General features: G+C 53.6%; 101 protein-coding genes (2 of these 101 running past the window's edge). 45 read left to right on the top strand and 56 right to left on the bottom strand.

Annotated features, from left to right (window positions below; all coding sequences use genetic code 11):
* From sra to ABU190_RS04730, 3 genes are all read right to left on the bottom strand, one after another.
* A protein-coding gene (gene sra, locus ABU190_RS04740; protein ID WP_039079045.1) for a stationary-phase-induced ribosome-associated protein crosses the window boundary here: on the bottom strand, nt 1-107 show its 5' portion. The gene continues 28 nt to the left of window position 1, outside the view; only the first 107 of its 135 coding nucleotides appear in the window; the start codon lies at nt 105-107; its stop codon lies beyond the left edge, outside the window.
* Nucleotides 108-274: 167 nt separating this feature from the next.
* Complete coding sequence (locus ABU190_RS04735) at nt 275-1,324, bottom strand: mannuronate-specific alginate lyase (protein WP_354690559.1); 1,050 nt, start codon at nt 1,322-1,324, stop codon at nt 275-277.
* An 84-nt stretch (nt 1,325-1,408) separates the two neighbouring features.
* The gene (locus ABU190_RS04730; RefSeq protein WP_354690558.1) at nt 1,409-2,953 is read right to left on the bottom strand and encodes a PAS domain-containing methyl-accepting chemotaxis protein; all 1,545 of its coding nucleotides are present in this window, start codon (nt 2,951-2,953) and stop codon (nt 1,409-1,411) included.
* 605 nt (nt 2,954-3,558) lie between these two features.
* Between ABU190_RS04730 and ABU190_RS04725 the strand changes: the two genes are divergently transcribed.
* Nucleotides 3,559-4,776, top strand: a complete 1,218-nt coding sequence (locus tag ABU190_RS04725; RefSeq protein WP_039079043.1) for a diguanylate phosphodiesterase — start codon at nt 3,559-3,561, stop codon at nt 4,774-4,776.
* A gap of 281 nt (nt 4,777-5,057) precedes the next feature.
* Nucleotides 5,058-6,617: a sensor domain-containing diguanylate cyclase gene (locus tag ABU190_RS04720; RefSeq protein ID WP_354690557.1), complete on the top strand. Its 1,560-nt coding sequence runs from the start codon at nt 5,058-5,060 to the stop codon at nt 6,615-6,617.
* 3 nt (nt 6,618-6,620) lie between these two features.
* Here ABU190_RS04720 and ABU190_RS04715 read toward each other — a convergent pair whose 3' ends face one another.
* Entirely contained in the window at nt 6,621-7,046 is a 426-nt protein-coding gene (locus tag ABU190_RS04715) for a GNAT family N-acetyltransferase (RefSeq protein WP_354690556.1), read from the bottom strand.
* Between the two features lie 83 nt (nt 7,047-7,129).
* Entirely contained in the window at nt 7,130-8,389 is a 1,260-nt protein-coding gene (locus ABU190_RS04710; RefSeq protein WP_354690555.1) for a lipase family protein, read from the bottom strand.
* 203 nt (nt 8,390-8,592) lie between these two features.
* On the opposite strand from ABU190_RS04710, the gene ABU190_RS04705 reads away from it, so the two are divergent.
* Complete coding sequence (locus ABU190_RS04705) at nt 8,593-9,279, top strand: GNAT family protein (RefSeq protein ID WP_354690809.1); 687 nt, start codon at nt 8,593-8,595, stop codon at nt 9,277-9,279.
* A 51-nt stretch (nt 9,280-9,330) separates the two neighbouring features.
* Here ABU190_RS04705 and ABU190_RS04700 read toward each other — a convergent pair whose 3' ends face one another.
* Nucleotides 9,331-10,746 carry an MFS transporter gene (locus ABU190_RS04700; protein ID WP_354690554.1) on the bottom strand — a complete coding sequence of 472 codons (1,416 nt, stop codon included), beginning with the start codon at nt 10,744-10,746 and terminating at the stop codon, nt 9,331-9,333.
* A gap of 120 nt (nt 10,747-10,866) precedes the next feature.
* On the opposite strand from ABU190_RS04700, the gene ABU190_RS04695 reads away from it, so the two are divergent.
* The gene (locus ABU190_RS04695) at nt 10,867-11,781 is read left to right on the top strand and encodes a LysR family transcriptional regulator (protein ID WP_354690808.1); all 915 of its coding nucleotides are present in this window, start codon (nt 10,867-10,869) and stop codon (nt 11,779-11,781) included.
* 64 nt (nt 11,782-11,845) lie between these two features.
* Nucleotides 11,846-12,286 carry a GNAT family N-acetyltransferase gene (locus ABU190_RS04690; protein WP_354690553.1) on the top strand — a complete coding sequence of 147 codons (441 nt, stop codon included), beginning with the start codon at nt 11,846-11,848 and terminating at the stop codon, nt 12,284-12,286.
* Here the strand turns inward: ABU190_RS04690 and ABU190_RS04685 are convergent, their stop codons facing one another.
* Together ABU190_RS04685 and ABU190_RS04680 are read right to left on the bottom strand one after the other, a co-directional pair.
* Nucleotides 12,287-12,610 (bottom strand): AzlD domain-containing protein, encoded by a 324-nt coding sequence (locus ABU190_RS04685; protein WP_354690552.1) that lies wholly within the window; start codon nt 12,608-12,610, stop codon nt 12,287-12,289.
* Between the two features lies 1 nt (nt 12,611).
* Nucleotides 12,612-13,352, bottom strand: a complete 741-nt coding sequence (locus tag ABU190_RS04680; RefSeq protein ID WP_296416396.1) for an AzlC family ABC transporter permease — start codon at nt 13,350-13,352, stop codon at nt 12,612-12,614.
* Between the two features lie 117 nt (nt 13,353-13,469).
* Here ABU190_RS04680 and ABU190_RS04675 point away from each other — a divergent pair, with 117 nt between their 5' ends.
* On the top strand, nt 13,470-14,306 hold the full coding sequence (locus ABU190_RS04675) for an AraC family transcriptional regulator (protein WP_039079034.1): 837 nt from the start codon (nt 13,470-13,472) through the stop codon (nt 14,304-14,306).
* A gap of 27 nt (nt 14,307-14,333) precedes the next feature.
* Nucleotides 14,334-15,041: an alpha/beta hydrolase gene (locus ABU190_RS04670; RefSeq protein WP_354690551.1), complete on the top strand. Its 708-nt coding sequence runs from the start codon at nt 14,334-14,336 to the stop codon at nt 15,039-15,041.
* Nucleotides 15,042-15,045: 4 nt separating this feature from the next.
* On the opposite strand, the gene ABU190_RS04665 is transcribed toward ABU190_RS04670, so the two are convergent.
* Entirely contained in the window at nt 15,046-15,939 is an 894-nt protein-coding gene (locus tag ABU190_RS04665) for a DMT family transporter (RefSeq protein WP_354690550.1), read from the bottom strand.
* Nucleotides 15,940-16,057: 118 nt separating this feature from the next.
* On the opposite strand from ABU190_RS04665, the gene gcvA reads away from it, so the two are divergent.
* The 9 genes from gcvA to ABU190_RS04620 all read left to right on the top strand — a co-directional run bounded on the left by gcvA (nt 16,058) and on the right by ABU190_RS04620 (nt 23,382).
* On the top strand, nt 16,058-16,957 hold the full coding sequence (gene gcvA / locus ABU190_RS04660; RefSeq protein WP_354690549.1) for a transcriptional regulator GcvA: 900 nt from the start codon (nt 16,058-16,060) through the stop codon (nt 16,955-16,957).
* A 63-nt stretch (nt 16,958-17,020) separates the two neighbouring features.
* Nucleotides 17,021-17,551: a GrpB family protein gene (locus ABU190_RS04655; RefSeq protein ID WP_354690548.1), complete on the top strand. Its 531-nt coding sequence runs from the start codon at nt 17,021-17,023 to the stop codon at nt 17,549-17,551.
* 257 nt (nt 17,552-17,808) lie between these two features.
* On the top strand, nt 17,809-18,663 hold the full coding sequence (locus tag ABU190_RS04650) for a transporter substrate-binding domain-containing protein (protein WP_354690547.1): 855 nt from the start codon (nt 17,809-17,811) through the stop codon (nt 18,661-18,663).
* 10 nt (nt 18,664-18,673) lie between these two features.
* Nucleotides 18,674-19,333: an amino acid ABC transporter permease gene (locus ABU190_RS04645; RefSeq protein WP_107222702.1), complete on the top strand. Its 660-nt coding sequence runs from the start codon at nt 18,674-18,676 to the stop codon at nt 19,331-19,333.
* The gene (locus ABU190_RS04640) at nt 19,330-19,971 is read left to right on the top strand and encodes an amino acid ABC transporter permease (RefSeq protein WP_354690546.1); all 642 of its coding nucleotides are present in this window, start codon (nt 19,330-19,332) and stop codon (nt 19,969-19,971) included. The genes ABU190_RS04645 and ABU190_RS04640 overlap by 4 nt, the downstream gene beginning before the upstream one ends.
* A complete protein-coding gene (locus ABU190_RS04635; RefSeq protein WP_354690545.1) occupies nt 19,949-20,788 on the top strand; it encodes an amino acid ABC transporter ATP-binding protein in 840 nt (279 codons plus the stop codon). Before ABU190_RS04640 ends, ABU190_RS04635 begins: the two co-directional genes overlap by 23 nt.
* On the top strand, nt 20,785-22,038 hold the full coding sequence (locus ABU190_RS04630; protein WP_354690544.1) for a M20 family metallo-hydrolase: 1,254 nt from the start codon (nt 20,785-20,787) through the stop codon (nt 22,036-22,038). Before ABU190_RS04635 ends, ABU190_RS04630 begins: the two co-directional genes overlap by 4 nt.
* Nucleotides 22,035-22,736 carry an urea carboxylase-associated family protein gene (locus ABU190_RS04625; protein ID WP_039079026.1) on the top strand — a complete coding sequence of 234 codons (702 nt, stop codon included), beginning with the start codon at nt 22,035-22,037 and terminating at the stop codon, nt 22,734-22,736. Before ABU190_RS04630 ends, ABU190_RS04625 begins: the two co-directional genes overlap by 4 nt.
* 58 nt (nt 22,737-22,794) lie before the next feature.
* On the top strand, nt 22,795-23,382 hold the full coding sequence (locus ABU190_RS04620; protein ID WP_039079025.1) for a cupin domain-containing protein: 588 nt from the start codon (nt 22,795-22,797) through the stop codon (nt 23,380-23,382).
* A gap of 56 nt (nt 23,383-23,438) precedes the next feature.
* Here ABU190_RS04620 and gap read toward each other — a convergent pair whose 3' ends face one another.
* From gap to ABU190_RS04595, 5 genes are all read right to left on the bottom strand, one after another.
* Entirely contained in the window at nt 23,439-24,449 is a 1,011-nt protein-coding gene (gene gap / locus ABU190_RS04615) for a type I glyceraldehyde-3-phosphate dehydrogenase (protein WP_354690543.1), read from the bottom strand.
* A gap of 79 nt (nt 24,450-24,528) precedes the next feature.
* Nucleotides 24,529-25,509, bottom strand: a complete 981-nt coding sequence (locus ABU190_RS04610; RefSeq protein ID WP_107222707.1) for a helix-turn-helix domain-containing protein — start codon at nt 25,507-25,509, stop codon at nt 24,529-24,531.
* A gap of 117 nt (nt 25,510-25,626) precedes the next feature.
* Nucleotides 25,627-25,935, bottom strand: a complete 309-nt coding sequence (locus tag ABU190_RS04605; RefSeq protein WP_354690542.1) for a hypothetical protein — start codon at nt 25,933-25,935, stop codon at nt 25,627-25,629.
* Between the two features lie 12 nt (nt 25,936-25,947).
* Nucleotides 25,948-26,571, bottom strand: coding sequence for an NAD(P)H-dependent oxidoreductase (locus ABU190_RS04600; protein WP_354690541.1), 624 nt, complete (start codon nt 26,569-26,571; stop codon nt 25,948-25,950).
* Nucleotides 26,572-26,592: 21 nt separating this feature from the next.
* Nucleotides 26,593-27,339 carry an alpha/beta hydrolase gene (locus ABU190_RS04595; protein ID WP_354690807.1) on the bottom strand — a complete coding sequence of 249 codons (747 nt, stop codon included), beginning with the start codon at nt 27,337-27,339 and terminating at the stop codon, nt 26,593-26,595.
* A 147-nt stretch (nt 27,340-27,486) separates the two neighbouring features.
* Between ABU190_RS04595 and ABU190_RS04590 the strand changes: the two genes are divergently transcribed.
* Nucleotides 27,487-28,509: a helix-turn-helix domain-containing protein gene (locus ABU190_RS04590; RefSeq protein WP_354690540.1), complete on the top strand. Its 1,023-nt coding sequence runs from the start codon at nt 27,487-27,489 to the stop codon at nt 28,507-28,509.
* On the opposite strand, the gene ABU190_RS04585 is transcribed toward ABU190_RS04590, so the two are convergent.
* Genes ABU190_RS04585 through ABU190_RS04570 form a run of 4 tightly spaced genes read right to left on the bottom strand, consistent with a single transcriptional unit; the run spans nt 28,506 to nt 32,552 of the window.
* Nucleotides 28,506-29,747 carry an MFS transporter gene (locus ABU190_RS04585; protein ID WP_354690806.1) on the bottom strand — a complete coding sequence of 414 codons (1,242 nt, stop codon included), beginning with the start codon at nt 29,745-29,747 and terminating at the stop codon, nt 28,506-28,508. The two genes, ABU190_RS04590 and ABU190_RS04585, sit on opposite strands and share 4 nt — an antisense overlap.
* 8 nt (nt 29,748-29,755) lie before the next feature.
* Nucleotides 29,756-30,517, bottom strand: coding sequence for an ABC transporter ATP-binding protein (locus tag ABU190_RS04580; RefSeq protein ID WP_354690539.1), 762 nt, complete (start codon nt 30,515-30,517; stop codon nt 29,756-29,758).
* Nucleotides 30,517-31,554 (bottom strand): iron chelate uptake ABC transporter family permease subunit, encoded by a 1,038-nt coding sequence (locus ABU190_RS04575; RefSeq protein ID WP_354690538.1) that lies wholly within the window; start codon nt 31,552-31,554, stop codon nt 30,517-30,519. Before ABU190_RS04575 ends, ABU190_RS04580 begins: the two co-directional genes overlap by 1 nt.
* Nucleotides 31,554-32,552 carry an ABC transporter substrate-binding protein gene (locus ABU190_RS04570; RefSeq protein WP_354690537.1) on the bottom strand — a complete coding sequence of 333 codons (999 nt, stop codon included), beginning with the start codon at nt 32,550-32,552 and terminating at the stop codon, nt 31,554-31,556. Before ABU190_RS04570 ends, ABU190_RS04575 begins: the two co-directional genes overlap by 1 nt.
* A 284-nt stretch (nt 32,553-32,836) precedes the next feature.
* Here ABU190_RS04570 and ABU190_RS04565 point away from each other — a divergent pair, with 284 nt between their 5' ends.
* Entirely contained in the window at nt 32,837-33,244 is a 408-nt protein-coding gene (locus ABU190_RS04565) for a nuclear transport factor 2 family protein (protein ID WP_354690536.1), read from the top strand.
* A 361-nt stretch (nt 33,245-33,605) separates the two neighbouring features.
* Here ABU190_RS04565 and ABU190_RS04560 read toward each other — a convergent pair whose 3' ends face one another.
* Complete coding sequence (locus ABU190_RS04560) at nt 33,606-34,475, bottom strand: WYL domain-containing protein (protein WP_354690535.1); 870 nt, start codon at nt 34,473-34,475, stop codon at nt 33,606-33,608.
* Between the two features lie 122 nt (nt 34,476-34,597).
* Between ABU190_RS04560 and ABU190_RS04555 the strand changes: the two genes are divergently transcribed.
* Genes ABU190_RS04555 through ABU190_RS04540 form a run of 4 tightly spaced genes read left to right on the top strand, consistent with a single transcriptional unit; the run spans nt 34,598 to nt 40,356 of the window.
* A complete protein-coding gene (locus ABU190_RS04555) occupies nt 34,598-35,407 on the top strand; it encodes a hypothetical protein (RefSeq protein WP_354690534.1) in 810 nt (269 codons plus the stop codon).
* Nucleotides 35,400-38,402 (top strand): hypothetical protein, encoded by a 3,003-nt coding sequence (locus tag ABU190_RS04550; protein WP_354690533.1) that lies wholly within the window; start codon nt 35,400-35,402, stop codon nt 38,400-38,402. The genes ABU190_RS04555 and ABU190_RS04550 overlap by 8 nt, the downstream gene beginning before the upstream one ends.
* 3 nt (nt 38,403-38,405) lie before the next feature.
* Entirely contained in the window at nt 38,406-39,809 is a 1,404-nt protein-coding gene (locus ABU190_RS04545) for a hypothetical protein (RefSeq protein WP_354690532.1), read from the top strand.
* Complete coding sequence (locus ABU190_RS04540) at nt 39,802-40,356, top strand: hypothetical protein (RefSeq protein ID WP_354690531.1); 555 nt, start codon at nt 39,802-39,804, stop codon at nt 40,354-40,356. Before ABU190_RS04545 ends, ABU190_RS04540 begins: the two co-directional genes overlap by 8 nt.
* Nucleotides 40,357-40,907: 551 nt before the next feature.
* Here the strand turns inward: ABU190_RS04540 and ABU190_RS04535 are convergent.
* From ABU190_RS04535 to ABU190_RS04525, 3 genes are all read right to left on the bottom strand, one after another.
* Entirely contained in the window at nt 40,908-41,279 is a 372-nt protein-coding gene (locus ABU190_RS04535; RefSeq protein WP_354690530.1) for a DUF2255 family protein, read from the bottom strand.
* 77 nt (nt 41,280-41,356) lie between these two features.
* Nucleotides 41,357-42,505, bottom strand: a complete 1,149-nt coding sequence (locus tag ABU190_RS04530) for an iron-containing alcohol dehydrogenase (protein ID WP_354690529.1) — start codon at nt 42,503-42,505, stop codon at nt 41,357-41,359.
* Nucleotides 42,506-42,619: 114 nt separating this feature from the next.
* Nucleotides 42,620-43,720, bottom strand: a complete 1,101-nt coding sequence (locus tag ABU190_RS04525) for an alpha/beta hydrolase (protein ID WP_354690528.1) — start codon at nt 43,718-43,720, stop codon at nt 42,620-42,622.
* A 314-nt stretch (nt 43,721-44,034) separates the two neighbouring features.
* Between ABU190_RS04525 and ABU190_RS04520 the strand changes: the two genes are divergently transcribed.
* Nucleotides 44,035-44,949 (top strand): AraC family transcriptional regulator, encoded by a 915-nt coding sequence (locus tag ABU190_RS04520; RefSeq protein WP_354690527.1) that lies wholly within the window; start codon nt 44,035-44,037, stop codon nt 44,947-44,949.
* Between the two features lie 192 nt (nt 44,950-45,141).
* Nucleotides 45,142-46,428 carry an MFS transporter gene (locus tag ABU190_RS04515; protein WP_354690526.1) on the top strand — a complete coding sequence of 429 codons (1,287 nt, stop codon included), beginning with the start codon at nt 45,142-45,144 and terminating at the stop codon, nt 46,426-46,428.
* A 63-nt stretch (nt 46,429-46,491) separates the two neighbouring features.
* Here the strand turns inward: ABU190_RS04515 and ABU190_RS04510 are convergent, their stop codons facing one another.
* From ABU190_RS04510 to ABU190_RS04495, 4 genes are all read right to left on the bottom strand, one after another.
* Complete coding sequence (locus ABU190_RS04510; protein WP_071194210.1) at nt 46,492-47,256, bottom strand: SDR family oxidoreductase; 765 nt, start codon at nt 47,254-47,256, stop codon at nt 46,492-46,494.
* A 51-nt stretch (nt 47,257-47,307) separates the two neighbouring features.
* Nucleotides 47,308-48,261, bottom strand: a complete 954-nt coding sequence (locus tag ABU190_RS04505; RefSeq protein ID WP_354690525.1) for a 2-hydroxyacid dehydrogenase — start codon at nt 48,259-48,261, stop codon at nt 47,308-47,310.
* A gap of 70 nt (nt 48,262-48,331) precedes the next feature.
* On the bottom strand, nt 48,332-48,709 hold the full coding sequence (locus tag ABU190_RS04500; protein ID WP_354690524.1) for a VOC family protein: 378 nt from the start codon (nt 48,707-48,709) through the stop codon (nt 48,332-48,334).
* Between the two features lie 121 nt (nt 48,710-48,830).
* Nucleotides 48,831-50,159 carry an MFS transporter gene (locus ABU190_RS04495; protein WP_071194213.1) on the bottom strand — a complete coding sequence of 443 codons (1,329 nt, stop codon included), beginning with the start codon at nt 50,157-50,159 and terminating at the stop codon, nt 48,831-48,833.
* Nucleotides 50,160-50,652: 493 nt separating this feature from the next.
* Here ABU190_RS04495 and ABU190_RS04490 point away from each other — a divergent pair, with 493 nt between their 5' ends.
* Nucleotides 50,653-51,843, top strand: a complete 1,191-nt coding sequence (locus ABU190_RS04490; RefSeq protein ID WP_354690523.1) for a citrate synthase family protein — start codon at nt 50,653-50,655, stop codon at nt 51,841-51,843.
* Nucleotides 51,844-51,903: 60 nt separating this feature from the next.
* On the opposite strand, the gene ABU190_RS04485 is transcribed toward ABU190_RS04490, so the two are convergent.
* Together ABU190_RS04485 and ABU190_RS04480 are read right to left on the bottom strand one after the other, a co-directional pair.
* Nucleotides 51,904-53,367: an aspartate aminotransferase family protein gene (locus tag ABU190_RS04485; RefSeq protein WP_039079004.1), complete on the bottom strand. Its 1,464-nt coding sequence runs from the start codon at nt 53,365-53,367 to the stop codon at nt 51,904-51,906.
* Between the two features lie 17 nt (nt 53,368-53,384).
* Nucleotides 53,385-54,770: a diaminobutyrate--2-oxoglutarate transaminase gene (locus ABU190_RS04480; RefSeq protein ID WP_039079003.1), complete on the bottom strand. Its 1,386-nt coding sequence runs from the start codon at nt 54,768-54,770 to the stop codon at nt 53,385-53,387.
* Nucleotides 54,771-55,549: 779 nt separating this feature from the next.
* On the opposite strand from ABU190_RS04480, the gene lysC reads away from it, so the two are divergent.
* On the top strand, nt 55,550-56,911 hold the full coding sequence (gene lysC, locus ABU190_RS04475; RefSeq protein ID WP_354690522.1) for a lysine-sensitive aspartokinase 3: 1,362 nt from the start codon (nt 55,550-55,552) through the stop codon (nt 56,909-56,911).
* Between the two features lie 60 nt (nt 56,912-56,971).
* On the opposite strand, the gene ABU190_RS04470 is transcribed toward lysC, so the two are convergent.
* The gene (locus ABU190_RS04470; protein ID WP_354690521.1) at nt 56,972-59,899 is read right to left on the bottom strand and encodes an HD domain-containing phosphohydrolase; all 2,928 of its coding nucleotides are present in this window, start codon (nt 59,897-59,899) and stop codon (nt 56,972-56,974) included.
* Nucleotides 59,900-60,245: 346 nt separating this feature from the next.
* Here ABU190_RS04470 and ABU190_RS04465 point away from each other — a divergent pair, with 346 nt between their 5' ends.
* Complete coding sequence (locus ABU190_RS04465; RefSeq protein ID WP_354690520.1) at nt 60,246-61,523, top strand: glycoside hydrolase family 10 protein; 1,278 nt, start codon at nt 60,246-60,248, stop codon at nt 61,521-61,523.
* A 42-nt stretch (nt 61,524-61,565) separates the two neighbouring features.
* Here ABU190_RS04465 and ABU190_RS04460 read toward each other — a convergent pair whose 3' ends face one another.
* Nucleotides 61,566-62,309, bottom strand: coding sequence for a class I SAM-dependent methyltransferase (locus ABU190_RS04460; RefSeq protein WP_354690519.1), 744 nt, complete (start codon nt 62,307-62,309; stop codon nt 61,566-61,568).
* Nucleotides 62,310-62,480: 171 nt separating this feature from the next.
* Complete coding sequence (locus ABU190_RS04455) at nt 62,481-62,846, bottom strand: hypothetical protein (protein WP_039078999.1); 366 nt, start codon at nt 62,844-62,846, stop codon at nt 62,481-62,483.
* 118 nt (nt 62,847-62,964) lie between these two features.
* Between ABU190_RS04455 and ABU190_RS04450 the strand changes: the two genes are divergently transcribed.
* Nucleotides 62,965-63,576: a GNAT family N-acetyltransferase gene (locus tag ABU190_RS04450; RefSeq protein WP_354690518.1), complete on the top strand. Its 612-nt coding sequence runs from the start codon at nt 62,965-62,967 to the stop codon at nt 63,574-63,576.
* Here ABU190_RS04450 and ABU190_RS04445 read toward each other — a convergent pair.
* Nucleotides 63,569-64,462: a LysR family transcriptional regulator gene (locus ABU190_RS04445; protein ID WP_354690517.1), complete on the bottom strand. Its 894-nt coding sequence runs from the start codon at nt 64,460-64,462 to the stop codon at nt 63,569-63,571. The genes ABU190_RS04450 and ABU190_RS04445 overlap by 8 nt on opposite strands.
* A gap of 142 nt (nt 64,463-64,604) precedes the next feature.
* Between ABU190_RS04445 and ABU190_RS04440 the strand changes: the two genes are divergently transcribed.
* The 6 genes from ABU190_RS04440 to ABU190_RS04415 are packed head-to-tail and all read left to right on the top strand — an operon-like array spanning nt 64,605 to nt 70,307.
* On the top strand, nt 64,605-65,303 hold the full coding sequence (locus ABU190_RS04440; protein ID WP_039078996.1) for a CoA transferase subunit A: 699 nt from the start codon (nt 64,605-64,607) through the stop codon (nt 65,301-65,303).
* Between the two features lie 9 nt (nt 65,304-65,312).
* Nucleotides 65,313-65,969 carry a CoA transferase subunit B gene (locus ABU190_RS04435; protein ID WP_039078995.1) on the top strand — a complete coding sequence of 219 codons (657 nt, stop codon included), beginning with the start codon at nt 65,313-65,315 and terminating at the stop codon, nt 65,967-65,969.
* Between the two features lie 11 nt (nt 65,970-65,980).
* On the top strand, nt 65,981-67,162 hold the full coding sequence (locus tag ABU190_RS04430; protein WP_354690516.1) for an acetyl-CoA C-acetyltransferase: 1,182 nt from the start codon (nt 65,981-65,983) through the stop codon (nt 67,160-67,162).
* Nucleotides 67,163-67,173: 11 nt separating this feature from the next.
* Entirely contained in the window at nt 67,174-68,091 is a 918-nt protein-coding gene (locus tag ABU190_RS04425) for a 3-hydroxyacyl-CoA dehydrogenase family protein (RefSeq protein ID WP_354690515.1), read from the top strand.
* Nucleotides 68,092-68,131: 40 nt separating this feature from the next.
* Nucleotides 68,132-69,526: a GntP family permease gene (locus tag ABU190_RS04420; protein WP_172600656.1), complete on the top strand. Its 1,395-nt coding sequence runs from the start codon at nt 68,132-68,134 to the stop codon at nt 69,524-69,526.
* Nucleotides 69,527-69,536: 10 nt separating this feature from the next.
* Nucleotides 69,537-70,307: a 3-hydroxybutyrate dehydrogenase gene (locus tag ABU190_RS04415; RefSeq protein ID WP_107222726.1), complete on the top strand. Its 771-nt coding sequence runs from the start codon at nt 69,537-69,539 to the stop codon at nt 70,305-70,307.
* Nucleotides 70,308-70,351: 44 nt separating this feature from the next.
* Here the strand turns inward: ABU190_RS04415 and ABU190_RS04410 are convergent, their stop codons facing one another.
* From ABU190_RS04410 to ABU190_RS04400, 3 genes are read right to left on the bottom strand one after another with little or no spacing between them, the layout of a single operon-like run.
* The gene (locus ABU190_RS04410; protein ID WP_354690514.1) at nt 70,352-70,771 is read right to left on the bottom strand and encodes a YeeE/YedE family protein; all 420 of its coding nucleotides are present in this window, start codon (nt 70,769-70,771) and stop codon (nt 70,352-70,354) included.
* A gap of 19 nt (nt 70,772-70,790) precedes the next feature.
* Complete coding sequence (locus tag ABU190_RS04405) at nt 70,791-71,222, bottom strand: YeeE/YedE family protein (RefSeq protein ID WP_354690513.1); 432 nt, start codon at nt 71,220-71,222, stop codon at nt 70,791-70,793.
* Nucleotides 71,219-71,521: a metalloregulator ArsR/SmtB family transcription factor gene (locus ABU190_RS04400; RefSeq protein WP_039078988.1), complete on the bottom strand. Its 303-nt coding sequence runs from the start codon at nt 71,519-71,521 to the stop codon at nt 71,219-71,221. The genes ABU190_RS04405 and ABU190_RS04400 overlap by 4 nt, the downstream gene beginning before the upstream one ends.
* A 330-nt stretch (nt 71,522-71,851) precedes the next feature.
* Here ABU190_RS04400 and ABU190_RS04395 point away from each other — a divergent pair, with 330 nt between their 5' ends.
* Nucleotides 71,852-72,403, top strand: a complete 552-nt coding sequence (locus ABU190_RS04395; RefSeq protein ID WP_354690512.1) for a cytochrome b — start codon at nt 71,852-71,854, stop codon at nt 72,401-72,403.
* A 48-nt stretch (nt 72,404-72,451) separates the two neighbouring features.
* Here ABU190_RS04395 and ABU190_RS04390 read toward each other — a convergent pair whose 3' ends face one another.
* Nucleotides 72,452-73,210: a DeoR/GlpR family DNA-binding transcription regulator gene (locus ABU190_RS04390; protein ID WP_354690511.1), complete on the bottom strand. Its 759-nt coding sequence runs from the start codon at nt 73,208-73,210 to the stop codon at nt 72,452-72,454.
* 87 nt (nt 73,211-73,297) lie between these two features.
* On the opposite strand from ABU190_RS04390, the gene ABU190_RS04385 reads away from it, so the two are divergent.
* Nucleotides 73,298-73,882 carry an NUDIX domain-containing protein gene (locus tag ABU190_RS04385; RefSeq protein WP_354690510.1) on the top strand — a complete coding sequence of 195 codons (585 nt, stop codon included), beginning with the start codon at nt 73,298-73,300 and terminating at the stop codon, nt 73,880-73,882.
* Nucleotides 73,883-73,889: 7 nt separating this feature from the next.
* Nucleotides 73,890-74,252 carry an NUDIX hydrolase gene (locus ABU190_RS04380; protein WP_354690509.1) on the top strand — a complete coding sequence of 121 codons (363 nt, stop codon included), beginning with the start codon at nt 73,890-73,892 and terminating at the stop codon, nt 74,250-74,252.
* Between the two features lie 48 nt (nt 74,253-74,300).
* Here ABU190_RS04380 and ABU190_RS04375 read toward each other — a convergent pair whose 3' ends face one another.
* Nucleotides 74,301-75,230 (bottom strand): haloacid dehalogenase-like hydrolase, encoded by a 930-nt coding sequence (locus tag ABU190_RS04375; protein ID WP_354690508.1) that lies wholly within the window; start codon nt 75,228-75,230, stop codon nt 74,301-74,303.
* 209 nt (nt 75,231-75,439) lie between these two features.
* Between ABU190_RS04375 and ABU190_RS04370 the strand changes: the two genes are divergently transcribed.
* The 6 genes from ABU190_RS04370 to ABU190_RS04345 all read left to right on the top strand — a co-directional run bounded on the left by ABU190_RS04370 (nt 75,440) and on the right by ABU190_RS04345 (nt 84,975).
* Nucleotides 75,440-76,189, top strand: coding sequence for a GntR family transcriptional regulator (locus tag ABU190_RS04370; protein WP_354690507.1), 750 nt, complete (start codon nt 75,440-75,442; stop codon nt 76,187-76,189).
* Nucleotides 76,190-76,441: 252 nt separating this feature from the next.
* Nucleotides 76,442-78,229 carry a malto-oligosyltrehalose trehalohydrolase gene (gene treZ, locus ABU190_RS04365; RefSeq protein ID WP_354690506.1) on the top strand — a complete coding sequence of 596 codons (1,788 nt, stop codon included), beginning with the start codon at nt 76,442-76,444 and terminating at the stop codon, nt 78,227-78,229.
* On the top strand, nt 78,226-80,763 hold the full coding sequence (gene treY, locus ABU190_RS04360; protein ID WP_354690505.1) for a malto-oligosyltrehalose synthase: 2,538 nt from the start codon (nt 78,226-78,228) through the stop codon (nt 80,761-80,763). Before treZ ends, treY begins: the two co-directional genes overlap by 4 nt.
* Before the next feature lie 46 nt (nt 80,764-80,809).
* Entirely contained in the window at nt 80,810-82,885 is a 2,076-nt protein-coding gene (gene glgX, locus ABU190_RS04355; protein WP_071194232.1) for a glycogen debranching protein GlgX, read from the top strand.
* A 174-nt stretch (nt 82,886-83,059) separates the two neighbouring features.
* Complete coding sequence (gene tehA, locus ABU190_RS04350) at nt 83,060-84,022, top strand: dicarboxylate transporter/tellurite-resistance protein TehA (RefSeq protein WP_354690504.1); 963 nt, start codon at nt 83,060-83,062, stop codon at nt 84,020-84,022.
* On the top strand, nt 84,019-84,975 hold the full coding sequence (locus ABU190_RS04345) for a zinc-dependent alcohol dehydrogenase family protein (RefSeq protein ID WP_354690503.1): 957 nt from the start codon (nt 84,019-84,021) through the stop codon (nt 84,973-84,975). The genes tehA and ABU190_RS04345 overlap by 4 nt, the downstream gene beginning before the upstream one ends.
* 14 nt (nt 84,976-84,989) lie before the next feature.
* Here the strand turns inward: ABU190_RS04345 and ABU190_RS04340 are convergent, their stop codons facing one another.
* Nucleotides 84,990-86,324, bottom strand: coding sequence for a PLP-dependent aminotransferase family protein (locus ABU190_RS04340; RefSeq protein ID WP_354690502.1), 1,335 nt, complete (start codon nt 86,322-86,324; stop codon nt 84,990-84,992).
* 102 nt (nt 86,325-86,426) lie between these two features.
* Between ABU190_RS04340 and ABU190_RS04335 the strand changes: the two genes are divergently transcribed.
* On the top strand, nt 86,427-87,305 hold the full coding sequence (locus ABU190_RS04335) for a DMT family transporter (protein WP_354690501.1): 879 nt from the start codon (nt 86,427-86,429) through the stop codon (nt 87,303-87,305).
* A 61-nt stretch (nt 87,306-87,366) separates the two neighbouring features.
* Entirely contained in the window at nt 87,367-88,257 is an 891-nt protein-coding gene (locus ABU190_RS04330) for a dihydrodipicolinate synthase family protein (RefSeq protein WP_039078975.1), read from the top strand.
* A 46-nt stretch (nt 88,258-88,303) separates the two neighbouring features.
* Here the strand turns inward: ABU190_RS04330 and ABU190_RS04325 are convergent, their stop codons facing one another.
* From ABU190_RS04325 to ABU190_RS04240, 18 genes are all read right to left on the bottom strand, one after another.
* The gene (locus tag ABU190_RS04325; protein ID WP_354690500.1) at nt 88,304-92,326 is read right to left on the bottom strand and encodes a DUF4157 domain-containing protein; all 4,023 of its coding nucleotides are present in this window, start codon (nt 92,324-92,326) and stop codon (nt 88,304-88,306) included.
* A 3-nt stretch (nt 92,327-92,329) separates the two neighbouring features.
* A complete protein-coding gene (locus ABU190_RS04320) occupies nt 92,330-93,745 on the bottom strand; it encodes an ATP-binding protein (protein ID WP_354690499.1) in 1,416 nt (471 codons plus the stop codon).
* 107 nt (nt 93,746-93,852) lie between these two features.
* Entirely contained in the window at nt 93,853-95,076 is a 1,224-nt protein-coding gene (locus ABU190_RS04315; RefSeq protein ID WP_354690498.1) for a hypothetical protein, read from the bottom strand.
* A gap of 19 nt (nt 95,077-95,095) precedes the next feature.
* Nucleotides 95,096-96,838, bottom strand: coding sequence for a hypothetical protein (locus ABU190_RS04310; RefSeq protein ID WP_354690497.1), 1,743 nt, complete (start codon nt 96,836-96,838; stop codon nt 95,096-95,098).
* A gap of 62 nt (nt 96,839-96,900) precedes the next feature.
* Nucleotides 96,901-100,212, bottom strand: a complete 3,312-nt coding sequence (locus ABU190_RS04305; protein WP_354690496.1) for a contractile injection system tape measure protein — start codon at nt 100,210-100,212, stop codon at nt 96,901-96,903.
* Complete coding sequence (locus tag ABU190_RS04300) at nt 100,199-103,051, bottom strand: hypothetical protein (protein WP_354690495.1); 2,853 nt, start codon at nt 103,049-103,051, stop codon at nt 100,199-100,201. Before ABU190_RS04300 ends, ABU190_RS04305 begins: the two co-directional genes overlap by 14 nt.
* Nucleotides 103,051-106,734, bottom strand: a complete 3,684-nt coding sequence (locus ABU190_RS04295) for a hypothetical protein (protein ID WP_354690494.1) — start codon at nt 106,732-106,734, stop codon at nt 103,051-103,053. The genes ABU190_RS04300 and ABU190_RS04295 overlap by 1 nt, the downstream gene beginning before the upstream one ends.
* Nucleotides 106,718-107,152: a GPW/gp25 family protein gene (locus tag ABU190_RS04290; RefSeq protein ID WP_079497384.1), complete on the bottom strand. Its 435-nt coding sequence runs from the start codon at nt 107,150-107,152 to the stop codon at nt 106,718-106,720. Before ABU190_RS04290 ends, ABU190_RS04295 begins: the two co-directional genes overlap by 17 nt.
* A gap of 3 nt (nt 107,153-107,155) precedes the next feature.
* Nucleotides 107,156-107,455, bottom strand: a complete 300-nt coding sequence (locus tag ABU190_RS04285; RefSeq protein ID WP_079497383.1) for a PAAR domain-containing protein — start codon at nt 107,453-107,455, stop codon at nt 107,156-107,158.
* Between the two features lie 14 nt (nt 107,456-107,469).
* Nucleotides 107,470-109,257: a type VI secretion system tip protein VgrG gene (gene vgrG, locus ABU190_RS04280; protein WP_354690493.1), complete on the bottom strand. Its 1,788-nt coding sequence runs from the start codon at nt 109,255-109,257 to the stop codon at nt 107,470-107,472.
* Nucleotides 109,254-109,934, bottom strand: coding sequence for a hypothetical protein (locus tag ABU190_RS04275; RefSeq protein WP_354690492.1), 681 nt, complete (start codon nt 109,932-109,934; stop codon nt 109,254-109,256). Before ABU190_RS04275 ends, vgrG begins: the two co-directional genes overlap by 4 nt.
* 55 nt (nt 109,935-109,989) lie before the next feature.
* Nucleotides 109,990-110,160, bottom strand: a complete 171-nt coding sequence (locus tag ABU190_RS04270) for a DUF5908 family protein (RefSeq protein WP_354690491.1) — start codon at nt 110,158-110,160, stop codon at nt 109,990-109,992.
* 17 nt (nt 110,161-110,177) lie between these two features.
* Nucleotides 110,178-110,636, bottom strand: coding sequence for a phage tail protein (locus ABU190_RS04265; RefSeq protein WP_079497381.1), 459 nt, complete (start codon nt 110,634-110,636; stop codon nt 110,178-110,180).
* A complete protein-coding gene (locus tag ABU190_RS04260; protein WP_079497380.1) occupies nt 110,626-111,090 on the bottom strand; it encodes a phage tail protein in 465 nt (154 codons plus the stop codon). Before ABU190_RS04260 ends, ABU190_RS04265 begins: the two co-directional genes overlap by 11 nt.
* 71 nt (nt 111,091-111,161) lie before the next feature.
* Complete coding sequence (locus tag ABU190_RS04255; RefSeq protein ID WP_354690490.1) at nt 111,162-112,745, bottom strand: phage tail sheath C-terminal domain-containing protein; 1,584 nt, start codon at nt 112,743-112,745, stop codon at nt 111,162-111,164.
* 132 nt (nt 112,746-112,877) lie between these two features.
* The gene (locus ABU190_RS04250; protein WP_354690489.1) at nt 112,878-113,684 is read right to left on the bottom strand and encodes a hypothetical protein; all 807 of its coding nucleotides are present in this window, start codon (nt 113,682-113,684) and stop codon (nt 112,878-112,880) included.
* Nucleotides 113,684-114,265 (bottom strand): DUF4255 domain-containing protein, encoded by a 582-nt coding sequence (locus ABU190_RS04245; RefSeq protein ID WP_354690488.1) that lies wholly within the window; start codon nt 114,263-114,265, stop codon nt 113,684-113,686. Before ABU190_RS04245 ends, ABU190_RS04250 begins: the two co-directional genes overlap by 1 nt.
* Nucleotides 114,266-115,294: 1,029 nt before the next feature.
* On the bottom strand, nt 115,295-115,343 hold the 3' end of the coding sequence (locus ABU190_RS04240; protein WP_354690487.1) for a M24 family metallopeptidase. Its footprint extends 1,334 nt past the window's final position; only the last 49 of its 1,383 coding nucleotides appear in the window; its start codon lies off the right edge, out of view; it ends in the stop codon at nt 115,295-115,297.

Raw genomic sequence — 115,343 nt, 5'->3', positions numbered from 1 at the left:
CGGTGCGTCACGGTAACTTCCTGATCGTCCTTATTCACCACTTTCCTGATATTAGAGACTTTGTAATCCAGCCCCATAATATGACGTGCCTGACGGTTCGATTTCATGCTTACTCCTTAATCCAGTTGATGTTTCAAGGACAAGCCCGGCGCGATGACCGGGCGAAATATAACCTGATGCAGTGCGACTACAGGGTAGCCGCAAAAGTGATGGTCCCCTAATCAGCCAGCGAGTGCAATGACCGATGCCCGCTTTCGGAACAGTCCGGCTGCGGTTAATGGGCGGCAAAAAGCCAGCTCAGATCGCCGCCCAGCCGTGTGCTGTGCAGCGGGCGCAGGGCGGCAATTCGCTGCTTTGTCCGGGCATCGCAGGTTTGCAGCGCACACCAGCCCTCAAGCCAGGCAATGCTGGAGGCCTGCTGAGTGAAAGCGCTGTCCTGGGTGATACCGGTCTTACGGGTGAACACATCCGGATTGTCGAACCCGGACAAAATGCGCCGGGCGAGTCGCTGCAACGCGTTATCATTTTCCGCCGTCACCTCAACACCATTACTGCGCGCGAACAGGGCAATCATCACCAGCGGCTGAATGGCATAGTTGTGATAGGAAAAGGCGCGCTGCTTGCGGCGCAGTTCATTGGGTAAGAAACCCTCGCTATCCACCTGGTTTGCGGCGGTGCGGTACATCGCCAGCGACTGGTCAAAGAGATCGCGTCGGTCGGTGACAACCGCCGTTGCCATAATCGCCCAGGCCGCCCAGTAGCTGTGGTTGTTAACACGTTTTAATGGCAGGTCACGCCAGTCCGCCACGGTCAAATCGGCCAAATGACTGAGCCAGTGTTCAACGTCGGCTGCTATTTCCTGCTGTCGGTCTAACGGATGCGCCGGGGAGAATTTCAACTGCAGCCAGGACGATGAGAGCGTTGCCAGAGCCCATTTTCGCATCGATTTCCCGGTGTGGTTTTTGGCAACAGCGGTTAATGCGCCGGCACGCGCCCAGGTCTCCAGACCATTGACCACGCAATCTGCCCGCGCCGGGTTGCCATCGCGGGCGAATCCCGTCACGACCTGGCTGACCGCTTTTTCAAGCTCAGTGATCGCCTTTGTCTGCTCATGGAATGCCTGGTCGGCTTGTGGATTCAGCGTGGCGCGAGCGCTATCTGACCCCTCATATTTACTGGTGAAATCTAATGCCCCGGTAAAGGGGGCCGGAAAGGAAGGGCAGGTAAAACGGGAAGCAGCATGGTGTTGCGGTGGTTGCTGGTAACCTGCCGGGGGTTGCAGACTGGCCCCGGCAGATGTCGCCGTGACGGCGGCAATAACCAAACACAACCTTCTGACCAAAGCGAACATGGGTAACCTTGCGCGTCAGCATAGTGAGAGACTGACTATAGCATGGTCATGAAAAAATTAGCCTTCGCTACTCCCGAACACATGCACGGCGCGATGCAGACGTGCTGCGCGCTCAGAGAGATTTTCTGCCGCACTGGTCACATTTTCCACCATGCTGGTGTTGTTGTGTGTCATCACCCCGACGCGGGAAACGGATTTATTGATCAACTCCAGGGCCTGCGTCTGTTCATGTGTTGCGGTGCCAATCTCTTTGATCATCGTCGACATCGTCATGACGTTATCAATCATCGCCGTCAGGTGGGTTTCGGTGTTTTCCACCATCTCAACGCCGTTTTTCACATTCGCCACGTTCTGTTCGATAAGTGCCTGAATCTCGCGCGCTGCCGAGGCTGAGTGCTGCGCCAGGTTGCGAACTTCCGCCGCAACAACCGCAAAACCACGCCCTGATTCGCCTGCTCGCGCCGCTTCTACCGCGGCGTTCAGCGCCAGAATATTCGTCTGGAAGGCGATGCTGTCAATCACGCCGATGATATCGACGATTTTGCTGTTATCCTGGGAAACGGCCTGCATCATCGAGATTGTTTTCTTCATGATGGCGCCGCTGTTTGTCGCACTGACGCTGGTTTCATCAGCGCGGGTCATCGCCTCAGCGGCGGTTTCAGCGGTCTGCCTTACCGCGCTGGCAATCTCCTCAACGGCGGCGGCAGTCTGGTGCAGGTCCGCAGAGGTTTCTTCTGTGCGTTTTTGCAGGGACTCGCCTTCTTCGGTAATGCGCAGGCTAATGTCACGAATGCCATTGATCTGCGCGGAGACATCACCGACCAGTGAATTGAGGTTAAGACCTGACTGATTGACCAGGCGCATCAATAAACCGATTTCATCCACGCGATTAAAATGGCGATAATCGGCTTTACGCCCGGAGACCACTTTTTGCATCTGGGAGAGGATAACTTTCAACGGACGACAAATTTGCGCCTGTAAATAAACAGACAACAGAGCCATTATTCCGATTGTCGTACCGACTTTTTCTACCAGATTAAAGGGGGAAAATTGCATCGCCACGAATAATGCGGCGGCGATAAAAAGGCCAAAGTTAGCCCTCCGCGTTACACTCATGCGCTGGAAAATGGATAAAAAAGAGAGCAGGCCACGTCGTACCACCAGGCCTTTATAAAAACGATGTCCGCCTAATTTATTATCATTGACTAACTGGTAAAGTTTTTCACTGGCGGCAATTTCCTCGCGATCTGGAATATTACGCACTGAAATATAACCAGTAAGTTGCCCTTGTTGATAAACAGGGGTGACGTTTGCACGAACCCAATAATGGTCGCCATTCTGACGGCGGTTTTTCACCATGCCGGTCCAGCTATCGCCTTGCTGAATGGTAAACCACAGATCGCCAAACGCGGCGGGGGGCATATCCGGGTGACGAATAAGATTGTGAGGTTCACCGACAAGCTGGTCCTCAGTAAATCCGCTGGCGTCTATAAATGCTGTGTTTGCATAAGTTATATGGCTATGCGTATTCGTTGTCGAAAGCAGTGTCGTACCTTCGTTAAGCAAATACTCTCTCTGTGTAACAGGAGTGTTACGCTTCATAAATAACCCCACAATAAACTGCGTACAATAAACAGGATTTTTTCTGTCGGTGAAGGTGTTTTTTTTATTAACCCGACAGAGAGTTTTTTTGTTATTACCTGCACATTTTCCACGAACAGCCATACAACTGAAAGTAGCTGCGATAAATATTTTTTAAGCCATGCTTACGGTAATTTATTTAAATATTGTTATGATTTTGCAAAAGAAAAATGTCATGATGTTTTTCACCAGGATGAAAAACAAGACTTAATGCAAATTAAAGGCGGGAAATACAGGAAAGCATAGAAAATAAGCGATCAAAAATAGAAACATTAACATAGCAGACTAATATATTCGCAAAACTGTAATATTTTTGTCATTATCAGATCAAAATCTTCTGGTGGATATATAGTACATACTAAAGTGTAGCTAAAAGTCTGCTGGTGAGCGGTTAAAATGTTTATCTGTAGGTTAGGCAGTTTCTCAAGGTGGGTGGGCTAGTCCACGATAACAGGCACAGAAAAGGCTTTAATCAGTGAACGGAATTTGAGCTTCCTTGTTACACTATTACCATTGCGTCTATTCATGCAGTTTTTGTGTGGATATTTTTTTGAGGGAAGTACTCAGTGTTAGCGACTTTGATCTATCGTAGCCGGCTTAATTATGCGTTGGATCCTTCGCAACTGGCTGGGCTTGTACAGCAGGCAAGCCTACGGAATACGGCACTGCAGGTGACGGGTGTGTTGCTGTTTGATGGCAGACAGTTTTTACAGGTACTGGAAGGCCCCATCTCTGCAGTCAACGCGGTTTTTGAACGTATCAACAAAGATGTTCGTCATGCACACGTCGTAGAGCTGATGCGTGATTTTGCGCCACATCGCCGCTTCCTTGACCAGGGGCTGGTACTGTTTGACCTGAGAAATACCAGACCGAGCGCAGTACTGCGCATGGTGATTAAATTTGGCAGATTAAAATACCACCTTGCGCGCAATGATCGCGTCTATAAATTTATTCGCAATTTTGTCGCGTCACCGCTTCCGTCAAAACACGTTTTAAATTACCCCGCTGAACGCTGGCGATTGAATACCACACTTCCGCCGTTTGAGCTGGCGAACGTTCCCATACTACATAATCAACCCTGTCAGTTTGCGTTTCAGCCCATTGTTGACCCCGCGCGCGGCAATATATCCTCACTCGAAGCGTTAATCCGTGGGCCGGATGGTGGAAGCCCGCAGGACTATTTTTCAACCATTCCCGAACATAAATTACACGAGGCGGACCTGGCGTCAAAAGGCTGGGCACTGGCGATGGCGCGCCGTCTGGGGATTGGAAATCACAAGGTGGCCATCAACTTGTTGCCGATGTCACTGGTAAAGATACCCGGCGCCGTGAACATTTTGTTGGATCACATTAAACGCAATCAACTCGATCCTGAGCAGGTCATCGTTGAAGTGACAGAGGATGAGATGATTTCCAGCTATGACGAATTTACCTCAGCTATTCGTCAGTTACGTGCGGCGGGAATTGGTCTGGCGATCGACGATTTTGGTTCCGGGTTTGCGGGGTTGTCTCTGCTTGCCAAGTTTCAGCCGGACAAACTCAAGATTGACCGCAGCATCGTCACCGATATCCATATGCACGGCCCGAAGCAGGCTATCGTCAAAGCGATTATCGATTGCTGTGCTGAGATGCAAATTACCGTAGTGGCCGAAGGCGTCGAGAAAGTGGAAGAGTGGTGCTGGCTGGAAGCCGCCGGGATTGAGCGTTTTCAGGGTTTCCTGTTTGCCCGCCCGATACTCAACGGTGTCTCATCTATTAACTGGCCGCAGCGCATAAAACGTTAAGCGGGGGGCGACATAAAGAGACGGGAGAATACGATCAGGTCATTCTCGTTTTTATGTCGCCAGTGTCATCTTAATGGCTGAATAGCCAACGCGAAGCAGCGCCGGATATATCCTTTTAATAACGTCATCTAACAGGTTTTATTCAATTATAAGAAGACACTTCACTCGCTGATGATAGCGCGAGACATCTCAGTTCATCCTTAGCGCAACATGATTTTGCTTATAAATCATCGTATTTTCATGCTTAACTTAAAGAACGGGATGTGAAGCACGGGGAAAAAATGAACATCAATAAACATATTTCAGGCGCACTGGCTCTGGATTCCTCCCTTGGACGTAGCATCACTTTTTTCATGACCGCATTATTACTGGCGGGGGTGATGACCAGTAGCTGGACGCTGACCCGCTCCTGGAATCGTGCCGTCGAGGATATGGAACGTAATGCTATAAACTTATCCGTTTCCCAGGCGCGTCAGGCAGAAGATACCGTTTTACAAACAGAGCTGGCGCTGCGTGATATTCGCCGTACCATACCGGCAGACAGTATTTCGACATTGAATGCCGGTCGCTTTGATGTGCTGTTAGCTGAGCTGAAAGAGCGCTTGCCGCAACTGCATGGACTGTTCATCTATGATGCGCAGGGAAACATGAAAGCCACGGCGCTTGGCCGCCTCCCGATGGTCACCAACAGCAGCGACCGCGAATATTTTAACTATCATCAGCGTAACGGGCATAACAACATTCATATCGGGCGGGTAATTACGAGCCGTTCAACAGGCGATCTGGTGATTCCCGTATCCATGCGCATCAGCGATTCCGCAGGCGGTTTTGCCGGCGTAGTGCTCGCCACCATCCGGGTAGATTACTTCCGTCACTTTTATAGCTATTTCGAACTCGAAAACCGGGATCTGCTGGCCTTAATGATCACTGACGGTACGGCGTTGTATGTCCGTCCTTTCCCGGATGATGTCATTAACCGCAACCTTTCGGCGAGCCCGCTCTTTACACGAGAACTGGCGAAAAAAGATCGCGGTAATGCGACCTGGGTTTCGGCGCTGGATCACGTCGAGCGCATCTATGGCTTTGCGCGCCTTGAACGTTATCCGTTGGTCGTGGCCGCCGGTTATGACAAACCGGCACTCTGGTCACGCTGGCTGAAGGACAGTTTGCCGGACCTGGTGCTCAACGCCATGTTACTGCTCGGCACCTTACTCATGGGAATTATCGTTTTTCGCCAGGTGCGAATGAATGTGCGTAATCAGACCGAACTGGCGGAACTGCGTGATGAGCTGACCAGCATTAATCACACATTGCAACTGATGGCGCTGGCCGACGGTTTAACCGGACTTGCCAACCGCCGTCAGTTCGATCTGTTTTTGAGCCAAAGCCTGAAAGCCTCTTCATTGAGTAAAAAACCGGTATCACTGGTGATGCTCGATATCGACTTTTTTAAACGCTATAACGACTTCTATGGCCATGTGGCGGGCGATAACTGCCTGCGTGCGGTGGGCGAAGTCATCCAGAAGCTCAAACTGCGTAATTCCGATTTGATCGCCCGGTACGGGGGCGAAGAATTTGCGATCATTCTGCCGGATACCGGGCCGGAAGCCGCGCTGTTTGTTGCTCGTCAGGCGGTGACAGCCGTGCGCAGCGCAAGAATTCCGCACGTCGAATCGGGGGCGACAAACAAAGTCGTCACCATCAGTGCGGGCTGTTTTTCCCTGATCGGCAGCGGTAATGAAGATGACGCGAATCGCCTGAAAGAAGGAGCAGATAAGGCGCTGTACATGGCAAAAATTCAGGGCAGGGACCGGGCGCTTGCCAACCCGGAGGCCCTCTAAAGATTACAGGCTGACCAGCGCTTTAGTGAGGTAATGGCGCTGGATGCCTTTTTCCGGAAAGTCATTCAGTGTCATCTGCAGTACATAACCCTGCTTTTGGTAAAACGCTAATGCCTGAAAGCTGAAGGTATCCACCAGTGATTGCTGGCAACCCTGTTTTACCGCTTCTTTCTCTGCGGCCTTTATCAGTTCTGTACCCAGCCCGCTACCGCGCAGGGCTTCGCTAACCCATAAGTAGCTGATACACAGCCATTCGCTTTTACACGAGCCAATCAATCCACCGGTCATTTTACCGTTTACATCACGACAAAAGACACCAACAGGTCCCCATTCACGATTGCGGAGAAAGGGACGATTAAACTCCCGTAAACCATCCAGCAACTCGTTTTGTTCTTGCTCAGTGACTTCCGTCGTTACGCGTAAAAACATAAGACATCCTTTTTAGGGTGTTACCAGTTGGCTCCGTATTGTAGAGCGGAGCCATTCTTTCAGAAACGGCGGCGCTTAAAAAATCAGTTGTTATACAAGATATCCTTTAGTGCGGGCTGAGCCTTGCCCGGTACGACCAACGCCCCACAACTGTCTGGTCGCGGTTTACCCGCCAGCACCGCCTGAACAAAGGTGAGCTCGTCTGCAAACGCGGTATTCACAATGCCGTTATGGGTGATGCCCTGATAAGTTTTCCATTCGAGTGGGTTACCTGCCGCGCACAGTGCCGCCACGGCGGCATACTGGTGATAAGGCGACAGCGTGCGATCCGCCAGACCGGTCGCCAGAAACAGCGGCGCGGGAAAGCGCGCTGATGGCATATCCGTGACGGGTTTTAACACAGAGGTGATACGCTCGCTGCCGCCAATAAACGCATTGTTGGCATTCAGATGCAGGCGGCGTTGAACATGCCCGAGTTCAGGCATGCAGGAAACCCTGGCCCATGCCAGCAGCTTTGCCCCGTTGTCTGTCACCAGCGATTCAGGCGCGGGCGCATCATCCGCCAGCGAACCTCCGATCAGGCGTAACATTTCCAGCCGGGGTGGTGTGCCATGAATTCGCCCGTCACCCGCCGCAACGGGGCCGTCAGGGAATGTCGCCACCAGACCGCTGGCAATGGTCGCCAGCAGTTTGAGTTCCGGTGCGTAGCCCGGGGCAATATAGCTTGCACCCAGCGAGGCCCCCGAGCCTTGTGATTGCCCGGTTATCACAAGACGATTAGCAAGCTGTTGCGGGTGGGCCTGCAACGCCGCACGGACGCTATCAAGCACTGAACGTCCTTCGGCTTGCCAAATCAGATAAGGATGCGGTCCCGGCCCGCCAAGCCCCTGATAATCCGTTGCGACGACGGCAAACCCCTGTTGCAACCATTTATTGATGTAGCTCGCGTCGCGCGGTGCATGTCCTGTCCAGGAGGGGGCGCAGGTGTCAGCGACACCCAATGTGCCGTGTGCCCAGGCAACCAGCGGCCAGCCGCCTGACGGCGGTTTGCCTTGCGGAAAATAGAGCGTCCCGCTCACGGGGACAATACCGGCATCCCAGCGCACATCGCGGGAGGTGTAGAGGATGCGCCGCGATTGTGCCGCAGCGATCTCCGGCTGGTGTTTCATGGGCTCTTCACGCAGCATAACGCCGGGTTTATCGGGGAGCGCACTATTCCAGCGGTAAAACGGGGATAAATCCTGGTCGCCGACCTGCGGCCCGACGGGTAAAGCGGCAAGGCTAACCACTGGCACCAGCATGCTTAACACAAGCGCAAGTCGCAAAAGGGGGTAATATCTCACGTGATGTTCTCCAGACCCGGCATCAGAAGGGCGACATAATCATCGAGCAATATTGCGCCATTATTAACAGTATGCCGTAATCGTTAATGCACGCCGCGATAAAAAGATGAAAGATAAGGTAAAAATCTGTCGCTTAATCAAGGATGTCACTGATGACGAACACCACGCAAATCAACCAGTATGGTTAGCAGGTCGGTTTTGCGCTGCCAGACTGGCAACCCGTTGCCAAACCTGCACGCGTCGCGCTTCCCGGCCAGTACTGCCAGTTAGCGCCCCTCGACTCAAACCATTGCGATGCGCTTTTCCAGGCTTTTTCGCTGGCAGAAGATGATCGGGACTGGACATGGCTGGGAGCAAATAAACCACAGACGCGCGAAGAGATGGCCGCCTGGATCGCTCACAAAATCGCGGATGACAGCCTGGTGCCGTATGCCGTCATCAACTGTACCGATAATCGTGCCTGTGGCGTGGTGTGCTGGAGTGCGATTGATACCGTTAACGGGGCCATTGAAATCGGCCATGTGACCTGGTCTGCGCTGATGCAACGCAACGTGATGGGTACAGAAGCGCTCTATTTATTGCTGAGTCAGGCCTTCGCGCTGGGTTATCGCCGGGTGGCATGGCGCTGCGACTCAACGAATATCGTTTCACGACGCGCCGCTGAGCGCATCGGGTTCACGTTTGAAGGCCGTTTTCGCCAGGTGATGACCCGCAAGCAGCGCAATCGCGATACCGACTGGCTATCCATTATCGACAGTGAATGGCCTCCGCTGCGTGCAGCGCTCGAAGCCTGGCTTAAGCGGGAAAATTTCGATAGCAAAGGGAAGCAAAAGCGTGCGCTTGAGAGTTTTATCCAGAGACCTGAGCAGTGTAATAACGCAACAGACTGAGCATCAAAAATGCCGTTCAGCCTCTTCTGCGAACGGCATTTCAGGTCTGACTTACATTGCGGGCCGGGTTTTTAAACGACTGACGCTCACCACGATCGCCAGTAGCGTCGCGCCCGCCGCCAGCCACAACCCCAGACGGACCGCGAACGCCTCCTGGGGCAGCGTGCCTGACGGCGCGTAAACTGACAAAATCACGCCAATAAAAGCCGCCCCCATACACTGACCAAACGTGCGCATGATAGCGAGAATACCCGACGCATAGCTGCTGTGTTCCCGGGAGGCGCTGGCCAGCATCTCCCGGTTATTGGGGCTTTGAAAACACCCAAACCCTATCCCACATACCAGACCACGCAGGCTGATATCCCACACCGGCGCGTTTTCCGGCAACAGCGCTAACAACAGGAGCCCGACGCCAAAGAGGCATAATCCGGCAGTGGAAATAACGGCCGGAGCATAGCGATCGGCCAGCCGTCCGGCGTGGGGAGCAACCAGCACAATCCCGACAGGCCAGGCGGTAAAAAGCAGCGCAGAAGTAAACGCGCTGTAGCCATAAACGCTCTGAAACAGAAACGACAGCGCAACGAAGGTCATCCCCTGGCTGACGAACGACGCGAGCGAGGTTAAGGCGGCCAGAGAGAAGCGGGCAGAGGCAAAAAGCGTAAGTGGCAGTAAAGGTTCTGCCGCCCGGCGCTGACGGTAAACAAAAGCGATACCCGAGACAACGGCAACAAGCCCGTAGAGTGCCGGGGTTAATAGCGAGCCCCCGGTTTCACCGGGCCGCGAGAAGGCGTTTGAGGCCATGATCACGGCGCCCAGCATGATGGCTGAAAAGAGGGCGCCGGCAACATCAAAGCGCCCGCGAATGATACCGCGATGGACAGGCACCACGCGCAGCGTCAGTAACAGGGCGATGACACCAAAAGGGAGATTTATCGCGAACAACCATTGCCAGCCGAGGGAGGAAAGTAAGGCACCGCCGATCACCGGGGCGATGGCCGTATTGGCGGCGATGAGCAGGGCGTGGATCCCCAGGATCCGCCCCAGTAAACGGCCAGGGAAAATGGAGCGCAAAATAGCAGGCGCAATACTCAATGTCGCGGCACCGCCAATGCCCTGCAACAGTCGCATCGCCACCAGCATCTCCAGTGAGGTCGACAGCGCACAGCCCACAGACGCCAGCGTAAAAAGGCTTATCCCGGCGGCAAAGAGGGCACGAAAGCCCGTCCGGGGAGCCAGTGCGGCGAAAATGGCCAGCGTCATGGCGGCGGATAACAGATAGCCATTGGCAACCCACACCGCATCGCCGGAGGAAACCTCAAGCACACGGGCAATTTGTGGCAGGGCGATATTGACCATCGAGCCGTCAAAAACAGCCATCGTGGTGCTGGTCATTACCGCCACCATCGCCAGACGGCGTTCGTGTCCCGGCAGTCCTTCATCACCCGGCTGGTCAGAGAACAAATGCATAAAAAACCTCTGCGAAATAGATGCGAGAGGTCACTATAATGACTGGATATACAGGGCGGAAGACGCAGCATTTGCACTTATAACCTGCACCAAACGCCTTATCTCAATACAGGACATATGATGACCGAACCCGATCTGAACCTTCTGTTTGCACTGGACGTTCTGCTTGCTGAAAAAAGTGTTGCGGGTGCGGCACGCCATCTGGGGCTGAGTGCCTCGGCGATGAGCCGCACGCTCGGTCGCCTGCGGGAGACCACCGGCGATCCCTTACTGGTGCGGGCAGGGCGCAACATGGTGTTAACGCCCTATGCCGAAGGGATCCGCGCGCGTACGCAAAACGCGGTTTTCGAAACCCGCGCGTTACTGCGCCCGGCACAGACCGAGCTGAACATCAGCACCCATGAACAGCTTTTTACCCTGCGTGCCAACGACGGCTTTGTGGAGGTGTTCGGCCCGGCACTGGTTGCCGAAGCCGCGGCCATAGCACCGGGTATCACCCTGCGTTTTGCCGCAAAGCCGGAGAAAACGCCGCACCCTTTACGTGAAGGGCTGGTGGATCTTGAGATAGGCGTGCTTGGTGAGATGGGGCCGGAGATCCGCGTCCAGGCGCTGTTTCGCGACAGGTTCGTCGGCGTGGTGCGAAAAGGGCATCCGCTGACCCAGCTTAAAGAAGTGACAACGTCACATTATAGTGAATGGAAGCATGTCGTGGCCTCGCGCCGGGGAACACTTTCCGGCCCGGTAGATGATGCACTGGCAGAGGTCGGCCTTACGCGCAAAGTGGCAGCCCTCGTTCCCGGTTTTCCCGCTGCGCTGGCTGTGGCCCGGGCGACGGATTTGGTGGCGCTGGTTCCGGCTTCGTTTCTCATTAATCGGTCGGCGGTCGCCGATCTGTCGGTATTCGAACTGCCGGTGAAAACACGCGGGATCACCGTATCGTTACTGTGGCACCCCCGAACAGAAGGCGACCCGGCGCACCGTTGGTTACGGACGTTTGTACGTGACGTATGCCAACGCCTGCTACCGGAAAACTGAACTGTCTTGCAGGGAAAAACAGGCGTACTATCGCTCCTCGCGTGATATTTCAAAAGGATAAAAAATGGACGTGGAAGTACGCGAGGCCAGACCTGACGATTATGCTGTGTGGTCAGTGCTGTGGCAGGGCTATCTTGATTTTGCGGGCAGCACGCTAAGTGATGCCGTTACGCGCGCCACCTGGGCGCGCATTCATTCCCCCGAATCCACACTATTATGCCGTGTCGCCGTTATGGATGGTCAACTGGTGGGTTTTGCCCTGTGCGTCATGCATGAAGGTACCTGGGTCACGAAGCCCATCTGTTATCTGGAAGACCTTTATGTGGATGCACAACTGCGCGGTCGCGGTGCGGGGCGAGCGCTGATTGAGGCAATTCGTCAGGAGGGTGAAAAAAGCGGCTGGGCAAAACTCTACTGGGTGACCCGGACGAACAACCCAGCCCGAAAACTGTATGATCAGGTTGCGGAACTGGGCGATGTCGTCCGTTACAGCATCAGTCTGTGACTACAGGCCGAAAAAATAGCGCAGGCCTGAATAAGCTACCATCCCGGCAATAACGGTGGCAAAAAGCCCACGCGTGATAATCCCGGTAAGGGCGGCGATGGCAGCCGCCAGTAACGATATGCTTATTCCGTTGCTGGTCAGGGCCGGTTTTTCGATAAGTTCCGCCGCAATAATGGCAGCCATAATGGCGGCGGGAATAAAACCCAGCCACTGCTGAACGACCGGAGCCAGACGAAAGCGGGAAAGCAGTAAAATCGGCACCGTGCGCATCAGCGCCGTCACCAGGGCCGCGATCGTAATCGTCAGTAAAATATTTCGCTCCATCTTATTTCGCTCCTTTCTGCGTCGCGCGCAACAATACCGTAGCCAGTGTTGCCGACAGAGAAGCGGCGACAATCACAATGACACTTAACTCCATATGACCGGCGGCAAAGAGCGTAACGAGTACCGCTATTGCCACGCTGAACGTTTCGAGTTTTTTCTGCCGACTGGCGAACCAAATCATCAGCACCAGACCGATAAACATCGATACCAGACTGAAACTTAATCCTTCCATTAATGCAGGTGGCAGCGCAGAGGCCAGGCATCCGCCCACCACACAAGCGAGGATCCAGTTCAGCCACGCGGCCAGATTAAGCCCAAACATCCAGGCAAAGGGCACCGTTCCCTGATGGCCGCCGCGCTGAACCGCCACGCCGAAGGTTTCATCGGTCAACAGTAAGCCACTCACGATTTTCTGCAGCGTTGTCTGCTCGCGGAAGAACACGCTCATTGCCGAGCTCATCAGCAGGTAGCGTAGATTCACCAGGAACACGCTCAGCACCACCGAAGCCATTTCTGCCCCCGCAGCCCAGAGCGAGTAAAACAAAAACTGGGCCGAGCCGGTATAAAGTGCGGTCGCCAGAAACGCCGTTTGCCAGACGGTAAACCCGGACAACGTGCCGATAGCACCGGCGGCGAAACCGATACTCCAGTAGCCGGGGATGGTTGGCAGGCAAGCGGCAACACCGCCACGAAACAGGGCTGTAGGGTCATCCTTGCGCATGGCGTCACTCTTCATCAACATCACTTTTCCCTTTCTTTCTTGTCTGAATGTGCAATCTTAAGGATCCTGAAAAATCGCGATAGTAAAATCCTGCGCATTTATAAAAAATGGCGGTAGAGAGGGCGGGAGAACGAAGACGTGACGCAAAACAGACGGGATGACATCAAGTTGTGGCGTGATAATGAACTGCACGGAGGAATGGAGATCCTGCGGGCCTCATGTTATGAGCACAGTTATCCGCCGCATTTCCATGACGAGTTTGTGATTGCAGCGTTTGCCCGTGGCGCCCAGCGCACCCGAATATGCCGACAAAAAGGGATCGCGGCGGCGGGAACGGTAATGGTGATTATGCCAGGCGAAGTGCACACTGGCGAGGCGGTGCAGCGCGATGAAGGCTGGGATTATTGCGCGTTCTATCCGTCGCAAAGCCTGATCAATGATGTCGCAGAAACCGTGCTGAAAGGGCGAGGAGACGTCAATTTTGGTACCGAGGGCATGCGACACGACCCGCGGATTGCCCGACGAATGCTACATGCCGCCCAGGTGCTCAATGCCAGTGATGACCCGCTGGAAAAAGCGTGCGTGATGTACCAGATACTCAATATTCTCATTGGCAATTATGGTGAACGGACAGTCAAAGGTGCACGTCAGGATGTGATGCGCGCCGACATCCGCAAAGCCATTGAATTTCTGCATAGCAGTTACGCGCAGACGCTGACCGTGAAAGAGATTGCGACCGTCGCGGGCTTAAGCGAGTTTTATTTTATGCGTACTTTCCAGGCCATGACCGGTCTGTCAGTGCACCAGTATCTGACGCAGATTCGCCTGGTCAGAGCAAAAGGGCTGCTTTCCCGTGGTATCAGCGCGTCGCAGGTCGCCAGCGATGTCGGTTTCTTCGATCAAAGCCATCTGATAAAACACTTCCGCGCACACTTTGGCACCACGCCGGGCTTATTCGCTGCGGCCTCGGCCTGACGTGCTCACCTATCCAGGCATAAACAGATGATAAACAGAGAGTATTTTGACGTTCCCTTTGCCGGGCATACCCTGCGTGCCGACTCCTCTTATGGCAGCAATGGTCACGTATTAATGATCCACGGCGGTTCGAAAGACAGGGAGGTCTTCGCCCATTACCGCCAGCTACTCGATGAAATGGGCTACGGGACCACCGTTTTTGACTGCCTCGGACATGGCGCATCGACAGGTTCGATGAGTGAGTCCTCGCTGGAAAGCCGCACCCGGCAGGCGCTGGCGGTCATCGCGCATCACAATGTGCCGCTCACCGGCTGTCTTGGCTCCAGTATGGGGGCGTATAACGCCATACAACTCAGTGCGCGGCTGGATTTTCGCTCGCTCATTCTTCTCGTGCCCGGTGTCTATACCCCCGTGGCCGCAACGGTAAACTTCGGCCCGGCCTTTTCACAGATAATCCGCCAGGAAAAGAGCTGGCAGGACTCGGATGCCTGGCCGCTGCTTGCCGGTTTCAGAGGGAAGATACTGATTGTCGCCGCAGAGCGCGATGAAGTCATACCACAAGAAATCCCTGCGAAATTGCATAATGCGGCAATGGAGGCGCTCTGGAAAACGCTCTTTGTTGTCCCGAATGCCGGGCATAACAGCGTATGGAAAAATATTACCCAATCGGCGGCGTTGACGGAAAAAACACATGCGTTTTTCCGTACCTGCTTAGCGCCTGTCGATAAAGCCTGAAACTTTACTGCGTGGCGCTTTTGCCTGGGCTGACAATCATCCAGACCGCAAGACAGATGATCAGTGCCCCGATGCCAAAACCTTCACTCAGGGTTTCCCCCAGTACGAGGTAGCCCCACAACACGGCAAAAGGGGGAATTAAAAAAGTGACAGTTAATGAGCGCAGCGGGCCAATATCGGCAATCAGCCGGAAATAGAGAATGTAGGCCACCGCGGTGCAAATGAGTCCAAGTGCGATAACACTTGCCCAGACATTGCCCTGGAGCCAGCCAATGGCAGGGCCGCGACCGACCGACCAGGCAAAGAAGGGCAAGAGAAACAGCGTGGCGCCGAGCTGGCTGCCGAAGGCGACCATTTTCGGATCCAGCCCACCGCGCTGGCTTATCCAGCGGCGCGTCAGAAAACCGGCCAGTCCGTAACAGGCTGTGGCGACAAGGCAGGCGATAACGCCTGTGACTACGCTTGCGGTCACGTCTGTTTTACCTGTCGTCGTGATGATCATAATGCCGACAATGCCTGAAACCACGCCTCCCCATTTACGTAGTGTCAGCGTCTCGCCAAAAAAGAAGCAGCCGATCAACGCACCCATCAAGGGGGTGGTGGCATTGAGGATCGCAGAATAGCCCGCCGGTAAACGCGTTGCCGCCAGGCAATACATCAGAAAAGGCAGGCCAGAATTCATCACCCCGAGCAGCAGTGCCACGCCAAATTTTTGCTCAAAGCGAAAGGGAGATTTCATCATGACCAGAATGGCGGCAAGACCGATAACACCCAACAATACGCGAAGAAAGGCGGTCGTGACGGCGCCGAATTCGGGTGCGGCAATGCGCATAAACAGGAAACTGGCCCCCCAAATGGCGGCCAGCAGGAAGAGTCTTGCGTAATCAGAAGGGCGCATGTGATACCTGTTTGTTTCATCAGAAGGTGGCAGAAAAACTAAAACGTTAGCCAGAGCCATGACAAGCAAGGATTTCTTCTATAATTAAGTTTTCCTAAATCATGGAATTGACGCGACGATGAAATTGCCACCTTTACATGCGCTTATGTGCTTTGAATCTGCGGCAAGACACATGAGTGTTAAGCGGGCCGCCGAGGAATTATGTGTTACCCCCAGCGCCGTGAGCCAACAAGTGTCCAAACTCGAAGAGATGCTGCATTCACGCTTGTTCATCCGTGGCGCGCGGGCGCTGGAATTGACAACAGAAGGGCGCATTTATTTACGCGCTATCCGTCCGGCTTTTGATCAGATATCCGAAGCGACGCAGCGTCTGATGGATGACGAGAAGCAAAACAGCATTACCGTCAGTTGTACCAGTGGCTTTGCTATTCAGTGGCTGCTGCCGCGCCTGCCAGCGTTTGAGAGGCAGAATCCAGGCGTTGAGGTGCAAATCAGTACCACGAATCGTCAAGTGGATTTGTTAACCGAAGGGATTGATTTTGCTATCAGACACGGCTCCGGGCACTATCCGGGCCTGGAGGCGGAGTGCCTGATTAACGATCGTCTTCTTCCGGTATGCAGTCCGCGGCTTATTCCCGATGGACAAACACTTACCTCGCTGCTGGACCTGACCCAATTCACATTGCTGCATGATGAGCATCGCATGGACTGGGCCGTCTGGTTTAAGGCGGCCGGAATTGCGCATGCCATTGAGGAAAAAGGGCCGGTATTTGTTGACTCGAATGGCGTACTGGAAGCGGCGATTGCCGGGAAAGGGATTGCGCTTATTCGAAGTACCCTTATTCGTGATGAATTGAAAAAAGGGCTTTTGATCAACCCGTTGCGCGTCGCCATTGATTCGCTACTGGCCTATTATCTGGTCTATGACGAATCGGCGCTGCTCCAAAAAATGAGTCGTAAATTCCGCGACTGGATTGTCTCTACCGCCAGCGCGGAGAGCAATGAATATTCAGCCTGAAAGACCAGCAACCCAGTCTTCACCATCAGGCAGTAAACCGTCGTATCTCTTAAGGGGAACAAGATGACCGGGCGCCGTATTTCTATCGAGCAAAGTGATGCCACCTGGCCCGAGCGCTATCAGAAAGAAGCGTTACTATTACAACGCGTGTTATCAGATATACCTGTCGCTATCCACCATATTGGCAGTACGGCCGTTCCCGGCCTTGCGGCCAAACCCATCATCGATATACTGCTGGAAGTGACCTCGCTACATCTGCTGGATAAATATAACGACACCCTGCGCCAGGCGGGTTATACGCCGCGAGGTGAGTATGGCATCCCAGGCAGGCGCTATTTTGTAAAAGGCGAGAATCAACGAACTCATCATCTTCATGCCTTTGAGCTGGGCAGCCAGCACACGGTACGACATCTGGCATTTCGTGATTATTTGCGCCAGCACAGCGATATTGCTCAGGAATACGAAAGGGTAAATCGCGAGGCGGCAGAACACAGTGGAAACCTGTCTGAGCGCTACAGCCAGCTCAAAAATGACTTCATACAGCGCCATGAAGCGCTGGCGTTACGGGAAAAATCACATCGTCAGCCAGGCTGATTTCACGTTTTCGATAACGCGCATTGCACTCTTTTTAAGCAGCAAAAGCACCATGCCCGTGCACACCAAATGTGCACATGTCGATCCCTGACAGCCGACAGGGATCGCGCCTGCGTAACACCTCTGTAAGATATCGCTTATTTTTCAAAAACCTATGAAATTTATCGTTGCCACTGACTCAGTTGGCATGTTTCATGCTTCTCTAATATCGTTCAAGTAACTTTACTGATGTTCAAATTACTTTCAGAGAGCACGCCATGACACTGACCCGTTTGACTTTACCTGCCTGTCTGACACTGGTATCCGCCAGCCTTTTTTGCGCCCAGGCGTTTAGCGCCGATCTGCTTGAAAGAATTAAAGAGACCAAAGAGATCTCCGTTGCCACGGAAGCGCGATATGCCCCCTTTGAGTATGTCGATAACGGAAAGATCGTCGGCTACGACGTTGACCTGATGAACCATATTCTTGCGAAATCATTGCCGGGCGTGAAGGTGAAACAACTGGACCTGCCTTTCCAGGGCATCCTGCCAGGGCTGGATGCGAAGAAATTCGATTTCGTGGTCACTGCCGTTACCGTCAATAAACAGCGTATTGAACACTTCGGCTTTACCGCACCGGTAGCGGAATCCACCGTTGCCCTGCTCAAAAGGGCGGGAGACGACGCCATCAAAACCCCGGATGACCTGAGCGGCAAAGTCGTGGGTTCACAGGCCGGTTCCGGTCAGTTGCAGGTGCTGCAATCCTTCGACCAGGCGCTGCGCGCGAGCGGCAAACCGGGCATTAAAGAGATCAAACAGTATGTGGCGTTTGATGAAGCCTATGCTGACCTGGCGTCTCGCCGACTTGATGGCGTTGCCCAGTCGCTCTCAAACCTGGGACCGTTAATCAAAACCCGTCCCGGCGTGTTTGCCACGCTCCCGGAGATGATCGGGCCACAAACCTTTTTTGGTTGGGTAGGGCGTAAAGATGCCGACAGCGCCTCCCTGGTCAAGCTTATCAGCGACGGGATTATCGAAGCCAACCGCGATGGCACAATGAAGGAACTGCAACAGAAATGGTTCGGCTTCACGATGACCGTTCCGGCGACAGAAATGCCTGAACCGGCACTGTGAGCAGTCAACGATGACGGATTTCATAACGCGCTTTATCCACTGGCTTCCCATGCTGGCGCAAGGGGCGCTCACGACAGCGGCGCTGTGCCTGACGGCGATGGTCGCCGGTTTTCTGGTGGGTATTGGGGTATGGCAGATGTCGACAAGCCCGTTACGGATTTACCGTATGACGGCCCATGGATGGGTCAGTCTGTTCCGGGGAACCCCGGTGCTGGTGCAGTTGCTGCTCTGCTTTTATTTGCCGTCGCAGTTGGGCCTCAACATTCCCGGCTTTGTGGCCGCCGCGCTGGCCTTAACGCTGAATACAGCCGCCTGGCAATCGCAAATTCTCAAAAGTGGTTTCGCCAGTATTCACCCCGGCCAACTGGAAGCCGCCGCCATTTGCGGGCTGAGTCCCCGACAGATTTTATGGCGTATTCAGGTGCCGCAGGTTATCCGGACAACGCTGCCGTCGCTGATTTCCGAACTGATTGATGTGATCAAAGCCTCGGCGGTGGTGTCGGTAATTGCGCTGACCGACCTGATGCGTGTGGGGCAGCAACTGGCGTCGTCCACCTACCAGCCGTTGCAGGTCTATCTGGCCGTCGCCCTGGTCTACTTACTGCTGACCAGCCTGCTGGCGCTGTTGGGCCGCCAGGCGGAACGCCACTGGCAGAGGGAACAACGATGACGGAACTCGCACAATACCTGCCTGCCTACGTTCAGGCGCTGGGGGTAACGCTGTGTCTAAGCCTGTGTGCCGCGTTCGGCGGCATGTTGTTGGGGTTTGCCATCAATGGGCTCTGTGGCCGACGCGGCCTGATGTTTCGCCTGTGGCGCGTTTACGTCTGGGCTATCCGTGGCACGCCGTTTCTGGCACAGCTTGCCGTCATTTACTTTGGCCTGCCGTCTGTTGGCATCATGCTGAGCGCGACGGAGGCCACGCTGCTGTCGCTGACGCTGTATAGCGCCGCCTATTTCAGTGAAATTTTTCGCACCGCGTGGAACAGCATCCCGCCGGGGCAGCGCGAGGCGGCACTCGCCAACACTATCTCTACGCGCCGCTGTTTCTGGCATATCCAGATGCCGCAGGCCGTTCGTTTTGCGCTACCGCTGTTGGGTAATCAGTTCATTCTGACCATTAAAGAGAGCGCCATCGCGTCAATCATTACCGTCCCGGAATTGACCATGACGACGAGTCAGATTGTGGCCAATACCTACAGCTATATCCTGCCTTACACCCTGCTGATCATCAGCTACTGGCTGCTGGCCCAGGGTGTCAGCCTGAGCGTAAGAACACTGAGTCATGTACTACGAACCGGAGAATAACGTGAGCAATACCTCTGCGCCGGTGCTCGAAATGCGCCATGTAGGTAAGTCATTCGCAAACCATGTAGTGCTGAATGACATCAATTTACGCGTCGATCACGGTGAGATAGTCACCCTGATTGGCCCGTCCGGTTCCGGGAAAACGACCGCGCTGCGTTGCATGAATTTTCTCGAAGCCTATGACAAAGGCGACGTGCTGATTAAAGGGCAGTTGCTCGGTTATTCCGGGACACAGCGAGGACCCGCCCATGTCGACAGCGCCAGCCTGATTGCCGACGTGCGCAGGCCACTGTCGATGGTGTTCCAGCAATTCAATCTCTGGCCGCATATGACGGTGCTGGAGAATGTCGCCGCACCGCTGGTGCTGGGCAAAAAGATGTCGCGCCAGGCGGCAAAAGCGGCGGCAATGGCCGCGCTGGGACGTGTCGGGATGGCGCAAAAAGCCGATGACTGGCCGGCGAGGTTGTCCGGTGGTCAGCAACAGCGGGTAGGCATTGCCCGCGCACTGGCCCTGAACCCGGAACTCTTGCTGCTTGATGAGCCCACTTCGGCGCTCGACCCGGAACGTGTAGAAGAGGTGCTGGATGTTATCCGAAGCCTTGCCGGACAGGGCATGACCATGGTGATGGTCACCCATGAGATGGCGTTTGCCGCCCATATCTCGTCACGGCTGGTGTTCATGGCCGATGGTCACATTATTGAAAGCGGTACGCCGCGCCAGATGTTCACACAGCCGAAAAGCGAGCGTCTGAAAAGCTTCCTCGCACCGCTGTTTCGCAGGCCGCTACAACCCGAAGAGCTGGAGAAATTACCATGATGGAAACAAGCTTACGGGTCGCCCGCCAGGTTGACGAGGCGTGGCTGAATCAGTTGCTGGCGCAACTGGCGGAATTTGGCAAGTTAGCGAATGGCGGCGTGGATCGCCAGGCGCTGAGCGAGGTGGAACTGGATGCACGGGCGTGGATTATTGATCTCGCCTGCGAACTCGGTTGCGAAGTCTATCGCGACGCCGCCGCCAATTTATTCTTCCGCCGTCCGGGGCGATTAGCCGTTTCGCCCGTCGTTACCGGCAGCCATATCGATACGCAGCCATCCGGTGGCAACTACGACGGTTGCTACGGTGTGATAGCCGGGCTGGTGTGCCTGAAAGCGCTCAATGACGCGCAGGTTATCACCGGGCGTCCGATCGAAGTGGTTATCTGGACCAACGAAGAGGGCAGTCGCTTCGCGCCGGGAGCTATGGGATCCAGCGCCTTCGTCGACCCGGCGAGATTGTCCGATCACCTTGGCGTGATGGGCGTGGATGGCGTGTCGTTTCGCGACGCGCTGGCACAGCATCAGACGCGCTTTGCGTCGATCCCGTCGCGTCCTGACCGCGAAATGGCCTGCTTCGTGGAGTTACATATCGAGCAAGGCCCGGTGCTGGAAAACCGGAATTTGCCGCTGGCTGTTGTTAAAGGCATTCAGGGCGTGCGCTGGTATCAGGTTACCTGCCATGGGGTATCGGCCCATGCCGGGACCACGCCGATGACACTGCGCCAGGATGCGATGACTCTGGCCCGCGAGCAGCTTGTTTACATTGAGCAGGCAATGAGTGATGCAACAGATGACGCGTTGCGTCTGACGTTTGGCCGCTGGCAGGTCACGCCGAATGCCATCAACACCATCCCGTCATGCGTGCGTTTTACCCTCGATTTTCGTCATCCATCGACGGAAAAACTGGCACAGCTCGATGCGCTGATGAGCTCGCTTTCGAGTGAACATGTCACCGTCGAGCCTTTATTGAACAAAGCGCCGGTCACCTTTGACGCCGGTATCAATCACACTCTGCAAGCGGCCGGAAATGCGCTGGATATCGCTCATATGGAGCTGCTGTCTGGTGCGTTTCACGACGCCATGTATCTGGCCGAACACTGTCCGACCAGTATGCTTTTTGTCCCCAGCCATCAAGGCATTAGCCATAACCCGGCTGAATATACCGATCCTCGCTCACTGGCGGCAGGCGCCCGCACGCTGGCCTGCGCGCTGACTGAGCTATCCCAATCATTTGAAGGAGTTAAATCATGACTGCAACTGCACATTACCCAACCTGCTGCGAGAAAGACAATGGCGATGCGCTGGGGACCAACCCGACGGCAACCTCGCCGATTTCAGCCGATGGCGCGCCAGTATTCAATGAGCTTTATACCATTCCACCCCGCTGCGGACGCGCCGTTTTACTGAAAAAAGGGCAGGTGATTAAGATCATCAACACCCCTGGCAGCCAGGTGTGCGATACATGGTTTTTTAACAGCAGCGATCTCAGCGAATTTGCCTCTATGGAGCACACCCGTGCTTTTATCGACAAAATCATCCCGCAGCCGGGTGATGTGCTGGTGACCAACCAACGTCGCGCCATCGCGACGCTGCTGACCGATACCTCACCGGGTGTGCATGACACGCTGATTGCCGCCTGCGATCTCTACCGTTACACCAACATGGGCATTACGGAGTACCACGATAGCTGCGCCGATAATATGCGTATGGCGCTCAATGCGATTGGTCTGCGCGCCCGCGAAGTGCCACAACCGCTCAATTTATGGATGAACACGCCGGTAAATCCTGATTATTCTATTTCCTGGTTGCCCACCGTCAGTAAAGCAGGTGATTATGTAGAGATTCGTGCCGAGCTGGATTGCGTGGTCGTGATGTCCGCCTGTCCACAGGACATCGTGCCGATTAACGGCTGCTCACCGAAAGAAATTCAGTTCGTCGTTGTGGGATGATTTTTCTTGCCAGGCCTGCGCGACGCAGGCCACAGGCAGACTTTAATGAAGCAGACAGATGAAAAAAAACGCTGACATCAAATCTACCGGAACCCCGCTGGGAATGCGGCTGCGCCACGCACGCCTGGTGCAGGAAATGACCCTCAAGCAGCTTGCGCAAAAGGTGGAATGCTCGGAAAGTCTGTTATCCAAACTGGAAAATGACGCAGCTTCGCCGTCGCTGGCGATGCTGCACCGTCTGGCAAAGGCGCTGGAGACCAGCATTGCCGACCTGATGGCCGATGACTGGACCGCCGATCAACCCGTTCTGAAACCTGCCCAGCGTAACCGTAAACGGTTTTTGCAACGCAGTAAAAAAGGGGGGATTGAGCTTGAGAACCTGACCTGGCATCACAAGGGCGGTTTGCTGCAGGGCAATATTCATATTATCGAGCCGGGTGTCGCCAGTGACGGTCTGATTGAGCACCACGGCGAAGAGATGGGCTATGTGCTGGAAGGTGAACTGGAACTGCGTCTGGGAGACGATGTCTGGACCCTGGAGCAGGGGGATTCGTTCTATTTCCCGAGCCAGATCCCGCATGGTTACCGCAATATCGGTACCGTGGTCGCCAGAGTGCTATGGGTGAACACGCCCGTGACGTTCTGATAGTAAATAAGACGAAAAAACCACGCCGCAGCGTGGTTTCGTTTATGCGGATGTTATTACAACCCGCGCTGTGCCATCTTTTTCGCAAGGTCAACCAGGCGGTTAGAGAAGCCCCACTCGTTGTCATACCAGGCGAGAATTTTCACCAGATTACCGCCAATCACCAGTGTCGACAGCCCATCGATAATGGACGACCGCGGATCGCCCTGGTAATCGCTGGAGACCAGCGGTTCGTCGCTATACCCCAGAATGCCTTTCAGCGGACCGGATTCGGCAGCGTTGCGGAAAGCCGCGTTCACTTCGTCTACCGTCACATCGCGTTTTAAGGTCACGGTCAGGTCCACAATCGACACCACCGGCACCGGCACACGTAAGGAATAACCGGTGAGGCGTCCGTCCAGTTCCGGGATAACTTTCCCCAGCGCTTTCGCCGCGCCGCTGGAATACGGCACGATGGAGAGTGCCGCCGCCCGCGCGCTACGCAGGTCTTTTTCTGGCTGGTCGTGCAAGGCCTGGCTGTTGGTGTAGGCGTGAGTGGTATTCATCAGTCCATGTTCGATACCAAAATTCTGATGCAGCACCTGCGCGGCCGGGGCCAGACCATTCGTCGTACAACTGCCGTTGCTCACAACAAAATGGCGCGCGGGATCGTATTGCTGGTCATTAACCCCCAGCACAATGGTCAGGTCATCGTTTTTACCCGGAGCGGAGATAATCACGCGTTTCGCGCCGCCGCTGCTGATGTGTACCGCCGCTTTTTCGCGATCGGTAAAGAAGCCGGTGGCTTCAATCACAATATCGACGCCAACGTCACGCCAGGGAATATTTGCCGGGTCGCGTTCGCTAAACACCCGTACGGCCTGACCATCGACAATTAACTGACCTTCGCCTGCTTCGACGGGAACGGGAAGGGTGCCCAGTAGTGAATCGTGTTTTAACAGATGCGCCAGCGTTTTGCTGTCCGTCAGATCGTTAATCGCCACAATCTGAATTTCTTTATCGCCCAGCGCAGCACGCAGTACGTTACGACCAATCCTGCCAAAACCGTTAATGCCGACCTTAACCATGATGAACTCCTTCTTATTCGATGTCTGACATCACTGTAGGTCGGCGGCGGTTTGGCGTAAACGACAAATAAGGATCACTTTACGCCATTTTGCGGCAGTGGAAGCGCTGACGATACTCGCCAGGGGTAAGGTGTAACTGGCGTTCGAAAATTCGCCGTAAATTGATGCTGCTGCCAAAGCCGGTCTCAGCGGCAATCTTGTCCAGCGTTTCGTTGGTTTGTTCCAGCCGGTTACGCGCCGCGGCCAGGCGTGCTTCGGCAACGTAACGCGCCGGTGGCGCACCCGTTTCGCGCGTGAACACACGGGTAAAATTACGCGGGCTCATCGCCGCACGTTCCGCCAGTTTGTCCACCGACAAGTCTTCGTTCAGATGGGTAAGGATCCAGCTTTGCAGGTCACTGATGGGACCTACGCTACTGGCCTGCTGCAAATTGTAACGGCTGAACTGGAGCTGACCGCCAGGACGACGCAGATACATCACCATATTCTGGGCCACTTCCAGCGCGAGGCTAAACCCGTAGTCGTCTTCAACCAGCGCGAGCGTCAGGTCAAAGCCCGAACTGACGCCGCCGGAGGTCCAGACAGGGCCATCCTGAACATACAGGGGGCCAGCTTCGAGGGTGATGTCAGGAAAGCGTGTTTGCATGGTTTCCAGCAGTCGCCAGTGGGTGGTTGCTCTTCGTCCACTGAGTAATCCGGCTTCGGCCAGCAACATCGCGCCACCGCAAATAGAGACCACCCGCCGCGCATGGGGGGCAGCAAGGCGTAGCCAGTCGACCACCGCGGTGCCTTCGTCTTCATCCTCGCCGCGTCCGGTAATCATGATGGTATCCCAGGGCTCACGCGGGTCGATTTCATGCAAACGGCTATCGGCGAGCAGATTTAACCCGGATTGACCATGGATGACCTGGTGAGGTTGGGTCGTAGCGAGAGAGAAGCGGTAGCGCGGCTGCGGGCCGTCTTGTGCATGCAGACGATTAGCCTGCATCAGGATGTCGGCGATACCGGCGGCTTCAAACAACATGCCGCCATCAGGAACGATTATCAGGAATGTCTTCATGTCCTGAAATGTACGCTTATTACAATTTAAGTCAACAGGAAGCGGGTGGGCAAGAGGGTAACAGCGCAAACAGCGACTGACATCAATAAAAGGGGGAATATCCCCCTTATTGTTCCATTATATTAGCTTTGCATTTGCTGCCCATTGCGCAGGAAATGCATTTGAACACAACATGGGCTCGATATTAAGTACATTCACGCTGACCTTGTTGTGTATGACAAACGGGTCTTTTTCCAGATACGTGTAAATATCTTTTTCATTATCACCGTGAAACAGAATATACCCTCCGGTACCGCTTGTGAGGGGGCCGGCCAGGATGACACCAGCTTTACTGATACCCTCAACCAGCCACTTTTTATGCGCATCAATATGGGCACCCAGCTCTGATTCAGAGCATAAATAATACAGCGTTACGGCGTATAACATAGCGAGATCCTATTAATGTGTAATGCTGTCAATAAGTTGGGGAATAGCGTTCAGCGCCCGCAATATTTCCTGCTGCTTAATATTTTCACCTTTTGATGCCCCCTCGACCCGAATAAATTTCACCTGGGTGATACCCAGAAAAGCAAAGAAATGGCGCAAATAATGTTCCTGAAAATCCATTTCTGACAGGGGCGTGTTGTGATAGAAACCGCCTCTCGCAGAAGCCACAACCACTGTCTTACCGGTCGCAAGCCCCACCGGGCCATTTGCCGTGTAGTGAAACGTCTTACCAGGTTGCGCGAGCCTGTCTAACCACGCTTTCAACTGGCTGGCGACCGTAAAATTGTACATCGGAGCACCAATGACAATCATATCGCTGGTCAGAAACTCGTTGACGATCTTTTCTGAAAGGGCATATTCAGTGGCCAGTTCAGGTGTGGTCACTGCGCCAGATACTGCTCTGAACCCGGCAGCAATGTCGCCCGTTAAGTGAGGTATTTCGTCTTTAACCAGATCACGATAAATAATATTTTCACACTGTCCGTTTGCCGTTAGCGTTTTTACAACTTCATAAGATAACTGACGGGAAACAGAATTTTCCAATGTAATACTGGAATCGATATGTAGGATTTGCATGATAAATACACCTGTGTAATGTCACTGTTTAATGTTGTGTGCTGCTTTATCAATAAGCGCCGCAACGTCCTTCGGGTGCGATACCATTGACATATGACTTGACGGGAGGTGGATGATATTAGCGCCAGCTTCTCGCGCCAATAAGTTTTGTACGGCAGGGTTAAGCGCGTTGTCATTTTCAGTGACTAAATACCACGACGGCTTATTGCGCCAGGCGGCATGGTTCACTTTTTCATTGAAGGCTTTCGCGGCTATCGGTTGTTGTGCTGCGGTAAGTAAACGCGCCTGAGGCTCAGGCAGATCATTTGCCATGACGTTGCGGAACATCTCCGGGTTATCCAGCCAAATCAAGCCATTGTTATCTGGCTGCATGCCACTCATGGGGGCATTCAGGCGCGTAAGGGTATCGGTAACAGATTCACCGCTGTCGGGCACCAGTGCCGACAGATAGACAAGCCCTTTCACGTTTTCAGCATTTCCGGCCTGCGTAATCACCGCGCCACCCCAGGAGTGGCCGACAAGCAGTACGTCGCCGTGTTGCCGTTGCAGGACGCGCTCCGTTGCCGCCACATCATCGTTAAGAGAGGTCAGCGGATTTTGTACGGCGGTAACGTTATACCCTTTGGCCTGCAGGAGCGCAGTGACAGCGGACCAACTCGATCCATCGGTAAACGCGCCATGAACAAGAACGATGTTTTTGATGATTGACTCCTGCGCGCCAGCGCTTGTTGCGACAATGAGGCAGAGCAGAAACGACGCGCGTCGCATGATTTTATTGATGAAAAAGGACATAGCAGGGTATTCCCGATACGCATAAATAACGTTTCCAGAGTGTAACGCCATGCCGAAAGCGATATTAAGTGTCATTAATGACAGGTATCATGCAAAATCGGACATTGTGTTTTTCAGGACTTGATGATGAAAATTGCCTTACTCGCGGTGCCGGGAAGTATGAAATCGGCCCTCTCGGGGTTGTCTGATATGTTCTGGCTGGCAAATCAGGTGGCTGAGCAAAACCCGGCGTTGCGTCATCGCGATGCGGTTAATGAACCGGGTTTTAGCGCGCAGATCGTCACGGCGGATGGTCATCCCGTCATCGACGCGCAGGGCAGGCAGATTGAAAGTGAAGGATCCTTTGAGAGCGATAAATATTCGCTGATTATTGCCAGCGGCATGCGTCTTGATGAAGAAAAATCTCCGCTTTGCAAAGCGGCAATCACCGATGCAGCGCGGTGGGTAAAAGCACAATATCAGCAAGGATGTGCCGTTGCCGGTGCCTGCGCGGGGGGCTTTATTCTGGCAGAAGCCGGGCTGTTAAACGGACGGATGTGCGCGACAACATGGTGGTTATATCACACGTTCCGGGAACGCTATCCGCTGACAAAACCCGTCTGGGGGAAAGCGCTGGTGGAAGACCGGAATATCATCACCACCGGCGGGCCGCTTTCATGGGTGGATCTGGCGATACACGTTGTCAGGTTGTACGCGGGCGATGAGATGGCAAAACTGGCTGCTGATATGGCCGTTGCTGATAGCCAGCCACTCTCACAACATCTCTATGCTCCGGCGGGATTTTTGAATTCGCGCCATCCGTTACTCATTAAAGCCGAACACCTGGTGCGTTTTCAGGATCCATCGATAACGGTCGAGCAGCTTGCCGCATCGCTTAATATGACCACCAGAACGCTCAATCGCAAAATGACAGAACTCACGCAGGAAAGTCCCAAAAGCTTTATTACTCGTGTACGCATGGAGACAGCGGCTATGCTGCTGGAAAATCGCGGCAAGACGGTTTCACAAGTCGCAACAGAGTGTGGATACAACGATGAAACGGCATTCCGACGCGCATTTAATGCCGTGATGGGCATGTCTCCGGGGATGTACAAAGAGTGGGTGAAAAACCGCTCCAGAGACATGCGCGGAGAAATGACGCGTTAACGGCTCTCTTTTTCCCGCCCGGTCCGGCAAATAAAAAACAGGGCAATAGCGCTTAAAAACGGAAATACCGCCAGTTGCAACCAGGGATAGATGGCATCGGTTGAGGGTGTTAACGCCCGGTCGAGCTGGCTGCCCAGCAGGAAATTACCCGCCAGCACCGCAATACCGCCGGCGGTTGCCAGTGCACCATAGTGTGCACCCAACATGGACGGCGCGGCAAATTGCGGGATCAAATCTTTTGCTGAGGGCACCAGTAACATCTGTCCCATCGTCAGCAGCGTAACAAAACAGGCGGCGGGCAGCAGGCGAAGCCAGGAGTCCGGGGGCGTCGATGCGGCGAACAGAGCGACACTCAGAAACGACGCGGACAATAGAAGAAAGCCGCAGGGCAATATCCGCACCGCGCCAACGCGCCGGGCAAAGCGGGCGAGGGGAAGCTGAAACAGAATGATCAGCCCCGAAGCCAACATAAACAACGGCCCTAAATCCTTCTCGCTGCCGCCGGCGCGGGCAATCTCCACCGGCAATGCCAGGTATAATTGGTTGTAGCTCAATAGCCATGAACTGTAGGCGATAATAAAGGCCACAAACCGCGGCTGGCGAAAGGTGGTCCACCACGGCGTAATATGCAGCGTCGTCTGGCGTGACGGATTGCGCGGCAGGCAAAAATGCAGCACGCCAAGCGCAACGATAAATACCACAGCCCCCGCCAGAGCGACCTGGCGAAATCCCAGACCGGCCAGCATGGAACCCAGAACAGGGCCGAGCACCGCGCCAAGTTCGCCGCAGACGGCAAAGAGCGCGAACCATTCCGCGCGATTGCGCTTGCCGTTCGCTTCACTGTCCGTACCCGCCTTTGCCAGCAAGGCTTCTATGGACGGAGAGAAAAGGGCGCCGCCAATGCCTGTCAGACAAGCGCCGAGAATAATCGGCGAGATACTGTCACCCAGTGCCAGCAGAAGATACCCCACCACGCGGATAACACAGCCGCAAAGTATGATGCTGCGGGCGCCGAAGCGGTCGGACAGGGCACCGCCAACAATAAACATGCCCTGTTGTGAAAAGGTTCTTAACCCGAGAATCAGGCCGATCATCCCACCGGAAAGCAGCATGTCATCGCGAAGAAAGATCGCCAGAAAGGGAACGACAGCGTAAAAACCGATATTGAATACAAACTGGCTGCCCAGTAAAACGGGCGGCCAGAGGTGTGTGGCGGGGCGAAGTAAATGCATCCAGATAGTCTTATTCAGATAAGGTAGTGAATATGCTTCTTGCCATGAAACGCCGATATTTCAATATGCGTTTTCACCCGAAAGACCTCCCAGAGTAATTCTTCGGTCAGAATCTCCTGCGGGGTGCCCGTGGCGATGACCTGGCCTTGTTGCATGACAATCAATGCGTCACAGAACATCGAGGCATGGTTCAGATCGTGAATAGCGACAATACTGGTCACCGGCAGCTCACTGATGAGTTTCATCAGTTGCATCTGGTGATGAATATCCAGGTGATTGGTTGGCTCATCCAACAAGATTTCGCTCGGTACCTGTGCCAGTGCCCTGGCGATGTGCACGCGCTGGCGTTCACCGCCCGATAAACTCAGCCATCCCTGATCGCTTTTTCCGAGCATATCTACCCGTTCAAGCGCCGCATTTACCGTCTCATCATCGTGGGATGTCCAGCCAGAGAAGGCGGAATGGTGCGGAATGCGCCCCAGTTTTACCACGTCGCGAACCCGCATATTGGATTCGGTCATCCCGTGCTGTTCAACGAAGGCAATACGACGGGCAAGCTGCTTTTTAGGCATCCGGGAGATGTCGTGACCATCGAGCGAAACCGTGCCTGCATGCGGGCGACGTAATCCGGCAAGTATACGCAGCAACGAGGATTTTCCGGAACCGTTGGGGCCAAGTAATCCCACCGTTTGTCCCTGGGAGACAGCCAGTGAGACATTATTGACGATGGTTTTCTTAGCTATCTTCCAGGTAATGTTTTCAGCAGTGATGCTCATCACTTGTTCCTTGAACGATAGATAATGACAGCAAAGAAAGGCACGCCAACCAGCGCGGTGACTACGCCGACCGGCAGGCTCTGCGGTGCGATCAGCATTCTGGAGGCGATATCAGCCAGCACCATCAGGATTGCGCCTGCCAGCGCACTGGCAATCAGTAGCGTACGGTGAAGCGGACCGAAGAAAAAGCGCATCATATGCGGCACGACCAGACCGACAAAGCCGATCGATCCCGCCATACTGACAATGGTGGCGGTCATCAGCGCTGTGGCAGTAAAGAGGATCAAGCGAACCACGGGAACATTGATACCAAGTGACGCTGCGGCATCGTCGCCAAAGGTAAAGGCATCCAGTGCGCGAGAGTAAAAAAGGCATACCGCAAGACCAGCCAGCAGAACGACCAGTATCAGTTGAAACTCCGGCCAGCGAACGCCGCTAAAGCTGCCAAGGAGCCAGAACATCACGTCACGCGCCTGTTGTGCGCTGGCGGAAGTACTGATGGTATACGCCGTGATGGCGTTGAAGAGTTGGGATGCCGCGACGCCCGCCAGAATCGTACGCTCATTACCGCCACGTGCGCCGTTGGTGAGAAAGGCGACAAACGCAAAAGCGGCAAAGGCCCCGGCAAACGCACCTGCGGACAGGGAAACTGCGCCAGTACCGATACCAAGCACCACAACCGAGACGGCACCCGTTGACGCCCCAGCGGATACGCCGAGTACATAGGGTTCCGCCAGGGCATTTTTCAGCAGGCTTTGCAAAACGGCGCCACACATCGCCAGCCCCGCACCACAACAGGCTGCGACCAACGCACGGCTAAGACGGAAATCCCAGATAACACTTTCATGGATGCGGCTGAGTGGCACGTCGGTGAATCCGGCTTTGTTGGTCAGCGCATAAAAGACGCTGCTAAGCGGAATGGACAGTTCGCCCACGCTGACGCCTGTGGCAATCACCACAAAAAGAAGAATCAGCGCCAGCACTGTTGATGTGGTGAGTATCAGGCCCTGGCGGGCCTGTTGTATTGCGGAACTCATCAATTCAGTCCCATTTTTCTGAGCTGTTCGGCAACCTGTTCAGCACCATAGATAGTACGAATTGTCGGGTTCATCGCCTGGCCGTCCATCACGACGATGTGACCTTTTTTAACAGCATCGAGCTGGCTGACGGCCGGATCGCTTTTCAGGAATTTAATCTTTTCTTCGGCGTTATCCAGTGCCCAGCGGTTGCGGTCAAGACTGGAGACGACGATGACATCCGGGTTAGCGGCGATAATGCTTTCCCAGCCAACCGTTGGCCATTCAGTTTCAGAGGTAATGGCGTTGTGGCCACCCAGGACATTCGCGATAAACCCTGACGCGCTATTCTTGCCGCCAACATAGGCGTCAGCAGACGGGGATGAGCTGGAGAACCAGAAGACAAACGAGAGGTCTTTTTTGTTCTTGCTGAACTCGGCACGCAGATCATTTTCACGTTTTTTGAAATCGGCAATCAGCGCATTACCGCGATCTTCTACGTTGAAAATGGTCGCGAAATCCATAATTTCCTGGTAAAGAAAGCTCATATCCCACAGCTTCTGGCGGCTACCGTACATATCGCCAACGCCTTTTTTCGTGGCGCACATCCCCGGCGACATATAGCTGTTGACGCCGACGGTGGTGAGATCTTCACGTTTAGCGACTTTGCTTTCCGGTCCCAGTAACAGAGGGATCTGGGCAGGAACGAAGTCCGGGTTTTGGGCGAGAATAGATTCGAGCGTCGGGATTTCAACGGTCAGGTTTTTGATTTTACTGTTTTTTTCTGCAAGTGATGGCAACACTTTTGTCGGCCAGAATGCGCTGGCAACCACGTTGTCCTCGAGGCCAAGTAACAGAAGGATCTCAACAGTGTTTTGGCCCAGCGCGACGACGCGCTCAGGGGCTTTGGTGAATGTTTCTTTGTATCCGCAATTTTCGATGGTGACAGGGTAGGTAGTAGCAAACGCGGAACTGACCGAAGCGAAAACCAATCCTAAAGCACTGATGACCTTTTTCATGTAACGCTATCCTTCGTTAGCGGGTTTCCAGGGCAGGAAACGGGTAAAATCGTAAATGAGAATTAATAACAAGGCGCGGTTTTATACAATGCCAGGGAAAGGGTGTCAACGGTAATGGTAATCATTTGTTATTAAGGCATTTTTATGCGTTAAGAATTTGAATTAAAGCGCAAATGAATTGAAACGTAACGGTAAGACCGTGAGAGCAGAAATAATGGTCGTGAGTGTTGACCTGGCGCGAAACAGGATCGGCGAAACGTTAGCGAACAAACAGGAAAATCGGGATGACACAAGATGTGCTGGCATTACTCATACAGAATGAGCAGAAACTTCATCATGCGAAAACGCGAAGTCAGAAAACGTTGCTGGAGAAATTACTGCACCGCGATTTTTTTGAAATTGGCCGTTCAGGTCAGCGGTACGACAGAGAACATGTCATCCGTGCGTTAGTCATGGAAACCGATGATCAGAAAATCCAGTCCGATGATTTTTCGTTATCAGTGGTGGATGACTCATGCGTGTTATTGACGTACCGAAGTTTTACGGTTGATGAGCAAGGCCGCATCGGTCGACAGACATTGCGAACATCGTTGTGGGTGAAGCGCACAAGCGAAACAACGGACTGGCAGATGCGATTTCATCAGGGAACGCCAACAGATGAAAACAGAGGCAGAGTCGGCAGTGAAGAATGATAAAGGTCTGCACGATGGCGCCGTTGAACACGCATCCAAAGGCGACAAATGACCAGAAAAGGATGACCAAACAAAGCCGGATTCTGCGGCACCTTACCTTAGTGCGCATAATGTATATTATGTTAAATAAACTACGATGATAAACAACTTCATATCTTTCCATAGCCTCTCGCGAAATCAACAGGTTAACGATTTCTCACCCCCCATTTCTTGCGTTAGGTGTCGGGGCTTTCTTCCTTATGCCACCACCAACAGTAAACTGCAGACCGGAGCATAAAGCCTCCAGCACCAACGTTATTCCAGACAAACAATCCCTGCGTACTTGTTTTATGCGGGAAATGCCATGGTTCGTTCACTTCACCTATTTTTTAATATGCTGGAACCCTGGCGCAATTGTCATTGATTCAACATCCTCAAGCTCAGCTAGATTGACCAGCCTGAGAGGATATTCTTTGGCATCCAGTTTACCTGTTCTGGAGCAGTCTACTCGCAGGTCTGTCAGAACAAATCCCAGGCAAGCTTCTGATACGGCCAGTTCTTTGATGCCTGTTGCCGGCATTCCCAGATCGAGCAGGTGGCTGTCTGGATGGATACTTTTAGGGTGGGCAATGAGCTGTACGTATCGAATTCGCTGCCAGGCAGCATCTTTATTTCTGGTAAACGACAGATGTGCAGGTGTGCCCAGTGAGATGGCAGATAACACTCGAGTAAATTTGAACGTACGATAGTCGGAAACTGAATAGTCATAGGCCCTGAAATACCATGTGCCGCTGGCTTCAAACAGGCTGTGTGGCAGTATGATTCTGGGCTTTGTCCCTGAGGTTGTGGACAGGTATTCAAGGTTGATCTGATGCTGGTTGACAATGGCTCGAGTTATCGCCGCCGCAAGAGAGGCATTGATATCCGGTTTCAAGTCTATGGTTCCAGGTCCAAATGTTTCCACCGGGTAGGTTTCATCAATTTTCCCATAGGCGATATACCGTAGACCATTCTCTGCATAGTGAATGCTTGCCGGGATGAAGCCTGCTGCAGCTTCGTAACCGTTTCTGGAACCATGAAAAATCATGGCGTGTGGGTAAGTTTCAATATAGGCGGCTATGGTTCTGCTAGCGGTGGCCTCTCCTATTCCAAACCGGGCGACTAGCTCGGTTCGGGTTAAACGTCCTTTAAACAACAACAAAAAATCAATGAATTGAAATCTGGCCGTTAGTTGTGGATCGGTATGTTGCATGATTGACCATAGATTTAGTTTCAAATGATATCTTAATACAACATATTATAGCATATTTTAGTTATTTAAATTGCATTTGATTGCTTTTTTTTGATATCATTTGATATCAAAGGAGGTGTGCAATGGCGATAACTCTCACTCAGGCTATGGATGCGGTAAAGGCAGGCAAAGGAGTGGATTGGCTTTCTCTTAAAAGAAAGTTGACCCGTGCGGGCGCCGAGGCGTCTCTCATCTCGAAATCGGTTCAAGTCGTAAGGTATGCTGAAAAGGTCTATCATGTGACGATTATCGATCATGAGGCCTTTGCAGAATTATGCCAGTTTGCTACACCCATCGATAAAAGTAGCCGTAGTGCAGCAAGTTTAAGTGGCAATAGTCATGCAACCAATGTAGATGGCGCACTGTTAGTTGCTTATGATTCGACTTCTGCAGAACCATACAATTACGTGTTACGTCGTTCGTCCCCAGTACCCTGCCCACCGAAGAAGCATGCCATGATTATTGAAAATCTGGAGTGTTTTCTTGATTTCAGATCGGTTTATCAATTTGCGGTTCAACATTGTGGGGTCGAGTACCCGGAAGAGGATATTGAATTTCTCTGGGCGGCCGGCAATGGCATATCTAATCGTCTGATTATTCCTTATCTTCAATTATTCTCAGGCAGTGTGTTGTGTGTACTGGATGTTGATTCAGGAGGGTTACAGATCTATGCCAACCTGCTGGCCGGCGGCCTGGCAGCACAAACAACGCGTTATCTGGCACCAGATGATTTGAGAGAAAGACTATGCCGCTCCAGAAGAAAAGTATCCAGTGAAGAACTGGATGCACTGTCAAAGCTCTATGGCGTTTCTTCTCAGTTGGACAACATTATCAGTGTATTACGACACTACCGCTCCACGGTAGAACAGGAGAGTTATCGTGCACATGGATAATACCTTTTTTCTCAACTTGCCCAGTGAGTACCGTATCCGGGAAATCATTTTCGTCAATAGTGGTTCTAATTATTATGTGAAGTTGCCGGTTGATACACACGCCGCCCTGCTGTCGGGTAATAACAAAGGCAAGACATCAACGCTGTCGGCATTGAAGCTGTTTTTACTGCCTGAAATTAATTTTAAGAAAAGTGCTGACAAATTTGGTTTCTCATCTGGAGGCCAATATTTTTCTGACCTTGATACATTCCAGTACTATTTCCCAGGAACAGAGTCTTACATTATCTGCAATGCGGAAAATCCAGCCTGGCGCGAAGGTTTTTGCTGGGTGCTCTTCAGAACAGTTGATTTGGGCTACCAGCGTATTGCGGTGCCCCACCCTTACAGCCATATTGAGCAACTCTTCTGGGATGATTCTTCTGCGCACAATAACGGCGTTGGCCAGTTGCAGGCGAATATTGGCGTCACTGAAATCAGGAACAAACTTTTATCTAAAGAATACGGCGGTGAACTGTTTACTGAGCGCAGCACCATTGGGGAAGCGATTTATACCCGGACATCCACTGCTGACGATCATACCCGCTTCTGCCTGTTGCCAATGTCCAAGCGTTTCACCGCCGCAAGTGTCGATACGGTTCGGGCGTTATTGGGAATGGCATTTAGTTTAGGAAATGCGTCAACTTCATCGCTGCCAATGGCAATTGGTTCGATTATTGATGGCATGGGATTGAGTGTTGTCAAAGATGATGGTGTTTTTATTGACCTTGATGCGGCGCTGGATGAATGGAAGCGGCTAAAGCAGGAGGACGAACGCCTCTCTTTGATTGAAATGTTGACCCCGGCATGGGCACAGCTAAAAACGGATCTGACTTTGTATGATGAGCGAAGAGCTTACACACAAGAAAAGTTTGCAATGGTTGAGAGCACGGTTGCAAGAGAACAGAAAAACCTCCAGTTAAAACTGGCTCAAGCGAATAAGGATGTTGACACTACCGAACGCGAATCGAATACAGCCCGGAAACGACTCGAGGAATCCCGGGTTAAACAGATGAGATGTAATGCGGATTTGAAAGCAGAGCAAAAGCAGTTGGCTGCTATGCTGAGCAAGCTGAATACTATCCATACACTCAGGCAGGATTTTGCTTCACTTTGTCCTGCTGATGACACAAGCGATGACGCCATCGTGCAGGTTATGAAAGGTCAGGTTCACGGGCTTGAACAGGAGATTCAATTTCTCAATGATCAATCGGTGGCTCAGGAACAGATGCAAACCCTGATTCAACAAAACAACAAAATTAAAGATGACATTGAAAAACTGAACGACAGCCTTACCCACTTGGACAGTGGTAATACTTTCCTAGACCAGTTTGAGCCCCATACGCGTTCGGTATTACTCAGCCTGAATGAAAGTTTTGGGAAAATAAGCTACTGCCCTTCAGGCAATGAACGACATGCCATTGAATCGTTTGCCGAATTATTCTCTGAAGCACACGGATTATTAACATTATCCAATGTTGCCTTGCCTGAAGTACTGTTCAGAACGAGCGATTCGACAGCGCTAAAACAAAGCCTCCAGAAAAGTATTAGTGAAAAAAGCTCGCAATTACAAAATAATACATTGCAACTCGGACGCCTTCATCAGAGTGTCAAACTGAATTTACAGGAAAGAACTGACAGAATTTCCGTGTGTAAGGCGAATTTAACCGCATTACAACAAAACATCAGCCTGTTGCTGGGCTATGCAATGTTGCAAAAAGATTATGACAAGAGGTTTATTGAACTTGTCGTATTACAGGAAGCGGATACTAATGCCAGTTTGAATTTTGAAACGCTGTCTGAACAATTCAAGCAGGTCAGCGACAAATTTACTCAGGCAAAAAGATTGGCGAATGATTTGTCTGGTCCTAACGCCGTCGCTGATGAGTTATGGCGTGCCCTGGAAAACCTTACCTATCGTTCCCAAGAGGTCCTGACGCTGAACCGTTTCCAGACAACGACTTTGGACGACGAGACATTGTATGACCCTTCGTCTATACGTATTGCCTTGACCTCAATTTCAAACAGCCTGCGCGAAACGCACGCCGCACGTGACAATGCGCTGATGCATCTCAAGGACCTGCTGGATAAAAAGCTCATCGAGTCTACCCCGGAAGACAGGCATAAGATTACCCCCTCACACAAAATGTTTTATGAGTATTTTAATGCGCTCGATACGCTCTTCAGTACACAGGAAAAAGCACGTGAAAGCTACCTTGAGCAATTGCATGCGCATAACAATGCTGCGGCAACGTCTGCCCGGATTATCGAGAACGTTAAAGGTATCATTGAAAATTTTATTGATGGAATAAATCAGGAGTTGGGCACCTACCAGATATCCAATCTGGATGGCGTTGAGATGGTTGCTGACTTACATCCTCAATACGTTGCTGCCGTTGAGTCGATGAGAAGGGTTTCCGCCACTTCAGATTCCCTGCTTTCCGAAGCGTTTTATACACATATACGCGTTTTTCAGGACAATTTTTATGTGCGTAGAAGCGGCAAGATTGACCTTACCCGAATCATCGAAAAAATCAGTTATCGCTTTGACAGAAATGGGGTGAAAGAAACCATTCCGCAATCCAATGGCACAAACTGTATGGTCAATGCGGTGTTACTGGCACTATTGCTGAAACGTATGGTGCCAGAGGACCTGCAATTGTCGATGCCGGTCATTTTTGATGAAGTAGGCAGTCTGGATGAAAATAATCTCAGTGAGATTCTTAAGGTTATGGATGAGCATGGACTGACGCTCTTTGCCGCTAATCCAGACGCGACAGGAATCATCGCCAGTGTGCTGGATGTTTATCATGACCTTTCATGTTTCCCGGCAACGGATGTAGACGTTCAGGGGAAAGCAGAATTGATCTATTTCGCTGGCATGGAAGAACGGTTGACTGATATACCCCATGACAGCGACAGCATTAGCCCTGTTCATGCAGAACCGATTGCGGGGTAAGCCATGCAAACCAATGCACAAAACACGCTAGTCATGCTGTTCCAGCATGTTGATATCTTTTTTACCATGCTAGATTATCACGCCAGTCGTCACAAAAGCGTGGTTGGTTTCAATATCTCCTCATATGAAGCAACCCTGACATCTTACGTCGAACAACAGGTTGTCGAGTCAAATGACCGGCGTCGCATTATCTCGGCGTTGTCGATTCGCAATCTGAATAAATGTGGTCTACTCAGTTTCATCAATGACAGCAAGGGATTATTTGCCCTGCAAAAAGGGCTGTTACAAACAATCCAGAATCTTGATTCACGACGTATCAGAGAGCTGGGGCAACCAGACCTGGATATTATTTACGCCCAAGTCAGGACGCTCTATGACTACTTTCTGTCAAAACAAGGGGCATTTAGCCATGAAGATCCTGAGTTTCTGGAAAACCTGGTCGCCCTGACCGACACGATGCAGGATATATTTTCCAAAATCGACCATAACGTGCGGGCCTTGGATGGAAGCTCTAAACGGTTATCGGAAATTGTAGACAGCCACGATTTTAATCAGCAAGTCCCCACCGAACAGGTACAAAAAGCATTTGATGAAATTATTCGTATCTATCGACGCAATATTAAACCGACACTGACATTTCTGAATGAAAAAGCCATGACAAACGATGCATCAGCCATGTACTTGATCAGAAAGATTCGTGAAAGTCTTGAGAAGACGACTTTTTACAAAGAACTGAATAATATTGTGACGATAGAAATGAAACTTCTGTCTTATGCGGAAGTGATCAACCTAATTCGAAAGAAACTCAGACGTTATGTTGATATGAGCATCGCTCAGAGAAAACTCTATGACAGTATTGAAACCCAGTTTAACGAAATAAACCGGCTGGTTCTTGAATTGTTAGATACCAAGTTGACAGGCAAGCAATTATCACCTGAGCACCCTATCTTTACTCCCTCTTCGATTTTCTCTGGATTACAAAGCTGGTCACGCACCAATCTCACCGCCCCACTGATTGAATTACCTGCTGACTTTAGCGCGGGAATGACTCTGGAATACATACGCACCAAATTGAATCGTGCAGACATGCTGGAAACCGCCAAGCGCCGCCCATCAGCGAATCCCCACGCAAACGAATCCTATCTGCGCAGGAAACATGTGATGCGAATAAAAAAAGCGATGGCGAGCTTTAAGGACACTAATCCTGTCCCCGACCTTTATCTGGCCATTCATAAACACTTATGTCGAACGTTGCCGGACTACGGTCTAAAAGATATCTACGACGCCCTGCCATTCGTCAGTAAAAGATTATTCAAAACGCAGACACTTGAGCGGCGGGAAATACGGTATGGAACCAAAGTACTAAGCTATACGGTTAAACGCCTGGAGGTTAATGCACATGAGTAGCCCTGATTTCGGTTTGAATGTGGTTGCATCTCAAGAAATTTATAAAGACTTTATCAGCGGTAAAATAATCAATAAATATGAACTTATCGATGGTCGCCTGATGCCATCCGCGAAATTCACAGCGCTAATCGGTGATATTGACACGTATCGTTCACTGTACATGTTACTCGGCTTTGAGCTGATTGCAGTGGGAAATGAAGCCTACTTTGCCACCAGACAAGACCGGGCAGATTTAAATGAAACGGGGGCGAACATACAGGTTTTACTGGTAGTCCTTTGCCGTGGTTTGACCTCCAGAGGGATAGCACCAACTATCATGCAAGACCCGTCTGGGGGGATTAGTGCAAAAGATATTGATGCAATGGGTGAAGATGAAGAAATTTCGCGGATAGTCAAGGCATGCGGACTCCCGTCGCCACTCACCAAACCGGTAAATAGCATCCTGGTGGAGAAAGGCATCATGCATAAGACACCGAATGAGCGTTACATTATGTCTTGTGCTGGGGCACATATATATAACAGATTATTTGATGCGTCACCATTATGAATGACGCAATAAACTTTTATCATTAGCACGTTACAATATAATCTTTTCAGCACTGACAAGGAGCGATGAAAGCAAGTGCTTTGGATTGCCAGACGCCACGGGGCCTTAATATAGATTAACCATGTTCAACAACCAGTTTGGCAGATACTGTCTGCCAAACTGAGCATGCATCTTCAGAGAGCTTTTTTATATTTCTCTGATATATACTGTAACTTCATGAAGCTAAATGATGTGATGTTGTCAGAAATTTACAATAATGCTAATTTATTCAAATTGTTATTATGTTTTGTGTCTGTGAAGTTGGTTGTTGCCAAACATATGTTGAATTTGATATTCACATAAGCAACTGCATAAGTCGCTACCGCCTGCCGTAGAATCAGTGCGTCGGTCATTTCTGGTTCTGCCCTGTCAGGCATCAGGTAATGAGTGCATGCCAGACTCTGTGTCTGGCATGTCCATATCATCGTCCACAAAGCCACGTTTCGGGACAGTATTACGTCTTCCAGGAAGAAACCTGCCCTGGCGAAAACGTAATACTTTTATAAGCCAAATCAGCCAGGTAATATCTCGACCGTGGCCGCTTTGGCGCGTGCCCCTGTCATTGCGGCAACATAGTTACTTCTGGCGTATTTTTTCAGATAGGCCTGGTCTATTTTTCTTTCCAGTTCAGGATCTGTTGTCATTACGAACACAACATAAAACTCCTGCCCAACAGCCAATATTTTACCGGTCTGTTGAGCCAGTGCAGCCTGATACCACGTTGACTCCTTGCCACTATAAGCGCGCACGAAAAGTCGGTTATCTACCGTCACCTCCCAAATCCAGGTTGGCGTACCGGTGGTCGTCATATCAGGATGGAATGGCGCAATTTTAAGGTCGTCAGCCTTATCGATTTTTGCTAACAGGTCAAGGTTCCAGGACATGAGCCTTTCCTCCTTTAAGATAAAAAATCATTTCTCTTTCTATGAAAAAAATCGTTGTTATTTTGAAGGATACAACGCTATTTCAGAACAGCCTCGACTTTCTCCGGCGTAATATTCCCATGTTCGCCCAGGGCAACATGCCCGTGTTCTTTAAGTTTATCGATTACTGCCGGAATACTATCCTCTCCCAGACCATAATCAGATAAGCGGGTTTTAATGCCCAATGTTTCGAAAAACGCCACCGTAGCATCGATAGCCTGAATGGCCATCGTTTCGGTATCAGATGCGGGGATATTCCAGACGCGTTCACCATACTGTGCGAGTTTCTGTTTTTTGTCGGCCAGGTTGAATTTCCAGATGGCTGGGATCATTACCGCCGGCGTGCAGGCATGATCCAGACCATACAGGCCAGTAATTTCTTGCCCGATCAGATGTGATGCCCAGTCCGCAGGCGTCCCCGTACTGAGCAGGCCGTTCAATGCCATTGTTGCAGCCCACATAATGTTCGCCCTGGCATCGAAATCCGTCGGATTTACCAACACCTTAGGCCCCTCTTCTTTCAATGTGTTCAGTAGCCCTTCTGCCAGACGATCTTGTACTTTGGCATTTACTGGAAAAGTCACATATTGCTCAAGGACATGCACAAACGCATCGACCACTCCATTCGCCGTCTGATGTTGGGGCAACGTAAATGTCAGTTCAGGTTCCAGAACCGAGAACTGCGGCATAACGTATGGGGATGCAAAAAACAGCTTATCTTTTGTTTCTGCTCTTGTAACAACTGCGACATTATTCATTTCTGAACCTGTCGCGGCAATGGTCAGAACACAGCCGACCGGTAGAGCCTTTTTAACAACGCTCCCGTAACTTTTGACAATATCCCAGGCATCACCTTCGTAGCACGCAGCCGCTGCGACAAATTTGGTGCCGTCAATAACCGATCCCCCACCTAGTGCCAGCAAAAAATCGACGCCTTTATCCTTAACGAGTGCAACAGCTTGCATCAGCGTTTCGTAATGAGGATTAGCTTCGATGCCCCCGAACTCATAAATCGTATGGTCTTTCAGCGAACCCCGAACCTTTTCCAGCGAGCCATTACGTTTAACACTCCCGCCTCCGTAGATAATCATGACTTTATTATTTTTTGGGATTTCATTGACAATTTTTGGAATTTGATCACGCCCGAAAATTATTTTCGTCGTGTTATGAAACGTAAAGTTTTTCATGATTAGACCTTACTTTGATATTTAGGTGTTTTTAATGCTTGTCACTCTTAATACGCAAAACAACAGTGCAATGGCATTTTTTCCACTGCATCTGAGAATGCCGTTAGGCAATATTCATTGGTTGTTAAGATATTTATTGAAAAATGCCGTGATGTTATCGAACGGAATTTTATCCATGCGATCATACAAATCAACATGTGTGGCATCTTTAACAATCAAAAGTTCTTTTGGTTGATTTGCCGCCTCGTATGCCGTTTTGGAGAAATAAAGCGAGTGCGCTTTTTCACCATGTACAAACAAGACAGGACGCGGAGATATTTCTTTAATATAGGTCATCAGCGGGAAATTCATGAAGGACATCGGCGTTGTTACCGACCATGAGTTCCCGGAGTTAACCGCACGCGGATGGTATCCACGCTTTGTCATATAGTAGTCCGCATAGTCTACGAGGAACTGCGCTTCGCCACCTTTCAGTTTGTTGTAAGGGGGCTGATATGCAGGTTTACCGTTTGCTGCATCTTCCCAGCGCTGAAGGCTCAGTTTTTCAAGCACCTGCTCGCGTTGTTCAGGGGTTACACTGTCATTGTACCCTTTCGACATAACACGGCTCATATCATACATGGTGCTCGCAACGACAGCTTTTACACGTTTATCAACGGCAACGGCATTCAATGCAATACCACCCATGCCGCAGATCCCAATGACACCGATACGTTGACGATCAACATAAGGCTGCAATCCAATGAAATCGACCGCAGCCATAAAGTCTTCGGTATTGATATCAGGAGAGGCAATATTGCGCGGTTCTCCACTGCTTTCCCCGGTATAGGAAGGATCAAAAGCCAGCGTTATAAATCCACGCTCTGCTAACGTTTGTGCATAAAGACCTGACGCCTGCTCTTTTACGGCACCGAAAGGACCCGATACAACAATAGCAGCAAGTTTTTTATTTCCGCGATCTTTTGGAAGATACACATCTGCAGCCAGCGTAATGCCATAACGGTTTTTAAAAGTAACTTTTTGATGATCCACTTTGTCACTCCTTCGGAAGGTTTTATCCCACGTCTGAACCAGACGTACAGCAGAATCCGATACACCTGACGTCGGCTGGGCGAGCGCAGATTCTGTTGAAATCATGGACAGCGCACCGGCAAGGAGTGCGCCGTTGAAAAAATGCTTTGAGAATTTTATGGTCATGGTATTAAAACCTTTCATTGATTTATATGAAGTTCATTTTTTAAACAGCATGTATGCGCATTTCAGTCATAACTCTCTCCAGATGACTTGTCGGGAAATTTAAAGAGTACTTTTTGCATAAACGGTTTTAATATATTCATCGTCATGAGCAGATTTACCGTGTCAGGGTCCTGCTTGAGTATTGCTATTTTGGTTATCCTTGGGGAAATGTGTTATTAAATAACTCTGTATTTTTTGCCTGATCCTATGAAATTGCAGTGAAAGCATATATTTCATTTTTTTGAGCTGGTAAGTTAACGCCGTAGAGAAGTAACGAGTTTGAGGCATTCAAAATGATCACAGGCAATTCGATTAAGGACTTACTCGGGACGCTGACCCGGGATATCACGGCGCGCACACCTGGTACCGGTGATTTCCCGACAGCCGTCGACGGACTGGAGTTATTCCGGCGAAATGAGCCGGCTTCGCCGGTAAGCTGCCTGGTCCCTCCCAGTGTCGTACTGGTAACCGAGGGTGCAAAGATCATGTGGATTGGGGGTGAACCTTATCAATATGATGCGGAAAAATTTCTGATTACGTCTCTCGATTTACCCGCCAGCTCAGAAGTGCTGAAAGCGTCGGCATCCCGCCCATGCGTTGGTATAGCCTATAAACTCGACCAGCGCGTTTTGATGGAATTAATTGCCCAGGGCGGCCTGGCTCCGGTCAAAAAAAGAGACGCCGGGGCCGGTGTCGGAATCGGTACGCTTTCTGATGTTCTGCTGGAGCCTTTCTGCCGTCTGCTTTCATTGCTTGACGAGCCAGAAGCAATCCCGGTTCTTGGCCCTCTTATTCAGCGTGAAATACATTACCGGCTTTTGATGAGCGACCAGTCCGATCATCTCAGACAGATTGCCGCCGTAGACGGGCATGGCTACCGTATCGGCAAAGCCATTGACTGGTTGAAAACCAACATTGCATCGCCTTTACGTATTGAAGAGCTTGCGAGTCGGGTGCAGATGAGCACGCCCTCTTTTCACCACCATTTCAGGCAACTTGCCGGGATGAGTCCGCTTCGCTACCAGAAATGGCTGCGCCTGAATGAAGCAAGACGGCTTATGCTGAATGAGCATTTTGATGTCACCACGGCGGCCTTTGCTGTCGGCTATGAGAGCCTTTCCCATTTCAGCCGTGAATATGCGAGGATGTTTGGGATATCGCCAAAAAGAGATATCACTGTTCTGAGGCAGTCTGCCAGTAAACTTTAATATTCCACCGAACTACAGCCATTGATTTCTGTGTTTGGAGCGCCCTTTCCGTCAGCTTCACCACGGACACAGACTGTGACGGCTAAGTCGTTTATTTACTGGATCCTCTTCTCTTTTTGTCATCCGGAACAAATTTACGTTATGTTGACGGAATGTTTCCTTCATCCGTCCTCATAATGTTTGATACGCACGATGAAATTTAACGCCTTCATGCGCCTCGGTCCCGCATTCTTCCTTTTACAAACCGCAACGACCCTCAGCCTGTTGGCTGGGCATGTATTCCGTCTGGCTCTGGCATGGTGGTGCTTAAAGGAAACCCATTCAGCGGTCGCCTTCTCATCACTGATCGCGTTTTCCGTTGCCGCCGAGATTTACCTGAAGCCTTTTCTCGCCTCATTCGGCGATCGGTTTCACCGCGTAAAGTTTATTAACGGCTGTCAGCTCGCGGTTTTCGTCATCATGATGCTCTTTTCTCTTGCCTGTTCGGCGGGACAATTCCACCTTGTTTTACTGACCGCAGGCCTCATCGCGATGAGCGCGGTGGCATCAGTCAGAGAGCCCACCATCATGGGTCTGATCCCCGATCTGGTCGATGACGGTCATGTTTCACGCGCCATATCCAGCCGCTCGGCCATTAATTCCGTGATTATGCTCACCGGGCCGGTGCTGGCCGCCTCGCTAATCGCGTTGTTTTCTATTGGCCTGGCGCTTTATGCCGCCGCGTTACTGCAAGGATTATCGTGCCTGGCCTGCGTTCTGCTTGCGAAACGGCCTGTGTGCGTGCATTCGCCACACGCAGGTGAAAGCTGGTTCAGCAAAACGAAAGGCGGATTTGTCGCCATCTACCGTGTCAAATCAGAGTTTCACATCGCCTTAATTTCCGCGCTCATCAATTTTACGATGTTCCCCTTCTTTTCTGTGACCATTCCGTTTTGGATGAGCACGGAGTTGCACCTGCCCGCCTCGTACCTTGGCGCATTTGAATTTTCCTTCGCCATCGGATTACTGGCCGGCAGTCTCTACCTTAATGCGGCAATAACCCGAAACGTTGGACGTTTCTGGAATGTCGTTATCGGGTTTATTTTGTTGGGTGGGAGCGTCCCGGCTATTGTGCTGGTCCCGAATATCAACACCTCGATTGCGCTGGCCTTCTTCTGTGGCCTGGCGTTCTACTTAATCAATGTGAATCTCAGCACCCTGAGAGCGACCGCCACCCCCGGACATTATCGGACACGGATGGCGGCCATGTCGGCGTTTCTCTCGAGTCTGGTCAACCCTTTCGGCGTCATGATAGCTGGCGGGTTTATTCACTGGCTGGGTGTGAGTGTGTTCACGCTCTTTTCAGGGCTTGCCGTGTTAATGATAGCCCCTCTGCTACTCTGTTCATGGCATCTGAAGAGGGCGCTGTCCCTTGAAGAGGGTGAGATGAAAGGCTATTACGAAAAAACCTACCCGAAGGCCTTCACCAAAGAGGGATAAGAAACACAGTCCTCAGTCCGTTTACGCGTCAGGCGCAATCGGACTGAGTCTGGTTGCTGGGCGTTAACCGCGCCCGACAAACGGCATCTTGGTCGCCATCACGGTGATAAACTGCACATTGGTATCAAGCGGAACGCTGGCCATGTAGACCACGCTGTTAGCGACCTGCGACACATCCATCATCGCTTCCACCGCCAGTTCGCCATTGGCCTGCTTCACGCCTTTAGACATCCGCTGCGATAGTTCCGTATACGCATTACCTATATCAATCTGCCCACAGGCGATATCGTACTTTCTGCCATCGAGCGAAATACTCTTCGTCAGCCCGGTCACGCCATGCTTGGTTGCCGTATAGGCTGCCGAATCAGGACGCGGCGCGTGCGCCGAAACAGACCCATTGTTAATGATACGGCCCCCCTGCGGGGTTTGTTCCTTCATCAGGCGGAATGCGCCCTGAGCACAAAGGAACATTCCGGTCAGATTGACATTCACCACGGCGGACCACTTCTCGTAGCTCAGCTCTTCAAAGGGGATACCGGGAAAATTGGTTCCGGCATTATTAAACAACACATCAAGGCGCCCGAGCTTATCCTTGATCCGCGCAAACAGCGCATTGACCGATTCGGGGTCGGTTACATCAGTCGGTACGACCATGGTCTGGCCGCCGTCACTGCTATCTTCCATCGCGGCAACTGTCTCCAGTAGCGGATCCAGACGACGGCCAGCGAGAACAACAAAATAGCCGGCACGGAACAGCGCCAGCGCCGTTGCCCTGCCAATCCCGGTGCCCGCGCCGGTGACCAGGGCAATCTTTCTTGAGGTGATCATCACTGCTTCCTTTATTTAATAGTTTGATAAACAGAATAATAGCAGTCCTGCTCAACGGGTCAGACTGTTCTCGGGACGCTGTCCGGAAAGCGCCTGGGCAAGACTCGCCAGCACCATTTCTCCCATCGCGGTACGCGTCTCCACCGTGGCACTGGCGCGATGCGCCTGCAACACAACGCTGTCCAGTCCAAAAAGCACCTCAGGAACATTCGGTTCATCAACGAAAACATCCAACCCCGCACCGCTGATGCGACCTTCGGTTAACGCCGCGACCAGATCAGGTTCATTGACCAGTTTTCCGCGAGCGATGTTCACGAGGAAACCACCCTGTCCCAGCGCATCAAGTACTGCGGCATTAATAATGCCTTCCGCTTTGTCCGCAGAAGCGGAAAGGATTAGCGCGTCGCTCTGGCGGGCCAGTTCCTGAAGGTCAGCAATAAACGGGTAATCAAGGTCTTGCATGGCATGCAGATCGGTATAGCTGATCGGGCATCCGAATGCCGATGCGCGGGCGGCAATGGCGCGCCCTACCCGGCCCATTCCGACAATGCCGACCCGCATGCCGCTGAAACGGCGGGAAAGCGGTATGGACCCCGGATGCGGATTTTTCGCCCACAGGCCGTTACGCACCACGCGATCGCCGGAACAGATACCGCGACAGGTCGCGATCAGCAGGCCAATGGCAAGGTCAGCCACATCTTCTGTCAGCGCGCCAAGCGTGGCAGTAACATGAATTCCACGTTTGCGGGCGTAGTCCAGATCGACCGCATCCACACCAACGCCATTAATAGCGACCACTTCAAGCGCGGGCAGTTTTTCCATAAGCGCATTGCTAATACCCGTATGACCACCGGAGACAACGCCACGAATGCTATTACCGTGTTCTTTAATAAAGGCCTCTTTATCGTCGATCTCAAAGTAACGGTAAACGGTATAGAGGTCGTTCAATTTCTCGCTAATCGCGGGAATCAAAATAGGGTTTAACTGTAAAATACTGGGTTTCATAACATCAGATCCATAGTTGCGCCAATCAATGGCTGGCGTGTTAGTCGTTATTGCCTGCGCACTGCCGAATTTATGGCAGGTCTCTTTCAAGTATTTCAATGGCGATATTTTGCGGTCCGCGAATAAAGCACCCGCGCACACCGGGACGAAGCGTTTTTGGCTCCTGAGTAAATACCACGCCGCGTTTTTTTAATTCGGCGGCCACGTCATCGAGGTTGTCGACCGTCAGGCCAAAATGGTCCAGCCCCTGGTATGGCGGCAGTGGTGCTGGCGCAACGCCATCGCCATCAGTTACTGGCGCGATAAAGATATCGATTCCGGCAAGGCGAATATCCACTTTGCCTGGCTTACGGATAATTTCGGCATCCAGGCAACGTTCAAACCATGACGCGGTCAATTCCGGGTCTTGGCTACGCAGTTGTAAATGGTCCCATTTAAACTTAATCACTTCTCTCTCCCTCGTTATAATTCCAGCCTGACCGTATGACGGTTTGATTATTTAACGGCGCAGGCTGAATAAATCAGTACACAATCGCGGTGGCATTTAACGTGCTATTTCGCCAATCGCGTTAATCCATTTCAATTCGGGATAATGGTCCGAGAAGGAATGAATAGGCGAATGCGCCAATCAAACACATAATCCCCATCATATTGAGCGCCCAAAAGAACTGGCCCGTAGCATGCAGAATATAACCAATCATGATCGGCGTGGTGACGCCAGCAATATTAGCGGCAAGGCTGGTGATGCTGCTGGTTAACCCAATATATTGCCGTGGTGCAATTTCCGACACAGCAGCCCAGGACGACGACCCTACCCCCTGCGCAAAGAAAGAGACGGTTAAAATAGCGATAATCAACTCATTCGAGGTGACGAAATTAACCAGTAATATAGAAGACCCCAGCAGCGTACCGATGATCAACGGCGCTTTGCGCGCTGCTGACATAGAATAACCACGGCGAATGAAATAATCAGAGAAGAAACCCGCTAACAGAATCCCTGCGGTTGCGCCGAGAAATGGCAACGCCTGGAAAATCCCCACCTTAATCATTGTCATCTGACGCTCTTCGACGAGATAAGTCATAAACCAGGTGGTGAAAAATACCAGGATGGCATTATTGCAGAATTTACCCAGACAAATCGCCAGAATTTGACGGTGTTTCAACAAGCGCAGCGCATTTTTCCAGTCGAAACGGTCACGCTCTTTTTTACCGACAAGGCCGCCGCCCTCACGAATATGCTTCAGTTCCGCCGCATTTGCCGAGCGATGATTGAGCGGATCGCGGTACCAGAAGTACCACAGAATACCGAAAAGCACGCCAGCACCACCGGTCAGATAAAAGGCGGAACGCCAGCCAAAACCATTCGCCATCCATAAAATCAGACCGGTGAATAAGGGGGTACCGATGTATTGCCCCATAACATATACGCTGGTCGCAAATCCCCTTTCGCTGGTCGGAAACCACATGGTGACCGCGCGTGCATTAGAGGGAAAAGCCGGTGCTTCAAGGGCCCCAATCGCCAGTCGTGAACCGAACAGCATATTAAATCCGCTTGCCAGCCCTTGCGTCATGGTCGCCAGCGACCAGGTAATCAGCGAAAAAGCGTAAGCAATACGGGAGCCTAGCACGTCGGCAATAATACCACCGGGGATAAGCGCAAAGGCATATGTCAGGCCAAATGCCGCGAATATCTGTCCCATCTGAACTTTATCGAGAGTCAGATCTTTACTGATAAACGGGGCCAGAATACCAATACACGACCTGTCGACAAAATTAAGGATTGTCGCAAACAAAATAAGGCCCAGCATGTAATATCGAATGCGTGTTGCCTTTCGCGGTGTTGCTATGTCGGCCTCTCTTGCTGCCTCGGCAAGCTCTGGTTGTTGCACATGGTTCATATTTTTGTCCTTCATGGATTTGTAGGTGTTCTTTTATTTACCGCCCTGCAATTTCAGAGAGGTAATAATTACGGGTAAGTGTTCTTGCCGACAAAAATGTGCGGTAGTTGTTATAATTAATGCTTTATATTTACCGTCATTCATTTTGTCGTTTTGATCATTGAGTACTTATTTGACGGTAGAATAAGGTCTTATCAGGATCAATCTTGATTAAATTAATCAATATAAATATCTGTCATCAGAACTCAGGAGTGTGACGAGTGAGTGATAGATTGCATCTCTTCGTTGACAACATCCTTATTCAGGTATCTCAAAATGACATGCAATGAGAAAACGAAGCGGCAGAGTATTTATTTCCTCGCTTTATGTCACGTCATCACCAATATCTCACCATTTTGCGACCTGGCTATCAGTTGATTATGTTAATCAACATTGATTGAACAACGACTGAAATATAAAGTTTATTGATTCGGTTCAGTGGTGATCAGGCTCAATGATGGAACCCAAAACTAAAGTAGCGCCATGGCTTACGCTGGAGGAGGTTCAGGACTTTCTCGGCGTGCGTGCGCAAACCATCTATGCATACGTTAGCCGTGGATTGATTGCCTCCCATCCGGATCCACACAACATACGCCGCAGCCTGTACAGCGCCGAGAATATACAGAAGCTGAAACAGAAGAAGCAGCAAGGCCGGAAACGGGAAACGCTCGCCGCAAATACCCTTTTTGGCACCGAACCCAGTATTCCGACAGCTATCTCGACGTTTGCCCGTGGTCGTCTGTTTTACCGGGGAAAAGATGTGATCAACTTTGCTAAAGAGGCGACGCTGGAAGAGACCGCCCGCCTGCTATGGGACGCAGAAAGCCTGGACGCGTTTTCCGTTCAGGCGCGTGATTACCCGCCCTATCCGCCGGATCGCACGCATGCGTTTGTCGCGCTGGCAACGGCAACCGCCACGGGCCATTCCACCCATGCGCGCACGCCACGCGTACTGCATGCAGAAGCGGCAAACCTGGTCGGCCATCTGGCCTCGACATTTGGTGCCGAAAATACCCCCTCTTTGCTGATTCATCAGCGTCTCGCAAAGGGCTGGGGAAAAGAAAAGGATGTGGCGGATCTCCTGCGCAAAGCGATGGTGTTGCTTGCCGATCATGAGCTGACCAGCTCCGCGTTCGCCACGCGTATTGCCGCCTCTAACGGCGCATCGTTACCCGCCTGTCTGCTGACCGGGCTGGCGACCTTTACCGGCCCGCTGCATGGCGATGCCACCCCGCGCGTGAAAGCGCTGTTAGATGAGGTCGAGCGTTCCAGTGCCGAACAGGTGGTTAACCGTTATCTCTCCTCGGCGCTGCCGATTCCGGGCTTCGGCCACCATCTGTATCCCGATGGCGACCCGCGCGCGGTCGCCCTGCTGGAAGAGTTCGAGCCGCCGCAAGAGATCGCCAAATTTATCGAAAAGGTCACGACCCTGACCGGGCTTTATCCCAACATTGATGCGGTGCTGGCCGCTCTGGTAACACGTTACCGGCTACAGGGCGATGCGGCCTTTGCGCTTTTCTCCATCGCCCGCAGCGTCGGGTTGCTGGCGCATGCGATGGAGCAAATCAACACCTGTAAGGTGATTCGCCCGCGCGGTCGCTACATCGGGCCAGATCTGAATGTGCCGGGGAACGGGCGCAACTAAGCAGGCATAAAAAAACCGACAGCATTTCTGCTGTCGGTTTTTACAGGCTCAGGGGCTACATCAGGCGTTCAGCAGTTGCTGACCGCACGCTTTCACGCTTTCCAGCAGCACTTTAACGTCCTGCAGGTTGACGGTCGGGTTCAGCAACGTCAGTTTCAGGCAGGTGATGCCATCTGCTTCGGTTACACCCACGTTCGCCGCGCCAGAAGCCAGCAGCGCATCGCCGATACGCTGGTTCAACAGGGCAACAAATGCCATATCTCCCTGCGCCGGACGGAAGCGGAACAGCACGCTCGCCAGTTGCGGTTTCATGACCAGTTCCAGTTGCGGCTGTTCAAGAACCCAGGCGGCCACATCCTGCGCCAGCGTTACACCGTTATCGATGATTTCGGCATATTTCTTCTGACCCAGTGCTTCAAGGCCCATCCACAATTTCAGGGCGTCAAAACGACGGGTGGTCTGTAAAGACTTCGATACCAGGTTCGGAACACCGTGCTCTTCGTCAAAGTCGGAGTTCAGGTAAGCCGCCTGGTAACGCATCAGTTGATAGTGACGGGCATCTTTGAGCAAGAATGCGCCGCAACTGATGGTCTGGAAGAACTGTTTGTGGAAATCCAGTGTCACGGAATCCACTAACTCAAGACCGTTCAGGTAATGACGATACTTCTCGGACAGCAGCAGTGCGCCGCCCCAGGCTGCATCGACGTGAACCCAGATCCCTTCTTTTGCCGCCAGTGCTGCGATATCGGCCAGCGGATCGATAGCGCCCGCATCGGTGGTGCCGGCGGTTGCGACAATCGCCATCACCTGCTCACCGTTGGCTTTCGCCTGTGCCAGTTTCTCAGACAGATCGCTCACGTCCATGCGTGAGAATTCGTCCGTTTTCACCAGCGTGACAGAACGGTAGCCCAGCCCCATAAGCGCCATATTCTTCTGCACAGAGAAGTGCGCATTTTCAGAACAGAACACTTTGAGCTTGCTGAGATCGCCCGTTAAGCCGTTCTGCTGAACAGAGTGACCCTGACGCGCGAAGAATGCATCACGCGCCAGCATCAGGCCCATCAGGTTACTCTGCGTCCCGCCGCTGGTGAACACACCCGCGTCGCCCGCCCCGAAACCGACCTGCTCACGCAGCCATTCAACCAGCTTCACTTCCATGATGGTGGCAGACGGGCTTTGATCCCAGGAGTCCATACTCTGGTTGGTGGCGTTAATCAGCACTTCCGCCGCCTGGCTAATCACCAGACTCGGGCAGTGCAGATGCGCCACGCACTGCGGGTGGTGCACGGACAGACTGTCTTTGAGGAAGTACTCCACGGCGCGCTCAATAGCGGCCTGGTTACCCAGGCCCTGAGAGTTGAACTCTAACTTGATGCGCTCGCGGAGCTGCTCGACGGTCTTGCCCTGATACATCTCAGGTTGCTGTAACCATTGCACAACGGCTTTTGTGCTTTGCTCAATGGCGTCCTGATAGGCAGCAATGCTCTGCTCAGAACCTGACAGAATCGGATTAATATCAGACATGCGATCGACAACTCCGATTAAACAGGCTTAACGCCAGCGTTCAGCAACGCGGTTTCAAATTTATCCAGGAAGATTTCCAGTTCTGCATTGCTGATCAGCAGCGAAGGCAGCAGACGCAGTACACAACCGTTACGGCCACCGCGCTCCAGAATCAGACCCGCTTTGAAGCACTCTTTCTGCAGCAGTGCAGACAGTTCGCCATCAGCCGGGTAGCAACCCATGTGATCCTGCGCTTCGTTCGGCTTCACGATCTCGATACCGATCATCAGACCCAGACCGCGAATGTGACCGATAACCGGGTAACGTTGCTGCAGCTCGGCCAGTTTGCCTTTCAGCCACTCGCCCTGCACAGCGACTTTATCGGCAATGCGATCGTCTTTGAGGATTTTCAGTGTGGTCAGGCCGGTAGCCATTGCCAACTGGTTGCCACGGAACGTCCCGGTGTGGTGACCCGGAGCCCAGGCGTCAAACTGTTTTTTGATACCCAGTACAGCCAGCGGCAGACCGCCCCCCACAGCTTTGGACATGACAATAATGTCAGGCTCAATACCCGCGTGTTCAAAGGCGAACAACTTACCGGTACGGGCAAAACCAGCCTGCACTTCGTCGATAATCAGCATAATGCCGTGTTCCTGGGTCACTTTACGGATCCGCTGCAGCCACTCAGCCGGGGCCGGGTTAACACCGCCCTCGCCTTGTACGGCTTCCAGGATCACAGCAGCAGGCTTACGCACACCGCTTTCGACGTCGTTAATCAGGTTATCGAAGTAGTAGGTCAGCGCTTTGACACCGGCTTCACCGCCGATACCCAGCGGGCAGCGGTACTGGTTCGGATACGGCATAAACTGGACTTCTGGCATCATACCGTTGACGGCTTCTTTCGGTGACAGGTTACCCGTCACGGAGAGCGCGCCATGGGTCATGCCATGGTAACCACCGGAGAAGCTGATCACGCCAGAACGGCCAGTGACCTTTTTCGCCAGTTTCAGTGCGGCTTCAACGGCGTCAGCGCCGGAAGGACCGGTAAATTGCAGGCAGTATTCTTTACCCTGACCCGGCAACAGCGACAGAAGATAAGATGAAAACTCATCTTTCAACGGCGTGGTCAGGTCGAGCGTATGTAACGGTAAGCCACTGGTAATGACACTTTGGATGCTCTGAAGCACTTCAGGATGGTTATGACCAAGCGCCATCGTCCCGGCACCTGCGAGGCAGTCAAGGTATTGATTGCCCTCCACATCAGTGATCCAAACGCCCTGTGCTTTGGCAATCGCTAAAGGCAATTTGCGCGGATAGCTGCGGACATTGGATTCAAACTCAGCTTGTCTTGCTAAAAAGGTTTCATTGCTTTGCGGTAATGAATTAGCACTCAAAGTATCAATACGGACTTTATCCGTCATCATATCACTCCTACAACCGCGGGTATGTTTAACGCCGGATTGAATTAATGTTTAAGGGGGGGTGTAAAAAACGCGGCTAATATATGTTTTTTTAGCAACGGACTCAATATTTTATTTTCCACACCCGTTTAAGGCTTTTTTATTTGAAATCAATGAGAAACAACGCAACTGGCTTTAATGCAGGCATCATATTTTGTAACTAATTCTGTTACTTAGTGAGTAATGCCTGTTTTATGTACAACATCATGATAACAACATCGCCTTAACCTATATTATGGTTATTTATTCTGGCTTTGCTGTCATTTAAAGTTAATGATGATGGAAATAGTTGAGTGCATTATTATTTTTTTTACTTCTTTGCCATAAAGCGTAAGGAAATTATCGATCCGGCGGGTTAAATCACTTACTATGCCCGCGATAAAAATCCCGCACGTCGCGATAGCGGGTAAAAGCGACGATTTCGTTTGTTAAAACTAACGAGAAAACGTGACGTTTTCTCGCAAGCTTACCCTGCGCGACAAAGAAGAAACGCATATTGCAAAAGGAATTAATAATTTAAGTCATAAATAAGTAACACCCCGGTAACGCGTTACAGGCAAACATGTTATCGACAACGGGAGCAACATCCTGGGTTGTAACCAGAAATGTTCGCGGGCGGACATTTCGTAAGGCGTAAGCCGCTGACGTAACGGGTATATCCCCTTCACGCAGCCCGCTTCCCTTATGCCGAGAATGAAAATTTTCATGCCATTCCTTATATGGCGCCCTGATATGAGATTGTTATGACTCGCATTTATCCACAAATCGTTGTTGCGAAATTTGGCGGCACCAGTGTTGCTGATTTTGACGCGATGAACCGTAGTGCCTCCATCGTCCTTGCCGATCAAGATGTTCGTCTGGTTGTATTGTCCGCCTCTGCTGGCGTCACCAATCTGTTAGTGGAGCTTTCCGCTGGCCTGGAGAGTGGTGAACGCACGGACAAAATCGAAACGCTACGCGCCATTCAGTACAACATTATTTCTCGCCTGAGCCAGCCAACCGCTATCAGTCAGGAAATCGACCATCTGCTCGAAAACATCAGCCGTCTTGCCGAAGAAGCGGCCAGCGTCAGTTCAACGGCGTTGAACGACGCGTTAGTCAGCCACGGCGAGCTGATGTCCAGCCTGCTGTTTGTTGAAGTGTTGCGCGAACGCGGCGTTGAAACACAGTGGTTCGATGCCCGCAAAGTGATTCGCACAAATGACTGTTTCGGCTGTGCAGAACCGGTGCCTGGGGCAATCGCAGAACTGGCGGAAAAACAGCTACGCCCGCGTCTTGAGCAGGCGCTGGTGATCACTCAGGGCTTTATTGGCAGTGATGCGAAGGGGCATACGACAACGCTGGGTCGCGGCGGTAGCGATTACAGCGCGTCACTGTTTGGCGAGGCATTACACGCCGCACGTGTGGATATCTGGACCGATGTTGCCGGGATTTACACCACCGATCCCCGCATTGTTCCCCAGGCGCAGCGCATGGATAACGTCTCATTTTCTGAGGCCAGCGAAATGGCGGCCTATGGCGCAAAAGTGCTGCATCCGGCCACTATGCTGCCGGCGATGCGCAAAAATATACCGGTCTTTGTGGGCTCCAGTAAAAACCCGTCGGCGGGCGGCACGCTGGTGTGTTGCCATGCGGATAACCCACCCCGCTACCGGGCGCTGGCCGTGCGTCGTAAACAGACGCTGCTGAAATTGCACAGTCTGCATACCCAACCGGCCTGCGTTTTTTTGGCTGAGATGTTTGCGGTGTTGTCGCGACATAATACGGTGATTGATTTGGTCACCACCTCAGAAACCAGCATTGCGCTGATCCTCAACGCATCGGGCGCGACCTCCGGTGATGCAGACTCATTGACCACATCGTTGTTGACCGAACTCTCTTCCCGCTGTCGCGTTGAGCTGGAAACCGGTCTGGACCTGGTGACGCTCATCGGTAACGACCTGACTCAGGCTTCCGGTGTCTGCAAAGATGTGTTCACTGAGCTGGAAAAACATCACGTGCGGATGATTTGCCACGGTGCGTCCGACCATACGCTCTGTTTCCTGCTGCCGGCCGCCTCCTCAGACAGCGCGGTAAAAACGCTTCATCGCAGTTTATTTGAATAAGACTGCGCAACCCGAAGCGAGCGGATGTCCTGCTCGCTTCGGGTCAACGACCTACGGTATTTAAGCCGGGCTGGTTTCTGGTGTTACCCCTTCAACGTGTTGCGGCTTAATTTTTGCCACCAGCGCCGAAACATTCACGTTGTCCGTTTTCTCGGGATCCAGATAGGTTTGTGCATAATCAAGCCAGACGCCCGATTGCAGGAAGAGGATAAACAGCTCCCGGTCCAGGTGATGTTCATTGACCATACTGACCATGATACCCAGCGCCTCAGAAAGCAATTTCCCCGGTTTATACGGTCGGTCGATGGCCGTTAATGCTTCGAAAACATCGGCAATCGCCAGCATTTTGACCTGCATACTCATCTGCGAATCATTAAGCTGATATGGGTAGCCTTTGCCGTCTACCCGTTCATGATGTCCACCCGCAATCGTCGGCACATTGGCCATTGTGCGTGGGAATGGCAAATTATCCAGCATGATAATGGTCTGCATAATGTGTTCATTGATTTTGTAGCGCTCTTCCTCATTCAACGTGCCGCGCCGGATACGCAAATTATAAATTTCACCATGATTATACTGGTACAACGGTTTTTTCAGTTTGAAGTGATATCTGTCAGCCTCTTTACTGACATCGGTGCGGTAGACAATGTGCTCTTCTTTATCTGCGAGCATCGGCTCTTGTGCGGGTAACGGCGCGGCGGGCTGACGTTGTTTACGCATCAACTCCTCTTGTGAAATGCCCACAGTATCGTCGAGTGTGCGCGTCCAGCGGTAGTTGGCAATCTTACTAATACGTGCCAGTGCATTATCAGAGAGAAACTCGCTGCCAATATTACAGCGGGCAATAAAGTAGAAATCGTCGTCAAGCTGGCGCAACGTCGCGTCCAGCGCCTGCGTATCAGTGCCCTTCCCGTGAGGGCGCAAGAACTCAATTTCTTTTTCCCGTTTAAGCAGTTCAAAGCGCATGCGGATTTCATGGATCCGGTTGTAGATCTGCTCAAGCTTGGTGGCTTTATCCACGACAACTTCCGGGGTGGTGATCTTCCCGCAATCATGCAGCCAGCAGGCGGTATGTAATTCGTCCCACTCATTTGCGGAAAGCGTAAAGCTGGCGAAAGGCCCGTCTTGTGCTTCTACGGCGGCTTTTGCCAGCATTTTTGTGATAACCGGGACGCGCTGGCAATGGCCACCGGTATAGGGGCTTTTCTCATCAATCGCCCCGGCGATCAGTTTAATAAAGGCATTGAGCAGTTTCTTCTGTTCTGCCAAAAGATGTTGCGCTTCGATCGCCACCGAAAGCATGCCGACCAGCGAATTAATCAACTGAATTTTTGCATTTTCCTGTTTATCGCTCAGCACATCGGTATTAAACAGCAGCAGGAAACCCATGGGGTGATTATCGTGGGTTTGCATCGGTACGGCGACATAACGCACCGGGAGATGCGGTAAAAGAAACGCCAGCAGTGACGGGGGGATATTTTCACGGGTCAACATGCCGCTTACCGTCTGCCCCTGTAAGAGTTGCCAGAACCTGGCGTAGTGTTCATGGTCAACGGCGAGCGGTTGAATGTCCGAGAAATCGATGTTTTCCTCGCGCCAACGAAACGCGGCGGGCGTGAACACATTCGCATCCTGATTGGAAAGAAAAACCATTCCGCCGGTCATGTCAGCGATTTCCGTCGTTTCGGTCAGTAGTCCCTGCATTTGCTGGGTAAAATTATTCTTAACGGTCAGCATACTGCCCATCGAAATAAATTTGATCAGCGTCTGCTTCATTTTTGCCATCGCAGTATGCAAATCATCTATCTCTTCGATGATCGATCGGCCACCGGGACGCTCTTCGGCCTCAAAATTTAACTGGCTTATCTCCTCCGCATCTTCACGCAGTCTGAGTAACGGATGAGAGATTTTGCGCGAGAAATACCAGATAACCGGCAGGCTGAGGAGGAGTAACAGGAAAGCGATCAGCGTGGAACGATCGCTGATTGCACTGGCATCGGCCGTCAAAAAAACCGCCGGGGTGGCAATCACCAGTCGGTAGTCATTTCCCGAACTGTGAATGTTAACCACCGAGCCATACCAGGCTTCGTTTCCAACAGTGAAAATACGACTGCGCCTGGCATCATCATGTGCCAGTAATGATTGTAATACCGGCAAGTTATCCATGTTCAAACCGCCGTTATTACCAACCTCACCTGTTGGCAGGCTGGCGATAATCTCACCGGACTCTGACAGGATGGCGGCCTGGCTGCCAGGCGGTAGCCCTTGTTGTTGCAAAAAGGCGGAAAGTAAAGCGAGAGATACATCGAGGCCCATCACCGCATGCTGATTATCAGCCCGTTGACTGTAGGTAAAACCGGTTTCGCCTGTGGCTTTAAAAATATAATTGGGTGAGGTAATCAGTCCTTTTTCGTCGTGGGCGAGCGTATACCATTTCCGGGTGCGGGGATCGTAATTATCATAGGGCACAGTGGCCAATGAAATAATGTTTTGCGCACTGTCTAAATAAAACGCTTTTTTCTCGGGAGGATTTACCTCAAATCGGTAATTTTGTACCAGCCATTGGGCATTAGCCGGGCTTTTAAATAACGCCCGATTTTGGTTCGTTAAGCGACGAAGAATAAAAAAGTCTCCGTTGTCCCAGGCGCTGTAGACGGAGCTGGCATAATCATTCTGTTGCAGGATCGTGATGAAGCTACTCAACTGCGTCATGCGCTGTGGTTCTGTCATGGCATCAGCGACAGGCATCTTCGCCAGCATATTGACCGAACTCGCCATTGTGCGTGTCAGCGAATTCAGCTCCGCCGCCATCGCTTTACCCGTTTGTTGGTAGCGTTGATGTGTGCTGACTTCCGCAAGCTTTGTCAGCCGACTATGGTTGAAAAGAATGATAATGCTGCCAATTGAAACAATGAGTAGTGTAAAAAGAACGGTTATCTGGATGTGCAACGGATATCGGTTTTTTAGTTTTCTTATTCGCGTTTTCATTGGCGCTTTTCCTTGGGCTTTTCCAGGAAAGATACGAATACATTTCTAAGCATAACCGAAGCCGTTAAAAGCGACAGGCGCTCCAAAAAAAGACTATTTTTCTGCGTATTAAGTCAGAATTTGCCCGATCCTGTCATGCATTAAGCCCTGCAAGTTGTCGTTACCACTGGCAAAGCAGCATCGGTCGGCCGCTCTGCGCGTGTGCGCAATACGCTTTAACGCATTGACTTACCCCGTAATAAGCCGAAAATGTGCCTCCAGGCGACAACCTGAAATACTGGAGTATCCCATTAACCGCTCACGTCGTTTGTTTCCATTAACGAAAATCAAAAAAGCCAGTGTGTTTATGGCAACGGCGCTGTTACTCGCCAGTTGTACCTCTAAGCCACCCGTCTCGCTCGTTACCCCGCTTCCACCGATCGCTAAACATCCCATCGCGGATAAAACGTCGCAAAACAACGAGCCGGTGCGTGGGATCTGGCTGGCAACAGTTTCCCGTCTTGACTGGCCGCCGCTTGCCTCGGTGAATGGCGTAGGCAGTGCGCAAAGCCGTATTGATCAGCAGCAGCAAGCCATGCGGGTAAAGCTGGATAAGCTCAAAAGCCTTGGCATCAATACCGTCTTTTTCCAGGTAAAACCGGATGGCACGGCGCTGTGGCCGTCAAAAATTCTGCCCTGGTCCGATACCCTCACGGGGAAAATTGGTCAGGATCCGGGCTACGATCCGCTGCAATTTATACTCGATGAAGCACACAAGCGCGGTATGCGGGTACACGCCTGGTTTAACCCTTACCGTGTATCCACCAATATTAAACCCTCTACGGTGGCCGGGCTGAATTCAACCCTGCCGCTGCATCCCTCCAGCGTCTTTGTCCTGCATCGCGACTGGGTACGTACGGCGGGTGACCGGTTTGTTCTGGATCCCGGTATTCCGGATGCGCGGGACTGGATAACCAGCATCGTGGCAGAGGTTGTCAGCCGCTATCCGGTCGATGGCGTGCAGTTTGATGACTACTTCTATACCGAGACGGCGAGTTCTGCACTTAATGACGGCGAGACGTTCAGAAAATATGGTCAGGGATTTGCGTCGAAGGCCGACTGGCGACGGCATAATACGCAGCAGTTGATTGAACAGGTTTCGCGTACCATCAAACAGATTAACCCGGATGTTGAGTTTGGCGTCAGCCCAGCCGGGGTATGGCGTAACCGCTCTTTCGACCCGGCAGGTTCCGATACGCGAGGCGCCGCTGCCTATGATGAGTCTTTCGCTGATACCCGCCGCTGGGTACAGCAAGGATTGCTGGACTACATCGCCCCGCAGTTATACTGGCCGTTTGCCCGTGACGCGGCGCGTTATGATGTGCTGGCGAAATGGTGGGCGGACGTTGTAAAACCGACGAAAACTCGTCTGTATATTGGCGTTGCGCTGTATAAAGTGGGCGAACCATCAAAGAATGAGCCGGACTGGACGGTCAATGGCGGCGTGCCGGAACTGAAAAAACAGCTCGATTTGAATGAGTCGACGCCGCAAATAAAAGGCACGATTCTGTTCCGCGAGGATTATCTGAACCAACCGCAAACCCAGCAGGCGGTCAATTATCTGAAACGTCGCTGGGGTAATTAATCACATTCTGGCGGGTGCCATTACTACACACCCGCCAGAATATTAATTGCCGATCCCTGCCGGATTATATCCCATATGAAAGCTGTCGCTGAAATGTATCACTTCCAGCCCGACTTTCCTGAATAAGATTTCCAGTGATTGCTTTGTGTGAATGGTGATATGTCCATTTCGTGGCGCAATATACCAGTGGTTCATCCCCTCACGGGTGGTTGAGTCATTAACCAGTGTGGAGAAAAATATCGCACCTTCGTTTTCTTTCAAATAATCGCAGGCAGCCATAAGCGTCTCAACGGGCGTGGGCGTATGTTCAAACACCTCAAAACAAACAATCAGTTCAAATTTACCTGTCGGGAGATGGTTATTAAGATGGAACGGATCCCAGCCAACAGCATCCACACCCTCTGCACATAACAGTTGCGCAAGCTGCCCATCGCCACCGCCATAATCCAGAACACGCCACTCTTTAATCGCTTCAAAATTGGACATAATTAATTCGAGATTACTTTTCGAGCGGGCACCTGTAAAATCTGGATCATGCAACACATATTCATCGTTATAGATATGCGTTTTAAAATCATCAAATGTCCAGTCATCGAAAGCATGGGTATAAATTAATCCGCAGTTTTCGCAGCGATGGTAATAAATGGGCACGCCGGTTAGCGGAAGTACGGCATGATCAGGTAATGTGCTCAAACAAGAGGTGTTGAAATCAAGCACACCGTGCAATTGAGCGTTTCCGTCACATATCTTACATTTCGAACGTTGTTGCAGCCCTTTAATAATCATACACCCTCGCGATAACCAGCTCATTGCCTTCAGATTAGCGTTCAACGATACCAACCCTGACGACAACTCATGTAGAGAAAAACCCCCCTTTTCATAGCTAATTTGCACCATCAGCGAGCATATTTGTTTCTGTCGCGTCAAAACCCCGTATGTCGCGCCAGCGATGTCACATCACATCAGGTGCCTTAGCATTTTGATATTCTTATCGTTCGGTTCCTGATGCAGCTCAACACAATATTTTTCGCCGTAGACTTCGAGTAATTTTTGTACCGTGCCGCGACTGTTTCTGCTATCCATCCACAGCTCTTCTCTTGCCTTATCGCCAATTTTAACCATCTCGTTGTGGCTTAGTGCAGGCGGGGTTGTGCCGAAAAACAGCATGCTGTTCTTTTTATAATTATCCTGTGCATGTTCATTACCTAATTCATCAACGGCTAAACCACACTTTAATAATTTTTTAACTTTCGTTTCCTGGGTGTCACAACCTTGCAAAAGGAGAAGACTAAAAGCAATTATTACTGCTCTTGTGAGTTTCATTCCTGACCTTAACTAAAATAAAAAGCCGCGATTTCATGCAATTATATTAAAATCCGTATGAAAGATGTAGTCTGTCCTGAAATAACTGAGAGCACGCACCTGCAATTAAGGAAAATAAATGAGCACTACAAGCACCTCCATCGCATTAGGCTATTCTGATGTCCCGCCGGGACATGTGGCATCGGTCGTCACCTGTCTCGAAATGCGTTCCAAACCGCAGCAGGAAACCTTACCCCTGCCCGAGGGCATCACCCTGGCGCCGCTGGTTAATGTGGATTTGGTCGCCTACCGCGCGCTGTTTCGCAAGATTGGCGCTAAATGGCTGTGGTTTTCCCGTCTCTATATGGCCGATGACAAACTGACCGCTATCCTGAACGACCCGAACGTTGAAGCCTGGGTTATTCGCGATGGCGCAGAGGATATCGGTATGCTTGAGCTGGATTTTAGTGAACCCGGTCAATGTGAACTGGTGTTTTTGGGGCTGGTAGAGGGCACAACCGGCAAAGGGCTGGGCCGCGCCGTTATGAGCAGAGCGACAGAACGCGCTTTTGCGAAACCCATCGAACGTTTCTGGGTACACACCTGTACCTTTGACCACCCGTCGGCGCTCAATTTTTATATCCGCTCAGGCTTTGTCCCCTACGCTTTTCAGGTTGAAGTACAGGCCGACCCGCGCCTGACAGGCCATCTACCTGCCGACGCCGCACCGCACATTCCGCTGATCAGATGACGTTGTAAGCGGCGCGAAGCGTATTAAGCAGCGCCTGCGCCGCCGTGGAAAGCTGCGCATGGTCGAGGCGAAGAATCCCCACGCGCCGTTCGATCACCGGGTTTATCAAGGGTACACACACCGCCCCCAGTTCGATCATCTGTTTTTCGCACAACGCGGGCACCGCGCTTGCGCCAAGACCACTAGCCACCATACGACCGACCGTCACCAGTTGATGACTTTCAAAGGCCACTTCCAGCTTATGCCCACTACGGGCCAGTCTCTCTTCGAGCATGATGCGTACCGCTGAAGGCCGTTGCAGCGTAATAAAATCGAGCTTAAGCAGTTCACGCCAGCTAACCTGCTCCTTTTGTGCCAGCGGACAGTCGCGCGGTACCACGGCCAGAAAGCGATCCATGGCCAGCGGCGTAAAGTGCAGGCTGGACGCGGGCTCCGGTTCAAAGGCGATCCCCATCTCCACCCGCCCGTCGCTTATCATCTCGATCACCTGTTCGTTAATGACATCATGCACCGTCACGTTAATACCCGCATAGCGATCGCGAAACGCCTTAAGCACGGGGGGAAGCGCGTTGGCAGCGAAAGACGGCATCGCGGCAACCGACACCTTGCCTCTCTGTAGCGTAAAACGCTGACGCAGCGCCTCTTCGGCGTTATCGCAATCGGCAATAAGCTGGCGCGCCATCGGGAAAAGCGCCTCGCCTTCCGGCGTAAGGGTGACCCGCCGCGTGGTCCGCATCAGCAATGCGCCCCCCAGAACCTCTTCCAGCCCGCGAATCGCCAGACTCAGGGCCGGTTGCGACATATTCAGCTTTTCACTCGCATGGGCGAAGTTAAGAGTGTGAGCTACCGCTAAAAACGCGCGTAACTGTTTGATGGTCATTCTCATTTATCATTTCATTAACTTATTGAAAAAGATTAATTAACAAAAAATTAATAAGAAAAGCAAATCAATCCGTCACAAAATCAAAATTAACAAATCATTTTTCACCCCGGATGATGCCGCAAAAGGACAACACAGGGGCAAGCGAATGGCTGGACTGGATAAACGCGTCGCAAGTTATCAAGAGGCGCTCGAGGGGCTTAGCAACAACATGACGGTACTGGCTGGCGGCTTTGGCCTGTGCGGTATTCCGGAAAATCTCATCGCCGAAATCCGCCGCCGCGATGTACACGGCCTGACGGTGGTTTCCAATAACTGCGGTGTCGATGGCTTCGGCCTTGGCGTCCTGCTGGAAAGCCGCCAGGTCCGTAAAGTCATCGCCTCTTACGTTGGCGAAAACGCCCTTTTTGAAGAGCTGGTGATCAAAGGGGAGCTTGAAGTGGAGCTGACGCCGCAGGGCAGCCTGGCCGAGAAGATCCGCGCCGGCGGTGCCGGTATTCCGGCTTTTTTCACCGCCACCGGTTATGGCACCCCTGTCGCCGAGGGCAAAGAGGTGCGTGAATTCGCCGGTCGCCCGTACATCCTGGAAGGCGCCATTACCGGCGATTTCGCCATCGTTAAAGGCTGGAAGGCCGACTGGTACGGCAATGTCATCTATCGCCACACGGCGCAAAATTTCAACCCGCTGATGGCCACCGCCGGAAAAATAACCGTGGTGGAGGTGGAAGAGATTGTGCCACCAGGTGAACTCGACCCCGCCGCCATTCACACCCCCGGTATCTATGTGGATCGCCTGATTCAGGGCCGATTCGAAAAACGTATTGAACAGCGCACGCTGCGCGCATAAGGAGCCGATATGTTGACACGTGAACAGATGGCGCAGCGCGTGGCGCGCGAACTGCGTGATGGCTACTACGTCAATCTGGGTATTGGTATCCCGACACTGGTAGCGAACTTCGTCCCGCCTGGCGTTGATGTGATGCTGCAATCCGAAAACGGCTTGCTCGGTATGGGGGCGTTTCCCACCGAAGCTGAGTTAGATGCCGACATGATCAATGCCGGAAAGCAGACAGTGACCGCCAGACCCGGCGCGGCCATTTTCGACTCGGCGCAGTCCTTCGCCATGATCCGTGGCGGCCACGTGGATTTAACCGTCCTTGGCGCCTTTGAAGTGGATGTCGACGGTAATATCGCCTCGTGGATGATCCCCGGCAAAATGGTGAAAGGCATGGGCGGCGCGATGGATCTGGTGGCGGGCGCGGAAAACATTATCGTGGTGATGACCCATGCCTCAAAAAGCGGTGAGTCCAAATTGTTGGATCACTGCACCCTTCCGCTGACCGGGGCGAACTGCATTCGCCGCGTTCTGACTGACCTGGCCTACCTGGAAATTGAGAACGGGGCGTTCGTGCTTAAAGAGCGCGCGCCGGGCGTCAGCGTGGACGAGATCGTCAGCAAAACTGCCGGGCGCCTCATCGTGCCTGATGTGGTCCCCGAGATGCGTTTCCAATGAGGAGCGAACAGATGCAGGACGTGGTAATTGTCGCAGCAACCCGTACACCCACCGGTAATTTTCATGGCGCGCTGGCTCCCCTCCCGGCGGTTGAGCTTGGCGTCGTTGTAGTGAAAGCGTTGCTGGAAAAGAGCGGAATTCGTCCCGATCAGGTAGACGAGGTCATTTTTGGCCAGGTGTTAAGTGCGGGCTGCGGGCAAAACCCGGCGCGGCAGACGGCGTTGCAGGCGGGGATCCCGGTGACCACACCCGCGGTGACTATCAACCAGGTTTGCGGCTCCGGGCTCAAAGCGGTATTGCAGGCGGTGCAGGCGATCCGCAGCGGCGATGCGCACATTGTGATCGCCGGCGGTCAGGAAAGTATGAGTAACGCGCCCTATCTGCTGGACGGCGCGCGCGCCGGGTTACGCCTTGGTCACAGCAATATGCTTGATAGCGTGATTCACGACGGTTTGTGGGATGCGTTCAACGACTATCACATGGGCATTACGGCGGAAAACCTCGCAGAAAAATACGCGATTGACCGTGCGCGTCAGGATGCCTTTGCCCTTACCTCACAGCAAAAAGCGGTCGCTGCCCGTGAGGCCGGGCGATTCAGCGCGGAAATCACCCCCGTTAGCGTTCCGCGCGGCAAAAAAGAGCCGCTTGTGGTCAGCCAGGATGAGCCGCCGCGCCCGGAAACCTCGCTGGAATTATTAAACCGTCTGCGCCCGGCGTTTCGACCGGATGGCGGAACGGTGACGGCGGGCAACGCATCATCACTCAACGACGGTGCCGCGGCAGTGCTGGTGATGAGTGCGGAGAAAGCCCGCGCGCTTAACCTTACCCCAATGGCCCACATTGCCGGCTATGCGGTGGCGGGTGTTGATCCGGCGGTAATGGGGCTTGGCCCGGTTCCGGCAACGCGTGCGGCCCTGAAACGCGCAGGCTGGGATATCAACGACCTTGATCTGATTGAAGCTAACGAAGCTTTTGCCGTCCAGGCGCTGGCCGTCGGCGACGAACTGGGCTGGAACAGCGAACGCGTCAATGTGAATGGCGGCGCGATCGCCCTCGGTCATCCGATTGGCGCGTCGGGCTGTCGCATTCTGGTCACGCTCCTGCATGAAATGCAGCGCCGTGATGCACACAAAGGGCTGGCGACGCTTTGCGTCGGCGGCGGTCAGGGCGTCGCGCTGGCGGTGGCCCGATGAAGGAGAACAGCATGCAGCAGACCGTGGTCATCGGCGCAGGCCTCATGGGGATCGGCATTGCCACCCACTTCGCCCGCTTTCATCAGGACGTTCTGATCTACGATACCGACCCGGCTCGTCTGGTAGAAGTGGCAGGTGCCGCGAGCGCCATCCTCAGCGAACTGCAGGACGCCGGGCAATTCAGCGACACAGACAAACCGGCGACGCTGGCGCGGCTTCACGTGACAACGTCACTTGACGATCTTGCGGATGCCCGCCTGCTTATCGAGGCAATTCCTGAACGTCTGGAGCTTAAACACGCGCTTTATGCCGAGCTGGAAAAACGCATTGCCCCAGAGGCGATCATTGCCAGTAATACCAGCGGCCTGCCACCGGATGCGCTGGCGGCAAAACTGACGCATCCCTCGCGTCTGCTGATCGCCCATTTCTGGAACCCGCCCCACTTTATTCCGCTGGTCGAAGTGGTTCCCGGCAGCCAGACCGATCCGCAGTACGTTGAGACGGTGTATCAGCTTTTACGCCGCCTTGAACTGGAGGCGGTAAAGCTTGACCGCGCCGCTCCCGGTTTTATCGGCAACCGCCTGCAGTTTGCCCTGCTGCGGGAAGCCTTACACATCGTCCATAGCGGCATTGCCAGCGCCGGGGTGGTGGATCAGGTGATGCGTGCGTCGCTTGGTCGGCGCTATGCCATGGTGGGCCCACTGGAAGCGGCGGATATGACCGGCCTTAACACCGTACTGGACATCTATAGCCACCTGCTACCCGAGCTTGCCCAGGGCGATGCGATGCTCGAACTGATCAAGGAAAAAACGCAACGCGGCGATACCGGCGAGCGTAGCGGAGACGGATTTTATCACTGGGATGAGGCGCGACGCGTACGCATCCAACAACGACGCGCCTGGCAACTGCGTCATGCCCTAAAGCCTTAATGACCGGTTCTGTCCCCTACAAAAACAAGATTCAGGAGTCATGATGAGCGTAATAATTGCCCTGGCTGCACTGGCCTTGCTGATGGTCGCGGCTTATCGCGGCTACAGCGTCATTTTGTTCGCCCCGATTGCCGCGTTAGGCGCCGTGCTTCTGACCGATCCCGGCGCGGTTGGCCCGGCCTTTACCGGCCTGTTTATGGAGAAGATGGTCGGGTTCGTTAAACTCTACTTCCCGGTCTTTTTACTCGGCGCGGTGTTTGGCAAGCTGATCGAGCTTTCGGGTTTTTCCCGTTCGATTGTCGCCGCAGCAATCCAGTTATTAGGCCGTCGCCATGCCATCCCGGTGATTGTGCTGGTATGTGCGCTCCTGACCTATGGCGGGGTCTCCCTGTTTGTAGTGGCGTTTGCGGTTTATCCGTTTGCGGCTGAACTGTTCCGCCAGAGCGGTATTCCGAAACGGCTTATCCCCGCCACCATCGCACTCGGCGCATTCAGCTTCACAATGGATGCCCTGCCCGGTACACCGCAGATTCAGAACATCATTCCAACCAGTTTCTTCGGCACCAACGCATGGGCAGCTCCCTGGCTTGGTTTGATCGGCTCGCTATTTATTATTGTGGTCGGTCTTTTTTATCTCGAACGTCAGCGGCGCAAAGCGCAGGCCAATAATGAAGGTTACGGCACCGACTTACAAAATGAGCCGGAAACGCCGGATAACATCAACCTGCCTAACCCGATTATCGCCATTGCGCCGTTGATTCTGGTGGGCGTTTTCAATTTGCTGTTTACCCGCTGGATCCCGGTCTGGTATGGCGCCACGCATGAACTGACGCTCCCCGGTCTGGCGAAACCTATTGTCACCGAGGTGGGTAAAATTAACGCTATCTGGGCGGTGGAAGCGGCCCTGTGCGCAGGCATTTTGATGGTGGTGATCTGCGGCTTTCGCAATATTCGCGGACGGCTGGCAGAAGGCAGCAAAACGGCCGTGGGTGGCGCCATTCTGGCGGCAATGAACACCGCATCTGAATATGGATTTGGCGCAGTCATCGCCGCTCTGCCAGGCTTTCTGGTGTTGTCCAAAGGACTGGCGGCGATCCCCAATCCGCTGTTGAACGAAGCCATCAGCGTCACGGTGCTGGCCGGGATCACCGGCTCCGCGTCCGGGGGGATGAGTATCGCGCTGGCGGCCATGGCCGATACGTTCGTTGCCGCCGCTCATGCGGCCCACATTCCACTGGAGGTGTTGCACCGCGTGGCATCAATGGCCAGCGGCGGTATGGATACCCTTCCGCATAATGGCGCGGTTATCACCCTGCTCGCCATTACGGGTTTATCGCACCGACAGGCGTATGGCGGCATTTTCGCCATCACCCTGATTAAAAGTCTGGCGGTCCTGTTTGTGATCGGCGTGTTCTACATGACCGGTATTGTTTAAGGAGAACAAGATGCATCTGAACGGTAAAGTCGCGCTGGTAACGGGCTCCACCAGCGGCATTGGTCTGGGGATCGCCTGCGCGCTGGCAGAAGCGGGCGCAGAGCTGATACTCAACGGTTTTGGCGAGGTAGATCGCGCCAAAGAGAAAGTCGCTCGCTATGGGGCAAGGCCCGGTTATCACGACGCGGATCTTAGCGACCCGGCGCAAATTGAAGCCATGATGCAGTATGCGGAAAGGGAGTATGGCGGCGTGGATATTCTGGTCAATAACGCCGGGATCCAGCATGTCGCTCCTGTCGAACAGTTCCCGGTCGAAAAGTGGAACGCTATCCTGGCGATCAACCTGTCGTCAGTCTTTCACACCAGCCGCCTGGCGCTACCGGGAATGAAAGAGCGCAACTGGGGGCGCATTATCAATATTGCCTCGGTGCATGGCCTGGTGGCCTCAAAAGAGAAATCCGCCTATGTTGCCGCCAAGCACGCGGTGGTCGGCCTGACGAAAGTGATCGCCCTGGAAAACGCCCAGACCAACATCACCTGCAATGCCCTGTGCCCCGGCTGGGTGCTGACACCACTCGTACAACAGCAGATTGATCAGCGCATTGCCTCCGGGATCGCCCCCGACGTGGCTCGCGACTCACTGCTTGGGGAAAAACAGCCCTCCGGTGAGTTTGTCACCCCGGAACAACTGGGCGCGCTGGCCCTCTTTTTATGCAGCGACGCCGCGTCCCAGGTTCGCGGCGCGGCATGGAATATGGACGGCGGTTGGGTCGCTCAGTAATCGCAAAAGGCTCGTCCCCGCTGATGCGCGGGACGAGCCTGTGACTAACGATGCCGGTACCCTTCAATCCCCTGAAAAAGCAGCATCCCGGCAAGCATGGCCAGCACGAAGATTACCCCCTGAGTGAAACCGGCCCCCAGCAGCACCAGTCCAGGGCCAGGGCAGATACCCGCCAGCCCCCAGCCAATGCCAAATAACAGCGACCCACCCACCAGACGTTTATCAATGTGACTGGAGGTGGGCAGATGCATCTTATCGCCACACAATGGCCGTTTGCGTCTGGCCGCCGCGCGAAAGGCAAAGAAGCCAACGCTAATGGCCCCGCCCATCACAAAGGCCAGCGAGGGATCCCACACGCGGGTGATATCCAGAAAACCAATGACTTTTGCCGGATTGGCCATACCGCCGATAATCAGCCCGAAACCAAACAGCAGACCCGACAATAAGGCAAAAACTTTGTTCATCAGAGCACTCCTTTTACGCTCAGCCACGCCAGAAACCGACCAGCCACGCGGTAATAAACGCGGCGGCCATAAAGGTCAGCGTGGCGACCAGTGAACGCACCGACAGACGCGACAGGCCGCACACACCGTGGCCGCTGGTACATCCGGAACCGTAACGTGTTCCCACCCCGACAAGAAGACCGGCCACGACCAGCATCGGCCAGGACGCCGTGATGCTAACCGCGGGTAGCGGCGCCACCAGACGCCAGAGCACCGGGGAAAGCACCAGGCCGAGCAGAAACGCTATTCGCCAGCCCTTGTCGTTATTTGCCCGCGACAGCACGCCGCCGAGAATGCCGCTGATCCCGGCGACCCGTCCGCAAAACAGAATCAGCATTGATGCCGCCGCACCAATCACCACTCCACCGATGGCGCTTTCCAGTGGCGTGAAATGTGTCCAGTCAATCATCATTCCCCCTCCTCGTTTTCCGGTGTCGGGCAATAGAGTGTGTAAAGGGTGTTGAGCAATGTCAGCACGTCCGGTGCCGCGACCCGGTAGAAGATCTGTTTTCCTTCGCGCCGGGTTTCCACCAGTTGCTGGCGACGCAGCACCCCCAGTTGTTGTGAGAGTGTCGGCTGCGTAATGCCCAGCGCCTGTTCTATCTCGCCCACGGACGCTTCGCCCTGGCTGAGATGGCACAGCAACAGCAGGCGGTCTTCATTGGCCATCGATTTCAGCACCCCTGCCGCTTTGGCGGCAGCGGCGTACATGTGGTGTTTATCGGGTGTCTTCACGGGTAATTTCCTTTATCCACAACCGCATACAATATACTTTTTAATATATTATTAAATTACATATTGTTCAATAGCATTTTGTGCCAGCAGAAACACCCTCACTGCTGCCTCAACAATCCATGAAATACACAATTCTCCCCATTGTCGGGCTTTGTTACAGATAAAAAAGCAGGTCGAAAATTTAATAAAACAGATTAAAAACAGCAGGATAATAAGCATTCAGACTGTTATGAGACGGTGCCATTAATGTCGGCTTAAGGTTGTTTATTTATATCTGCTTCACCGTTATCTATGAGGGACATTCCGGTGAAAAATACATTTGCTCGCAGCCAGCGCATCATGCACTGGCTGGTGTTATTGATGATTGTTATCGCCTACGCGGCAATGGAATTAAAAGGCTTTACCACCAGGGGCAGCGCGCCGCACGCGTTGCTGGTTCTCACACATTACACGGCGGGGGTAAGCGTGCTGATATTAATGGTGGTGCGTGTTGGTCTGAAACTCACCCATCATGATCCGGACATTATTCCGCAGCCGCCGCGCTGGCAGACCATCTCCGCCAAAGCCGTACACGGTTTGCTTTATCTGATGTTTTTAAGTTTGCCGCTGCTCGGTGTGCTTTCACTCTATGTCGGGCAGGTGGAATGGTCATTTTTGGGCCTGCAAATGCCCATCGCCGCGGCGAAAAACCCGGAGCTTCAGCACAGCCTGAAATCGGTCCATGAATTGATCGCTAACGCCGGATATTTCCTGGTGGGCCTGCATGCCGCCGCCGCGCTGTTTCATCACTACATTGTTCGCGATAACACCCTTGAGAGGATGCTGCCTTTTATGCACCCACGCGCTAACCGGAAATAGTATCGGCTAACAGGGCTCATCACTTTCTGAAGGGTGATAAGCCCCGTTTCAGTCTGCCTTCACCACCACGACACCGGCCTTTTCAAGCGCGGCGATTAGCCCGGCATCGGCCTCTTCTTCCACCACCATCGTATTCACCATCGCTAACTCACCGATGACATAAGAAGAGGCTGCATTTATTTTTTCTGCGGATGCCAGCACGATGGTCTCTGCCGCACGGCGGGAGAATGCCCGTTTGATGCTGGCTTCTTCGTAATCGCCGGTGGTCAGCCCCGCCTCGGCATGTATTCCCGTTACCCCCATAAAAAACAGATCCGCATGGATGGCGGAAATCCCTTCAATAGCGGCAGTTCCGGTAGTGACAACCGAATGTTTAAAGAGCTTTCCGCCAATCAGAATGACATCGATGCACGGATGTTCCACCAGCGCGAGGGCAATGCTCGGGCTATGGGTTACGACGGTGATATGCAAATCCGGCGGCAAGAAGGTGATCAGCTCCGCCGTCGTCGTCCCGCCATCAATAATCACTACCTGACCTGGCAGGATCAGTTCAGCCCCCTTCTGTGCCACCCGCTTTTTCGAATCCAGGCGCAGGGATTTGCGCTCGGCGAAGGTGGCTGTCGCTCCCGATGCGGGGAGCGCCCCGCCGTGGACGCGCTGTAACTCCCCCTCCGCCGCCAGTTCACGCAGGTCACGGCGAATGGTGTCTTCCGATACCGCAAATTGCGTGCTGAGCGCTTTCGACAGCACCTGTCCTTCACGGGCGAGTTGTTCGAGGATAAGACGCTTGCGTTGGCTGGTAAGCATAAGGCTATTCCTGTTTTTGCACGATTGATCTTGATCATGCACGAAATTGCTGTTTATGATGCCTACTCTACGTATGGAGGTGGTATTGTGCAATCAAAACGTGCAGAAGTACGCATTGAGGACAGCAAAATCCTGTCCGACGACTGGTATACGCTCACCAAATATACCTTTGACCTGCGCCGCCGCGACGGAGAGTGGCAACGACAAAATCGTGAAGTGTATGACCGCGGCAACGGCGCAACGATCCTGCTGTATAACCGCCAGAAACGGACGGTTATCCTGACCCGTCAGTTTCGCTTTCCGGTCTTTATCAACGGACATGACGGTTACCTGATTGAAGCCGCCGCTGGCCTGCTCGATAACATGGATCCGGAAAACCGCATTAAAGCAGAGGCCGAAGAAGAGACCGGCTATCGCGTGGCGAATGTACAAAAGGTCTTCGAAGCCTTTATGAGCCCCGGTTCTGTCACTGAAAAACTGTTCTTTTACACCGCGGAATACCAATCGGGCGACAAGATAAGCCAGGGCGGGGGTATTGAAGCCGAAGGCGAAGACATTGAAGTCATGGAACTGACACTGGATGACGCCCTTGCGGCCATTGACAACGGCCTTATCTGCGACGGTAAGACCATCATGTTGCTCTACCATGTCGCGCTAAAAAAAATACTGTGAGGGCATCATGAACCGACAAATCATTCTTATCGCTGGCCCTTATCGCAGTGGGACGCAGGGCAAGGCTGACTTAATCGCGCAGAACCTTGCCAGACTTGAAGAGGCCGCGCTGGCGGTCTGGCAACGCGGCCATATTCCGGTGATTGGTGAATGGCTGGCCTTGCCACTGGCAAAAGCAGCGGGTTCCACATCGCACGGTGATGAAATCTGCGAGGCGATGCTCTATCCGGTCGCGCATCGGTTGATAACCCGCTGTGACGCCCTGTATCGCATTGCCGGAGAATCGCGGGGGGCAGATATGGATATCGAGATCGCCAGACAACACGGCCTGACAATTTACCCGTCGCTAGAGAGCATTCCTGCCGTTTAATCAACAAAACCGCTATCCGCCTCAGCGCGGATAGCGGCTCATGCGCTTTTAGCGATTTACCGAACGTGCAATACGCGTATACGTATGTCTGACACCGCGAATGGCCACGCTATAGGCCAGAATATTTTCCGGCAGCGCCATCCCCATATAGCCCGTATCGCCAATATGATGCAGATCGGCCCCCGCCATTTTACTCATCAAGGCAATCTGGCGAATGGTGTTGATATCGGCCCCTTCCTGTGACGTTCCGATAGCCGTCATCGCCAGGACGCCTTTAGCATGTGCGCAGTCAATAAGCGCGGCGACCTTTTCCTGACTTATGCCTGGCACAGTACCGGGGGCCGGGATCAACACAATATCCGCGCCTTGCTCAGCAAACCAGCTTACATCGTCTTCGTTAATAATGGCGCTTCCACTTTCCCGTACCACACCGGCACCATGCATTTTACCGGTAATCAACACTGCACTGTCGCCAATCGTATCGCGTATTTCTTTAAGCGCCAGCCCAAGCGCCTTATTGCTCACGCCATTATTGGGGTTCCCGGTAAGTACAAGGATTTTAGCCCCCATCTCCACCAGCTTACGTGCATTATCCGCCGTCGCCGCGCGTCCCGGATTCATTTTCCAGATGTCATCATGATTGCGGGCAAAGTTGGGGTCGACCGCCTCCAGATTTACGCCAATGATTCGCCCGGTCAGATGCGCTAAACGATGTAACACCTCTTCCGGTTGGGTATCCGCAGGCATGCCCTGAATCTGTGGATGTTCGCTATCAAACATATTGATAAGCAGAATATCCGCCCCCTGTGACGCCGCAAGCTCTGCATTGGTCACGTTGTTAAGCAGCGGCTGCGTGATCGCGATCGTTTCACTGATCAACACGCGCCCTTCACTGGCACGAATCGCATACAGCAACGCCGCTTTGTCCATCTGTACCAGGTCAGAAGCACTGCAGTCCAGTAAACGTTTGGTTGTCATATCTCCACCTTTTTCTTGTGTACCATTTATGTACCACTTAACCACCTTAAATAAATCATGCGTTCAAAAACCAGCCTGAAATGTCTATTTCGCGATCAATTTCACGTTTTTATCGGCATTGATTACACGTAACCATGATGACAAGTGGCGCAATATTATTAAGGATTGGTACACTAAAGATTGATGCAGAAATTCATTCTGGAGATGCAATGCCCATTGTCTTTTCCCTCAATCCATCAGACGGCTTACCGCTGTATATTCAATTGATCAATGTCATCAAAACAGCCATTGCAAAAGGAGAGCTACAACCGGGTGATGGCATACCTTCGGAACGTGAGCTCGGGGAAACGCTGGCGATAGCACGGGGTACGGTACGAAAGGCATTCCAGCAGTTGTTTGATGAGGGGATCCTTATTCGCCAGCAAGGTGCGGGCACTTTTGTCGCCCCGCACCTGCGCCAGTCACTCCCCTTGTTGGAAAGCTTTAGCGAGATGGTCGATGCCAGCGGAGGTCAGGCACAAAGCGAGTTGGTTGGCTATCAGCGTCGGGTTGCTTCATCGCTGGAGCGTCAGATCCTGCAAGTAAGCCCAGGGCAGAACGAAGTGGTTGAGCTGACCCGAGTACGCAAAATCAATGGCATTGCCATCTCCGTGCAAACGGCGCTGTTACCTGCCCAGTTGCTGGAAAAAATAACCGATCTGCCTGAATCGCTTTACCGCTACCTGGAACAAAAAGGTATGCCGGTACTTCGCGCGAATCAGCGTTTTGCCGCCGTCGCGGCTGATGACAGGCTGGCACATTATCTTGGCGTTCAACAAAAAACCCCCCTTTTATTGATCACCCGTACAGGTTACAGCCATAACGATATTCCCGTGGAACATACCTGTACCTGGTGCCTTAGCGATTACCACGACTTCACCCTCGAACTCCGCAGGGCAGATTACAATGAAAACGCATGATTTTGCGCGATAAAAAATCGCCTTAACCGGTTAATTCCGGCAAATGACGAACGCCCTGGCGTATCGCTTAAACAATGAGACACGCTCGCCCATCACCCGCCAGAATTGCGCCCATTCTGCACATTTCATAAGTGACACTGTCACATCACTTTTCCCATTATCGTCTATGATCACCTTCGTATGCATTGAGGTGTCGCGTTCTTAAGGCACTTTTCGGCCATTGATCGCTTTTGCATTAAACGAGGTAACTGAATGGAGTCAACATCATTTCATAAAAGCTGGGGTGCCGAATGGCTTGGGAACGGTACCGTCCGGTTTCGTCTCTGGGCATCCGGTCAACCCGGCATCACCCTACGGCTTGCAGGTAAAGACCTGGAGATGCGTCCGTGCGACGAGGGCTGGTTTGAACTTACCGTTGAAAACGTCGCGCCCGGCACGGAATATCAATATGTTCTTAACGATGGTATGACGATTCCCGACCCGGCCTCTCGCGCACAGAAAGCGGATGTCAATGGTCCGTCGCTGGTCATTGACCCCACGCAGTACCGCTGGCAGCACCCGCAGTGGCAGGGGCGTCCGTGGGAAGAAACCGTTGTATACGAACTACATATCGGCACATTTACCCCGGAAGGCACCCTCCAGGCAGCCATCAGGAAACTGCCTTATCTTGCCGAACTGGGAATTACCCAAATTGAAGTGATGCCCTTGTCGCAATTTGGCGGCAACCGGGGATGGGGCTACGATGGCGTACTGCTCTACGCACCGCATTCCGCTTACGGCACGCCGGACGATTTCCGCGCTTTTGTCGACGCCGCCCACGGTCTTGGGCTTTCTGTGGTGCTTGATATTGTGCTCAACCACTTTGGCCCGGAAGGCAATTATCTCTCCTTGCTGTCACCCGACTTCTTCGATACCTCCCGTTCCACCCCCTGGGGGGCGGGGATTGCTTATGATGTGGATGCGGCCCGTCGCTATATCGCGGAAGCGCCGCTCTACTGGTTGACCGAGTTTCGCCTTGATGGATTGCGCTTCGATGCCATCGATCAGATTAAGGATAAATCCGAAAAACACATTCTCACTGAGATCGCGCAGCGCATTCGTCAACAGGTAACCGACCGTCCCGTTCATCTCACAACAGAAGACAGCCGTAACATCACCGACCTGCACCCGCGCGAGGAAGACGGTTCCGTCCCGCTTTTTACCGGTGAATGGAACGACGACCTCCACAATGCGGTGCATGTGCTGGCGACGGGCGAAACCCACGCGTATTACCAGGATTTCGCAAACACCCCTAAACAATGGGTTGCCAGGGCGCTCGCCGAAGGGTTTGCCTATCAGGGTGAAGTCTCCCCGCACAGCGGCGAACCGCGCGGTGTGGACAGCCGAAACCAGCCACTCACCGCCTTTGTCGATTTTATCCAGAACCACGATCAGGTGGGTAACCGCGCTTTAGGTGAACGGCTGATTAGCCTCGCCGGGCCGGAACGCAGCCAGTGTCTGCTTGCTGCCCTGCTGCTCTCACCGCACATTCCGCTGATCTTTATGGGTGAAGAGTATGGCGAGACGCGGCCTTTCCTGTTCTTTACCGATTTCCATGGCGATCTCGCTCGCGCTGTACGCGAAGGCCGCGCAAACGAGTTTGCCGGCCACTCCGGCTATGACGGTGTCGATGTCCCCGATCCCAATGACGAACGCACCTTCACGATGTCGAAACTCAACTGGCAGGCGCAGCAAAGCGCGGAAGGTAAAGCATGGTTGTCTTTAACCCGTGAACTGCTGTTGCTGCGTCAGCAGTACATTGTGCCGTTACTCGCCCACGCGACGGGACATAACGGTACGGTCGTGGATACCGCGCCCGGCTATCTCGCCGTACGCTGGACGTTCCCTGGCGGCACGTTATCGATGGCGCTCAATCTCGGCGAACAGGCCCGACCCGCTCCCGAGCTTCCTGGCAAAACGCTGTTTGCCCGCCCCGCTATGACAACCGAACTGCCTCCACACTCGATTGTGGTTCGCCTCGCGTCAGGAGATGCGCAATGACCATTCCAACGGCAACCTACCGTATTCAGTTTCGTAACGGCATGACCTTTGATCGCGCTGCGGCACTGGTGCCCTATCTTAAACGCCTCGGCATGAGCCACCTGTATGCCTCGCCGGTTTTTACCGCCACCACAGGGTCCACCCACGGTTATGACGTAACAGACGCCAATGAAATCGATCCGGCCATTGGCGGGCGCAAGGGGTTTGACCGCATGGTCAACGCGCTCAAAGAGGCCGGGCTGGGTCTGATCCTCGACATTGTGCCAAACCATATGGCGGCATCGCTGGAAAACCGCTGGTGGCGCGATGTTATCGAACACGGTCCACAGAGCCGTTACGCCCACCATTTTGATATCGACTGGACGCGCCCGCTGACACTGCCTTTTCTGGGCGATACCTTTGAAAATGTGCTGGCGCGTGATGAGATCCGCGTGCAGCCGGACCCGGAAACCGGACATCCCGCCTTTGCCTATTACGACAGTTTTTACCCATTGACGCCGGAAAGCTGGCAGGACGACCCCGCCGCGATATTGAACCTGACGGATAAATCAGCCATCAGCGCGTTGCATGAGCGGCAACCCTGGCGACTCACCTGCTGGCGTGACGCGCCCCATTCGCTCTCCTACCGCCGCTTTTTCGAGATAACCGGTCTGGTGGGGGTACGCGTTGAAGATAAAACCGTCTTTGATGACACCCACCGGCTGATCCTCGAACTGGTGCATAGCGGCGTTGTTGACGGGCTGCGGGTCGACCATATTGACGGACTGGCAGACCCGAAAGGCTACCTTGACCATTTGCGCCAACAGGCCGGGCCGGACTGCTATATCACCGTGGAGAAGATCCTGGGTGAAGGCGAACAGCTACCCCAGGACTGGCCCATCTCCGGGACCACCGGTTATGAATTTATCGCCGCGTTATCCGACGCACTGGTCGATGGCGACAATATGGAGACCCTGAGCCAGACCTACGAAGCGGTGCTGGGCAGAACGGTTGATATGGCAAACGAACTGCGGGCCGCGAAGCTGCTGATGTCGGGGCGCAATTTTGAAGGGGAATTCAACACCCTGCTCAGGCTCAGCCTGGAGATTGCCACGGCGGAAGGTGTCGCGCTCGATGAAACCGCCCTCAGTACGGCCCTGCGCGAATTGCTGGTCGCCTTCCCCGTCTACCGTACCTACGGCACCGACAGTGGGCTGCCCCCGGCGGACCATGCTCTGCTGCAAAAGGTGGCCGACTCGGTGAGAGCGCTCGGTACCCTGCCGGATCCTGAGGCGCTGGATTTCCTGCAACGGATTCTTGTTGGCGAGGTGAAGGAGAGCACCGCTCATAATGTGCTCACCTTCCGCACCCGCTTTCAGCAACTGACCGGGCCTCTGATGGCGAAATCGGTGGAAGATACCCTCTTTTTCCGTCAGCACATGGCGCTGGCGCTCAATGAAGTGGGCTCTGAACCGCTACCGCGACCGTACGCGCTGGCCGCGTTCCATGAGGCAATGCAAACCCGCCGCGAGCGACAGCCGGATGCCCTGTCGACCACCTCCACCCATGACACCAAACGGGGTGAGGATACCCGCGCCCGGCTCTATACCCTCACCGAAGCGCCCGAACACTGGGCGCAGTGCGTTGTTCGTTGGCGCGAAATGAACAAGTCCAAAGTGGTGCTGATAGATGACGGCGCCGCCCCGCGCTCCGGCAGCAAATGGATGATCTATCAGGCGCTGGCCGGCGCCTGGCCCGTTACATTACGCCCGGACGATCATAAAGGCCTCAAAGCCCTCGAAGCCCGCTTTCTCCCCTATGTGGAAAAAGCGCTGCGCGAGGAGAAACTGCGTACAAGCTGGGGTGACACCAATGACGCCTACGAACAGGCGGTGCTCGGCTATGTCACTCATCTGCTCTCGGCGGAAAACCAGCCGTTTCTGGTCGATTTCCACCGCTCCCTGCAACCTTTTATTCGCACCGGACTGGTGAACAGCCTGACCCAGGCAATAATTAAGCTTACTGCGCCCGGTGTACCGGATATTTATCAGGGGAGCGAGGCCTTCAACTTTAGCCTTGTGGATCCCGATAATCGCCGCGAACCGGATTTCTTTGCGCTGGCCAGCGCGCTTGACGATGAGGAAAAGCCGCTCACTACCGACAAAGACGCCTGGTTTAGCGGCAGGACGAAACAGCAGGCCATCGCACTCCTTGCCCGTTTCCGCCAGCAAAAACCGCGGCTGTTTCGCACGGGTGACTATCTGCCGCTTTCAGCGTCAGGGTCACAGGCGAAAAATGTTATCGCCTTTGCCCGTACCACTGGCAAGGAGGCGCTGGTTGTTATTGTCCCGCGCCTGGTCTTCGATTCGCTGGCCGCTCACCCAGACCGGCTCTACCCGCCAGGGTTGGAGACATCGGTCACGCTGCCGGATGCGCTTGCAGGACGGCGCTATCGGGATCTGTTTACCGGAAAAGAAGAAGACCTGAACGACGGCGTTAACCTGGCGTCAGGTGATGGCAGTCTGCCCGTACGTGTTTTGTATAGTTCATTTTAACCTTTTGTATTTATGACAAAATCTTAATTCGCGGGAGAAGGAAAAAATGTCAGACGGAAAGTCATTTACCATTACGGCAGGAAATTATCACCAGCTCGGCGCTAATTACGATGGTGAGGGCGTCAACTTCGCGCTCTTTTCCGCCCACGCGCAGCGCGTTGAGCTGTGTCTCTATGCTCCCGATGGCAAACAGGAGATTGCAAGGCTCGATCTGCCGGAGTACACCCATGAAATCTGGCACGGCTACGTTCCCGGGCTGAAACCCGGCGCACTGTATGGGTTTCGCGTCCACGGGCCTTACGACCCGGAAAATGGTCACCGTTTTAACCCGCATAAACTGCTGGTTGACCCGTACGCCCGCGAACTGGTTGGCAATGTGGAGTGGAATGAATCGCACTTTGCCTACGACCTGTTACATGAAGATAAAGATCTGACGTTTGATACCCGCGACAGCGGCCCCTATATGCCCAAATGCCGGGTGATCGACCCGAATGAATTTGACTGGCAGGACCAACATCGCCCGGTCATTCCCTGGTCCAGTGCGGTTATCTATGAAACGCACGTGAAGGGCTTTACCCAGCTCAACTCCGCCTTGCCGCAGGAGCTGCGCGGCACCTTTGAAGGCATGGGCCACAAGGCGACGGTGGATTACATCAAAAATCTCGGCATTACCTCGGTTGAACTGCTGCCTATCCACTGGTTTCCGGATGATCAGCACCTTCTGGACAAGGGGCTGAAAAATTTCTGGGGCTATAACACCCTGGGCTTCTTTGCCCCGGCTTCGCGTTATTACGGTCCGAAAGGCATTCAGGGCGTGCGCGATATGGTCCGCGCCTTTCATGATGCCGGTATCGAAGTGATCCTCGATGTGGTCTATAACCACACGGCGGAAGGCAACGAACTGGGCCCGACGCTCTCGTTTAAGGGGATCGATAATTTCTCCTACTACCGTACCTTGCCTGAGCAGCATCGCTATTACATTAACGATACCGGTACGGGTAATACGGTGAACACCTCGCATCCACGGGTGCTACAAATGGTGATGGATTCGCTGCGTTACTGGGCAGAGTCGATGCATATCGACGGCTTTCGCTTTGACCTGGGGACCATTCTGGGACGTGAACCGGAAGGCTTCGACCAGCGCGGCGGCTTTTTTGACGCCATGATGCAGGACCCTTTGCTGTCACGACTGAAATTGATTGGCGAACCCTGGGATATCGGTCCGGGCGGCTATCAGGTAGGTGGGTTCCCGCCAGGCTGGGCCGAGTGGAATGATAAATATCGCGACACGGTGCGTGAATACTGGCATGGCGATAATGTCTCCAGCGATTTCGCCGCCCGCCTGCTGGGCTCCGGCGACCTGTACGATCTGCGCGGACGTCGCCCGTGGGCCAGCGTTAACTTTATTACCGCCCATGACGGCTTCACACTTAACGATCTGGTGTCATACAACGACAAGCACAACGAAGCCAACGGCGAAGACAATAAAGACGGCCACAACGATAACCGCTCCTGCAACTATGGCGCGGAAGGTCCAACAGAGGATGAAGGCATTAACGCCGTGCGCGAGCGGCAGAAACGTAACTTCCTTGCCACACTGTTCTTCTCACACGGCACGCCCATGCTGCTTGCGGGCGACGAGTTTGGCCGCAGCCAGTTAGGGAACAATAACGGCTACTGTCAGGACAGTGAAATCTCGTGGGTGCACTGGGATAACCTGCCGGAAACGGCCAGAACACTGCATGAGTTTACCCGCCACGTCATCAAACTTCGCGCCGACCAGCCGCTTCTGCGCCGTGAAAACTGGCGCGATGGCATGGTGATCGAGTGGTTTAACGCCGGGGGCGGTTTCCAGCAGCCGGAACAGTGGGATGAGGGCTCGACGCTCGGTGTCTATATCGGTCGCCCGGACCTGCAAACGGAAAAAGGTATCTGGCACGATGTTCTGATGCTCATTAACCCGTTTGAAGGTAATGTGCCGTTTCGTATTCCGCAGTTTGGCGAAGGTGGCTGGGTGCTGGAGATTTCCACCGCAGAAAACGCCAAACGTGGGCTGGTTATCACCAAAGAGATGGATTTTGAACTGGAGGGCCGCTCTATCGTCCTGTTCAGGCGTCCATAGCGATACGCACCTTCGTTTAGGGTAAAAACACGTGACACCGTCACGTTAAAAGCCGTTCCCCTGAGCAGGCCGCGCGCCTGCTCACTTTTAGCCCGCCTGCTTCCTGCTGCCGTTTACGCCCTGCCTGCAACGCTATACACTTCCAGCTTCGCACGACCATACAAGCAAAAACAGATGAACAAAACGCGCATTAACCTTCCCGCCGGTTATTTTGGCATGGTACTGGGCATTATCGGCCTGGGTTTCTCCTGGCGATTTGCCGCCACTATCTGGCCTGTCACCACCTTGCCTGCCGATGTGCTGGTCATTCTCGCTATTCTTATCTGGGCGCTGTTGATGTTTGCGTTCATCACCCGTCTGATACGCCATACAGGTACCCTGCGTGAGGAGATCGGCCATCCGCTGAAAAGCAGTTTTGTCAGCCTTGCGCCTGCCACCAGTATGCTGGTCGCCATTGGCCTGACCCCCTGGTCTTATACGCTTGCCCTGATCCTGTTTCTGGTTGCCGTTACCGCCCAGTTAACCTATTCCGCCTGGCAAACCGCCGGATTATGGCGCGGCACGCACCCGAAAGAGGCCACCACGCCGGGGCTGTACCTGCCTGGCGTGGCGAACAATTTTATCAGCGCCATGGCCTGTAGCGCGCTGGGCTTTACCGATGTCGGCCTGCTCTTTTTAGGCGCCGGCGTTTTCTCCTGGCTGAGTCTCGAACCGGCCATTCTGAGTCGCATGCGTAATCTGGAAGAGATGTCGCCTGCGGTTCGCACCTCGCTCGGCATTCAGATGGCCCCGGCGTTCGTTGCCTGTAGTGCCTGGCTGATGCTGAACGGCGGTCAGGCGGATGTCTTTGCCAAACTGCTCTTTGGTTATGGTCTGCTGCAAACGCTGTATATGATTCGCCTCATCCCCTGGTACAGCGCGCAGCCGTTTAATCCCTCTTTCTGGAGCTTCTCGTTCGGCGTGGCATCGCTGGCGACCACGACCCTGAAACTGGGGCACGGTTCTCCCGACGGCGCACTGCACTGGATCGCCTTCCCGCTGTTTTTCGCCTGTAATCTGGTGATTGGGCTACTGATGGTGAAAACCTTTATGCTGCTGGTACGCGGCAAATTGATCATCCGCGAACCACACCCATGAGTGATAACACCGCCCTTATCTATCGCACCTTTGGGGCGCCAGAAGCGGTGCTGTCACTGCAAAGGGTAAAGACAGAGGAACTGACGGCTGACAGGGTGCGGGTCGCAATGGCGCTTTCCCCGGTCAATGCCTCCGACCTGATCCCCATCACCGGCGCATATCGCCACCGGATCACCCTGCCCGCCATTGCCGGTTATGAAGGTGTGGGCACCGTTATTCAGGCACCACCGCAAGCCGCCCATCTGCTGGGAAAACGGGTGTTGCCGCTGCGCGGACAGGGCACCTGGCAACGCCTGGTTGACTGCCCGGCAGCCTTTACCGTGCCGGTACCGGACGATATCAGCGATACGCTGGCGGCCAGGGCGTACATCAACCCGCTTGCCGCACTGTTAATGCTTAATCTCTACCCGCCAGCGGGAAAACATGTGCTGATTACCGCCGCCGGGTCGGATTGCGCCGCGCTGCTCGGCCAGTGGGCGCTCAAGCGTGGTGCGCTGAGCGTCACGGGCGTTCATCGCTCGCCCGTTCATCGGCAAAAGCTGGCTGAATGCGGCATTCGCCCGCTTGAGGAGACGCGCACCGCGGAAATCGAGACCCTGGCGCAAACGACAGATATTGTGTATGACGCCACCGGCGGAAAACTTGCCGACTTACTGCTCTCATCCATGCGCAAAACGGCGCTGTTTGTCAGCTATGGCCTGCTTTCCGGCCAGCCTTATCGCGTTCTTCCCCACCATCCACCGACCCAGTGGTTCCATATTCGCAACGTTCTGGATGCTGTCTCAGCGGCGCAGTGGCAGGCGCTGTTTGCTGAACTCTGGACGTTACTGCGCCAAAGCCGGATCAATGAGGCCAGCCTCTTTCCGCTGGCTCACTGGCAAGAGGCCATCGCGTTGTATAAAACGCCGGGCAGGATGCGCAAACCCCTGCTCGCTTTTTCCGCTAAGGCGTAGCGTGACGTAAGAGGCTACCGGGCGTTGAAATACTCAATGGTTTCTCTGACTTTGCGGGCAGCACTTTTCAGGGTATCGATATCCACCGAGCCAATAGCCATGCGCAGCGCGTGCGGTGTGTGAATGGAAGTACTGAACGGTTCTGCGGTGGTCAGTGAAATGTTCTCTTTAAGTAACGCGCTGACCACACGATCCGCGCGCACCTCTTCCTGTAACGGTAGCCAGACAAAATAAGAAGACGGATGGCTTACGCAGTGCAGCGGCGCCAGATACTCGCGCGCCACGGCCTGCCGGTAGCGGGCATCCTCCCTTTTTAACTGCTCCAGCCGCGCCACTGTGCCATCCAGTACCCAACCGCAGACAATCGCCGTCATCAGGGCGGGCGTATTCCATGTGGTTGCCCTTATGGCACGTTCAATACCCTGCTTTTTATCCGCGGGCGCGACCACCATCCCCACGCGCAGCCCGGAGGCCACGTTTTTCGAAAAACCGGCCAGATAGAGGGTTCTTTCAGGCGCGTAGTGGTGGATGGGCAGCGGCGGGCTATCCACCAGCCAGACATAGGTGGCATCTTCGATAATCAGCAGATCGTGTTCGCAGGCGATAGCGGCTATTTCTCGGCGAAACGCATCATTTGCCACCCACCCCAGAGGATTATGCAGCGTGGGCATGGTGTAAATGGCTTTCACCCGACGCTTTTTGCACAGCTTACGCAATGCCTCAGGATCCATCGCCTCCCCGCAGGCCGGTACCGCCACCAGTTCCAGATGAAACTGTTCGGCCAGCACCTTAAAGCCGGGGTAGGTCAGCGCGTCAACCGCGACCACATCGCCGGGTTTAAGCAACCCCATCACCGCGACCGCCAGCCCGTGCTGCGTCCCGTTGACAATCATCAGATTCTCAGGAGCCGTCTTTACCCCGAACTGCGCCAGATAATCAGCAAACACGCTACGTTCGCTGGTTTTCCCCCCGTGCGGCTGATAGCGCAGCAGCGATTCAATATCACCGCTGACCGAAAGCTGGCGCAGCGCGGTTCTCAGTAACTCCGCCTGTTCGGGCAGCGCCGGGTAGTTAAAGCTCAGATCAATCACATCGGAGGCGATGGCATGACGATCGATACCCTGTCCGCGCGGCAGCATGATCTCTCTGACGAACGTCCCGCGCCCCGTCTCACCGCTGACCAGCCCCATTGCCTCCAGTTCCGCATAGACGCGGGTCGCCGTGACCAGCGAAATATGGTGCTGCGCCGACAAAACGCGGTGGGTCGGTAACCGTGTTCCGGCTACCAGTTCACCGGATGTGATGGCCCTGGCAAACTCGTCAACGAGGCTATTGTAGCGTGCTTTCACGATTGTATCCATGACAATAATTTGATTGTCATGAATTCTCGGCCGTATGCTCAGTACTGTCAAACAGGTTCAGATAATAATAACGCTACATTGAGGTGCACTGTGCAAGAGAAGCAAGACAACCCGCCCCTGAGCGGCTGGATAAATGGCTTTGTCGGTATGATCATTTTTAGCGGTTCGCTTCCGGCCACCCGCGCCGCGGTACTGGATTTCGATCCCCTGTTTCTCACCGTTGCCCGCGCCTCTATCGCCGGTCTGCTGGCCTTACTTCTGGTCATCACCCTGCGGGGAAAACGCCCGAACGGCGCCCAGGTTCTCTCTCTGATGGTGGTCGCACTTGGCGTGGTGGTTGGCTTTCCTCTGCTTACCGCCTTTGCCCTGCAACATGTAACCTCGGCGCACTCCATCGTGTTCCTCGGTCTGCTGCCGCTCGCTACCGCCATTTTCGGTGTCCTGCGCGGCGGTGAAAGGCCACGTCCGGCCTTCTGGATTTTTTCAGGTCTGGGCAGTTTACTGGTGACCGGGTTTGCGTTAAGTCAGGACATTGCCGTTTCGGCGGTGGGCGATTTACTGATGCTGGCGGCGGTGGTTGTCTGCGGCCTGGGCTATGCTGAAGGTGCCCGCTTAACGCGGGTACTCGGCGGCTGGCAGGTGATCAGTTGGGCGCTCATCATTGCGCTGCCGTTAATGTTAACCGTTGCCGTGTTAACCCGCCCGGCCAGCTTTTCAGGGATCAGCGAACCCGCATGGTTTTCATTGGGTTATGTCTCATTGTTCAGCATGCTGATTGGTTTTGTGTTCTGGTATAAAGGGCTGGCGCAAGGGGGCATCGCCGCAGTCGGGCAGCTACAGCTCCTGCAACCCTTTTTTGCACTGGCGCTGGCAGCGACGTTTTTACAAGAGTCCGTCAGCGTCATGATGATCCTGGTCACTATGGGGGTCATTGTTTGCGTGGCAGGATCACGCAGGTTTGCACGTTAACCGGTTTATCTGAGCACTTATGCCCTGGTATAAGTGCCTTTTTCACGGCAGGAGGAGCAGTATGCTAAGAGGTCTGAGTGCCTTTCCACTCACCCCTATTACCAACAACAACGTGGATGAAGCCGCGTTTGTTCATCTGATTACTAACCTTGTCGCAGCGGGCGTGGACTCCATCGGCGCAGTAGGTTCGACAGGCAGCTATGCCTACCTCACGCGCGATGAGCGTCGCCGCGTGGCAGAGCTGGCCGTGCAGCACGCCGAAGGGATTCCGGTGCTGGTGAGCATCGGCGCGATCCGCCTGGACGATGTGCTGGCGATTGCCGAAGACGCACAGCGCGCCGGGGTGAAGGCCGTTATGATGGCCCCGGTCTCCTATCAACAGCTTAATGCGGAAGAGGTTTATACACTCTACGAAACCGTCACCCGCCACCTTTCTGTGCCGCTGTGTCTCTACGATAACCCGGCGACCACCGGTTTTGCCTTTACGGATGACTTACTCGTTGAGATTGCCGCGCTTCCCGCCGTCTCTTCAATCAAGCTTTCTGCGGTCTCTACCGATCCCACGAAAGGCAAAGAGCGCCTTGACGATTTACGCGCACGCATTCCTGCGTCCGTCACCATTGGGATCAGCGGCGACTGGCAGGCCGCAACTGGCTTCGCGGCCGGGTGTGATGTCTGGTATTCGGTGATTGGCGGGCTTTTCCCACAGGTAAGCCTGGCCCTCACCCGCGCCGCGCGGGCGGGGAATCATCGGCTTGCAGGCGAACTGTCCGACCAGCTAGAACCGCTATGGCAACTGTTTCGTATTCACCGCAGCCTGCGAGTGATGGCGGCGGCGGCGGAAATCATGGGCGTGGTCGGCCCTTCCTGTCTGCCTTTTCCTCTGCGCCCACTGGCAGGCGAAGACAAAGAGCACCTGCACGCGGTCCTCAAGTCCACCGGCCTGGTGTAGCGTTTTCTACGGGCAGGCCTGCGCGTCGGTCTGCCCGTTTATGGTGTTAATGGAACGTCTTAAGCGCCGCTCGTACCTGTTCTTGTAATACTTTCACCACCGGCCCCCTGCCACTTTCCGGGTTGGTTGTCAGATAGTTTTTGATAGCCTGTGCCAGTAATTTCAGGTTCGCTTCGGATTTATCGTTATGGAAGGCTGCAAGCGCGTTATCGACACTTTGGATATTTTTACGGACGGTCTTACCAAATAATCCACTGGTGGTTGAATAGGATATAAAGTCAGCAGGGCTCATTACCCCGGCAAGACCTGCCATCACGATATTGTCTTGCTCAATTGCCGCCTCCAGCGTCTCACTGGCCATCTCAAGTGATTGTTCAAGCGCCTGTGTATCAGGAAAATGCAGTTTTTGGGCCTGATTTTTACTTTCTTCCACTTTGGCCAGTGGAAATGCCAGTCCATTCTCTTCCAGGATAGCGGGATTTATCTTTGCCAGTTTTTCCATTTTACCGATATTAATTTGAATATCTTTTGTCAATTGTTCTTCTTTATATACTAGGGCTTCATATTGCTCTTTTAATAATTCAAGGCCAAATTTTTCATTAAATTCCAACAGCCGTTGATTGACATCTGTACTGTTCATGCCTTCGTGAAGGGTATTGAAATAGATAACTTTCCGGCTCATTAACTTGATATATTTTTCTTTGATGGCTGCACGCTTTTTGGCGGCAACAATACTCTCTTGTTTTAATGCTTTTAATAGCAGTTCCACCTCTTCTCTTTCACGATTGAGCATTGCTTTGCGGATATCGCCGCTACCGCCTATTGTGCGGTTGCTTTTTAATAAGGATTGCTCCTCTTCACCTTTGATTTCCCGATAGTCTGGCGAATTGAGTTTATTGTCTTCAATACCCAGATGTTCCGGTGTCTCAGGGACCATCTTATCGTTATTGTCGCCAATTTTTCCGGTCAACTCGTAATTCCCCATCCGCCACTCGGCAGCCGTATATTCAAACAGGGTTTTGTTAATGAAATAAAGTGCTTTGGCTTTAATAACCACGCCGATAGAGGCAACGGCTTCCGGCTTAAAACTGTAGTCAATAATTAACGGTTTAATGGCATCGAATGTCCGTTTTTTGCGATTAAATTTCGCGGCTCCCTGCAAACCCGCGTTACTGTGTAACATGGCCTTCCCTTGTGCAAAGAAACCGGCACTCAGCGCGGCGATAACCTGTGAGCCGATATTCGCCCCCAGCTCGGCGCGCAGCAAAATAGCACCGCTAAATTTCGCATGATCGCCTACCGACCAGACCCCCTCCTGACCTTTGGCATTGAGCAGAATATCAATGTCCAGATTCGCATCTGCGCCCAGGGAGCCATAAACCTCAAGGCCAGGGAATACGGGGAATATCATGGAAACATGCAGCGGCAAACCGACCGCGAGCTCCTGTAGCGAAAGTGATTTTTTATAGCCAATCTCACCAAACATCTGTTCAAGATTTAGCCGGGCGCTAGCCCCAAATGCGGAAAACCGTATCTCATCCAGCTTCGGTTTGAATGATCTGATGGTTAAGCCTGTTTTATTCAGGTTAACCCCTTCCACTTTGAAAGCCACGGAGCCGAAGGGAAGAAAATCCATCAATCCACTATTAAAATCGGGAACAAAATCGGTCATTTCCTTGCCATTACTGTTCTCGCTGGCAGGTAGTAGCTTAAGTGTTGCGCTCTCCACGGAAAACCCGTCTTTATCGACCTGCCCATTCTGAATATCCAGACCAAATAGCGACGTCGAGACATCAGCCGATGCGAGCGATCCTTTAAATCCGTCAGCATCAAAACCAATTTCTAACTGTTTCGCTTTCCCTTTGACTTTTGCCCGCTCGAGCGTTGCATTACTGGAAAGCGTCATGGATTCACCGTTTTGCTTAATCAGTAGTTGCAATTGATCCAGCGTAAACCCGTCGAATAACGTGATCTTATCCGGTCCTTTCACAATAGCGGTGGCAAAGCTAATTCCATTTTCGTCAATGGTGACATTGCTAACGCTGCCTTCAACACCAATGGATTTAATAAGCAGTTTTGCTGATTTCATCGAAAAAAGTTTCTGATCGTGGCTATAACCTAAATCAGTCGCGGCAAAGCTAAACGCGTCATAATTGGCCGTAATCTGCCCATCATAAATTTCGATATGCGTTATTTTCTCTTTGCTGTCATAACTTATTTTCGCGCTTCCCTGTGCATTAACCTCAGAGAAGAGCATTTTTAACGTCGCATCAACACTAGCAGACCAATGACCGGGCTCTGCTGTGGCTTCGCCTTTTATGTGTTCAAGTATGATCTTTTCACCCAGCAGACGAATATTTTGCCCCGTAATATCTCCGCTGCCTTTTACCAATCCTTCCTTGATCTGCAACTGCGCGATTGTTGCTTTAATATCCAGTTGAGTAAGTTTTTCGAGATTGAGCCGGGCATTCTCCAGCATAAAGCCATCGTTGTTACTCAACTGCGCCTTTTCTATTGTGACCAGGCCTGCGCTCTCTTTAAAATTTGTCATACTCCCCTGTTCAAACGTCCCATCGGCGGCCAGATTCAGTTTAAGATGCGCATCCGCTTCCCAGTCATAAATCTTAAGCCCGGCTTTTTGCGCCTCGAAAATCGCCCCCTGCGCTTTTTTATATTCCGCCGTAACGTTCGTTGCGGATACGGTACCGTTACCAAGAGAAAATTCCTGCAACGAAAAGGCCAGTTCATCCAGACCCTCATTACTGACGCTCAGCGACGTCATATGCAATTGACGTACAACAAAAAAATCACCGCCAAATACAATCTCATTAATCAGTGATATCGGTTCTCTGGCTTGTAAAATCGCGCCGCCTTCCCAGGGCAAAATTAATGTCAGCTTACCGTCCTCACCATAGCTGCCCTGGTAATCAAACAGGCGATATCCCAGCGCGAAGGTGGCATGCAAACCGCCTTTTTGTTCGTCTTTATCCTCTTCTTTTTTCTGGGTGTTTTTCAGGCCAATCGAGCCCACTTTCAGCCAGATGATATGCAAATCGATACTGGCGAGATCTTTCTTGCGCTCCTCTGGGGTGGCGGCTTTTTTGTCTTCGTGGGTGGATTCTGTCTTTTCGCCGCCCCACCACGTGGAATAAATATGTTTCCCTAAGTTAAAAACGCTGGTGACCGGGTTTTTAACTGCCTGAATAATCATTTGCAGATAGTCCAGTACCGTACGCAATCGCCCCACGGCTCCGTCGCCATCGGCGGCGACCAGTAGCGTGTGGCTGTAATTCACTATCGTCTCGTTCGGTAAATAGGTCGCCACTTTCCCGGTGAGAAACAAAATCCCGGTTTTGACGGGCGCGGGAATGGCATCCCAGATATTGATAGCGATAGTCAACGCATTGGCGAAGGTCGTCACTTTGCCCACAATTTGGGTAAAGGTTTCAAGACGGGTCAATAGATAGAGTGTTCCCGTATCGGCAAGCGTCAACAGACCATTAAGCCCAAGCGTTTTGAACTGTGAATTCAGAAGCGACCACGTAAAATCGGACACCACGCTACGCTGCATCACGGCGTTCTCGCCCTGCCATGCATAACGCTGTATCGCGCCGGAGCCCGCAGGCGTCCGGTTGTCAGCGAGATGACGGACGCTGCCGGAGGCCTGTGCCTGTTTACCCAGTTGTGTTGCCTCGGCCTCCAGCCCTGGATCATCATTTAGCGCCTCGCCCTTCATCTGGCGTGTCGCACTCACCCGTCCTTGCGCCTGCTGCACAACATGCCCCAGTTCATGGGGTAGATGGTGTTCCTGACCCGGCGCCAGGTGAACATCGCTCCCCTGCGCATAGGCGTGGGCGCCATACTGCTCGGGTTTGCCCGAGTTGTAATGCACCCGTACATGGTCCAGCGACATGCCGGATACCCCCTCCATGCCGGTTTTTAATTTGCCGGGAATGCCCGTTTTTGCCGATGAACGATTATCCTGTAACGCGGGGCGCACCGGATGTTGTGCCGCCTGCTGGTGCGGCTTTCCCGAGGCGTCTGCGCGACGTTGCGTGTACTTTGCCATGGTTTAGGGCTCTTGCGGCGGCGAAAACGGCGATGCGCCAGAAGACGAAAAACGCATCGTTTTGTTCTCTTTATGAAACTCCTGACGAATACCGCCGATCAATTCATCGCGGTACACCACACGCTGGTCATGGCTGATGGCCTGTAGCGCGCACTGGCGCAAGACGTTGATGATTTGCCCCCCGGAGAGTTCAAAATCATCGGCAATTTGCACCAAATCAATGTCATCGCCTAATTCACACACCTCCTCAAACGCCTGCTGCCAGAGCAGTAAACGTTCATCAGGGCCGGGTAAGGTAAACTCGACCATGTTCTGGAAGCGGCGGGTAAAGGCCTCATCCATATTGGCTTTAAGGTTGGTGGCCAGAATCACCGTGCCGGGGAAATCTTCGATGCGCTGCAACAGATAACCTGTTAGCTGGTTGGCATGGCGGTCGTTTGAGGATTGCGTGGCGGTACGCTTGCCGAACAGGGCGTCTGCCTCATCAAAAAAGAGGATCCAGTCTTTATAGCTCGCGGCGTCAAAGACACGGGAGAGGTTTTTCTCCGTTTCGCCAATGTACTTTGAGACCACCATCGCCAAATCCACCCGGTAGACCTCGCGTTCACTCACCTTTGCCAGCAATGCGGCAGTGAGCGTTTTCCCGGTCCCTGGTGGGCCATAGAAGAGCGCGCGATAGCCCGGTTTCACTTTCCGATCCAGTTGCCAGTCTTGCATCAGGATATCGCCGTAGGTAAGCCAGGCGCGGATCTCGTCGACTTTCGCCATCACCCGATCATCTAACACCAGCTCATTCCACTGTAGCGGCGTCTCCAGAGGGTGAGCGGGAAAGTCCATGCTCATCTCCGGGCGCGGATGCTGGCCGGTGATGAGAAATGTCAGCCACGGTTCATTCAGGCGATAGACCCCGGCCCACGCGGGTAACGCCGGGTCGGCAGGCATCAGTGTCGTGACCTGCTCGGCCATAAAACGGTGTCGGGGCGAGAGAATATGCATGGTCTCAAGCCGCCAGGCCGGGTCGTTTCCCGCTAACAAAAAGTTAAGCGTCTGCCCGGTAGGCACAAACCCGCTGAACGCTTTATCCGTCACCCCGCCAAATTCACTGAACCCGCGATCGGTATGCTGATTAAGCCCAAACAGCCGGTCCAGCGCGTCGGGGCGAATAGCGGGTGCCAGTGTCAGCGCCAGCGCCAGCCGCTCGAAAACATTCAGCTCCCAGTGCAGCACTAAATCAGCGTAGACGCTGCTGTGCCGTTCCAGCGCCGGAGGGGCTATTTCCAGCCAGTGGTTTTCATGCCCTGGCTGGCGCAGATAACAGCGAATGACCTGTTCAATGACTTGTGCTAGCCAGCCCGTTTCACGATAAAGCGCGGCAATATTGTGCTCCGGGGCAATCACGCGATGCCTGGTTGACGTCATGTTCTCTGTACCTCGTTAATCTGTCGTCTGGCCCGTTGACGCCGCGTCACGGCCGGGGCGCGATCCTAAGACCGGCCCGGCAGATAAACGCGACCCCTGCCGAATCGTTACGCGGCAAAGGCTGCCGCTTTTGCCGCCCCCAGCCCGGCATTTAACGAATTGAGTGACGCCGTGGCGCGGGCCAGCTCGGATTTTGCAGACTCCAGTTGGGTATTTGCCATATTGCTGGCCGCCAGGGCCGACTGATAGCGTTCAACGGCGCGCTGATAACCGCGTTGAATCAGGGTATAGAGCGCGTTGTCCTGCTGGCTGCGAATGACAATGTTGAGTTGGGCGATATAGAAATCCGCCTGGCGGGTCAGATTGTTCAGTGTTTCGCTGGAGTCGCGATACTCCTGACGCGCGGTATCCATCGCCAGCCGGGCCTGGATAGCCTCCTGTTGCAGGCTCAGTACACGCCCGGACAGTTCTTCGTTCCTGCTCTGCGCTGAGACACTCTCCGCGTCATTTGAGGTGACACTGTCACCTGATGCATTATCCGCAGACACAGCGCTGGCGGACGCCTCAAGGGTGACAGGCCTGTTGAGCTGCCCCAGTTGCGCTTCATATTTCTGGGTCTTCTCATTTTGCTGGGACATCAGGTTTTGGTTCTCCCGCTGTGCTTTACCCAGCGCTTTGAGCACCTTCTCAACACTTTTAATGACCGCATTCACCCGTTTCTGCGCGAGGCTCTCCTGAACATCCGCAGAGGTTCCCGTTAACAGGGTCAGCCACTGCTGCGCCTGTCTGGCTTCCAGTGCCGACACGCTGCCTGCCTGGTCCACCGAGGCTGCGCTGGCATAGCTGCTTTGTAGCGCCGTCAGGGTTAATGCCACGGCGTTATTGGCATCGCTTGTGGCCTGGTTTAATACGGCGACCAGCGCATCGGGAATCACGTTGTTCGCCGCCTTCTGGCGATTAACAAATCCCGAGAGTTTCTCCACCACGTCTGCGGAAAAGATCAACTGTTCGATCAGTTCCGCCATGTGGTTGCTCGTCTCCCTGACGTTTCTCAGGCTCTTGTCCGTCTGCTGGCTGACCAGAATGGAGTAACGCTGCAGCGTCTCGACGTTAGCCACCAGGGTTTTAGCCTGATTCAGGTTCGCCAGCGCCGCGTCTTTTTTACTGTCGGCATCGGCCAACAGTGCGGCGAAATTGGCCTGTTTCGCCGTCAGAGACGTCACCACAGTCGTCAGTTGATTAACCCGAAATTGCGCTTTATTCACCTGGCTTGTCAGCGCGTCAATCTCGGCATTCTTCTGTTCGGCAATGCCATTTTTCATGCTTTTCATCTTCTGCGCTCCTTACGGGTTAACTTTCGGTGGGGTGTTCGTTGTTATCGCCACTGGTGCTGGGGGCCGCGGCGGCGGCTTTCGCGACAACGGGCGCATCCTCACGACTGCCCGCCAGCGGAATCAGCGTTTCCGCCCTCGCCCCGAACGCCAATGTGCTACTCCAGGCATTCGCGTTGATGTTGATGGCTGACGGCACCGCCAGCACCACCGGCAGGTATTCGATACCGGGGACCAACAGCGCGCCAAAGTTGTCGGTCATGTCGTCCGGGATAACCGCTTTCATGCTGCGCTCGAGTCCTCCCGCAACCAGTTGCGTACTGCTGCAATGCGCCACACGGTAATTGGCGCCCGGCACCTGTTCGGCAATCGCTTTATTGAAGTAAAAACCGATCGCCGCATCGCCACTTTGTGCATCGGTGTCCTCACTCGTCATAAAGCCTCCGGTCAACGGCTGCCCTGAGTGCAATAACATGACGCGAAATTCCTGTTGGGTGATGTCTTCACTCAGCGGCGGTAGCGTGAATAGCACCGATTTTTTGTCCGGGCTAAAGGCAATGCCTTTTGCCTGGCCAAGCGGGGCCTGCAGGGTGACGGGGAGCGAAACACTGGAGAGGATGTTATTGAATGAATTGATATATTTCTGATAAGGCAGGCTTAGCACGACATATACCCCCGCCACGTAACTGACGCCTGCGGCCAATAAATCACCGTCAATATCCGCGACCGCTGACCCTGATGCGCTCACCGGCAGCACCACCTGCCAGCCGTCATCTGCGGTCACCGCATGGAAATATTTCGTCTGCTCGGTATTAAACAGCGCCTCTATCTGCTCGAGTTTCACGCTCCCGGCATTTTCCGCTTTCGCGATAAAGACATAATGTTCAGGATTCGCGGCAGGGATAGTGATGTCGCTTGCCAGGTGGATCCCCGCGCCTTCCGGCCAGGTGGTGAAAGGTTGCTGATACGGATGCAGACTCACGGCAATACCGTCAAATGTGCCGGTGACGCTGGCGATGAGATTGAAGTTAAGCGCCCGATTGCAGTCCTCCACCGCGCTGTTAATGGCGCGCATTTCGCGCCCGGTATCCTCCAGTACCCCTTCGGCCAGCTTCTCAGCATTGCTGGCCGTTGCGAGCGTGGTTTGCCCGGCAACGACCTGCTGGGAAAGTGCGGTAAACTGAGCGTTGGCCGCCCCTTGCACCGTTTTCAGTGCCGCACGGGCCAGCGCGGATTGATTCACCAGATCGGTGGCAATCACTTCGGAGCTTGCCGCGGCGGCGTCCATCGCCAGCCGGGTGATGTACTCCGCATGATTGGCGGTCGTGCGGATAAAGCTATTGGCTTCGAGCGTCTTTCGGTAGATATCCGTGCCGTAACAAGCGGCTGCGGCAATGTTTAACGCACTGCCCAGCTCCGCCGCCAGCGTCGAAATCGCCTTCGCCGCGGCCTGAATGCCCGCCGCCGTGGCGGCGCTATTGGTGACGGTGGTCGCGGTGGCCTGTTGCACCAGCTTCGCCGACGCGTCCAGATTGGTCGCCAGGTTATCGCACTCCACCCCCTGCTCGCTTATCAAACGGCTGGCCAGCAGTTGTTGTTTCACCTCCGTCAGGCCCTCATAGGCATTGAGCTGTGCGCCCTGTGCATAGTACAAACTGTATTGCGCGCTGCAGTTCTGCGATTGCAGTTGCTGCTGCTGCGCGTACAGGCCCGCAAGGGTATTTCCAGCGGCGCTCTGCACGTTTTCCCGGTACGAGTTCATCGTTTCACCTTCCCCTTCGTTCGTTGATTAACGTTCCACGGCTTACCCCGTCACAGCGCCGCTCAAATCGGCCAGGTGACATAAATCGGTTTGCCCATCCACGGCAATCGCACAATGGTGTATGACAACGACGAACGACGGATGAGAATGTCGTAAGCGCGTCGCTCTACCACCAGATCCCAGTGCTCACTTTTTTCTGTCAGGGTGCCGCCCCTGACCAGCCAGTTACCCTGAAATCCCGCCACGGATGTTTTGCCAATAGCGGGCCAGTACTGCGCCACAGCCTGAATCAGGCTGTGGACGATCTCTGTCTCGTTGCTGTTGATCTCGATACCGCCTTCCAGCGGCTGTGCGAGTGGCAGTCCACACAACACTTTGTTCAGCATCAGGTGATGCTCTTCGCTGTGGGATTGCCCGCAAATGAGGTATTGCAGGTAGTGCGTAGCCGCCCGCTGTGCGCTGGCGCTGACAAACTGGTCTTGATGAATGAGTTTCAGGCGCTCAAAAAGCGGCTTGATATAGCTTTGCAGCAGCACGATGCCCGCGTTATTGATAACCATCGGCCCAGGACCCGGCCAGGGTTGCGGTGATGAAACGCCCGGCACATCCAATGTTTCGCGGGCGATCTCGTTTTGTTCTTCTGCCGCTAAAGGTAGCGTCCGGCTTGCATATTCAAGGTGATGTCGCAGGCTGTGGCTGGCGGGCAGACCGGGCGCGCTGAGCGCATCGCGCAACTGCGCCACTGTGCAATCCCCGTGGCGTAATAGCCGCCAGCAGAGCTGGTTAATAAGCCAGGATACGTTGACCTCCCCGGCGCGGGTCAACCATCCTTCCAGTAAACCGGCCAGCAACAACGCCTGACGGACAGCCTGGCTGATAAAGGGCAACGGCAGCGCGGGAAGAAGCAGACAGAGTTCGCGCAGCACACTGGCACTGACAGGCGCACGTTGACCCGCAGAAGTAAAAATTTCACACAACTGCGCCAGCGATAGGTGGTTTAGCATCCGATAGCGCACCGCCGGCTGGTCAAAGCATGGTGCAACCACCCGCCGAAACCCCTTCAGGTCATGCCGCATTACCCCATGCAACCATGCGTCGACAGACATTGACGCCGTCATCACCTGTGCGGGCAGCATGCCGGAAATCAACCAGCGCGTTAGCGCATCCTGGTATTCGTCTGGCTCGTCGGGTTGCTCCGCCCGTTCCCATTCGGGAGAAGACGCGGCATCCGGCACCGCCAGCGTATCCGCCACCTGGCGGCGCGGCAGGTGAACTTGTGTTGCGCCACGCAGGCGCTCGTCCATTGCCGGATGTTGAACCTCTGACGGCGCCAGCGGATAGAGTGCAGCATCTAATTTCCCCTCGCTCCGATCGGTCCGGGCGTTTTGCTGCCAGCGGCGGACCATCTCCGGGATCGTGGTCGCCGTCTGGCGAGCGAGGAGCGTCCACACTCGCGACAGCCACTGTCTGGACGTCAGGGCGCCACCCGCATGCCCGAACAGCGCCTGGAATAGCGTGATGACAAGGATGTTATCCGCCACCGTTACCCCGGACTGCGTCAGCCGTCCCTGTCGGTTCCAGCGGCGCAGCGTATCCAGCAGTGCCAGCGCCGGAGCGCTTAAGTCTGGTGACAGTAGCCGCATCAGCCGATGCAGCGTAGAGAGCGTGGCCTCACCCTGCACGGTCAAAATGGCCAGCAGACGACGGGCCAGAACCTGTTCATCAACGCTGCCGGTACGCGACTGGCGTATCACCGCCAGCAGCGCACCGGGCGGTGAAGGCATCAGCAGCAATGCGCGTAGCGCAATCAACGCTGTCCGGGAAGTCGCATCCTGGCTGGGGTGTCCACCCATGGTAAAACGCCCGTAACGCAGATAATCACGTAGCGGTTGCCAGCGATGACTGCCCGCATGGTGTCGCTTACGCTGCTGCTGAACCAGCTCGTGCAAAATGACCAGCAGTTCAAAATGGCCAGGATGTGGTTGAGGCACGGCGGCCTGCATCAGCATCGTCAACAACAGAACATAGTCAATGCCGGTACGGGCGCTGATAGCCATCAGGGTTTCCTGCACGAACTGACGGCGGCTGAAATGGCTACCGGAATTGACCAGTAACCACGCCAGCAACACCTCCCAGATAAGCCGTCGCGGCTGATGGCGCTGGCGCAACAGCGCCTGGGTGCGCGTAATGTGCGTCATAATAAAGCGGTGATCGCGCGGCTCCAGCACGGCGACCAGTTGCGCCAGTTGCGGCGTACTTAACCGCTGTAACAGGTAATCACGCACCTGCGACGCGCGCCCTTCCTCACGCAGGATGCCCGCCGTTCGCGCCCGGTCTTTCGCAGCAAGTTGCGCCAGCAGTTCCGCCAGATGGACCACATCACCATTATGCCGCCAGTTATCCGCGCGATGGTGCAACAGCCGCTGGAACTGAAACCACAGGTCATCGTCATTCGGCTGCGTCATCGCAGGCGCGGGCTCGCGGGTCTCTTCATGTTGTAAATCGGCCAGCACCTGCAAAAAGAGCGGTGCGACACGCCCGCTTATCTGCAAGCGTTCAACCGCCTGGGCCAGGCCTGCCACAAGCTGGCGGAAATCCAGTTGATAGTGCTGCGCCATTTGCCAGAGTGTGGCGCGGACAAACTGGCGGGTATTGAATAAGCTTCCACGCTCAACCAGCAGATGGGTCAGGATCCAGTACCATAGCTGTCCGCTAAACCCGCTGTCCTGGCGCAGTACGATGCGTTGTTGTTGCTGGCAGGCTATGACCCTGTCGGCATAGTGGCAGATAAACCCCGCATGCCACGGCTCAAGCCGCCTGATGGTCTGACGGATCTGTTTGTCGCTCCATTGCCAGGCCATGCGCCGCCGCGCAACCTCCCTCTGTCCCACGTCGCGGATAAGCCGGGTGAAGGGCTGCGCATCCCCTTGTAACAGTTGCGCCACCAGTGGCAGCAACGAGAGACGCTCACTGCGCCACCAGGGTGACGTGCCGTGCAGTAAAAACCAGCGCAACGCGTCCAAATCGGTCATCTCACCCGCCACCGCGTGCCCCGGCAATACCGATGCCGGGAGAAAACGCACCTCCTGGCGGTGAAACGCCCGACTTAGCGCCTCCTCCAGCGCGGCTTCAAACCGCTGCGCTAACGTCTCATCCAGGGTAGCAAGATCGATGGTCCCCAAATCCAGCTCAAGCGACGCAATGCGCCAGCGCTCGGTGGCCGGGCAGTGGCGGTCGAAAAAGCGCGTCAGGATCGCGGGCATCACCTGCTGGCTCCACTGGCTGATTGCGTTTTGCAACGCGACGCCGCTGGCGGGGTGATCGAAGCGCGTCTGCCATTCACAGCGGGCGATCATATGCTCAGGCACCGTCATCTGACCTCCCGTTGTCCCCGGTATGCAGGGCATTGAGAAGCGCCGTCGTCGCCTGTGGCGCAAAAGCTGGAGGGGACTGTGTCACGTCCGGTAGACGCAGGTTGTACCACTGACACCAGGCGTTGATAAGCGTCGTCATTTGCCCAAGATTGCACTGCCGAATGTCCAGAGCGATATGCCCCGGCCAGTGCAACTGCCGCAGCATATCCAGACTCTGCAAAAAGGCAGGATCACGGGTTAGCATCACATAATCCGGCAGCACCAACGTGGCGGATAATCCACTCATCGGCGCCGCGTCATCCGGCGGCATTGCAGACGGGTGTGTTTGCAGTAAACCCTGTTCAACCAGCACCATGCCCTGGCGTACGCCCCCCAGCCAGGCCAGTTGATCAACATACTGCTGCAGGCCACTGACCGTCAGTGACGCTGTATCCGGCAGTTGCAATACGCACCGGCTGCCGATGGATACTGCTAAACCCGCGGCGTTTTTTTCCAGCGACACATCACCAGTGATCGGGTCATCTCGTTCGGGTTGCCGGAACGGTGACGCGCTGCCTGCCGACAACCACTCAACAAACAGCGGCTGTTGTAATAAGCGCCCCAGAGTGGCGGCCAGCAGACGCAAATGTGCAGGCAGGCCCAACAAAATGGCGCATTTCAGTTCGAATGTGCTGAAATCGGCAAAGGCCTGCTCCGGCAAATGGCTCTGACGCTCCAGCCTGGCCAGATCCCATTGTCCGTCACGTTGACACACCCCGTCTTCATTGAGCACCCGTTCGATAATGCGAACATTGCCGTCTTCGCGCACAATCGCCTCTTTCAGGCGTAGCCGCCACTGGAGTATCGCCTGCAGGGTAAGAGGGACGTCATCGTTGCCTCTGGCCGGGAGGGTGGTTCTGGCGCATGCGGCGGTGATGGCTTGCGGGCTGTCGAAACTTTTCAGGTATAAGGCATCAATTAACGGCACCATCGGCGGCGGACAGGCCATCTTCCACTGGCGATACGCCTCCTGTGAAAGGTGATAGCGCCCCGGCGGTGTAACGGGCGTGGCGCGCCAGCTATCGCCTGCCTGCGCCCGACGGGAAGAGAGCGCCTGTAAATTCAGCAGCCAGGTGCTTTTCACCACGATCCGGGTTTTCAGCTTACCGCCAGACCACTGCAGGGCATCAATAATGGCGTTGTACACGTCAGCCGGTTCACCGTGGCGCGCCAGAAGGTGGCTGAGCATCTCATCACGGCGCTGCTCCGCGGTTTCTGTACTCTCCATCGCCTGTACCAGGCCATAGTGATACGCATTAAAGGGATCGCGCTGAAAACGTTGCCACGCCAGTTGTGTTTGCAGGCGGGCATCAGAGGGGTCATCCGGCGCGATATACTGAAAACGCTCGCCGCCCAGCAGCAGCGCCTGGACATCGGGCACGTTATACAACGGCTGGCAAAACAGGGTCTGAATAGCAGGCTGGTCGGGAATACCACGCAGCGGATCTGGCCGGGTCAGTAAGCTCCCGACATCCTCTGGTCCGGTGACGGGCGTTCGGGTGAAGCCAAACGAAAACAGATTGCCCAGATTGGCCAGTTGTGCGAACTGGTTGGCCATCACCTGGTCGAAGAGCATCAGATACCCTTTGAGCTGCCGCGCCTGCGCTACCCGGTAGTCCGGCGTATCGGCCTGCAATGAGTTCGGCCCAATAGCATAAATATTCGGAAAGGTGTTCTGAACCGAGTAATAGGCCGCGATGTTGCGATAACGCCCACCCGGCAACGGGGGCGCGACATCAATTTTCGCATCAATGCTGCTGTTCTGGTGCCGGGCCTGCAGTTGGGCCAGCGCGTTCAGTGCCGCATGCTGCGCCGACGCCCCCGCAGTGGCCCCCTCTGTTTGCGCGGATGACGGCGTAAAACGCAGTCGCGCGACACAGCCTTCCTGTAGCGAAATGCTGTCAGGATCGTCGTTTTCCGTATCGCTAAACCGGCACCCCGCCACGCCCTGCACACCCTCAACGCCGCTGAGACAGACCACAATATCCATCAGGCGGATAACGCTGCGTTTTTGCGCCGCAACAGTGCCATCCTGGATCCAGCCGTTATGCATTGCCGGCCCGTTGAAAATAGCGGAGGCATCCAGCCCCTGCGCCCGCAGCTCCCCATAGCCGCAGCGCGGGGCCAATGGCGCCACATAGCCCGCCAGCGCCTGGTTGATTTGCGCATATACCTGCTGCGCATCGGCATCCGGCGCCATAAACAACGTGGCGGTAACATTAATGACCTGCGCTTTCAGTAGCGTCGGTGCCAGAAACCCTTCACCGAGATTACGCTGGCCGTTAAGCAACCTGTCGATACGCGCCAGCAGGCGGTTTACGGCGTCGTCTTGCGCCGGGAGCGCTTTGTCCGCGACGTCTACCGCCACCTGATACCAGCCGGTAGGCACCTGCCCGCGCAGCAGCGGCGTCAGGTAGACGTTATCAACCTCCGGCACGTTATCCAGCACCAGCCTCTGGTAATCCTCAACGGTTATCGGGCCAGTGGTCAGAATCTCTTCGGCCGCAAAAAATTGCTGCGCCCAGGCAATACGTTGATCGGGGCCGGTGAGCACATCTTCAATGGGGAAGCTGTTCACATAGCCCAGTTCGGTCAGGGCATAGCAAAGCTGCTCAAGGATCGTCACACCCGGATCGCTGTCGTTGTAATTACTCCACGTCTGACCCGCTATCGCTTTGAGGTAGCGAATGCCTTCCTGTTTGAGAAAGGTGATGTTTTGATCCGCAGGCAGCGGGCCGGACTGAATGCTGTTTTGCGTCACCTGCTGCGCCAGCGGGATAGCCGGTATCATCTCGCTCATCACCAGGCCTCCGATAAGGTATTTTGCGGCATCGACAACGTTGCGCTGGCGGCGCGCGCAGGCCCGTCGTTATTCGCGCGGATAAACGTCAATTGATGCGTCGAGGCCGACACCAGAACCCGGCGCGCGTCGGACGGGACCAGCAGGCCGTCTGTGGCAGGGTTTTCCTCGCCGTTGTCGGCATCTGGCTTGCACAGTTGCAGGCGCTGTACGGCGGCCACCCCGTCGAAGCTGGCTAAAAAGCTCAACACTGCGGCATGGCTGACCCCAAGCGACATGGCGTATTGCACCTGCGCCGCGTCTATCCACGGCGAAAGAAACAGCGTGATCCCCTGGTTCAGGGCATGCAGTAAATCGTTGGCATTGACCCATGCACCGATCACCAGGGTGGCTATCACCTGTACGGGTTCGTATTGCAAATTACAGACCGACACCTGCGCCATTGCCGATACGCGTCGGGAGAGGTATTGCTGGATCAGTTGCAAACCATCCGGCGACACCGCCGGGCGGAGCGCACCGATAGCGCCAGCGTTGTCATACCGTGGGATCACACCGACGCACAGATCGCCAGGCCGGGTCGTCGGCAACATCCGGGTATAAAACGCGTTGGGATACACCTCACGCGTCAGGGTCAGGCTATCCCACTGGCTGCTCAGCCGATCTTTTGTCCTGAGCCGCTGGCTAACCCGCTGGCGAAACATAACAGGATCTTCCGCCGGGCTGCCGCCGATAGCGTCAAACGGCTGAATGACCCCGGCAATGGCGGGCTGAGTGATAAGCGGTGCGACAATACTGCCTGCCGGTAATTTTGGTTGCTCGCCCGGTGACAACGTCACGTTAAACTGGCGTTGTACCCGCACCGCCAGCGTATTGCAGTACACCACCTGCACCCGCTGCACGACATTTTGCGTCATCAGCAGCCAGCCACACGGCTGCCCTGGCATCACCGCCGCCGTTAACACCGCAGAGTCCAGCGCCATATCCTGTGGCAGGTCAAGCACCATAATGCCGGAACGGCGTAGCCCCCCCGTCTCATCACTTACTACGCTAAGAGGTTGCCAGCCGTGAATACTCCAGTAAAAGAGTTGGATCTCAGCCGTCGCACCATCCGGGTTGGCCTCCTGTGTCAGTTCAATAAACAGACTCAGACGGCACGGCACCACCACCTGTGAGAGAGAGATAAAGAGTGAACCTGCTGCCTGATTAACGCCCTGGAAAAGCGCCAGCCCGTCAGTGTTAGTCGCACCTGGCTGTAATGCCATCGTCGCCAGTGAGATCTGCGCAGCCTCTTCCCCGGCAGCCTTACGGAAATAGCAGTAGTCCGTTAAGGTCCCCTGATGAATAAGCGTGAATGCGTTGTTTGCAGCCAGCGGCCGGGTGAAATCGAGATATTGGCTCGCCTGATAATTGACCAGCGCCCGATTGGCTTTTGGCACCCAGGGCAGGTTTGGCATCGGCGTGGTGTCGCTTTTGCCAAACAGCGACATCAGCGCTTTGGCATTCTCCAGGCTGATATCCGCCACCAGTTGCGAGTAGAGATTAAAACCAAACCCCGGCCCTGGCGCAATCAGGGTCATCCGCATACCCGGCCCGGTCGATGCGCTCTCCACATTCCAGGCCAGGGCCGTCGGGAAGCGGAATGTCCAGGTACTGGAAGGCGCATTGAGGCAGGTTTTACCCGTCTCCTGTTGGGCAAACAGTCCGCCCGGAAGCTGCGGTTCTGTCGGGGAAAACGTGTGTGGCGTGCTGTGTAGCCGCTGCCAGATCCGTTGCCACCATGAACGGCGCGCAGCCGATTCTGGCGGGGGCGGCGCGTCATCAGAAGGCGGCACAATCGTTAGCATCGCCGGTAATATCTGCCAGCCCATGGCGCTGTTCGCCTGCCAGGTCACGCGAAACGCGCTGTTACTCCAGGTTTTCGCCTCTTCGTCGTCTTCATCCGCCCAGTGGTTCCAGGTGGCGTAATAGCGGGCAAAGTCGGGCGGCTGGTTATCCCAGAACAGTTGCAGACTCAGCGTGGTGAGGGGCTTGCCGAACAACTCCGGCGCGTTGAGGTAACAGTGGTGCCCCACCTCCGGGATAGGACCAAACACGGGCATGACTTTGTCAGCCACCAGCGGCCCGTTGTCGTTACTGAGGCTTAACGCCTCGCTCTGTGTCACGTTGACCGCAATGGTCAGGCTGAGCAGCCGCGGCGGCTGGCGCAAATCGACCATCGCAGGCATGGTAATCCGGCACCAGGGGGCGGTCATATCAAAGGGCGCGGGGGGCACGGCAGTGAAGGCCGATACCGGTGGAAAGGCGCTGTTCAGGTTCACTGTCAGCACCAGTTGTTGCGGTTTATCGCCCCGCTGCCACACGCCACAGGCTGTGGCATCCAGCCACTGTTGTGCGCCGCTTAAGGCAATTGCCGCACCCTGCCAGGCTTTGGGATCGACCGTCTGCGCGAAGGTAAAGGTCAGCGACATTTCGCGTGCACCGCCCGCCAGCCATAACATCGGGCTGGCAAAAGCAAACCCCTGGGTTTGTGTCTGTGGCGCGCGGTTCCCAAACCAGTCGCTGGCAAGGACCGTATTATCAGCGTCCCGACGGACCTGAGTCGACGGAGCCAGCGTGTTCACATACTGCTGCCAGTCGCCATTGTCATCCTCTGCGTAGCGGCAACTGATTACCGATCCGGGGCGGGCGGTGTTGATCTCTATCGGCTGTTGACTTGCAAAGATAATCGGCTGTTTTTGCGGGTCCTGGCCTGCCAGAAATGGCGTACCGGCAGGCAGTATCACCGGGGATATCCCCTCAACCGACGTCAGACAAATCACCGTATGATCCGGCTGTGCCGTGCGTTGTTGTTGGTGCAAAAGCTGCTGATAGTAAAAGTCGAGATGACGGCCGCTAAAGGTGTTCAGGCCCGTCCGGGAAAATTCCAGTAGCCGGTTAAAGGCAATGATCAACGCCGTATCGGGGAAACCGTTCTGCTCTTCGCTTAATGCATCGAAAGCCTTGTTGGCGTGGGTTATCACCTGAACGAAGAACGAAAAGACCTGCTGATAGAGTCTTTCAAGCGTACTCATGACCTCTTGCGGCGAACGTGGATAGGAAAACTGCGCGCCGCGAAATTGCCACGCATCGCCAAACGCACTGAGATCCAGGCCCGGCAAGGTGCAATCAGGCCAGGCTTGCGCCAGCCAAATCTGCATATCCACCCGCCGCCACAGGCACGGCGAGAGGGTCGCGTTGACCTCCTCGCTAACGAATTTCTGCAACGGAAAGGTCACGGCACTCTGCGGCAAATAGTGATGCCAGGTATTGATCTGCCCGAACATGCTGTCCAGAAGAGAAAACAGATGCGCAACCGCCTGTTTATCTTCGGTATTCGGGGTGGCGGCGGCAGGCAGCGCCTGAAACTGTTTTAGCCGTTCCTGCAATTGGTTAAAACGAAAACGCAGGGGTTGATACGGCGTTTTACCGATCACTGCCAGCAGAATCGCGGGCTCTTTTAACACCAGCGCGCGCCAGTTTCCCGCCGCCTGGTTGTGCTCATCGTAAAAGACAATCAGATCAGCGATAGCGGCGACAAATGCCAGACGATCGCGCATATCACGGCCATCAATGGCAATGCTCTCGGGATCCAGTCGCCGGTTGATGTCGCCCGCCAGGGCATTGATGTCAACGTTGATGCGCACCCTGCTGCTCCACGGTCAGATTAGTCCCTTCCAGCAGAGAGAACGGGAAGACATGGTTATGCCGCGAGTTGGTTTGCCTTATCAGATAACCGATATGGATCACCACCATGGCAGGCTCTGGCGTAAAAGAGACATCAATGGATTCAACGGTGATGCGCGGCTCGTCATTAAGCAGCGTGAGGCGCACGGACTGGATGATTTCATCTTTAAGGGTCGCATCCGGCTGACGGAACAGAAAGCTGCGTAATTCACTGCCGAAATAGGGCAACAGGCAGCGTTCGCCGCGCGCGGTACGCAGCACCAAATCGATCGACTGATTGATATTATCCTGCGCGCTGTTCATCGACACTTGCCGGATGGCCCCTGAAAATGCGGGGGGAAATTGCCAGCCGCGACCAAGAAAATCACTCTCACTCATCCCCTAGCCTCCGATAATGACCGTGAATTCACCCATCACAATTGAGCCCCCGTGCGCGGTCTGATCCCCGACTCTGGCCGCCGGTAAACCGCCAATAAAAACCGTTGCAGACCCTTTGATAATGGTGTCCGGCGGCCCGACGCAGACCAGCATGTCGCCGAGTCGGGCGGCAGGAAGTTTGCCAATCAGCACTGTCGGACACCCCACCTGAATAATGGGGCCGCCCACATGGGGGATCGGCGGAAGCCCTGGCGTCACCATCGGACACTGATGAAAATCGGTCAGTCTTGCGGCTGGCGGCATCGTTGCCCCTCCTCTTAATTGATCATCACAATTGCACCCTTGAGGGTCAGTTCCGCACCGCCCTGCACCTGCGCGCTGGCATTGCCCTTCGCACTCAGGGCAATGTCGGCTTTGGCATTCACATTCATGCCGGAAATCGCGACGTCGCCGGATGACGCCTGGAGACTGACCCCCATTTTCCCGGTGATATTGACCTTCTGATCGGCCTGAATGGTGATAGATGCGGGACTTTTGAGTTCAATGCCGGATGACGACATCGTGATGGCATTGTTGTTTTGATCGGTGATAGTGATTTGCTGCTTTTTATCGTCCAGCACGATGACATTTTTTGCTTTGGTGGTGATGGTCATAATGCTGTCCTTATCGTCAAAGACGATACGCATTTCACTGTGCGTGACGATGGCCTTCTTGCTGTTATCCGCATCGGGTTTCAGATCGCTGAAAGGGGCTCGCTTACCGCTGTAAACGCTACCGAGGATCACCGGAAAACAGGGGTCAAGATTGAGGAAGCCGACGATCACTTCATCTCCCACTTCCGGCAGGAAAAAAGCGCCCACGCCGCTGCTGGAATAAAAGTTGGCCATCCTCGCCCAGACGCCGTGCCCTTCGGTATCAAAGAGCGGCAGCGTGACCAGAATCCGGTACGCATTGTCCGGGTCCTGATCGATTTTCTGCACCGTGGCGTTAAATAACCCCTCCACGCCGGGCAGCACCCCGGCTGCCGCAGGCGCCATCACCTCATGTTGCTGAACAAACCACAGGGAAGAGAGACCCAGCGAGGCTCTGGTAAACCAGTTACCATCGGCGAATTCATGCTCAACGCCAGAGACAAAATAGTCGCCATCAAAACGATCGCCGACGCCTGCCAGCGTCAGCCAGACGCCCGGCAACACCGCCGCGTTACCCGCCACACGCACCTCACCGGTGATTTTTGCCAGTTCGCTTTTCTGCATTTGCGCCTGTGACCATTGGGTCAGCGCGCCATTGTTGAGCGTGGCGGTAGACTGGAGGGTAAAGGTGGGCAGCCCCACCACCGCCGAGAGTTTTTTACTGCTGATGTTACCCGGCCCACTGAGCGTATTTTTGGCCGTGGCGGAGATACATTTCTGGGTGGCGTAGTCCCAGGCGCTGGCTTTTACCTCGCTGAGTTGGGTGACGGCGTCCATATCCGCGCTGAATTGATAAAGATTCTCGCCGTAGGTCACCGTCAGTACCGACGTGGTGTTTTGAGTGGGCGAAAACACGGACACTTTGCCATTCAGCGTGCTGACCACCAGGCCATTGATATCGGCGCGGCTGAGCATAAAATCCCAGTCGCTGCAGTAATACTGCACCAGTTCCGCCAGGGTCTGCGACGTGCTGGCGACGTCGCTACTAAGACCGGACTGACTGATCAGCGCGCTTATCACACCGCTGTCGGTTTGGTTCTGATAAACCGTGCTGCGGCGGCCAACGCTCATTTTGATGGCTTTATCGCGGCACTCTATCGACAAAATGGGGCCAATATTGCCCTCCACCTGTACCGACTGGCGCGTAACGATGCCGGAAAAAACGCTTTTATTCTCTGTGTCGTAGCCCAGCGAGATAACGATTTCCGCACCGGGCACAAAGGTTGACGAGGCGCTAACTGTAAAGTTTTCCGCATCGGCGGAGCCATCGAGAATCTCAAGCGTGGCGCGGCCAATACGGTTAATCCGCTGATCAACCTGAATACGCAAAATCTGATAATCACCGGGGATAGCACGGCCATTAGCCGTAATGGTATAGCTTGCCAGGCCGCCAGACGGAGGGTTGCCGCTCATGCGTCACCTCCCTGGGTTAACGGGGGAACCTGTAGCGTGGTGCCCGACGTCAGATGGCGAAATTTATCGAGTTGGTTAAAGGCCGCCAGTTGAACATAGAACGTCGGGTCGCGATAAATCGCCTGGCTTATCTGCGGCAGGCTGTCGCCATCCACGATGGTGATGCGATGGGTCAAATCCGGTGATTTACGATCCTCTTCTTTCGCCGCCGTTGATGGGTCAAGGTAAGAGGTAAATTGCAACGCCACTTTGGCGCGTAGCGCGGTGCCATCGGGGCGAAAAAAGGTATAGGTGGTATCAAAGGTCTGTAACACTCCCTTAAACGAGAGGCCTTGTCCCCAGTAGAGGATCACATAGTTTGGGCGGTGAATATTGCCGTTATAGTCGTAGACGGTCTTTTTGAGCAAGTTTATCTCCTGCGTCAGATCGGTACGGGTGCTGTCAACCACGCCGGTACAGTCAATCACCAGGTCAAAACTCAGTTGTTCCCCCGGCGTCGCCCGATATTTGGACGACAGTTTGCCGCTGCCGGGAGCCTGTTCTTCGTTGTAACTGACGCTGCGATTAATGCGCATTTGCTCGGGATTGAGGATCACGACATATTCGCCGCCTCTGACCTTGCTGGTGAATTTTTCATCACTGTAGGCCACCATCCGCATTTTCTTTATTCCACCCATTGGCCCTTCCTGAATCAGTAACGTTTCGATGGGATGTGCCGGAAGACCGTATGACTTAACGCTCCAGCGGATTTTTTCTGTCGCTCGTTTTGAGCTGGCGCAGGCAAGCCTGAATCACCTGCTGCCTGAGCGCCTGTAGCTGTTGTGGGTCTAACTGCGTCTGCGTTGGTTCGGGTTGACTCTGAATCGCGGTTTTGATGACCAGTTCACGTATCTCAACGGGCATAGCGACCTCTTGCGACGTTAGTAAGTATCAAAGTTGGGCATGTCGAAGTACTGATAAGCAAACTCCAGTGTTTCGATGAAAATTTCACTCTCCTGCGAACGTAAGTTGCTGGCTGACCACTTCACCGGCCAGGCGGCAATAAAATTCCAGTCCATGCTGATGTGACCATTTTCATCAAGGAGCCAGACCTTGATATCGCGGGTTTTGATAGGGGCGGACAGCCCATTATCCAGCGTATCTTTCACCCAGCCGATCAGCGCGGACTCCGCATTGACCACCCCGCGGCGCAGCACCAGGTTCTGAAAAGATGTCTGGGCAGGAAGGCGGTACTTGAACCGATTTTCCCCGCCGCACACCACCTCTTCGATACCCAACTCCTTGCTCAGGCCGCTTACCTCCTGGAAGGCGGCATCACTGCCGCCCATCCCGGTGATTGAGACGCTGAAATAAAAGCTGGTTTGCAGGTTATGATCCATTGGTCACAACGAGCTGTTCGTGAGCGATTTCCAGCGTATCCACGGCCACTTCATTGGCATCGGATTTCAAATCTGTGCCGGTGATTTTGGTCGGCCACGCATTGTTCAGTTGCCACTGCATGGTGACCGCGCCATTTTCATCAAGCAGCTTAATGAGTACCGTTCTGCGTTTGACGGTGTTCATCTTGATTTCATCCATCCACGCCCAGAAGTTGTTGTCGTTGACGAACACGCCACGCTTCATTGTGATGTTGCCGTACTTCGCAATTCCGGGCATTTTGATGGTCGAAAACAGCGTGCTATTGCTGTGCCGGTACTCAATCACCTGCACCTCTTTGTCCATCCCCGAAACTTCCTGAAACGCTACCCCTTTGAGTTCCGAGCCCAGATCAACCTCAAACCGGAACTTGGGCATAGGCCATGTAGTGCCTTCTTTGCTGCCGTCATCTGCCATGAGCATGCTCCTTAACAGTCGCTAATCAGTAAATTGACTCATTGATGTGTGAACAGGCCTTACCGCATCACTCAGCCTGATTTCGCCATTTCCTGCTCAAAGGTGATGACGAGGAATTCAGCCGGACGCACGATGGCGACCTTCACGGTGACATTAAGAAAACCGTTCAGGATATCGTCGCCCGTCATGGTGGAACCCAGGCCGCAAAAGACCTGAAACGCATCATTTGCCGTGGCCCCCTGTAACCCACCCTCTTTCCAGATATCGGTCAGGAAGCTGGAGATTTCGCTGCGCACCGCCGCCCAGGTATTCGCCGTGTTCGGTTCGAACACATACGCGCGCGCCGCCAGTTTCACGGACTGTTCGAGGAAGGTCATGGTGCGGCGAACCGAGATGTAGCGCCAGTCCTGGCTGTTGCCATCCAGGGTTCTCGCCCCCCAAATCAGGATGCCCTGCCCATTGAAAAAACGGATAGCATTGATGGACTTACCCGATACCGCGTCAACATTGAGATCCGCCTGTTGGGCATCGGTTAAGCGGATGGGTAACCGCGCCGCCCCGACAATGCTGGTATTGGCGGGGGCATTCCAGACGCCGTTCAGGTTGTCATTCACGGTATACACCCCGGCCATTGCGCCGCTTGGCGGCAGCAGGTTAGAGCAGGTCAGAACGTTATTGATGATTTGCGAATAGGTTTTTGAGGCGTTGAGCAGCGCGGCATTGAGTTGCGAGTTGCTCATCGGGTTAGTTTGCGGCGGTGTTTCAATCATTGCGAGGATCTTCGCGACCACCGGGTCCTGCGCCGACGGCGGGTTAATCACCGCCCCCAACTGTTTAATGTCGCCACCAAACAGGTTCGTGAAATTGATATCACTGCCCTGCATGATGGTCGTACCAATAAACGGATAGTAAGCAACGCCGTAATTTAGCCCGTTTGAGCCGGTACTATTGCGAAACGCCTCAATATCATTGGTGTACATGATCGGGTCAGGCGTATCGCCGCCGATAATATCGAACAGGCAGACTGCGGTCTGCAATTCCGCCGCCTGCAGCAACATACCCTGCATCAGAGTACCGTTATCCGCCGGGGAAAGCAGCGTGGCTTCCGGGCAGATGTACATGGTGGGTTCCTGTTCGTTTTCCAGCAGCGCCAGACCACCTTGCAGATCGGCGAGTTTCACGTTCGGGTTAACGATTTGCACTCCTACATCGCCGGGTTTACCGCTGGACTCCCCATAGCTGCCGACCGAAACAATGTAAGCATCGCCGCCGCCGTTGAGATAGAACAGGCGAATGCTGTTATAGAGGTAGTAGATGGTATTCGGGTCAGGCACTATCGAATAATAAGTGCCGTTCAATAACAGATACTCCCCCTTTTCCGGCTGCGTTTTTTGCGCCACCAGATAGTACTCAGGGTTGTACTGCGACGCGGGATCCGCCGGTGGCTGCGGATTCGCATTCATGTAGATGGCCTGAAATTCGGCGAAAGAGGTGATCTTCTGTGCCTTGTTGTAGTAGGACTTGCCCTGATACTGCGCGTTGGGTGTATAGCCGATAAAGGCCGGAACCGCGGTGGCGACAGGGACCACCGAGTTCGGAAAGGCATTCAACTCGTTGATATACACACCCGGAGTTTTGATATTGGATGCTAGCATGTCGTGGTTTTCCTTTGGTTCACTGAGTGAAATTCCTGTACTGCGAGTCGTTAGCCTGAAAAGGCATTAGCCCAAAAACATCAGAATCCGACCCCTCTTCGCCTGCGGGTGATGCGTGTTGCGCCCCTTTCATCAGACATACACATACATAACCGACACGGGCTGCTGATCCGCGGAATACGCGGTAAATAAACGATCTGCCGCAGGCGTTGGCAGCACAGACATCACCGTCTGCTGTCGGGTACGCCCGCTCTGCGTCTGGGTTCGCGGGATATCCATCAACGCAAAGCGCTGTGGTGGCGCCTGTTGCAGGGTAATGGTTGAGGTGCTGCGGGTTACCCAGCCATTTTGTCCATCGACATCCCCACTGCGAACGCTGGCAGGGTTGAACGTAACCTGCCCTGATGCGTCCACTATCTCTGGGTTTTGCAAGCGCCGCTGTCCGCGCGGGATCAAGTGATATTCCCAGACGGTGGCGCGCGCCTGGAGCGTCACCGTAAAAGCCTGCCGGGGGAGCAAATCCGCCGGATAGAGACAGATTTCACCTGTCGCAATAGCGGGCGCGCTTTGCGCTTGCGCAGCGCCCATAATCATGGCGCCCGGCATCTGCCCATCAGCAGTAATACGCTCACTACTGAATCCCAGCACCCCTTTCCACTCCCCGGGGAGTGCCGTGACCGCCAGCAGCCAGGCATTGGGCTGCACCAGCCAGAAACGCAATGGGTTGCGTGCATCCTGGGACACGCAATACTGCAAAAATGCCGTTCTGCCCGTCGGGGCATAGCCATAAATGCGCCATATATTGCCTGCTGCCACCAGGCTCAACCCCAGACGACGCATGAGTGCATGGGTGTTTTGATCCGGCACGAGTGTGGCGTCAGGCCAGACGCTGTCTGGATAAAACTGATGCTGTAAGGTAATTTCCGCTATCACAAACATCAGCGTCTGGCCTGAGCCTGGCTGCCGACCTGTTCGAGAATGGGCGATTCTCCGCTTACCTGATTCGCCTGAATCGCGATATGACGAATTTTGTAGATGATCGAAGGCTGATACCGCGCCCCCAGCGCACTCCAGAGGTTGTGGGTGTTTTCGTAAGGTGAATTTTCTATTTCAAACTGCAACTGCTCAATACCGGCCGGGATATCAGGAAAATTCTGCCGCTTGATGATGGGATTCGCCTGAAAAAACGCGATAACCGCAGAGAGAAAGCGCAACGATTCGCTATAGTCATCAAAGCTGGCGGTAAGTAAGACATCCAGATTAAATCTCACCGTCGGCATCATCTGTCTGACGATATTATTTTTCGTATCGGGTGTGGTACGAGCACCATAAAAGGGCTTGCTGGTTTCATGCTCCAGATTGATAAGCGTCAGCACTAATTTATTTTGATTTTTTAAAGGCAAGCCGCCGCTCGAATCAACCAGATTATTTAAAACAACCATATTCCCCGCAATATCGAATTGATTGCGTAATTGCTGATCAAGAATGTCTTTAAGATAACTCAATGCTTCATCAATCATATAACGTCCTTAATGAGAGAATTGCAAGTCATCACACACCAAAGCGCTAATCTGAGACTGCATAATGTTTGCGGAAAAACATTACATTCAGGCAACACAAAGCTCATAAAAAATAAAGACAACAGGATCCAGTGCCTTTAATTTTTAAAGACAAGAGTGTTGCTCTGTCAAAAAAGAGACAGAGGAAGCTATTTTATCGGTAACAGTGACGTGCTGTATGCATATTCAATGGGCAATACCTCCCATACAATAAGAAATGCGCTCTTATCGTTTTTATTTATAGTGAAAAGCTAAAGCAAGTAGCATATCGGCATGGTTCACATGCAACGATGTTTTTTCAGTATAAGCGGGAAATCAGAAAATTCTATAAAATTATTAAAAAAACACCATCATTTTAAAATATCCTAATTTTCATAAAGATAGCGTTTATAGATATCCTCTTTCACTTCACGCACCGGGCATGACGTCAGCAACAGAAATACAGGCATAGCGCGCCATGCAGGGCAGAAAATATGTCAAAAATGACGCTATGAAAAGCGCCAGTAAAATTTACAAAAAAATGGCATTAAGAATTTCAGATAAGTGATTTTAACTCGTCATTTCTTTTTTGCTTACGAAATGTTTAGTCGTAGTAAAACCATTATGAAACTATAAGATTAATAATCTTGCCAGGCATTATCTTTTCATTACATGTCAGACCAGATATTTCTCTGATACGGTGTAAATACTCAGAACAACCGTCAAGAATATATTCAGATTTCAGAGGTGGCAGCGCAGGTAAAAAAAGCGAAGGGTATGAGCGCTAATCACATGCAGAGAGAAAGCGACAGATGTCATTCTGAGTGTAAAGGATATTCTATCACGCAAAATAATATGCTTCCGTTGTCTTTTTCTTTGTAATATAGTGCCGTATCTTTACATGAAAACCCAGGCTAATTGCCCGCAGCTTGTCACCTGGAGATTATTTGCAGTGTTATTATTTACAACGTCATGCATTACAGACAGAACGCAGACATGACGTTGCCGATATTATGCCTTCACCACGGCCTTATTTTTATCCAGTAAAAAAGGACGCAAA

The organism is Phytobacter sp. RSE-02 (genome assembly GCF_040578655.1).
In the GTDB taxonomy this organism is placed as follows: domain Bacteria; phylum Pseudomonadota; class Gammaproteobacteria; order Enterobacterales; family Enterobacteriaceae; genus Phytobacter; species Phytobacter diazotrophicus.
The sequence above is the reverse complement of the archived record's forward strand: the minus strand, read 5'-3'. Positions and strand labels throughout refer to the sequence as shown.

Bases quoted from the DNA above. Each gene is read 5' to 3' on its own strand.
- ABU190_RS04730 (WP_354690558.1), bottom strand. From the start codon at position 2,953: ATGAAGCGTAACACTCCTGTTACACAGAGAGAGTATTTGCTTAACGAA.
- ABU190_RS04720 (WP_354690557.1), top strand. From the start codon at position 5,058: ATGAACATCAATAAACATATTTCAGGCGCACTGGCTCTGGATTCCTCC.
- ABU190_RS04715 (WP_354690556.1), bottom strand. From the start codon at position 7,046: ATGTTTTTACGCGTAACGACGGAAGTCACTGAGCAAGAACAAAACGAG.
- ABU190_RS04700 (WP_354690554.1), bottom strand. From the start codon at position 10,746: ATGCATTTGTTCTCTGACCAGCCGGGTGATGAAGGACTGCCGGGACAC.
- ABU190_RS04695 (WP_354690808.1), top strand. From the start codon at position 10,867: ATGACCGAACCCGATCTGAACCTTCTGTTTGCACTGGACGTTCTGCTT.
- ABU190_RS04690 (WP_354690553.1), top strand. From the start codon at position 11,846: ATGGACGTGGAAGTACGCGAGGCCAGACCTGACGATTATGCTGTGTGG.
- ABU190_RS04685 (WP_354690552.1), bottom strand. From the start codon at position 12,610: ATGGAGCGAAATATTTTACTGACGATTACGATCGCGGCCCTGGTGACG.
- ABU190_RS04680 (WP_296416396.1), bottom strand. From the start codon at position 13,352: ATGTTGATGAAGAGTGACGCCATGCGCAAGGATGACCCTACAGCCCTG.
- ABU190_RS04670 (WP_354690551.1), top strand. From the start codon at position 14,334: ATGATAAACAGAGAGTATTTTGACGTTCCCTTTGCCGGGCATACCCTG.
- ABU190_RS04665 (WP_354690550.1), bottom strand. From the start codon at position 15,939: ATGCGCCCTTCTGATTACGCAAGACTCTTCCTGCTGGCCGCCATTTGG.
- gcvA (WP_354690549.1), top strand. From the start codon at position 16,058: ATGAAATTGCCACCTTTACATGCGCTTATGTGCTTTGAATCTGCGGCA.
- ABU190_RS04655 (WP_354690548.1), top strand. From the start codon at position 17,021: ATGACCGGGCGCCGTATTTCTATCGAGCAAAGTGATGCCACCTGGCCC.
- ABU190_RS04650 (WP_354690547.1), top strand. From the start codon at position 17,809: ATGACACTGACCCGTTTGACTTTACCTGCCTGTCTGACACTGGTATCC.
- ABU190_RS04645 (WP_107222702.1), top strand. From the start codon at position 18,674: ATGACGGATTTCATAACGCGCTTTATCCACTGGCTTCCCATGCTGGCG.
- ABU190_RS04640 (WP_354690546.1), top strand. From the start codon at position 19,330: ATGACGGAACTCGCACAATACCTGCCTGCCTACGTTCAGGCGCTGGGG.
- ABU190_RS04635 (WP_354690545.1), top strand. From the start codon at position 19,949: ATGTACTACGAACCGGAGAATAACGTGAGCAATACCTCTGCGCCGGTG.
- ABU190_RS04630 (WP_354690544.1), top strand. From the start codon at position 20,785: ATGATGGAAACAAGCTTACGGGTCGCCCGCCAGGTTGACGAGGCGTGG.
- ABU190_RS04625 (WP_039079026.1), top strand. From the start codon at position 22,035: ATGACTGCAACTGCACATTACCCAACCTGCTGCGAGAAAGACAATGGC.
- ABU190_RS04620 (WP_039079025.1), top strand. From the start codon at position 22,795: ATGAAAAAAAACGCTGACATCAAATCTACCGGAACCCCGCTGGGAATG.
- gap (WP_354690543.1), bottom strand. From the start codon at position 24,449: ATGGTTAAGGTCGGCATTAACGGTTTTGGCAGGATTGGTCGTAACGTA.
- ABU190_RS04610 (WP_107222707.1), bottom strand. From the start codon at position 25,509: ATGAAGACATTCCTGATAATCGTTCCTGATGGCGGCATGTTGTTTGAA.
- ABU190_RS04605 (WP_354690542.1), bottom strand. From the start codon at position 25,935: ATGTTATACGCCGTAACGCTGTATTATTTATGCTCTGAATCAGAGCTG.
- ABU190_RS04600 (WP_354690541.1), bottom strand. From the start codon at position 26,571: ATGCAAATCCTACATATCGATTCCAGTATTACATTGGAAAATTCTGTT.
- ABU190_RS04595 (WP_354690807.1), bottom strand. From the start codon at position 27,339: ATGCGACGCGCGTCGTTTCTGCTCTGCCTCATTGTCGCAACAAGCGCT.
- ABU190_RS04590 (WP_354690540.1), top strand. From the start codon at position 27,487: ATGATGAAAATTGCCTTACTCGCGGTGCCGGGAAGTATGAAATCGGCC.
- ABU190_RS04580 (WP_354690539.1), bottom strand. From the start codon at position 30,517: ATGAGCATCACTGCTGAAAACATTACCTGGAAGATAGCTAAGAAAACC.
- ABU190_RS04575 (WP_354690538.1), bottom strand. From the start codon at position 31,554: ATGAGTTCCGCAATACAACAGGCCCGCCAGGGCCTGATACTCACCACA.
- ABU190_RS04570 (WP_354690537.1), bottom strand. From the start codon at position 32,552: ATGAAAAAGGTCATCAGTGCTTTAGGATTGGTTTTCGCTTCGGTCAGT.
- ABU190_RS04565 (WP_354690536.1), top strand. From the start codon at position 32,837: ATGACACAAGATGTGCTGGCATTACTCATACAGAATGAGCAGAAACTT.
- ABU190_RS04560 (WP_354690535.1), bottom strand. From the start codon at position 34,475: ATGCAACATACCGATCCACAACTAACGGCCAGATTTCAATTCATTGAT.
- ABU190_RS04555 (WP_354690534.1), top strand. From the start codon at position 34,598: ATGGCGATAACTCTCACTCAGGCTATGGATGCGGTAAAGGCAGGCAAA.
- ABU190_RS04550 (WP_354690533.1), top strand. From the start codon at position 35,400: ATGGATAATACCTTTTTTCTCAACTTGCCCAGTGAGTACCGTATCCGG.
- ABU190_RS04545 (WP_354690532.1), top strand. From the start codon at position 38,406: ATGCAAACCAATGCACAAAACACGCTAGTCATGCTGTTCCAGCATGTT.
- ABU190_RS04540 (WP_354690531.1), top strand. From the start codon at position 39,802: ATGAGTAGCCCTGATTTCGGTTTGAATGTGGTTGCATCTCAAGAAATT.
- ABU190_RS04535 (WP_354690530.1), bottom strand. From the start codon at position 41,279: ATGTCCTGGAACCTTGACCTGTTAGCAAAAATCGATAAGGCTGACGAC.
- ABU190_RS04530 (WP_354690529.1), bottom strand. From the start codon at position 42,505: ATGAAAAACTTTACGTTTCATAACACGACGAAAATAATTTTCGGGCGT.
- ABU190_RS04525 (WP_354690528.1), bottom strand. From the start codon at position 43,720: ATGAAAGGTTTTAATACCATGACCATAAAATTCTCAAAGCATTTTTTC.
- ABU190_RS04520 (WP_354690527.1), top strand. From the start codon at position 44,035: ATGATCACAGGCAATTCGATTAAGGACTTACTCGGGACGCTGACCCGG.
- ABU190_RS04515 (WP_354690526.1), top strand. From the start codon at position 45,142: ATGAAATTTAACGCCTTCATGCGCCTCGGTCCCGCATTCTTCCTTTTA.
- ABU190_RS04510 (WP_071194210.1), bottom strand. From the start codon at position 47,256: ATGATCACCTCAAGAAAGATTGCCCTGGTCACCGGCGCGGGCACCGGG.
- ABU190_RS04505 (WP_354690525.1), bottom strand. From the start codon at position 48,261: ATGAAACCCAGTATTTTACAGTTAAACCCTATTTTGATTCCCGCGATT.
- ABU190_RS04495 (WP_071194213.1), bottom strand. From the start codon at position 50,159: ATGAACCATGTGCAACAACCAGAGCTTGCCGAGGCAGCAAGAGAGGCC.
- ABU190_RS04490 (WP_354690523.1), top strand. From the start codon at position 50,653: ATGATGGAACCCAAAACTAAAGTAGCGCCATGGCTTACGCTGGAGGAG.
- ABU190_RS04485 (WP_039079004.1), bottom strand. From the start codon at position 53,367: ATGTCTGATATTAATCCGATTCTGTCAGGTTCTGAGCAGAGCATTGCT.
- ABU190_RS04480 (WP_039079003.1), bottom strand. From the start codon at position 54,770: ATGATGACGGATAAAGTCCGTATTGATACTTTGAGTGCTAATTCATTA.
- lysC (WP_354690522.1), top strand. From the start codon at position 55,550: ATGACTCGCATTTATCCACAAATCGTTGTTGCGAAATTTGGCGGCACC.
- ABU190_RS04470 (WP_354690521.1), bottom strand. From the start codon at position 59,899: ATGAAAACGCGAATAAGAAAACTAAAAAACCGATATCCGTTGCACATC.
- ABU190_RS04465 (WP_354690520.1), top strand. From the start codon at position 60,246: ATGGCAACGGCGCTGTTACTCGCCAGTTGTACCTCTAAGCCACCCGTC.
- ABU190_RS04460 (WP_354690519.1), bottom strand. From the start codon at position 62,309: ATGATTATTAAAGGGCTGCAACAACGTTCGAAATGTAAGATATGTGAC.
- ABU190_RS04455 (WP_039078999.1), bottom strand. From the start codon at position 62,846: ATGAAACTCACAAGAGCAGTAATAATTGCTTTTAGTCTTCTCCTTTTG.
- ABU190_RS04450 (WP_354690518.1), top strand. From the start codon at position 62,965: ATGAGCACTACAAGCACCTCCATCGCATTAGGCTATTCTGATGTCCCG.
- ABU190_RS04445 (WP_354690517.1), bottom strand. From the start codon at position 64,462: ATGAGAATGACCATCAAACAGTTACGCGCGTTTTTAGCGGTAGCTCAC.
- ABU190_RS04440 (WP_039078996.1), top strand. From the start codon at position 64,605: ATGGCTGGACTGGATAAACGCGTCGCAAGTTATCAAGAGGCGCTCGAG.
- ABU190_RS04435 (WP_039078995.1), top strand. From the start codon at position 65,313: ATGTTGACACGTGAACAGATGGCGCAGCGCGTGGCGCGCGAACTGCGT.
- ABU190_RS04430 (WP_354690516.1), top strand. From the start codon at position 65,981: ATGCAGGACGTGGTAATTGTCGCAGCAACCCGTACACCCACCGGTAAT.
- ABU190_RS04425 (WP_354690515.1), top strand. From the start codon at position 67,174: ATGCAGCAGACCGTGGTCATCGGCGCAGGCCTCATGGGGATCGGCATT.
- ABU190_RS04420 (WP_172600656.1), top strand. From the start codon at position 68,132: ATGATGAGCGTAATAATTGCCCTGGCTGCACTGGCCTTGCTGATGGTC.
- ABU190_RS04415 (WP_107222726.1), top strand. From the start codon at position 69,537: ATGCATCTGAACGGTAAAGTCGCGCTGGTAACGGGCTCCACCAGCGGC.
- ABU190_RS04410 (WP_354690514.1), bottom strand. From the start codon at position 70,771: ATGAACAAAGTTTTTGCCTTATTGTCGGGTCTGCTGTTTGGTTTCGGG.
- ABU190_RS04405 (WP_354690513.1), bottom strand. From the start codon at position 71,222: ATGATGATTGACTGGACACATTTCACGCCACTGGAAAGCGCCATCGGT.
- ABU190_RS04400 (WP_039078988.1), bottom strand. From the start codon at position 71,521: ATGTACGCCGCTGCCGCCAAAGCGGCAGGGGTGCTGAAATCGATGGCC.
- ABU190_RS04390 (WP_354690511.1), bottom strand. From the start codon at position 73,210: ATGCTTACCAGCCAACGCAAGCGTCTTATCCTCGAACAACTCGCCCGT.
- ABU190_RS04380 (WP_354690509.1), top strand. From the start codon at position 73,890: ATGAACCGACAAATCATTCTTATCGCTGGCCCTTATCGCAGTGGGACG.
- ABU190_RS04375 (WP_354690508.1), bottom strand. From the start codon at position 75,230: ATGACAACCAAACGTTTACTGGACTGCAGTGCTTCTGACCTGGTACAG.
- ABU190_RS04370 (WP_354690507.1), top strand. From the start codon at position 75,440: ATGCCCATTGTCTTTTCCCTCAATCCATCAGACGGCTTACCGCTGTAT.
- treZ (WP_354690506.1), top strand. From the start codon at position 76,442: ATGGAGTCAACATCATTTCATAAAAGCTGGGGTGCCGAATGGCTTGGG.
- treY (WP_354690505.1), top strand. From the start codon at position 78,226: ATGACCATTCCAACGGCAACCTACCGTATTCAGTTTCGTAACGGCATG.
- glgX (WP_071194232.1), top strand. From the start codon at position 80,810: ATGTCAGACGGAAAGTCATTTACCATTACGGCAGGAAATTATCACCAG.
- tehA (WP_354690504.1), top strand. From the start codon at position 83,060: ATGAACAAAACGCGCATTAACCTTCCCGCCGGTTATTTTGGCATGGTA.
- ABU190_RS04345 (WP_354690503.1), top strand. From the start codon at position 84,019: ATGAGTGATAACACCGCCCTTATCTATCGCACCTTTGGGGCGCCAGAA.
- ABU190_RS04330 (WP_039078975.1), top strand. From the start codon at position 87,367: ATGCTAAGAGGTCTGAGTGCCTTTCCACTCACCCCTATTACCAACAAC.
- ABU190_RS04325 (WP_354690500.1), bottom strand. From the start codon at position 92,326: ATGGCAAAGTACACGCAACGTCGCGCAGACGCCTCGGGAAAGCCGCAC.
- ABU190_RS04320 (WP_354690499.1), bottom strand. From the start codon at position 93,745: ATGACGTCAACCAGGCATCGCGTGATTGCCCCGGAGCACAATATTGCC.
- ABU190_RS04315 (WP_354690498.1), bottom strand. From the start codon at position 95,076: ATGAAAAGCATGAAAAATGGCATTGCCGAACAGAAGAATGCCGAGATT.
- ABU190_RS04310 (WP_354690497.1), bottom strand. From the start codon at position 96,838: ATGAACTCGTACCGGGAAAACGTGCAGAGCGCCGCTGGAAATACCCTT.
- ABU190_RS04305 (WP_354690496.1), bottom strand. From the start codon at position 100,212: ATGACGGTGCCTGAGCATATGATCGCCCGCTGTGAATGGCAGACGCGC.
- ABU190_RS04300 (WP_354690495.1), bottom strand. From the start codon at position 103,051: ATGAGCGAGATGATACCGGCTATCCCGCTGGCGCAGCAGGTGACGCAA.
- ABU190_RS04290 (WP_079497384.1), bottom strand. From the start codon at position 107,152: ATGAGTGAGAGTGATTTTCTTGGTCGCGGCTGGCAATTTCCCCCCGCA.
- ABU190_RS04285 (WP_079497383.1), bottom strand. From the start codon at position 107,455: ATGCCGCCAGCCGCAAGACTGACCGATTTTCATCAGTGTCCGATGGTG.
- vgrG (WP_354690493.1), bottom strand. From the start codon at position 109,257: ATGAGCGGCAACCCTCCGTCTGGCGGCCTGGCAAGCTATACCATTACG.
- ABU190_RS04275 (WP_354690492.1), bottom strand. From the start codon at position 109,934: ATGGGTGGAATAAAGAAAATGCGGATGGTGGCCTACAGTGATGAAAAA.
- ABU190_RS04270 (WP_354690491.1), bottom strand. From the start codon at position 110,160: ATGCCCGTTGAGATACGTGAACTGGTCATCAAAACCGCGATTCAGAGT.
- ABU190_RS04265 (WP_079497381.1), bottom strand. From the start codon at position 110,636: ATGGATCATAACCTGCAAACCAGCTTTTATTTCAGCGTCTCAATCACC.
- ABU190_RS04260 (WP_079497380.1), bottom strand. From the start codon at position 111,090: ATGGCAGATGACGGCAGCAAAGAAGGCACTACATGGCCTATGCCCAAG.
- ABU190_RS04255 (WP_354690490.1), bottom strand. From the start codon at position 112,745: ATGCTAGCATCCAATATCAAAACTCCGGGTGTGTATATCAACGAGTTG.
- ABU190_RS04250 (WP_354690489.1), bottom strand. From the start codon at position 113,684: ATGTTTGTGATAGCGGAAATTACCTTACAGCATCAGTTTTATCCAGAC.
- ABU190_RS04245 (WP_354690488.1), bottom strand. From the start codon at position 114,265: ATGATTGATGAAGCATTGAGTTATCTTAAAGACATTCTTGATCAGCAA.